At 56.3% G+C, this 112302-nt stretch carries 125 protein-coding genes, 10 tRNA genes and 1 other RNA gene (2 of these 136 running past the window's edge); 111 read left to right on the top strand and 25 right to left on the bottom strand.

Translation table 11 applies throughout. The features are described 5' to 3' along the window. From JNK62_01040 to JNK62_00975, 14 genes are all read left to right on the top strand, one after another. Positions 1-623 carry the 3' portion of a prepilin peptidase gene (locus JNK62_01040; GenBank protein MBL8158104.1) on the top strand. 229 nt of this gene lie to the left of the window's left edge, so 623 of the gene's 852 nt are visible here — the last part of the coding sequence; the start codon falls outside the window, past its left edge; the stop codon is at positions 621-623. Next, positions 623-1144, top strand: a complete 522-nt coding sequence (locus JNK62_01035; protein MBL8158103.1) for a hypothetical protein — start codon at positions 623-625, stop codon at positions 1142-1144. The genes JNK62_01040 and JNK62_01035 overlap by 1 nt, the downstream gene beginning before the upstream one ends. Further along, positions 1141-1716: a prepilin-type N-terminal cleavage/methylation domain-containing protein gene (locus JNK62_01030; protein MBL8158102.1), complete on the top strand. Its 576-nt coding sequence runs from the start codon at positions 1141-1143 to the stop codon at positions 1714-1716. The genes JNK62_01035 and JNK62_01030 overlap by 4 nt, the downstream gene beginning before the upstream one ends. Before the next feature lies 1 nt (position 1717). Then, on the top strand, positions 1718-2266 hold the full coding sequence (locus JNK62_01025) for a prepilin-type N-terminal cleavage/methylation domain-containing protein (protein ID MBL8158101.1): 549 nt from the start codon (positions 1718-1720) through the stop codon (positions 2264-2266). After that, complete coding sequence (locus tag JNK62_01020) at positions 2263-2715, top strand: hypothetical protein (GenBank protein ID MBL8158100.1); 453 nt, start codon at positions 2263-2265, stop codon at positions 2713-2715. Before JNK62_01025 ends, JNK62_01020 begins: the two co-directional genes overlap by 4 nt. A gap of 36 nt (positions 2716-2751) precedes the next feature. Continuing rightward, positions 2752-4755: an NAD-dependent DNA ligase LigA gene (gene ligA, locus JNK62_01015; protein ID MBL8158099.1), complete on the top strand. Its 2004-nt coding sequence runs from the start codon at positions 2752-2754 to the stop codon at positions 4753-4755. Continuing rightward, positions 4752-5033, top strand: a complete 282-nt coding sequence (locus JNK62_01010) for an aspartyl/glutamyl-tRNA amidotransferase subunit C (protein MBL8158098.1) — start codon at positions 4752-4754, stop codon at positions 5031-5033. The genes ligA and JNK62_01010 overlap by 4 nt, the downstream gene beginning before the upstream one ends. Position 5034: 1 nt before the next feature. After that, positions 5035-6453: an Asp-tRNA(Asn)/Glu-tRNA(Gln) amidotransferase subunit GatA gene (gene gatA / locus JNK62_01005; protein MBL8158097.1), complete on the top strand. Its 1419-nt coding sequence runs from the start codon at positions 5035-5037 to the stop codon at positions 6451-6453. 29 nt (positions 6454-6482) lie between these two features. Beyond that, positions 6483-7067, top strand: coding sequence for a hypothetical protein (locus JNK62_01000; protein ID MBL8158096.1), 585 nt, complete (start codon positions 6483-6485; stop codon positions 7065-7067). 42 nt (positions 7068-7109) lie between these two features. Beyond that, positions 7110-7181: transfer RNA gene (locus JNK62_00995), tRNA-Met, on the top strand. A gap of 282 nt (positions 7182-7463) precedes the next feature. Continuing rightward, positions 7464-7883, top strand: a complete 420-nt coding sequence (locus tag JNK62_00990; GenBank protein ID MBL8158095.1) for an NUDIX domain-containing protein — start codon at positions 7464-7466, stop codon at positions 7881-7883. A gap of 110 nt (positions 7884-7993) precedes the next feature. Next, positions 7994-8067: transfer RNA gene (locus JNK62_00985), tRNA-Met, on the top strand. Between the two features lie 187 nt (positions 8068-8254). Next, a complete protein-coding gene (locus tag JNK62_00980) occupies positions 8255-8518 on the top strand; it encodes a hypothetical protein (GenBank protein ID MBL8158094.1) in 264 nt (87 codons plus the stop codon). A gap of 115 nt (positions 8519-8633) precedes the next feature. Beyond that, positions 8634-8707: transfer RNA gene (locus JNK62_00975), tRNA-Asp, on the top strand. 233 nt (positions 8708-8940) lie between these two features. Here JNK62_00975 and JNK62_00970 read toward each other — a convergent pair. Both JNK62_00970 and JNK62_00965 read right to left on the bottom strand, forming a co-directional pair. Then, positions 8941-9774, bottom strand: coding sequence for a hypothetical protein (locus JNK62_00970; protein ID MBL8158093.1), 834 nt, complete (start codon positions 9772-9774; stop codon positions 8941-8943). Between the two features lie 21 nt (positions 9775-9795). Further along, a complete protein-coding gene (locus JNK62_00965; protein ID MBL8158092.1) occupies positions 9796-10179 on the bottom strand; it encodes a low affinity iron permease family protein in 384 nt (127 codons plus the stop codon). A gap of 109 nt (positions 10180-10288) precedes the next feature. On the opposite strand from JNK62_00965, the gene JNK62_00960 reads away from it, so the two are divergent. The 8 genes from JNK62_00960 to JNK62_00925 all read left to right on the top strand — a co-directional run bounded on the left by JNK62_00960 (position 10289) and on the right by JNK62_00925 (position 17533). Further along, the gene (locus JNK62_00960) at positions 10289-11854 is read left to right on the top strand and encodes a response regulator (GenBank protein MBL8158091.1); all 1566 of its coding nucleotides are present in this window, start codon (positions 10289-10291) and stop codon (positions 11852-11854) included. Positions 11855-11871: 17 nt separating this feature from the next. Beyond that, positions 11872-12528 carry an HD domain-containing protein gene (locus tag JNK62_00955; GenBank protein ID MBL8158090.1) on the top strand — a complete coding sequence of 219 codons (657 nt, stop codon included), beginning with the start codon at positions 11872-11874 and terminating at the stop codon, positions 12526-12528. 16 nt (positions 12529-12544) lie between these two features. Next, positions 12545-12617, top strand: a tRNA-Thr gene (locus JNK62_00950). Positions 12618-12806: 189 nt separating this feature from the next. Further along, a tRNA-Thr gene (locus JNK62_00945) sits at positions 12807-12882 on the top strand. A gap of 309 nt (positions 12883-13191) precedes the next feature. Continuing rightward, positions 13192-14073: a PCRF domain-containing protein gene (locus JNK62_00940; GenBank protein ID MBL8158089.1), complete on the top strand. Its 882-nt coding sequence runs from the start codon at positions 13192-13194 to the stop codon at positions 14071-14073. Between the two features lie 124 nt (positions 14074-14197). Continuing rightward, positions 14198-14887, top strand: coding sequence for a cell division ATP-binding protein FtsE (gene ftsE, locus JNK62_00935; protein MBL8158088.1), 690 nt, complete (start codon positions 14198-14200; stop codon positions 14885-14887). Position 14888: 1 nt separating this feature from the next. Continuing rightward, positions 14889-15806, top strand: coding sequence for an ABC transporter permease (locus tag JNK62_00930; GenBank protein ID MBL8158087.1), 918 nt, complete (start codon positions 14889-14891; stop codon positions 15804-15806). Between the two features lie 62 nt (positions 15807-15868). Continuing rightward, positions 15869-17533: a CTP synthase gene (locus JNK62_00925; protein MBL8158086.1), complete on the top strand. Its 1665-nt coding sequence runs from the start codon at positions 15869-15871 to the stop codon at positions 17531-17533. On the opposite strand, the gene JNK62_00920 is transcribed toward JNK62_00925, so the two are convergent. Beyond that, complete coding sequence (locus JNK62_00920) at positions 17534-17713, bottom strand: hypothetical protein (GenBank protein ID MBL8158085.1); 180 nt, start codon at positions 17711-17713, stop codon at positions 17534-17536. It lies immediately after the preceding gene. A gap of 75 nt (positions 17714-17788) precedes the next feature. Here JNK62_00920 and JNK62_00915 point away from each other — a divergent pair. Further along, positions 17789-17859 (top strand) — tRNA-Gln (locus tag JNK62_00915). A 245-nt stretch (positions 17860-18104) separates the two neighbouring features. Then, positions 18105-18353: a hypothetical protein gene (locus JNK62_00910; GenBank protein ID MBL8158084.1), complete on the top strand. Its 249-nt coding sequence runs from the start codon at positions 18105-18107 to the stop codon at positions 18351-18353. A 54-nt stretch (positions 18354-18407) separates the two neighbouring features. Here JNK62_00910 and JNK62_00905 read toward each other — a convergent pair whose 3' ends face one another. After that, positions 18408-18641 (bottom strand): hypothetical protein, encoded by a 234-nt coding sequence (locus JNK62_00905; protein ID MBL8158083.1) that lies wholly within the window; start codon positions 18639-18641, stop codon positions 18408-18410. Positions 18642-18712: 71 nt separating this feature from the next. Between JNK62_00905 and JNK62_00900 the strand changes: the two genes are divergently transcribed. From JNK62_00900 to JNK62_00890, 3 genes are read left to right on the top strand one after another with little or no spacing between them, the layout of a single operon-like run. Next, positions 18713-18955 carry a hypothetical protein gene (locus JNK62_00900; GenBank protein ID MBL8158082.1) on the top strand — a complete coding sequence of 81 codons (243 nt, stop codon included), beginning with the start codon at positions 18713-18715 and terminating at the stop codon, positions 18953-18955. A gap of 14 nt (positions 18956-18969) precedes the next feature. After that, a complete protein-coding gene (locus JNK62_00895) occupies positions 18970-19608 on the top strand; it encodes a metal-dependent hydrolase (protein ID MBL8158081.1) in 639 nt (212 codons plus the stop codon). A 1-nt stretch (position 19609) separates the two neighbouring features. Then, a complete protein-coding gene (locus JNK62_00890) occupies positions 19610-20488 on the top strand; it encodes a hypothetical protein (GenBank protein ID MBL8158080.1) in 879 nt (292 codons plus the stop codon). Here JNK62_00890 and JNK62_00885 read toward each other — a convergent pair whose 3' ends face one another. Continuing rightward, positions 20489-21088, bottom strand: coding sequence for a class F sortase (locus tag JNK62_00885; protein ID MBL8158079.1), 600 nt, complete (start codon positions 21086-21088; stop codon positions 20489-20491). Positions 21089-21198: 110 nt separating this feature from the next. Further along, complete coding sequence (locus JNK62_00880) at positions 21199-21450, bottom strand: GlsB/YeaQ/YmgE family stress response membrane protein (protein ID MBL8158078.1); 252 nt, start codon at positions 21448-21450, stop codon at positions 21199-21201. Positions 21451-21568: 118 nt separating this feature from the next. Here JNK62_00880 and JNK62_00875 point away from each other — a divergent pair, with 118 nt between their 5' ends. Then, positions 21569-22885, top strand: a complete 1317-nt coding sequence (locus JNK62_00875; protein MBL8158077.1) for a DnaJ domain-containing protein — start codon at positions 21569-21571, stop codon at positions 22883-22885. On the opposite strand, the gene JNK62_00870 is transcribed toward JNK62_00875, so the two are convergent. Further along, positions 22886-23584 (bottom strand): CAP domain-containing protein, encoded by a 699-nt coding sequence (locus JNK62_00870; GenBank protein ID MBL8158076.1) that lies wholly within the window; start codon positions 23582-23584, stop codon positions 22886-22888. Between the two features lie 138 nt (positions 23585-23722). Here JNK62_00870 and JNK62_00865 point away from each other — a divergent pair, with 138 nt between their 5' ends. Then, positions 23723-23989: a hypothetical protein gene (locus JNK62_00865; protein ID MBL8158075.1), complete on the top strand. Its 267-nt coding sequence runs from the start codon at positions 23723-23725 to the stop codon at positions 23987-23989. A gap of 61 nt (positions 23990-24050) precedes the next feature. Here JNK62_00865 and JNK62_00860 read toward each other — a convergent pair whose 3' ends face one another. Next, positions 24051-24539 (bottom strand): cupredoxin domain-containing protein, encoded by a 489-nt coding sequence (locus JNK62_00860; protein ID MBL8158074.1) that lies wholly within the window; start codon positions 24537-24539, stop codon positions 24051-24053. A gap of 140 nt (positions 24540-24679) precedes the next feature. Here JNK62_00860 and JNK62_00855 point away from each other — a divergent pair, with 140 nt between their 5' ends. The 28 genes from JNK62_00855 (at position 24680) to JNK62_00720 (ending at position 41512) form a co-directional block, all read left to right on the top strand. Continuing rightward, entirely contained in the window at positions 24680-25231 is a 552-nt protein-coding gene (locus tag JNK62_00855) for a DUF2378 family protein (protein MBL8158073.1), read from the top strand. Between the two features lie 158 nt (positions 25232-25389). Further along, entirely contained in the window at positions 25390-26748 is a 1359-nt protein-coding gene (locus tag JNK62_00850; protein ID MBL8158072.1) for a DEAD/DEAH box helicase, read from the top strand. 207 nt (positions 26749-26955) lie between these two features. Further along, positions 26956-27186: a DUF1150 domain-containing protein gene (locus tag JNK62_00845; protein MBL8158071.1), complete on the top strand. Its 231-nt coding sequence runs from the start codon at positions 26956-26958 to the stop codon at positions 27184-27186. 99 nt (positions 27187-27285) lie between these two features. After that, positions 27286-27471, top strand: coding sequence for a hypothetical protein (locus JNK62_00840; protein MBL8158070.1), 186 nt, complete (start codon positions 27286-27288; stop codon positions 27469-27471). Between the two features lie 74 nt (positions 27472-27545). Continuing rightward, positions 27546-28013, top strand: coding sequence for an isoprenylcysteine carboxylmethyltransferase family protein (locus JNK62_00835; protein ID MBL8158069.1), 468 nt, complete (start codon positions 27546-27548; stop codon positions 28011-28013). Between the two features lie 35 nt (positions 28014-28048). Further along, positions 28049-28396 (top strand): hypothetical protein, encoded by a 348-nt coding sequence (locus tag JNK62_00830; GenBank protein ID MBL8158068.1) that lies wholly within the window; start codon positions 28049-28051, stop codon positions 28394-28396. Positions 28397-28472: 76 nt separating this feature from the next. Next, positions 28473-29033: a DUF305 domain-containing protein gene (locus JNK62_00825; GenBank protein MBL8158067.1), complete on the top strand. Its 561-nt coding sequence runs from the start codon at positions 28473-28475 to the stop codon at positions 29031-29033. A gap of 131 nt (positions 29034-29164) precedes the next feature. Beyond that, positions 29165-29323, top strand: a complete 159-nt coding sequence (locus JNK62_00820; GenBank protein ID MBL8158066.1) for a hypothetical protein — start codon at positions 29165-29167, stop codon at positions 29321-29323. Between the two features lie 10 nt (positions 29324-29333). Next, a complete protein-coding gene (locus JNK62_00815; GenBank protein MBL8158065.1) occupies positions 29334-29516 on the top strand; it encodes a hypothetical protein in 183 nt (60 codons plus the stop codon). A 66-nt stretch (positions 29517-29582) separates the two neighbouring features. After that, the gene (locus JNK62_00810) at positions 29583-30005 is read left to right on the top strand and encodes an NUDIX domain-containing protein (protein MBL8158064.1); all 423 of its coding nucleotides are present in this window, start codon (positions 29583-29585) and stop codon (positions 30003-30005) included. A gap of 114 nt (positions 30006-30119) precedes the next feature. Beyond that, on the top strand, positions 30120-31910 hold the full coding sequence (gene typA, locus JNK62_00805; GenBank protein ID MBL8158063.1) for a translational GTPase TypA: 1791 nt from the start codon (positions 30120-30122) through the stop codon (positions 31908-31910). Between the two features lie 88 nt (positions 31911-31998). Beyond that, positions 31999-32556, top strand: coding sequence for a hypothetical protein (locus JNK62_00800; GenBank protein ID MBL8158062.1), 558 nt, complete (start codon positions 31999-32001; stop codon positions 32554-32556). Positions 32557-32597: 41 nt separating this feature from the next. Continuing rightward, positions 32598-33281, top strand: a complete 684-nt coding sequence (locus JNK62_00795) for a queuosine precursor transporter (GenBank protein ID MBL8158061.1) — start codon at positions 32598-32600, stop codon at positions 33279-33281. Position 33282: 1 nt separating this feature from the next. After that, a complete protein-coding gene (locus JNK62_00790) occupies positions 33283-33786 on the top strand; it encodes a hypothetical protein (GenBank protein MBL8158060.1) in 504 nt (167 codons plus the stop codon). A 19-nt stretch (positions 33787-33805) separates the two neighbouring features. Further along, positions 33806-34813: a DoxX family membrane protein gene (locus tag JNK62_00785; protein ID MBL8158059.1), complete on the top strand. Its 1008-nt coding sequence runs from the start codon at positions 33806-33808 to the stop codon at positions 34811-34813. Between the two features lie 9 nt (positions 34814-34822). Further along, on the top strand, positions 34823-35557 hold the full coding sequence (gene ccmA / locus JNK62_00780) for a heme ABC exporter ATP-binding protein CcmA (protein MBL8158058.1): 735 nt from the start codon (positions 34823-34825) through the stop codon (positions 35555-35557). A 1-nt stretch (position 35558) separates the two neighbouring features. Continuing rightward, positions 35559-36359, top strand: a complete 801-nt coding sequence (locus JNK62_00775; GenBank protein MBL8158057.1) for an ABC transporter permease — start codon at positions 35559-35561, stop codon at positions 36357-36359. A gap of 73 nt (positions 36360-36432) precedes the next feature. Continuing rightward, positions 36433-36999 (top strand): hypothetical protein, encoded by a 567-nt coding sequence (locus tag JNK62_00770; GenBank protein MBL8158056.1) that lies wholly within the window; start codon positions 36433-36435, stop codon positions 36997-36999. Positions 37000-37066: 67 nt separating this feature from the next. Next, positions 37067-37330, top strand: a complete 264-nt coding sequence (locus JNK62_00765) for a PspC domain-containing protein (GenBank protein MBL8158055.1) — start codon at positions 37067-37069, stop codon at positions 37328-37330. Continuing rightward, positions 37320-37553, top strand: a complete 234-nt coding sequence (locus tag JNK62_00760; protein ID MBL8158054.1) for a DUF167 domain-containing protein — start codon at positions 37320-37322, stop codon at positions 37551-37553. Before JNK62_00765 ends, JNK62_00760 begins: the two co-directional genes overlap by 11 nt. A gap of 61 nt (positions 37554-37614) precedes the next feature. Next, complete coding sequence (locus JNK62_00755) at positions 37615-37839, top strand: hypothetical protein (GenBank protein ID MBL8158053.1); 225 nt, start codon at positions 37615-37617, stop codon at positions 37837-37839. Between the two features lie 7 nt (positions 37840-37846). Beyond that, entirely contained in the window at positions 37847-38365 is a 519-nt protein-coding gene (locus tag JNK62_00750) for a hypothetical protein (GenBank protein MBL8158052.1), read from the top strand. A gap of 4 nt (positions 38366-38369) precedes the next feature. Further along, positions 38370-38834, top strand: coding sequence for a pyridoxamine 5'-phosphate oxidase family protein (locus JNK62_00745; protein MBL8158051.1), 465 nt, complete (start codon positions 38370-38372; stop codon positions 38832-38834). After that, the gene (locus JNK62_00740; GenBank protein ID MBL8158050.1) at positions 38831-38974 is read left to right on the top strand and encodes a hypothetical protein; all 144 of its coding nucleotides are present in this window, start codon (positions 38831-38833) and stop codon (positions 38972-38974) included. Before JNK62_00745 ends, JNK62_00740 begins: the two co-directional genes overlap by 4 nt. Then, a complete protein-coding gene (locus tag JNK62_00735; GenBank protein ID MBL8158049.1) occupies positions 38971-39222 on the top strand; it encodes a hypothetical protein in 252 nt (83 codons plus the stop codon). The genes JNK62_00740 and JNK62_00735 overlap by 4 nt, the downstream gene beginning before the upstream one ends. Before the next feature lies 1 nt (position 39223). Then, complete coding sequence (locus JNK62_00730) at positions 39224-39739, top strand: hypothetical protein (protein MBL8158048.1); 516 nt, start codon at positions 39224-39226, stop codon at positions 39737-39739. A 77-nt stretch (positions 39740-39816) separates the two neighbouring features. Next, the gene (locus JNK62_00725) at positions 39817-40320 is read left to right on the top strand and encodes a hypothetical protein (GenBank protein MBL8158047.1); all 504 of its coding nucleotides are present in this window, start codon (positions 39817-39819) and stop codon (positions 40318-40320) included. Positions 40321-40480: 160 nt separating this feature from the next. Further along, a complete protein-coding gene (locus JNK62_00720; GenBank protein ID MBL8158046.1) occupies positions 40481-41512 on the top strand; it encodes a glycosyltransferase family 4 protein in 1032 nt (343 codons plus the stop codon). Between the two features lie 38 nt (positions 41513-41550). Here JNK62_00720 and JNK62_00715 read toward each other — a convergent pair whose 3' ends face one another. Next, complete coding sequence (locus JNK62_00715) at positions 41551-42675, bottom strand: CHRD domain-containing protein (protein ID MBL8158045.1); 1125 nt, start codon at positions 42673-42675, stop codon at positions 41551-41553. A gap of 170 nt (positions 42676-42845) precedes the next feature. Here JNK62_00715 and JNK62_00710 point away from each other — a divergent pair, with 170 nt between their 5' ends. Further along, positions 42846-44384 carry an HlyD family efflux transporter periplasmic adaptor subunit gene (locus JNK62_00710; protein ID MBL8158044.1) on the top strand — a complete coding sequence of 513 codons (1539 nt, stop codon included), beginning with the start codon at positions 42846-42848 and terminating at the stop codon, positions 44382-44384. Here JNK62_00710 and tgt read toward each other — a convergent pair. After that, the gene (gene tgt, locus JNK62_00705; protein ID MBL8158043.1) at positions 44381-45526 is read right to left on the bottom strand and encodes a tRNA guanosine(34) transglycosylase Tgt; all 1146 of its coding nucleotides are present in this window, start codon (positions 45524-45526) and stop codon (positions 44381-44383) included. The two genes, JNK62_00710 and tgt, sit on opposite strands and share 4 nt — an antisense overlap. A 60-nt stretch (positions 45527-45586) precedes the next feature. Beyond that, entirely contained in the window at positions 45587-46144 is a 558-nt protein-coding gene (locus JNK62_00700) for a host-nuclease inhibitor Gam family protein (GenBank protein MBL8158042.1), read from the bottom strand. A gap of 115 nt (positions 46145-46259) precedes the next feature. Between JNK62_00700 and JNK62_00695 the strand changes: the two genes are divergently transcribed. Both JNK62_00695 and JNK62_00690 read left to right on the top strand, forming a co-directional pair. Next, positions 46260-46538, top strand: a complete 279-nt coding sequence (locus tag JNK62_00695) for a hypothetical protein (protein MBL8158041.1) — start codon at positions 46260-46262, stop codon at positions 46536-46538. 40 nt (positions 46539-46578) lie between these two features. Further along, positions 46579-47004, top strand: a complete 426-nt coding sequence (locus JNK62_00690; GenBank protein ID MBL8158040.1) for a hypothetical protein — start codon at positions 46579-46581, stop codon at positions 47002-47004. Here the strand turns inward: JNK62_00690 and JNK62_00685 are convergent. The 3 genes from JNK62_00685 to JNK62_00675 form a co-directional block, all read right to left on the bottom strand. Next, complete coding sequence (locus JNK62_00685) at positions 47001-48335, bottom strand: nucleotide sugar dehydrogenase (protein ID MBL8158039.1); 1335 nt, start codon at positions 48333-48335, stop codon at positions 47001-47003. The genes JNK62_00690 and JNK62_00685 overlap by 4 nt on opposite strands. 173 nt (positions 48336-48508) lie before the next feature. Then, on the bottom strand, positions 48509-50512 hold the full coding sequence (locus JNK62_00680; protein MBL8158038.1) for a polysaccharide deacetylase family protein: 2004 nt from the start codon (positions 50510-50512) through the stop codon (positions 48509-48511). 193 nt (positions 50513-50705) lie between these two features. Beyond that, complete coding sequence (locus JNK62_00675) at positions 50706-51428, bottom strand: hypothetical protein (protein MBL8158037.1); 723 nt, start codon at positions 51426-51428, stop codon at positions 50706-50708. A gap of 266 nt (positions 51429-51694) precedes the next feature. On the opposite strand from JNK62_00675, the gene JNK62_00670 reads away from it, so the two are divergent. Continuing rightward, a complete protein-coding gene (locus JNK62_00670; GenBank protein MBL8158036.1) occupies positions 51695-52690 on the top strand; it encodes a polysaccharide deacetylase family protein in 996 nt (331 codons plus the stop codon). Between the two features lie 48 nt (positions 52691-52738). On the opposite strand, the gene JNK62_00665 is transcribed toward JNK62_00670, so the two are convergent. Together JNK62_00665 and JNK62_00660 are read right to left on the bottom strand one after the other, a co-directional pair. Then, positions 52739-54313 carry a glycosyltransferase family 2 protein gene (locus JNK62_00665; protein MBL8158035.1) on the bottom strand — a complete coding sequence of 525 codons (1575 nt, stop codon included), beginning with the start codon at positions 54311-54313 and terminating at the stop codon, positions 52739-52741. Positions 54314-54414: 101 nt separating this feature from the next. After that, complete coding sequence (locus JNK62_00660; protein MBL8158034.1) at positions 54415-55407, bottom strand: GDP-mannose 4,6-dehydratase; 993 nt, start codon at positions 55405-55407, stop codon at positions 54415-54417. Positions 55408-56064: 657 nt separating this feature from the next. On the opposite strand from JNK62_00660, the gene JNK62_00655 reads away from it, so the two are divergent. The 22 genes from JNK62_00655 (at position 56065) to JNK62_00550 (ending at position 71741) form a co-directional block, all read left to right on the top strand. Beyond that, positions 56065-56241: a lmo0937 family membrane protein gene (locus JNK62_00655; GenBank protein MBL8158033.1), complete on the top strand. Its 177-nt coding sequence runs from the start codon at positions 56065-56067 to the stop codon at positions 56239-56241. A 429-nt stretch (positions 56242-56670) separates the two neighbouring features. Next, positions 56671-56871 (top strand): hypothetical protein, encoded by a 201-nt coding sequence (locus tag JNK62_00650; protein ID MBL8158032.1) that lies wholly within the window; start codon positions 56671-56673, stop codon positions 56869-56871. 31 nt (positions 56872-56902) lie between these two features. After that, positions 56903-57553, top strand: coding sequence for a hypothetical protein (locus JNK62_00645; protein ID MBL8158031.1), 651 nt, complete (start codon positions 56903-56905; stop codon positions 57551-57553). Between the two features lie 81 nt (positions 57554-57634). Next, positions 57635-57850, top strand: coding sequence for an LPXTG cell wall anchor domain-containing protein (locus tag JNK62_00640; GenBank protein ID MBL8158030.1), 216 nt, complete (start codon positions 57635-57637; stop codon positions 57848-57850). Between the two features lie 62 nt (positions 57851-57912). After that, on the top strand, positions 57913-58506 hold the full coding sequence (locus JNK62_00635; GenBank protein ID MBL8158029.1) for a class F sortase: 594 nt from the start codon (positions 57913-57915) through the stop codon (positions 58504-58506). Positions 58507-58680: 174 nt separating this feature from the next. Then, positions 58681-59259 (top strand): hypothetical protein, encoded by a 579-nt coding sequence (locus JNK62_00630; protein ID MBL8158028.1) that lies wholly within the window; start codon positions 58681-58683, stop codon positions 59257-59259. Between the two features lie 2 nt (positions 59260-59261). After that, positions 59262-60419 (top strand): PQQ-dependent sugar dehydrogenase, encoded by a 1158-nt coding sequence (locus JNK62_00625; GenBank protein ID MBL8158027.1) that lies wholly within the window; start codon positions 59262-59264, stop codon positions 60417-60419. A 168-nt stretch (positions 60420-60587) separates the two neighbouring features. After that, positions 60588-61811, top strand: a complete 1224-nt coding sequence (locus JNK62_00620; GenBank protein ID MBL8158026.1) for a Glu/Leu/Phe/Val dehydrogenase — start codon at positions 60588-60590, stop codon at positions 61809-61811. Positions 61812-61815: 4 nt separating this feature from the next. Then, positions 61816-63504: a redoxin family protein gene (locus tag JNK62_00615; GenBank protein ID MBL8158025.1), complete on the top strand. Its 1689-nt coding sequence runs from the start codon at positions 61816-61818 to the stop codon at positions 63502-63504. A gap of 1 nt (position 63505) precedes the next feature. After that, entirely contained in the window at positions 63506-64066 is a 561-nt protein-coding gene (locus tag JNK62_00610) for a DUF2585 family protein (protein ID MBL8158024.1), read from the top strand. Positions 64067-64278: 212 nt separating this feature from the next. Further along, entirely contained in the window at positions 64279-64668 is a 390-nt protein-coding gene (locus JNK62_00605; protein ID MBL8158023.1) for a hypothetical protein, read from the top strand. 108 nt (positions 64669-64776) lie between these two features. Beyond that, a complete protein-coding gene (locus tag JNK62_00600) occupies positions 64777-65232 on the top strand; it encodes a hypothetical protein (protein MBL8158022.1) in 456 nt (151 codons plus the stop codon). 6 nt (positions 65233-65238) lie between these two features. Further along, positions 65239-66015 carry an undecaprenyl-diphosphatase UppP gene (gene uppP / locus JNK62_00595; GenBank protein ID MBL8158021.1) on the top strand — a complete coding sequence of 259 codons (777 nt, stop codon included), beginning with the start codon at positions 65239-65241 and terminating at the stop codon, positions 66013-66015. Then, on the top strand, positions 66005-66589 hold the full coding sequence (locus JNK62_00590) for a hypothetical protein (GenBank protein MBL8158020.1): 585 nt from the start codon (positions 66005-66007) through the stop codon (positions 66587-66589). The genes uppP and JNK62_00590 overlap by 11 nt, the downstream gene beginning before the upstream one ends. Then, on the top strand, positions 66590-66964 hold the full coding sequence (locus JNK62_00585; protein MBL8158019.1) for a cytochrome b5 domain-containing protein: 375 nt from the start codon (positions 66590-66592) through the stop codon (positions 66962-66964). It begins immediately after the preceding gene. 20 nt (positions 66965-66984) lie between these two features. Beyond that, positions 66985-67356 (top strand): DoxX family protein, encoded by a 372-nt coding sequence (locus tag JNK62_00580; GenBank protein MBL8158018.1) that lies wholly within the window; start codon positions 66985-66987, stop codon positions 67354-67356. Between the two features lie 87 nt (positions 67357-67443). Further along, positions 67444-68409, top strand: coding sequence for a YvcK family protein (locus JNK62_00575; protein MBL8158017.1), 966 nt, complete (start codon positions 67444-67446; stop codon positions 68407-68409). Between the two features lie 42 nt (positions 68410-68451). After that, complete coding sequence (locus JNK62_00570) at positions 68452-68949, top strand: Gmad2 immunoglobulin-like domain-containing protein (GenBank protein MBL8158016.1); 498 nt, start codon at positions 68452-68454, stop codon at positions 68947-68949. Positions 68950-68958: 9 nt separating this feature from the next. Then, complete coding sequence (gene nth, locus JNK62_00565) at positions 68959-69648, top strand: endonuclease III (protein ID MBL8158015.1); 690 nt, start codon at positions 68959-68961, stop codon at positions 69646-69648. 211 nt (positions 69649-69859) lie between these two features. Continuing rightward, positions 69860-70027, top strand: a complete 168-nt coding sequence (locus tag JNK62_00560) for a hypothetical protein (GenBank protein ID MBL8158014.1) — start codon at positions 69860-69862, stop codon at positions 70025-70027. 124 nt (positions 70028-70151) lie between these two features. Further along, the gene (locus tag JNK62_00555) at positions 70152-70841 is read left to right on the top strand and encodes an HAD family phosphatase (protein MBL8158013.1); all 690 of its coding nucleotides are present in this window, start codon (positions 70152-70154) and stop codon (positions 70839-70841) included. Between the two features lie 3 nt (positions 70842-70844). Beyond that, positions 70845-71741: an A/G-specific adenine glycosylase gene (locus JNK62_00550; protein ID MBL8158012.1), complete on the top strand. Its 897-nt coding sequence runs from the start codon at positions 70845-70847 to the stop codon at positions 71739-71741. Here the strand turns inward: JNK62_00550 and JNK62_00545 are convergent. The 3 genes from JNK62_00545 to secG all read right to left on the bottom strand — a co-directional run bounded on the left by JNK62_00545 (position 71738) and on the right by secG (position 75699). Then, entirely contained in the window at positions 71738-73618 is a 1881-nt protein-coding gene (locus tag JNK62_00545; protein MBL8158011.1) for a ribonuclease J, read from the bottom strand. The two genes, JNK62_00550 and JNK62_00545, sit on opposite strands and share 4 nt — an antisense overlap. A gap of 47 nt (positions 73619-73665) precedes the next feature. Continuing rightward, a complete protein-coding gene (locus JNK62_00540) occupies positions 73666-75405 on the bottom strand; it encodes a hypothetical protein (GenBank protein MBL8158010.1) in 1740 nt (579 codons plus the stop codon). Positions 75406-75468: 63 nt separating this feature from the next. Next, positions 75469-75699 carry a preprotein translocase subunit SecG gene (gene secG / locus JNK62_00535; protein MBL8158009.1) on the bottom strand — a complete coding sequence of 77 codons (231 nt, stop codon included), beginning with the start codon at positions 75697-75699 and terminating at the stop codon, positions 75469-75471. Between the two features lie 209 nt (positions 75700-75908). Between secG and JNK62_00530 the strand changes: the two genes are divergently transcribed. The 7 genes from JNK62_00530 to JNK62_00500 all read left to right on the top strand — a co-directional run bounded on the left by JNK62_00530 (position 75909) and on the right by JNK62_00500 (position 89999). Then, on the top strand, positions 75909-76091 hold the full coding sequence (locus tag JNK62_00530; protein ID MBL8158008.1) for a hypothetical protein: 183 nt from the start codon (positions 75909-75911) through the stop codon (positions 76089-76091). Positions 76092-76153: 62 nt separating this feature from the next. Further along, positions 76154-76474 carry a co-chaperone GroES gene (locus JNK62_00525; GenBank protein ID MBL8158007.1) on the top strand — a complete coding sequence of 107 codons (321 nt, stop codon included), beginning with the start codon at positions 76154-76156 and terminating at the stop codon, positions 76472-76474. A gap of 10 nt (positions 76475-76484) precedes the next feature. Beyond that, the gene (groL, locus tag JNK62_00520) at positions 76485-78140 is read left to right on the top strand and encodes a chaperonin GroEL (protein ID MBL8158006.1); all 1656 of its coding nucleotides are present in this window, start codon (positions 76485-76487) and stop codon (positions 78138-78140) included. Positions 78141-78226: 86 nt separating this feature from the next. After that, positions 78227-80908 (top strand): hypothetical protein, encoded by a 2682-nt coding sequence (locus JNK62_00515; GenBank protein ID MBL8158005.1) that lies wholly within the window; start codon positions 78227-78229, stop codon positions 80906-80908. Positions 80909-81063: 155 nt separating this feature from the next. Continuing rightward, positions 81064-81321 carry a hypothetical protein gene (locus tag JNK62_00510; GenBank protein ID MBL8158004.1) on the top strand — a complete coding sequence of 86 codons (258 nt, stop codon included), beginning with the start codon at positions 81064-81066 and terminating at the stop codon, positions 81319-81321. Between the two features lie 117 nt (positions 81322-81438). After that, positions 81439-89412 (top strand): N-acetylmuramoyl-L-alanine amidase, encoded by a 7974-nt coding sequence (locus JNK62_00505; GenBank protein ID MBL8158003.1) that lies wholly within the window; start codon positions 81439-81441, stop codon positions 89410-89412. A gap of 26 nt (positions 89413-89438) precedes the next feature. Then, positions 89439-89999, top strand: coding sequence for a LemA family protein (locus tag JNK62_00500; GenBank protein MBL8158002.1), 561 nt, complete (start codon positions 89439-89441; stop codon positions 89997-89999). Positions 90000-90034: 35 nt separating this feature from the next. Here JNK62_00500 and JNK62_00495 read toward each other — a convergent pair whose 3' ends face one another. Further along, positions 90035-90253, bottom strand: a complete 219-nt coding sequence (locus tag JNK62_00495) for a hypothetical protein (protein MBL8158001.1) — start codon at positions 90251-90253, stop codon at positions 90035-90037. A 77-nt stretch (positions 90254-90330) separates the two neighbouring features. Between JNK62_00495 and JNK62_00490 the strand changes: the two genes are divergently transcribed. Both JNK62_00490 and JNK62_00485 read left to right on the top strand, forming a co-directional pair. Further along, positions 90331-91224 carry a M48 family metalloprotease gene (locus tag JNK62_00490; protein ID MBL8158000.1) on the top strand — a complete coding sequence of 298 codons (894 nt, stop codon included), beginning with the start codon at positions 90331-90333 and terminating at the stop codon, positions 91222-91224. 3 nt (positions 91225-91227) lie between these two features. Continuing rightward, a complete protein-coding gene (locus JNK62_00485) occupies positions 91228-91752 on the top strand; it encodes a hypothetical protein (protein ID MBL8157999.1) in 525 nt (174 codons plus the stop codon). 35 nt (positions 91753-91787) lie between these two features. Here JNK62_00485 and JNK62_00480 read toward each other — a convergent pair whose 3' ends face one another. Beyond that, positions 91788-91928 carry a hypothetical protein gene (locus tag JNK62_00480; protein MBL8157998.1) on the bottom strand — a complete coding sequence of 47 codons (141 nt, stop codon included), beginning with the start codon at positions 91926-91928 and terminating at the stop codon, positions 91788-91790. 103 nt (positions 91929-92031) lie between these two features. Next, positions 92032-92253: a hypothetical protein gene (locus JNK62_00475; protein MBL8157997.1), complete on the bottom strand. Its 222-nt coding sequence runs from the start codon at positions 92251-92253 to the stop codon at positions 92032-92034. A 178-nt stretch (positions 92254-92431) separates the two neighbouring features. Between JNK62_00475 and JNK62_00470 the strand changes: the two genes are divergently transcribed. From JNK62_00470 to JNK62_00380, 19 genes are all read left to right on the top strand, one after another. After that, positions 92432-92516 (top strand) — tRNA-Ser (locus JNK62_00470). Positions 92517-92604: 88 nt separating this feature from the next. Then, positions 92605-93015 (top strand): DUF1761 domain-containing protein, encoded by a 411-nt coding sequence (locus JNK62_00465; GenBank protein ID MBL8157996.1) that lies wholly within the window; start codon positions 92605-92607, stop codon positions 93013-93015. Further along, positions 93015-93473, top strand: coding sequence for a DUF192 domain-containing protein (locus JNK62_00460; protein MBL8157995.1), 459 nt, complete (start codon positions 93015-93017; stop codon positions 93471-93473). The genes JNK62_00465 and JNK62_00460 overlap by 1 nt, the downstream gene beginning before the upstream one ends. Before the next feature lie 317 nt (positions 93474-93790). Next, the gene (locus JNK62_00455; GenBank protein ID MBL8157994.1) at positions 93791-96679 is read left to right on the top strand and encodes a ribonucleoside-diphosphate reductase subunit alpha; all 2889 of its coding nucleotides are present in this window, start codon (positions 93791-93793) and stop codon (positions 96677-96679) included. 45 nt (positions 96680-96724) lie between these two features. Then, positions 96725-97714: a ribonucleotide-diphosphate reductase subunit beta gene (locus JNK62_00450; GenBank protein ID MBL8157993.1), complete on the top strand. Its 990-nt coding sequence runs from the start codon at positions 96725-96727 to the stop codon at positions 97712-97714. A gap of 260 nt (positions 97715-97974) precedes the next feature. Beyond that, positions 97975-98262, top strand: coding sequence for a hypothetical protein (locus JNK62_00445; GenBank protein ID MBL8157992.1), 288 nt, complete (start codon positions 97975-97977; stop codon positions 98260-98262). 37 nt (positions 98263-98299) lie between these two features. Then, positions 98300-98615: RNase P RNA component class A (gene rnpB / locus JNK62_00440), an RNA gene on the top strand. An 81-nt stretch (positions 98616-98696) separates the two neighbouring features. Then, positions 98697-101042, top strand: a complete 2346-nt coding sequence (locus JNK62_00435; protein MBL8157991.1) for a tetratricopeptide repeat protein — start codon at positions 98697-98699, stop codon at positions 101040-101042. A 44-nt stretch (positions 101043-101086) separates the two neighbouring features. After that, positions 101087-102808 (top strand): hypothetical protein, encoded by a 1722-nt coding sequence (locus JNK62_00430; protein MBL8157990.1) that lies wholly within the window; start codon positions 101087-101089, stop codon positions 102806-102808. 228 nt (positions 102809-103036) lie between these two features. Further along, positions 103037-104824, top strand: a complete 1788-nt coding sequence (gene lepA / locus JNK62_00425; GenBank protein MBL8157989.1) for an elongation factor 4 — start codon at positions 103037-103039, stop codon at positions 104822-104824. A gap of 371 nt (positions 104825-105195) precedes the next feature. After that, entirely contained in the window at positions 105196-105564 is a 369-nt protein-coding gene (locus JNK62_00420) for a septum formation initiator family protein (protein MBL8157988.1), read from the top strand. 101 nt (positions 105565-105665) lie between these two features. Next, positions 105666-105736: transfer RNA gene (locus JNK62_00415), tRNA-Gly, on the top strand. Positions 105737-105777: 41 nt separating this feature from the next. Then, complete coding sequence (locus tag JNK62_00410; GenBank protein MBL8157987.1) at positions 105778-106368, top strand: hypothetical protein; 591 nt, start codon at positions 105778-105780, stop codon at positions 106366-106368. A gap of 62 nt (positions 106369-106430) precedes the next feature. Next, a complete protein-coding gene (locus JNK62_00405) occupies positions 106431-106670 on the top strand; it encodes a glutaredoxin family protein (protein ID MBL8157986.1) in 240 nt (79 codons plus the stop codon). A 697-nt stretch (positions 106671-107367) separates the two neighbouring features. Further along, positions 107368-107439 (top strand) — tRNA-Arg (locus JNK62_00400). A 22-nt stretch (positions 107440-107461) separates the two neighbouring features. Further along, on the top strand, positions 107462-108481 hold the full coding sequence (locus JNK62_00395; GenBank protein ID MBL8157985.1) for a CapA family protein: 1020 nt from the start codon (positions 107462-107464) through the stop codon (positions 108479-108481). 83 nt (positions 108482-108564) lie between these two features. After that, complete coding sequence (locus tag JNK62_00390; protein ID MBL8157984.1) at positions 108565-108768, top strand: hypothetical protein; 204 nt, start codon at positions 108565-108567, stop codon at positions 108766-108768. A 1-nt stretch (position 108769) separates the two neighbouring features. Next, positions 108770-109081 carry a hypothetical protein gene (locus tag JNK62_00385; GenBank protein ID MBL8157983.1) on the top strand — a complete coding sequence of 104 codons (312 nt, stop codon included), beginning with the start codon at positions 108770-108772 and terminating at the stop codon, positions 109079-109081. 138 nt (positions 109082-109219) lie between these two features. Then, a tRNA-Phe gene (locus JNK62_00380) sits at positions 109220-109295 on the top strand. A gap of 41 nt (positions 109296-109336) precedes the next feature. On the opposite strand, the gene JNK62_00375 is transcribed toward JNK62_00380, so the two are convergent. The 3 genes from JNK62_00375 to JNK62_00365 all read right to left on the bottom strand — a co-directional run. After that, on the bottom strand, positions 109337-109837 hold the full coding sequence (locus tag JNK62_00375; GenBank protein MBL8157982.1) for an Hsp20/alpha crystallin family protein: 501 nt from the start codon (positions 109835-109837) through the stop codon (positions 109337-109339). A gap of 15 nt (positions 109838-109852) precedes the next feature. Continuing rightward, positions 109853-110551 carry a PrsW family intramembrane metalloprotease gene (locus tag JNK62_00370; protein ID MBL8157981.1) on the bottom strand — a complete coding sequence of 233 codons (699 nt, stop codon included), beginning with the start codon at positions 110549-110551 and terminating at the stop codon, positions 109853-109855. 150 nt (positions 110552-110701) lie between these two features. Then, on the bottom strand, positions 110702-112302 hold the 3' portion of the coding sequence (locus JNK62_00365) for a valine--tRNA ligase (protein MBL8157980.1). 601 nt of this gene lie beyond the right edge of the window; 1601 of the gene's 2202 nt are visible here — the last part of the coding sequence; its start codon lies beyond the right edge, outside the window; its stop codon occupies positions 110702-110704.

Raw genomic sequence — 112302 nt, 5'->3', positions numbered from 1 at the left:
AACTCGCGGCAGGAATCTCGTTTCTTATGCTCGGTCTCGCGCCGCTTCCTCTTATCGCGCAGGTGATCGGGTGCGCGATTGCGATTTTCTGCATCGCGATATTCGTGTACGACCTCTACCACATGATCATGCCTGATCGATGGGTGTGGAGTTTCAATGCTCTGGCGCTCGTATTCTCCCTCTATCTCATGTATCTCTTTGCGCCAACGGGGGAGTGGGTGCCCTACGTGTGGCTTCTCGTGGCAGGGCCGCTGGTTTCGCTCCCGCTTTTCCTCATGTGGCTCATCTCGCGTGGTACGTGGATGGGGTTCGGCGATGTGAAATTCGCGCTCGGTATGGGATGGCTTCTCGGCCTTGGGTACGGATATTTGGCGCTCATGTATTCTTTCGTCATCGGCGCGATCATAGGAGTATTCATCCTTATTCCGCTTCCGCATATCGTGAAGGTCCTCCATTCTCTTGGGATAACTCGCTTGGGAGGAGGGAAGGAGGGATTTACAATGAAGAGCGAAGTGCCGTTCGGACCGTTCCTCATCATCGGCACCAGCATCGTATGGTTCGCTCTCATATATTCCTACGCACCGATTCTCGGCTTTCCCGGGGCTTTAGTCTTGTGGAATTGATGGTAGTGACCGGGATCTTCATGATCCTCTCTGGCGTGGTCCTCTCGACGAACGCGCGCTTCGGCAATCTCATCGTCTTACAGAACCTCGCGCATGACATGGCGCTTTCGGTCCGTCAGGCACAGGTCTACGGTATCGCCGTGCGTCGGTATCAAGGAGTCAATTTCGATGTGGGATACGGGATCCATATCACGCAGCCGGCAGAGGATGCCCTGAGTTCGTACGTGCTGTTCGGGGATGTGAACCAGAACGGCGTTTTCGATACAGGAGAGACGGTCACCTCGACCACGCTCAACGGCGGATACCGCATCGCGAATATCTGCGCCCGAGCGATGAACGGGATCGAGACCTGTAGTTTGTCCCAGCTGAGCATGCTCTTCAGGCGTCCCGAGCCGGATGCGATGATCCGCCGCTCCGCAGGGGCCACGCTCGATGACCGGGCGCGTATCGTGCTGCAGTCTCGCAGCGGCGAACAATCAGAAGTCATCGTCGAAGCTTCGGGCCAGATCTCCGTACAATGACATCTTCTCGCGACATACGTTCTGAGAAGGGTTTCTCGCTCGTCGAGATGATGGTTTCCGTATCGCTTTTCGCGATCATCATGCTGGTCGCCGTCGGTGCGCTCCTGGCTCTCGTGGACGCGAACCGTAAGGCGCGTACGCTCGAGAGCGTCATGAACAACCTCAATATCTCTCTGGACAGCATGGTACGCGCCGCGCGCATGGGTACGCATTACAATTGCAACGGATCAGGTATTCCAGGCGCCGTAGGAGCAGACTGCGCGAATGGTGACGATCTCTTTTCGTTCGCTCCATATGGATCAGATAGCACCCAGCAGAATGAGCGCGCGGTATATTTCATCCAGGGAGGGCGCATCTATCGATCGCTCAACGGCGGCACGAATTCGATCCCGATCACGGCACCGGAGATCTCCATCGAAGAACTGACGTTCTATGTCATCGGAACCCAGCCGGGAGACATCACCCAGCCGAAGGTCGTGGTCGTGGTGAAGGGAAGTGCCGGCAATGACGAGAAAACCCGTACCACGTTCTACATCCAGGCAACCGCGGTGCAGCGTGCGCTCGATATCTGATATGAAAACGCACGAATCACAAAAAGGGATGACGCTCATCGAGACCTTGGTCGCGATCACCATCCTCACGGTGGCGATCGTGGCGCCGATGTCACTCACCATGCAATCGCTTTCCGCTGCGTATTACGCACGTGACCAGATCGCGGCATTCAATCTCGGACAGGAGGCGATCGAATCGGTGCGCTCGATCCGCGACGGGAATATCCTGCGCATCGCCTATGATCAGCCTGATCCGGCGTGCACCCCGATGACGCTGCTATGCAATATCCCGATCGGCACACCATTCACCATCGATACGCGCAATAACGCCATCGCTACCTGCTCGGGCACCTGTCAGTATCTGCAGACTGATGGGGACCTCTACGGGTACAGTACCGGATGGGCGAGTACCAAATATCGTCGGACCGTCGAGGCGGAGTACGTCGAAGGTACGCAGGATGAGATCCGCGTCACCGTCACTGTCGAATGGACGACGGGCGGCCTCAATCAGCTCCGCACGTTTACGATCTACGAGAATCTGTACCGCTGGGTTAACGATGGAAGCGTATGATGAAAAACCAGCGCGGCTTCACGATATTGTTCTCGGCACTCGTAGCGTCCTTGGTCCTTACGCTGGGCATCTCGATTTTCAGCGTTGCGCAGAAACAGGTCATCCTCTCGTCCTTGGGGCGCAGTTCGCAATATGCATTCTATGCGGCGGATACCGGCGCTGAGTGTGCGCTGTACTGGGACGTGCGCTATGAATATTTCAGCAGCACGACCCCGGGACTCGATCCGGCATGCAACGGTGCACCGCTCACCATTACCGGCGCGCCGGGAGCGCTGCCATACACCATGGAATTCGAGTTCGAACCGAATGGCTACTGCGTGCAGGTGGCGGTGGAGAAAAAGACGACCGATCCGCGGACGGTCATCCATGCCGATGGTTTCAGCACGCCCTGCTCGGATATTTCGCTCTCCGGTCGCGCGCTCCAGCGCTCCGTCGAGCTCAGCTACTAGGTAGAAAAAAGCGTCGAAAGACGCTAAGCTTCCCGCATGATCCCGAAGGACGTGCGCGCCAGATACGAGAAGCTCAAGGCAAGCATCAATGAATACCGCACGCTCTATCACGTGTATGACAAGGAGGAGATTTCCCCCGAGGCGTTGGATTCACTCAAGCACGAGCTCTCTGAAATCGAGAGCGAGTATCCTGCGCTCATAACGCCGGATAGCCCATCACAACGCGTGGCAGGAGAGCCGCTCCCTGGTTTCAAGAAGGTGAAGCATACGGTGCCGCAGTGGTCGCTCAACGATGCGTTCAGCGAAGAAGACATCCGTGAGTTCGATGCGCGTGTGAAGCGGTTTCTTAAGCAGCAGTTTCCGGATGCGAAGCCGAGCTATATGAGCGAACTCAAGATCGACGGTCTCAAGGTCGTACTGACCTACGAGAAGGGGCTTCTGAAGACGGCTGCGACGCGGGGTGATGGCGAGGTGGGGGAGGATGTGACGCACAACGTCCGCACGATCGAGAGCGTGCCGCTTTCGCTGCCGCGCCCGGTTGATGTCATCGTGGAGGGCGAGGTATGGCTTGGTGCCAAAGAGCTTGCGCGTATCAACAAGGAGCGCGAGAAGAAGGGAGAAGCTCTATTCGCGAATCCGCGCAATGCTGCCGCAGGCTCGATCCGACAGCTCGACCCTCGGGTGGCCGCATCGCGCAAGCTCGATACGTTTATCTACGAATTGGCATCGACCTCGGAAACATATCCGCAGGATCAGGTGGGGGAGCTCACCTATCTGCGCGAACTCGGGTTTAAGGTGAATCCGAACTGCGAGGTCTCGGACATCGAAGGAGTTATCGCTTTTTGGGAGAAGTGGAAGGAAAAAGGACGTAAGCAGGATTATTGGGTGGACGGCATCGTCGTCAAAGTGAACGAAAAGAAATACGAGGAAGCGCTGGGTTATACCGGCAAGGGACCGCGCTTCGCGATCGCGTACAAGTTCCCGGCTGAGCAGGTGACGACGATCGTGGAAGATATCGTCCTCCAGGTAGGACGCACGGGCGTCCTGACTCCGGTGGCACACCTGAAGCCGGTTTCGGTCGCTGGAACCACCGTATCGCGTGCGACGCTCCATAACGAAGACGAGATCAAGCGTCTCGATGTGCGTATCGGGGATACCGTAATCCTGCAGAAGGCGGGCGACGTAATCCCGGATATCGTCAAAGTCTTGCCTGAACTGCGTACCGGGAAAGAGAAGGTCTTTACATGGCCGACAATCGTCGAAGCATGCGGTGGGGATGGTCGCATCGAGCGCGTGCCAGGGACATCGGCATGGCGGTGCGTAAATCGCGACTCAGCGATCTTCGCCAAGCGTCGATTGCGTCACTTCGCATCTCGCGCCGCATTCGATATCGAAGGCTTGGGGAAGGAGACTGCGGAGCTTCTGGTGGACGAGGGTCTGGTCAATACGTATGACGAGATATTCACGCTCACCGAGGGCGATCTTCTGGCGCTCGAAGGTTTTGCTGAGATTTCCGCACGAAAGCTGATCGAGAATATCAATAAAGCACGCATGGTATCGCTTTCGCGCCTCCTCTATGGTCTTTCCATCGATCATGTGGGTGAGGAGACGGCGCGATTGCTCTCACAGCATTTCGGGATTATCGATAAACTGCGCGCTGCTTCGGTCGAAGAGCTCACGTCAGTAAACGGAGTCGGCGAGACGCTCGCGACTTCCATTCACGAGTGGTTCAGGCGGAAGGAGAAGGCAGCCATCCTTGATCGCCTGCTCGAGCATCTCAAAGTAGAAAAGGATGCGGCTCCGGCAAGGAACGGCCGATTTGCGGGAAAGACCTTCGTCCTTACGGGCACGCTTGAGCGCATGAGTCGCGAGGAGGCGGAGGCTAAAATCCGTTCCTTGGGAGGTTCCGCATCCGGCTCGGTATCGAAAAAGACCTCGTATCTCGTCGCGGGCGAGAGCGCTGGTTCGAAATTAGACAAAGCCCGACAGCTGGGCGTCCAGGTGCTGAGCGAGGAGGAATTTGCTAGGATGCTCGGATGACACAGATCGACGTCGCTGCGCTCGCCAAGCTTGCCAAGCTCGAAGTCTCGGCCGATGAGCTGGCCAAACTCGAGAAGGAGATTCCGGAGATCCTCGGTTTCGTCGAGACCATCCAGGCGGTGGCAGCTGAGGCTGGGCATAAGAGTCCGGTACATCGAAATATCATGCGTGAGGACGCGAATCCTCACGAGACCGGATTGCACACCCGCACGCTCCTTGATGCGGCTCCGGCACAGAAGGATGATCAGGTGGCGGTGAAGCAGGTCATTTCCAAGTAGTATGGATCTCTCGAAACTCACTATCTCCTCGGCGCGTAAAGCTCTTGATGCGAAGGAATTCACGGCGCTCGAACTCACCGATGCGTATCTTGCGGAGATCGAGAAGCGCGATCCGGAAATCCATGCCTACCTCGAGGTGTGGAAGGATTCGGCGCGAGAAGAAGCGAAGGCGGCTGATGAGCGCATCGCAAAAGGCGATGTGAAGCCGCTTACCGGTATCCCGATCGCGGTGAAAGACAATATTCTCATCAAGGGTCGCATCGCATCTTCCGCATCGAAGATGTTGGAGAACTATCGTGCGTCATACGATGCGACGGTCATCACCAAGCTGAAAGAACAGGGGGCAATCTTTCTTGGCCGCACCAACATGGATGAATTCGCGCTCGGCGGTTCTACCGAGAACTCGGCATTCGGACCGACGAAGAATCCGATCGATACGGCACGTGTGCCGGGCGGCACTTCCGGTGGTTCGTCGGCAGCGGTCGCGGGGAATCTCGCGCTTGCAGCACTTGGATCGGATACCGGCGGCTCCATCCGTCAGCCGTCCGCATTCTGTGGCGTCGTGGGACTGAAGACCACGTATGGCACCGTATCGCGTTTCGGACTCATGGCCGCAGCATCATCGCTCGATCAGATCGGTCCCATCACGAAGAACACCGAAGACGCGCGCATCATGCGCGAAGCGATCGCAGGATATGACGCGAATGACAGCACGTCGCTTCCTGAGAATGTGCGCACCGCGGCGAAGAATCTGAAGAAAGTCATCGGCGTACCTCGTGCGCTCCTTGAAAAGGGGGTAGATCCCGATGTGCTTGCTGCGTTCGAAAAGACGCTCACCGATCTTCGTACCGCAGGATATGAGGTCCGTGATATCGAGCTGCCGAACCTTGCGCATTCGCTCGCGGTCTACTACATCATCAATCCTGCCGAAGTCTCGACCAACCTTGCGCGCTACGACGGCATCCGCTACGGACTCTCCGTTCCTGCGGAAGATATCTCGAGCGTCTATGAGAAATCGCGCGGTCAGGGCTTCGGTCCGGAAGTGCGCCGCCGCATCCTCGTGGGGACGTTCGTTCTCTCGTCCGGATACGCCGATGCGTACTATCGAAAGGCGCGTGCTGTCCGTGCGCTCATCCGTTCCGATCTCGAGAAAGCATTCGAGGGTGTCGATGCTATTGCAACACCGACGTCGCCGATCCCGGCGTGGAAGCTTGGTGAGAAATCGGATCCGGTCGCGATGTATGCAGCGGACATCTTTACCGTGCCGGTCAATCTCGCAGGTGTCCCTGCGCTCTCGGTTCCATCGGGATCAGTGCAGCGTGATGGAAAGGCTCTTCCGGTAGGTTTCCAGCTCATCGGTCCACATCACGGAGAAGACGCGCTTCTTATGATCGGCGCTGATGTTGAGAAGGCTGCCTAAGGCCAAGCAGGGCAGGATATAATCCGGTGATGGAGGGAAATTCGCCGGTATACGAATTCATAGAGGTTACCGAACATCCGGATTGGGCAGCGATCGCCCAAGAGGAGATGCGTACCGGCTGGTCGCCCGAGTCGGTTTTTCTCTTGTGGGGGCCGATCTATCCTTTGGCGGTCATCGTCTCCTTATTGTTCTGTGTCGGTATCGCATATTGCGCATTGCGTATCTCGCAGATACGTAAGATCGAGCATGCGAACTTCCATAGGCACGCGCACTCCGTGCATCACGAGGACGTGCCGCGAACGCGCTTGCGCTGGAATCGCATCATGGAACATGCGAATTCCAACGATGAGCACCAGTGGCGATTGGCGATCCTCGAAGCGGACATCATGCTCAATGAACTTCTTGATGTTCTGGGGTACAAGGGCGAGACCATGGGTGAGAAGATGAAAATGGTGAACCGCGCGAACTTCAATTCCATCGATGAGGCATGGGAAGCGCATAAGGTCCGTAACCGCGTCGCGCATGAAGGATCGGAAAACCCCCTCACCGAACGTGAGAAGAATATCGTCATCAGTCAGTACGCCCGCGTTTTCAAGGAATTCGGATTCATCTAGATTTGCCTCACACTTCCTCGTGAGGTATACTACGCACTTCATAGCGGGGTGGAGCAGTAGTAGCTCGCCAGGCTCATAACCTGGAGGTCGCGGGTGCAAGTCCCGCCCCCGCAACAAGCAAACACAAAGCCGCCGTACGGGCGGTTTTGTGTTTGTGCAGTCGCGGGGAGAAAAGCGCCGGTGCGCTTTTCGTGCTGGACTTGCAAGGCGGAGCGATGTTTCGCCAGTGGGCGAAACCGCGAGCCGGGGTCGCGGAAATCTTCGCGCGACGGCGCGAAGATTATCCGTGACCAAGCCCGCCCCCGCAACATCAGGGCCGAGAAATTTCTTGCTTCGACGGAAGCAAGAAATGTTCTTGACCAAGCCCGCCCTGCGTACATATGGCATACTACCGCCATGCAGAACGTGACCGAAAGCGCAGGAGGTATCGTGCTTAACCAGCTCAATGAGGTGATCGTCGTCAGTCAGCGCGGTGATTCGTGGTCTCTGCCGAAAGGTCATGTTGATCCGGGAGAGACGCCGCAGCAAGCGGCGGAGCGTGAGATTATCGAAGAATCAGGCGTCACGCAGCTGGCGTTCATTCGCGACCTCGGGTCGTACGAGCGCTACAAGATCGGTAAGGGCGGGGAGGGAGAGGATACGAGTGAGCTGAAGCGTATCCATATGTTCCTCTATAAGACCCTGCAGCAAGCGCTTGCACCGACCGATGCTGATAATCCCGAGGCGCGATGGGTTCCGATCGATGACGTCTCGAAATTACTCACGCATCCCAAGGACAAGGAGTTTTTCGAGAGCGTAAAAGGAACGTTGAAATAAGCACGTTAAAATGATACGTTTGGCAGGACGTCGGGTCCTCGCATGCTCATGCGCCCGACTGCGTTCGGAAAAAATGAGAATATGGTATATCCTCATTTTGTTCCTCACTTGTCGGGGTAGCTCAGTTGGTTAGAGCGTGGCATTCATAAAGCCAAGGTCGTGGGTTCGACCCCCACCCTCGACACAAATATACGAAGTGGATTTGTGTCGAGGGCTGTGTGCCTGCGCACACAGCGTGTGGGGGTCGAAAGGCGGAGCGATGTCTCGCCAGCAGGCGAGACCGCGAGCCGGGGTCGCGAAAATTTCTGTCCGACGGGACAGAAATTATTCGTGACCGACCCCCACCCTCGACACTACGATAGAATAGAGAGATGGAGTTTATAGACATCATCGGTATCGGCTCGGCGGCCCTTACACTGACCGCCTTTGTCGGTAATGAGTGGAGCAAACTTGATGCGGAAAGCCTTACCTACGACCTCTTGAACTTCGTCGCATCCATAGGCCTATTTACGTATGCGTACCATTCGGGAGTGCTGCCGTTCATGGTGGTGAATGCTGTCTGGGGCTTGGTTTCCGGCATGGATGTGGCGAAGCATCTCTTAGGGAAGAAGGGTTTGAAAAGGGGAGGGAAGTGATATATTGTACGGGCTCATGCGGCTTAGCCGCCTCTGAATGCGGGTGTAATCGTGAGCTCATACACCCGCTGCGCTCGGAGAAAGAGTATGCTAGCATCCTCTTTACTCCTCACTTGCGGGTGTAGCTCAATTGGTTAGAGCATTCCCCTGTCACGGGAAAGGCTGCGGGTTCGAGTCCCGTCACTCGCGCAAAACGCCAACCCCGACGCATGCCGTCGGGGTTGTTGCGTTTTTCAGCAGAGTGGCGGGACTCGAAAGATTTTGCGGCGGACCCGTCAGCAGACGGGGTCGCAAAATCAGGGCCGAGAGGAATGAGGAGCGACGGCGACGAATGAGCTCTTGGCCGAGACGATGCCTATGGTCGCGAAAAAATCTGTCCGACGGCGCAAGAAATATCTGTGACCGAGTCCCGTCACTCAAACCTACACCACCATCAGCCCGATCCCTCCCGCAACGAGCGCACAGGCGAGCAGTTTCAGGAGCACGTGTTTCTCATGGAAATACTTGCGACCGAAGACGATTGCACCAAGGATCTCCAAGGACCGCTTCACCGCCGTGATGACAGAGGCCGGGGCGAACAGGAACGCGAAACTGAAGAGCATGGTCGCGACACCGGCGAGAAGCGATTGTGCGAAGAAGACCGGTTTGAACATGCGACGGGTGACATCTTCGCCGGTCTGAAGCTTTGCGGCTGCTGCGATCGCAACCAGCAGGAACACGTGCATCAATGTCTGCTCGGCTTCGACTGAATTGAAATACGTGATGTTGTACTTGTAGAGCGTGATCGTCCCTACCGCGCAGATCGCCGACATGAGCGAGAGCAGCTTGCCGCGACGGCTGAGGCCGTGATTGAGAAGAAGGATGAGGAGCGCGATGACGATAAGAGATACACCGAATACCTGATTGATGGAAAGCGGGTATCCAAGCGCGAGGTCTGCCGCAAGAAGCAGGGGGATAGTGAACGTGCGCAGGAACGCGAACGTGCTCCTATCGGCCTGAACCATCGCGTGCAATGAGAAAAGAAGAAGCGCTATCTCGAGGCCGAGTCGCGCTCCGAATGTCGGAAGACTATCGTACGAAAACCTGAATTCTCCCCACGTGAAGCTGTAGATGACGAGGAAGACCGTGGCCCAGAAGCCGCTCAGGAACCCCATCGTATAGAGGGTCTCTTTACGGTGCTTCACTTCGTAGCGGCCGATCGTAGCGCTTGCTTCGGCGAAGAGTTCGCCGACTGCGATCAGGATGACACCGAGCATCTGCGTATTGTAGCAGTCGTACTAGCGGCGCTTCGATCTGATTTCGTTGATCTTGGTCTCGCGGAACTTCTTGAATTCATCCTGGAGAAGCATGAGCTCTTCTTCTTCCATATCCTCGATGTCGATGAGCATGTCGCGCGCAGGGCGGACGGCGCGGATGAGCTCGTCGAGCTTGAGCTGCATCGCGCGCGCATCGCGGTTCTGAGTGTTCTGGATGAGGAAGACCATGAGGAAGGTGAGGATGGTCGTCATCGTATTGATGAAAAGCTGCCACGTGGTGGAAAAATTGACCAGCGGCCCCGCGAATGCCCACAGCAAGACGATGGAGAGGGCTATGGCGAATGCCCATGGGGAACCCAAGCTTGCACTTGCGCGGTGGGATAGCTTCCTGAACATCTCATTCATACCGACCAGTATACCTCCAAAATGAAGCGTGCAAGGGAATCTTCATCTTCACCTCATCATCGAGATGGTTTAATCCGGATGTCAGCGTCTTCGCGCTTTCGGGGGTCATATGCCGCATTACGTCACTCAGGATGGACAGTCAGGACCCGCGGGCGAGGAGACACACATGCTTGATGAATTGCGTCGTGCGAACGCCATGCTGCGCACGCTCATCGCGGCTGCGCCGCTTCCTATCATCGTGCTTGATCCGGATAGCGGTATCGTGCGTCTCTGGAATCCTGCGGCCGAGCGTCTTTTCGGATGGAAGGCGTCCGAGGTTTTGGGGAATCCGGTACCGTTCGTACCGCGGGACAAGGTGGAGGAATTCGAGCACTTCCGGACCCGCGCCGCTCACGGCGAGACTTTCTATGATATCGAGACATTCCGGCGCACGAAATCCGGTTCCCTCGTGCATGTGAATCTTTCCGCTGCGCCACTATACGAGGATGGGCGCATTACGGGCGTCATGAAGATCGTGAGCGATGTGACCGCGCGTCGCAAAGCGGAGGATGCACTGCGTAATTCCGCACGCACCAAGGATGAATTCCTGGCGACTTTGGCGCATGAGTTGCGCAACCCGCTCGCTCCTTTGCGTAACGCCATAGAGATATTGCAGATGCAGGGAGAACGCAGCGCGGAATCGCAATGGGCGCTCGACATCATGAGCAGGCAGATGAAGCAGATGACACGTCTCATCGATGATCTTCTGGATATCGCGCGCATCACCGGTAACAAGCTCGAGCTTAAGAAAGAAGTGATCCCGCTTGCCGATGTGCTGCGCGTCGCGATCGAGACCTCGAAGCCGCTCATCGAATCGTCCGGCCATGAATTCTCGGTCACGATGCCGGAGGGTTCTGTCTTCCTGAAAGGAGATCTCGTGCGCATCGCACAGGCGATCTCGAACCTCCTCAATAATGCGGCGAAGTACACGGAATCCGGCGGACATATCTGGCTCACCGCAGAATGTCGTGGCAGGGAAGTGGTGATCGTCGTGCGGGATTCCGGTATCGGTATCTCTGCGGAGATGCTCCCGCACGTGTTCGACATGTTCCGGCAAGCGGAGAATTCTTCCGGAACGAAAGGAGGGCTCGGTATCGGGCTCACGCTCGCGAAGCGTCTCATCAAGATGCATCACGGCTCCATCCATGTGGAGAGTAAGGGGCATGGCAAAGGAAGCTCGTTCGCGGTCCACTTGCCGATCGTCGTGGATGAATCAGTGGAACGACCGCATCGAAGCGCGCCTACCCCTGCGGCGTCTATGCGCATCCTCATCGTGGACGACAACGAAGATGCGGTCTCGACACTCAACATGATGCTGCATCTTGCCGGACACCAGACACGGACGGCACGTGACGGTATCGAGGCGGTCGATCTCGCCAATACGTACCGACCGAATGTGGTCCTCTTGGACATCGGTATGCCGCGGATGAACGGGTACGAAGCGGCGGAGACCATCCGTAAGCAGTCGTGGGGGCAGAATATGGCGCTCATCGCGATGACCGGATGGGGGCAGGAGAGTGACCGCATGAAATCGAAGGCGGCCGGATTCGACGAGCACCTCGTGAAGCCGGTCGATCCGCAGGTCCTTCTGCGCCTCTTGAAGCGTATCGAAGAGAAGGGTATCGCATTAGTCTGACGTGTTAAGGTGGGCCGATGACCGTTCGCGAACTCTACGAGCGATATCAGGTGCCGCCGTGGCTGCAGCTGCACCAGCTGCGCGTGGCCGCAGTAGGGGAGATGCTCGCGAAGCATATTCAGGGCGCGGACAGCAGGCTCGTCCTCTCGACATGTCTCTTGCACGATATCGGTGCGATCGTGAAATTCGATTTCACCTATACCACGCATTCTGCCCTGCGATCACTCTGCCCACCAGATGAGATCCCTCATTGGGAGGGGGTGCAGGAGAAGATCCGGTCTCGATATGGAGCAGAGGAGCATGAGGCGACCGACGCGATACTGGATGAGTTAGGCAAGGGGGCTGAGCGGAGGATCTTTGATCAGCTGGGGTTGCGCAATATGATGCAGATACTGATGAGTGAGGATGTGAATCTGCAGATCGTGCAGTATGCGGACATGCGCGTCGGACCGTTCGGTGTCCTCTCGGTACAGGAGCGCCTTGCAGACGGGGCCGCGCGATATGCGGCTGCCTGGAAAGAGGACGGGACCGCACATATCGCTGATACGTTCCCGGTAAACGTCCTGAAGCTTGAAGAGATGCTCTTTTCCGGTATCGACCTGAATCCTGAAGACATCGCCGATGCGTCCATAACGGCCCGCATAGGGGAGCTTTGGGACTACGCGATTGCGTGATATCTTGGCTCCACTAGCCGACGTAGCTCAGTTGGTAGAGCACGTCCTTGGTAAGGACGAGGTCACCGGTTCAATCCCGGTCGTCGGCTCACGAGCGTAGCGAGAGGCCCGACCGGGATTGAACGGGGGAGGGTCGGAGGGGGACCCACCGGACCCCCTCCGTGTCGGAAGTTATTCGAAACCGAGGGTTTCGAAAGCGCAGCCGAGAATACGGCGAGCAGTGAAATCCCGGACCGTAAGATTGAAAATCCAGCATTTTCGCGTAGGATATCCGCATTGCCGAAGTAGCTCAGTTGGTAGAGCACGTCTTTCGTAAAGACGGGGTCACCGGTTCAATCCCGGTCTTCGGCTCCAAGAGGGTGTACACTTCAGGAAGAGGAAAGGAGGTCGCGCATGCGAGTATTCGCGGACTGCCGTAATCGGCTCAATGAGCCTCAGTTTGTTGCTGAGCTCGACCCTGATCACGAGGAAGTCATACTCATGCTTTTGAATATCGGTGAGACATCGGAAGAAATTCCGCTTCCGTCGCGAGACGGTGAAGGTATCTCGCGATTTCGAGTGTGGGACCTCGTCCAATGGGAAGGCGCGATACGTATCATGTTGGTACGTGCAGTGCCGTTGCATTGAGGGGCGCAGATGCGCCCCTCTTGCTATACTCCCGCCATGCAAGGGAAAGAGGTGATCGAGGCACGCATCGTAGAGATCGAGGCGGCAATGGGGTTGCCGGATTTCTGGTCGGATAAAGATAAGGCACAGGCGACACTGAAGGAGTACCAAGATCTGAAGGCGAAACTTGCGGGTGCAGGCTCCTACGACAAGGGTGACGCAATCATCTCGATCATCGCAGGCGCGGGAGGGGATGATGCGGAGGATTTCGCGCGCATCCTTTACAGCATGTATGCCAAATACGCTGCCAACCGCGGATGGAAGAATGCACTCCTCTCATCCAACGAGAATTCGATGGGAGGATTCCGCAGTATCTCATTCGAAGTAAGCGGCAACGGCGCATACGGCGCCTTGAAGAAAGAAGCAGGCGTGCATCGCTTGGTGCGTATTTCTCCCTTCGGCTCCGCGGGAAAGCGGCAGACCTCGTTCGCGCTCGCGGAAGTATTGCCGAAACTGCCCGACGTGGGTGATGACCATATCCCCGAGACCGATCTTGAGATCACTGTCGCGCGCAGCGGCGGCCCCGGCGGACAGAACGTAAATAAGCGCGACACGGCCGTGCGCATGACGCACAAGCCGAGCGGAATTTCCGTCCATGTCACGTCGGAGCGCAGCCAGCTCCAGAACAAAGAGAAAGCGCTCGAGATGATCCGCGGAAAGCTGTTCCAGATGCGTGAAGCGGCAGCGGAAGCGGAAGCGCGCGGACTTTCGGCGGGGGCTTCGACAAAGATCGAGTGGGGAAGCCAGATCCGCTCGTATGTGCTGCATCCGTACCAGCTCGTCAAAGACCATCGTACCGAGCATGAGCGCCGTGACATCGAGAAGGTGCTCGAAGGGGACATCCAGTCGTTCATAGACGCCGCGCAGCGAGTAGAATAGAAAACCCGGGTTTTCTATTCTCGAGCCAGCAAGTCTATATAAAGCGAGGCTTTCTATCGACGCTGAAAAGGAGCTGGGGGCCTAGGATTCATGAAATTGTTGCACCTCGCATGAGTGGGGTATAATGAGGTCCGTGATTTATTTCGATCGAGTGACGAAGAAATATAGCGATGGCGTGCCCGCTGTCGAAGACATCACCCTCTCGATCGATCCGGGAGAATTCGTATCCATCGTCGGGCATTCCGGTGCCGGTAAGACGACCCTCCTCAAGATGCTGTTCGCTGAGATCTTCCCGACGGAAGGGACGGTCTATTTCGGCTCGCGAGAGATCGCGGGTCTTTCTGATAGGGAGCTCCTCGGTCTTCGCCGCAACATCGGCACCATCTTCCAGGATTTCCGTCTTATCCCATCCAAGAACATCTACGAGAACGTAGCGTTCGCCATGGAAGTGGCAGGGAAGCCTGATGAGGACATCCAGGCGGATGTCCCGCATGTACTCGATCTCGTGGGTCTCAGCGACAAGCTCTGGCATTTCCCGCGACAGCTCTCCGGCGGTGAGCAGCAGCGCGTCGCGATCGCGCGCGCGATCGTCAACCAGCCGGACGTCCTCATCGCCGATGAGCCGACGGGCAACCTCGATCCGGTGAACACGCATGACGTCGTGGAGATCCTCAAGAAGATCAACAACCTCGGGACGACCGTACTTCTCACTACCCACAACAAGACCGTTGTCGACTCGGTCGGCCGTCGCGTCGTGACCTTGGATCAGGGTCGCGTCGTGCGCGACGATAAGGAAGGTAAATACACTCTGTAATATGTCATTCTGGGTAACCACCAAACGTGTCGCGCGCTACGGTCTCATCGGCTTCATCCGTAACGGTTTCGTTTCGCTCTCCGCGATCTTCATCATGCTCATCACGCTCTTCGTGATGGCATGCCTTATGGTTTCCGGCGCTGCACTCCAGTCCACGCTCGATCAGCTTACCAACAAGGTGGATGTGAACGTCTACTTCACCACCACTGCGTCGGAAGAGCAGGTGATGCGCGTGAAGCAGGATCTTGAGCGATTGCCGGAAGTCGCGTCGGTCGCGTATACCTCACGCGAGCAGGCGCTGACGGAGTTCCGTGAGCGCCATAAGAACGAGCAGATGACCATCCAGGCGCTCGATCAGCTCTCGGAGAATCCGCTCGGTCCGTCGCTTGCTATCCGCGCGAAGGAGACGTCGCAGTACGCATCGATCGCGCAGTTCTTGGAGACCCAGCAGGGGACGGATAGCACCATCAGCAAGGTCAACTTCTTCCAGAACAAGACGGCGATCGATCGCCTCACCAACATCATCGAGACCTCGCGCACCGTCGGCATCGCCGCGGCTATCTTCCTCGCCGCAGCGAGCGTGCTTATCGCGTTCAATACCATCCGTCTCGCCATCTATACCGCGCGTGATGAGATCGGGGTCATGAATCTCGTCGGTGCAGGGCATTGGTATGTCCGCGGCCCCTTCGTTGTTGCGGGTATTCTCTACGGCCTCATTTCCGGCATCATCGTGCTTCTTATCCTGTACCCGTTGGCCATCTGGCTTGGGCCTGCGTCTGAGGCATTCTTCGGCACTTTCAACGTGTTCGACTACTACGTGAGCTCGTTCCCGAGCCTTTTCTTCACCATCATCGGACTCGGCATCGCGCTGGGAGCCATCTCGAGCTTCCTGGCGGTCCGCCGGTATTTGCGTAGCTAGGGTTATGCACAGTCATTCCGGTCACGATGGATATTACTGACTAAGATACAGATATTCCGGTTATGACGGCAACGCGTGCGCGCGCAAACAACCATAAATACATATTCGTGATCGGAGGCGTCATGTCAGGCGTCGGTAAGGGGATCGCGACTGCCTCGATCGGCAAGATTCTTGCCGCACGAGGTCTCAAGGTGAATCTCGTGAAGATCGATCCGTATCTCAACGTAGATGCGGGGACTATGAACCCGACGGAACACGGCGAGGTGTTCGTCTTGGATAGCGGCCTCGAGACCGACCAGGACATGGGGAACTACGAACGCTTCCTCAATCGCGATCTCGGCCCCGAGGACTACATGACCTCCGGCATGATCTATAAGCAGGTGATCGATCGCGAGCGCAACCTCGGCTACGGCGGCAAGTGTGTCGAGGCAGTGCCACATGTGCGTGACGCCGTCGTGGAGCGTTTGAAGCGTAGCGCGCAGCTCGCGAAATCCGATGTGACCGTGATCGAGATCGGCGGGACATTGGGGGATTTCTCGAACGCGCTCTTCATCGATGCCGCACGCGTCATCCATCTTCAGAATCCGGCTGATTGTCTTTTCGTAATGGTCTCCTACATGCCGGTGCCGGGGACCATCGGCGAGATGAAGACCAAGCCGACGCAGAATGCCGTGCGCCAGCTTAATGCCTACGGCGTGCAGCCGGATTTCCTCATCGCGCGTGCGAATACGCCGCTCGATGATAAGCGCAAGGAGAAACTTTCGATCCAAGTGAACATCCCGGCGGATCACATCATTTCCGCACCGGACGTCGATTCCATCTACGATGTGCCGCTCAATTTCGAGCGCGACAATCTCTCTGACATCCTCCTCAAAGCGCTCAATAAGAAAGGTAAGCAGGCGTCGGACATGAATGAGTGGCGTAAGTTCGCGGCGCATGCGCACAATGGTCGCGAGAAGGTTAAGATCGGTATCGTCGGCAAGTATTTCGATACGGGGGATTTCGTGCTTTCAGACGCGTATCTTTCAGTCATCGAGGCAATCAAATTCTCCGCGTTCCATCTCGGTGTAAAGCCGGAGATCCATTGGCTCAACGCCAAGGATTACCAGAAGGATCCTTCAAAGGTGAAAGAGCTCTCTCAGTATCATGGCATCCTTGTGCCGGGGGGCTTCGGGGAAAGCGGTATCGAGGGGAAGATCAACGTGATCAAATATGTGCGCGAGAACAAGATCCCGTACTTCGGTCTTTGCTACGGCATGCAGCTCCTTACGGTGGAATACGCGCGTCATGTAGCGAAACTGGCGGGAGCGCACACCACGGAGATCGATCCGAAGACCAAGCATCCGATCATCATGATCCTGCCTGAGCAGATCGAGAAGATGCAGAAAAAGGATTACGGCGGTTCGATGCGCTTGGGTGCATACCCGTGCAAATTGAAGAGCGGCTCCGTCGCGCAGAAGGCGTATGGGGCAGGGGAGATTTCCGAACGCCATCGTCATCGTTTCGAAGTGAATCCGGAGTATGTTGAGCAGCTTTCTGATGCAGGTCTGGTATTTTCAGGCACCTCGCCTGATGGAAAGCTGATGGAAATCGCGGAATTGCCGAAGGATGAGCATCCATTCTTCCTCGGTACCCAGTTCCATCCGGAACTCAAGGCGCGACCGCTCACACCGCACCCCTTGTTCAGTGCGTTCGTCAAAGCTTCGCTCGCACGGAAGATCAAATAGCTACGAATTGAGGGAGGTGAGGATCACGACGCTGGTGCAGATGATCCATGCGCCGAGTGCGTAGAGGAGGAATTCCCAATAGTCACCCAAAGTAAGTACGAAAAGAAGGGTGCTCGCGAACAGCGATCCTGTCGCGGGGAACCAAAGGCCCGAAAAGATCAGCCGGAGATTGTCCTGCATATCCCTATTGTCGCGTATCTTCCGCATGAACGCTACGTTGAGGGCGGGGGAAAAATGTGTAGAATGGCTAGGAATTGCCAGATCGTCTAATGGTAGGACTACTCCCTCTGGAGGAGTGTATCTTGGTTCGAATCCAAGTCTGGCAACAAATTGAGTGCAACGAGATTTGTTGCCAGACTTGGATAGGGAGGGGGTCGGGGAACGGGAGTTCCCCGTGTCGGAAGGCAGGTCGCTTCGGCGACCGTTGGAAAACCGAGGGTTTCCAAAGTATCCTTGTCTGGCGTACTCGCATGTAATATGGAAATTCACAATCTAGAATTCAGGGAGGTAGACCGCGCTCGCTTTGATGAAATCAAGAGCGGGCTCAAAAGTGTAGAGACACGAGCCGTTAATGAGCAGCACTCTTCAATATAAAGAAGGAGACGATATCCAGTTCATCTGCGGGAGCGATTCGTTCTCAAGAAAAGTCCGGAAAATTTATTTCTGGCCCACAGTTGAGGCGATGCTTGCCGAGGTTCCGATTGCAAAAGTGATGCCAGGATTGCTTACCGTTGAGCAGGTGAAGAATCGATATGCCTCATACCCTCGATATCTCGAGAAAATAGAAGCTAAAGGCATTTTAGGTTTCGAGCTTTCTTAAAGTGCAGTACGAATCGTTTAAAGGTAAAGCCCCGCAGAAGCGGGGCAAGGTAAATTACTTGATACGCGGATCCTTGCCGTGAGCGACCGCATTCATCGCAGTCGCGGTTCTTTGGCGGAAAAGGTCTCCGTTCCCATGTGTGGGAATGACTTGTCGGGCGTACCGGCTTGCGAAATTCATTCGATCGACGAGTTCCATCAAATCAATCTTCGAAAGATCCTCGACCTGTCCGGTCGGCAATACCTTCGTCGCCAACGTCAGAGAATCAGGCAGTTTCTCACTATTCATCAGAGTCTCCTCATGTCAAAGCCATACAACTAGCTCCAATCTAGCACGGGAAGAGTGGTACACTTAATCCCATGAAATACCTCCTGCCCGGCATCTATCTCGCCATAAGCGCTTACTTCATCTTCACCCAAGGCCTTTTCGGCGAGAGCTTCATCGCGCTCATCCTGGGGATGCCCTGGACGCTGATCCTCGCCTCTTTCGAGTTCGGCGGCGTGAGCGGCGATCTCGCGTACGTGCTCATCCTCGCTCCTATCGTACTTAATGCCTATATCCTCTACGTAGTAGGGAAACTGCTCAGCCGCCGTCGCGCGTAGCTTAAAATAGTCCCATGGCGATGTTCAGGGAACATATCGCATGGGGTGCCATCGTCGCGATGGTGGTCGTTGTCGCGCTCTATTCATACGCGCTCGTCACCGACATCGCGCTCCTCGTGTTTCTTTTCGGCGTTACCGTCATCGGCTCATTTTTGCCCGATACGGACAGCGATTCGAGTATGCCGTTCTATCTCGTGTTCGGGGCGATGACGCTTGCGGTGACGACGGTGGTTACGTTCTATACGCTCGCTTCGGCGTATGCGACTGATTGGCGGTATCTTGTCGGCATCCCCGGAGCGTCTTTGGTCTTTTTCTGGGTAGTGGTCGGCGGCATCATCAAGCGACTCACGCATCATCGCGGTATGTTCCACTCGCTGCCGGCTCTGGGTATAGCCGCCGTCGGAACCTTTCTTCTCGCGAAACACTACGGATTCTCTCAAGAAGTCGCTCTCTATTTCGGCGGAGCCATGGCGGCGGGATTCTTCACGCACCTCATCCTCGATGAAATCTATGCGGGCATCACGCTTGATGGCGTCTTGTTCAATCCGAAGAGCACCTTCGGTGGGGCGACGAAACTCTTCGGTACTTCTGCGCCGGTGAATACCGCGACGTACACGCTGCTCGCGACCCTTATCTATGTGGCACTCCGCTAATATGAGGATCGCACTCGTCATCGCGCTTCTTTTGGTGCCGACAGGGTACGCGCAGGCGGTTTTTTACAACAATACGGAGACGATCGAGGTGGGTGACGGTTCGCTACCGGAACCGAGTCCGGATTCGACGAACAATACCGGCAGCACTGCAACACCGGGCGGCGGAAACGGTCCCGGTTCGCAGGCAGGGGGCACCGTTGTGCCGAATGATCCTGCACCGAATACACCCGAGACGACTCCCGATGATCCAGACGATTCCGATGATCCGGACGTGGAAGAGCTCGTGAATACGCTTCTTAGCGGCGGCGCGCTCACAGGCGTCGGTGCGCAAGGCAGCGGTACGACCGCGGCTACGGCGAGCGGGGGACTCGGCGTACGCGTCATCGGCGCGAAAGTGCGACAAGTTCTCTCGGGGGACGTCGACCTGCGCGAAATACTTTCGTATTGGCGTAAGGGAAAAGGGAAGGCTTCGGATGCAGAGCTCGGTCTCATCGCCGCATCTACGGCGCTGCGCGATACGAACGTGCAGGAGGTCGCGTTCACCGCGTCGTCGTATGAGATCGTGTATCGTTCGCGTGGCTATCTTCTGGCGATCATACCGTGGTCGCTGCCGGTGCGGGTGAAGGTGATTCCCGCGGCGCCTACTTTGGACGAGCGCGTGAGCGTGAAGCTGCCGTGGTACCGCTTCTTCGTACGGAAGTTCTTCACCGTGAAGGGCTTGCAGCGGGACATCGACGAACTCATCGTGAAGACGAAGAACGAGAATACCGACGGCGATATCGATCAGACCGTGCTCCTTTTCGAGGCGACCGCACAATTCCTGCGTACGAAGGTCGGTACCGTAGCCGATTCCGTCCTCCTCGGCGTTCCGCAACAGTAATCAATCTTCGACGAGTTCGGTGTACACCACCAAGCGATGGCTGTAGGTGTTGATCGACGGGATGAATTTCCGTGCACAGGTGATGAAATTGAGATGGCGTCCGTCGCTATTCGCGAAGATGTATTCCAAGGGGAGCTTGTCGTATTCGTACACGCGCGAATCGGTGACGCGGAAGTGGAGCTTCTCGCCGCGCATGTTTACCACGTAGATATCGTCACCGATCTTCACATTCCGGAGCTTATTGAAGGCGGCATAGACGTGCGCATCCATGACGGCGCTACCCCGGTCTCCCGGCACAGTGCCATAACGATACCAGCCGACGTTCTTCGTCTTCCCATCCGGCACGTCCATCTCGCCCGTCGCGGTCACACCGACTTCGATGACCGAGGTGTCGAGTTGTATAGAGGGCATGATGAGGCGCGCAGGGTTATCTGTCGGATCCGGAAGACGTTCCTCGAAATGCGCATCGCCCATCGCGGTGGTAGTGGCTCCGGCATCCGGAGCGAGCGGGGTAGGAGTGCTCGCTGCATGCTCGATAACGGGTACCACGAGTACCGCAAGCGCAAGGGAAGAGAGGAAGATCAGAAGTGAACGCGCCATGAAGTCTCCGTAGGATAAACGTCTTCATGCACGTGCGCGAGCGGGACAATACAAGAAATTTCATGAACAAAACGGCCGCGTGAGCGGCCGTTTTGACTCGAGGATCCTCGTTACGCCGTCCTGACGAGACGGACGATATAGAGGCCGATGATGGCGCCAAGCGTCGCTACGACGAGGCTGTAGAGATTGAAGCCTGTAACTCCGGCATTGCCGAATGCGTTGAAGAGAAGGCCGCCGATCATAGCCCCCACGACGCCGACGACGATGTTCGCCAGGACGCCCTGGGATGCGTCGGTGCCCATGATGAGCGACGCGATCCATCCAGCGACACCTCCGAGAACCAAGAATGCAATGATACCCATAGTTTGTTTGTCTAACGAACCTGTCGCAGACAGGCACTAATACGGCTTATCGTACGGATTGATGATGTACCGAAGATGAAGGAAATCCGACGGGTTTTTTTCTGCTACACTATCCAGCGTGACACGGAAATTGCTCTTCACCTTCGCTGCTCTCTCGCTCGTCATCACCTCGGGAATCGGCGGATACTGGTACTACAGCGCTGATGCACGCTCGCAGACGGCAAGCGCCGCTGCCTACAAGACCGAGGCCGAGGCCGACAAATACGTCCGCTTCGACATGGAGATCTTCGATATCGTGATGGCCAATTACTGGCAGAAGGGAACCGAAGCCGATCTCGCGGAAATCTATCGCCTTGCGCTCGCTAAAGCTGCTGGAACCGCGGAAGAGAAGCTCCCAACTCCGGATCGTGCCGGTACCGCCCAGATGCTCGCCGAGGCGTTTGCACGCACACCTGAAGAGAAGAAGCGTCAGCTGGCGGTGGATACCGGTATCGTCGTCTTGGCGAATCTTGCACCACAGGGACGCAGCGGACTCCTTTCGGAGAAACAGGAACTCGCATTTCGTGATCAAGCAAATAATATCGAGCGCGAGAATGATCTCTATGCGCAGCTCGGCGTCGACAAGAGCGCGTCACCAGAACAAGTGCAGCAGGCGTACGAAACCAAGGCCGCAGAACTTGCGGCGAGCTCATCGCCGCAGGCGAAGGAGCAGCTGGCACAAGTCGAGAAGGCGAAGGAGGTGCTTGCTGATGCAGGTTCCAAGAGTATCTATGATGAGACGAAGATACTGCCCTCGGTCGTGAGCCAAGTGCTCGGCTCGAGGACGCTCTACCTCGATCTCTCGAAGGTCACTCCGGCAACACTGCAGGAATTCGTGAACACGCTTGAGAAGACGAAAGACAATCCACAGCTCACTTCGATGGTGATTGATGTGCGTGGGAACGTGGGTGGCACCTTGGATTTCGCGAAGTATCTCTTGGCGCTTTTCATCGGGCCGAATCAGTACGCGTTCGATCTCTTCCAACAGGGGGAGTTGAAGCTCGAGCGCACACCCGCGGTGCCGAAGATTCCGTCACTCAGCAATTTCAAAGAAATCGTGATCCTCACGGACGCCATGTCGCAATCGACGGCGGAACTCACGACGGCGATCTTCAAGCGCATGCGGCTGGCGACGATCGTCGGAACGAAAACGCGCGGATGGGGGACGGTCGAGAATACGTTCCCGATATCGACACAGCTCACTGATGATGAAAAATTCACCGTCCTCCTCGTGCACAGCCTCACGCTGCGTGACGACGGCGAACCGATCGAGGGTCGCGGCGTCGATCCGCATATCGATATAACGGGCGCGAACTGGAAAGCGGAAGTGCGTTCGACATTCCGCACCGCTGGCTTCGCCGATGCAGTCATCCAGGCCGTCGGTTTCAAGCAGTAATCAGCGCTCCTTGCCGTACACCGCCGTAACGTACACGTCTTTGCCTTTGATGGCGACGCCGACGCCGCTCTCAGCGAATGACGTGCCAAGGATGTTGGCGCGATGACCGGGGGAATCCATCCAGCCGGCAACGACCTGTGCTGCCATCTTTGCAGGGTCTATTTTATATCCCGACATCATGTAGATGTTCTCGCCGATCGCTCGCCAGCGATATCCTGCATTCGTGGCGCGGCACGATGAACTGCAGCCATCCGGATCTTCGTGCTCGAAATAATCATTCGCGAGCATGTCCTCGCTGTGGAGGGTGGCGATGCTGTGCAGTTTCGTATCAAAGGTGAGGGCTGGTAGGCCTTGTTCGACACGCTCTTCATTGGTGAGACGCAGGATCTCCGTTTCCATCTCCGCGATGACGTCGATTGGGGTTGTTGGCTCTGCAGCAGGTTTGGTCTCGACCACTGGTGCTGCTTCAGCAGCAACGACAGTCGTCACGGGTGCGACGACTGTGGGCTGAGGGGTTTCTGCACGAGCAGTCGCTTGTGCGGAAGTGGTGCTTACCCGCGAAGGTTTGCTATCTACCCACGTTACCGTTTCCGACTCGGACGGGGACAGGTTGGAGGGCGAGGGGGCGTGCGAACGGCGATCGATTCCCAAAGGTACGACGAAGAGCGCCAAGAAGAGAATAAACAAGAGAGGTCTCATAGCGATACATAGATGCAGGTGAGTGAGCGACTAACATATATGCATTGTCTCAGAGATGTGGGATTCGGGAAGATTGATTTTCGATGAATTCTGTCCTCTGCACAGTATTCATGAAAGCGGGCTTGCTATACTTCCCGGATGAATAAAGCGCTCACGTACGGGACGTATGGATTCCTCTTCGGGACCATCGGTCTCTATGTCGTCGCCATGCTTTCCTTGATGCATCCGATACTCGAGCTCCTCGTGAGTCCTTTGATGTATCCGGGGCGCGCACTCGGTTCTCTCATCGGTGGGGCGGATGGATCGACGGGGGAGGTAATCATCCTCACGCTCTTCAACGGACTGCTGTATGCCTTCTTGTTCGTACTCATCCGTATCATCGCCAAGCAGACGACGGGCGCGTGAAGCAGGCAGGGGTATGCCAAAAAACGCCGGCACGCGCCGGCGTCTTTCGGAAGAGGGGATCTTACTTAACCGTAAGCGTACCCTTCATGCCCATCTGGCGATGCTGACCGACCGAGCAGTAGTACTCGAAGCTGCCGGTCTTGTCGGCGACGAACTCGATCGTCTCCCGTGCGCCTCCTTGGATGACCTTGGTGCGTACATCGAACTCATCGATGACGAGATCGTGCGTACCGCTGTCGTTGACGAAGGTGATGCGGACGCGATCGCCCTTGTTGACCGTCATCGCAGCAGGTGCGAATGAGAAGTTCTTGCCGGTGACGGTGAATTCCTTCACGTTGCCGTTCTGTGTGCCCGTCGCAGGAGCAGAGGATGTCGCGGTCGACGTCGAGGTGCTGGTCGATGCCGAATGATCCATATCATCCTGATCCATATCATCCATCTGGTCGACGGTCACATTGAGATCAGTCGCGGCCGGCTGCTGCGAGATGTACCAGTAATAGCCGCCACCAAGGACGACGAGAGCTGCGAGAAGTACTGCGAAACCTTTCATATCAATAGGTTCGTGAACTTAATAAGCCTTGTGAATATACCATAGTGCCTTCATGAGGATGAAAAGGGGGTGAGGGGTACTCCGTGCTTTGCGCACGGGTGAAAGGCGGCGCTTCCTGATACGTCTCGTATCATATAAGTATGGAACCAGAGCCTACGCCTACAATACGAGGCCTGTTCGTCATGAGTCACATCAATGCGCTTGAAGCAGAGCGGGGTCGCGACGGTGTTGTCGAGCTGATGACGCGCTACGGGAAGCCGACCCGCTTCGGTATGTTCGAGAATGTTCCGGTGCGGGAAGAAGTCGCTATCATCGAGCATGTGCTCGACATCCTCGATCCGAGCGTGCCGCCGGAGCGACGTGCGTTCAGTGCAGGAAAACTGCATTTCGAGAACTTTTCCAAGACGGAACTCGGCGGACTCATCCTGCCGCTCTTCCGTTCGAACATCCGCCTTTTCTTTATGAATGCCAACCACATCGCCGGCTATGTATTCAATGGGGTGCGCTTCATTTCTGAGGAGCGAGGGAAAGGAAACATCCGTATCATTATGGAGAACAATGACTATCCCTTGGATCATTTCGCCGGATTCTTCCAAGGCGTAATGGACTACGGGCGTTTGGACGGTGAGGTGCATGCCGAAGATCTCGGCGGCAAACGGTACGCCTACGACCTGAGTTGGAAAACGGATTGACAAAATCCTTATTTCTGCTACACTACTGATATCAACCTTCTCTGTGGTTTTTGTCTTGAGAGAACTCAAGGCCGTCCCGGTGTTCAAGCAGGGGCCGAAATCTCTCGAGACGCGTTGAATTAGCCAGGGCCGCTCGCGCCCGCAACGCATCATAGAATATGCATCAGAACGATAGTCGTTCGCAGAATAGCGACGACATGGTAGGCGGTTTCCGCCTCCGATTTAACAGTACGCCTCGTCACAAGCGCCGCTCCTCCGGGGGAGGCGGTCAGCGTGGTGGTTCATACTCTCGTCCGCAAGGCGGTCGTAGCGGGAGTTCGTATGGCGGCTCGCGTCCTCAGGGCGGTTTCCGTGGCGGTTCACGCGGCGGAGGATTCCGCGGGGGTCGTCCGCAGCGCAACGCGCATCGCGGACAGGATATCCACTACTCGAAGTTCATTCGTAAGGCAGAAGCAGTAGCGCCGGAGGCTCCGTATGAGCCGAAGCACACCTTCAATGATTTCGACATCGATGCACGCCTCAAGGCGAACATCGCGAAGAAGGGTTACGTGACCCCGACTCCGATCCAAGACCAATCGGTGCCGCTTACTCTTACGGGTCGCGACATGGTCGGGCTCGCGGAGACCGGTACCGGCAAGACCGGCGCATTCCTCATCCCGCTCATCGACAAGGTCCTGAAGAATCCGGACGAGAAGGTGCTCATCATGGCGCCGACGCGTGAACTTGCCGTCCAGATCGCCGATGAATTCAAGGGCTTCGTCACGGGCCTCGGCCTTCACTCGATCGTCGCGGTCGGCGGCGCGAACATCAATTCGCAGATCCGTGATCTTCGCCGTGGAGGCCAATTCCTTATAGGAACTCCGGGCCGTCTCATGGACCTCATGGAGCGCCGTGAGCTCAATCTCACGAAGTGCGCGAACGTCGTCCTCGACGAAGCCGACCGCATGCTCGACATGGGATTCATCGACAGCATGCGCCGCATCCTCGGCAGCATGGCGCCTGAACGCCAGACGCTCTTCTTCTCGGCGACACTCTCGCCGGAGATCGAGAAGCTCATCGGTGAATTCCTCACCGATCCGCTTCGTGTCTCGGTGAAAAAGCATGAGACTTCCAAGAATGTCGATCAGGACATCGTCCGCGTCGAACCGGGCAAGTCCAAGTTCGATCATCTTGCAGATCTTCTCCGTGATCCGGAGTTTACGAAGGTGCTGGTCTTCGGCCGCACCAAACACGGCGTCGAGAAGCTCTCGAAGATCCTCAAGGATTCAGGTTTCAGTGCGGAATCCATCCACGGCAACAAGACCCACGGTCAGCGTTTGCGCGCACTCGATCTCTTCAAGAAAGAGCATGTGCAGGTGCTTGTCGCGACGGACGTCGCCGCACGTGGCCTCGACATCCCGAAGGTGACCCACGTCATCAACTTCGACCAGCCGAATTCCTACGAGGATTACGTGCACCGCATCGGTCGTACGGGCCGCGCAGGGCAGACCGGCAAGGCGCTCACGTTCATCGAATAAAATCCTCCACTTAAAAGACACAACAGCGGCCCTTGGGCCGCCGTTGTGTTGTGCACTTGCGCCTTTTTGGCCTGTTGCTAGTGTGAATGCAGCTGATACGGTTCTTTGCCGTACGGAAAGGAGGTTGCCATGCGTGCTCGGAAAACTGATTCGGCCAAGAAGAAAAGCCTGAGGAAACGGCACAAGGAACCTCACCACGCGCCTGTTATGACTGAGATCGAGCTTGCTCGGCTCGGTGGTGGACAGGTCGCGTACCTTACCACGATATCTTCCGAGGAGGCGCTTAAGAGATTTCCAGCGCTTGAAGAAGTCCCATTGGGTATCAATCTCTTCGCACTCCATGCGGCGGACGGCACGCCCATCGCACTCACTGATACGCGACAGGCTGCACTCAGTCATGCCATGGAAGGCGCGCTGGAGATCGTAAGTGTCCACTAGTAAAACGGAGCGCCGGAATTATCCCGGCGCTTCTTGTTTGTGCATCGTATCCATGGAGGTATGCTTCAGAGAGATCCGTCGGCTCGAAAGGAGGGCGTCATGATTACGGATTCAAACGTCATCGACTTCGCGAATTTCAAGCGTCCGAACTCGCTCGCGAAACTACCGGTTACGGTCCCGCGGCGATTCGTGCCGCAGAAGAAGACGTTTGCCGCATTCCTCGGCGGAATGGTGGCGGGAGGCATGATGATGCTTCTCAAAGCGAAGCTCTTCCGGAAGCGGTGATGATGGAAACGGCGGCAACAGAGCCGCCGTTTCGCTTTCTTGAAAGCCGCGGCGCAAACGCGTATCCTACGATCATGCAAAGCACTACTGATTCGCCGAACGTGATCGCATTACCACCTTTTATTTTCCTTTTCGGCCTTGTCGTCGGGTTTGTGCTCGATTGGTTCTTACCGAAGCCGTTCATCCCTGAGTCGTACGATCTGCCGCTCGGGCTCACGGTGATCGCGCTCGGCATCTTCCTCATCGCGTGGGCGGCGCAGCGCTTTGCTGATGCGAAAACCGAGATCGATGTGCGGAAGATTCCGACTGCGATCGTCACGGCGCTTCCGTATTCACTGAGCCGCAATCCGATGTATCTCGGTATGACGCTCATCCTCATTGGGTTCGCGATCTGGCTCAATTCGCTCTGGATACTGAGCATGATCGTCTTCGTGCATTTCGTCCTCCACTACGGTGTCGTTGCGCGCGAGGAGGCGTATCTCGAGAAGAAATTCGGGAAGACCTATCTTGAATATAAGAAGAAAGTACGTCGCTGGTTCTAGCTGGCGTTTTCCTGAGGGAGGAGTATCGTGAAGGTATGAAAGCACAGCTTGCCTCAGTGCTTATCGTGATCCTGCTTTTCGTCGCTGCTTTCGGACTACCGGTCCTGCTTTCGCACACCGATCATCACTTTGGTTGTCCGCTGCAGACCGCGCAGGCGGCGCTCTGCTCTGAAGCGGCTCTCGAACATCTCTCGCTGTGGCAGAGTATGTTCTCTTCCATCTTGTCGGTTTTCGTCCTGTTCATCGGCCTTGCTGTGTTTCGAGTCGGAACGCCGATGTGCGTATCTGAGACTGTCCGGCTTCGTTCATATCAATGGAACCCACGACCGACGCTCTACCAAGAGCTTGTCTCGCGCGGTATCCATAACCGCAAAGAACCGTAGCTCGGTAACGTTTCACTTAATCCGGAAACTAATCAACTTCACTATGGAAAAGAACGCACTTATTGTCGGTGTAGCCATGCTTGTTCTCGGTACCGGCATCGGATATACCCTCACACAATCCAGCGTAGGCCGTGGAGGCATGCATATGATGTCTGGTGGCTCAGAGATGCGGCAGAATATCGACCAGCACTTCATCGTACAGATGATCCCGCACCACGAGGGTGCGATCGCCATGGCAGAAATCGCGCTTGAGCGCTCGAAGCGTCCAGAGATAATCTCATTGGCGAATGGCATCATCGAAGCACAGGAGCGCGAGATCGCTGAAATGAAATCTTGGTATCAGGATTGGTTCGGCTCGGCGCCACCGCAAGGCGGGATGGGAACGGAGCACGGCATGCACATGGATGGCATGACCGGGGACAACGACGAGCTCAGAAGCGTTTCCGACGCCCAATTCGATCGTGAGTTCATAGACCAAATGATTCCGCATCACGAGATGGCTGTCATGATGGCTTCGATGTTGGAATCGAGCACAGCTCGTGATGAGATGCGCACGCTTGCTGACAACATCATCACTTCCCAGAGCCGTGAGATCGAAATGATGCGCATCTGGAGAACAAGCTGGTACGGGAACTAGGCCGTATACTCGAGCTATGAATCGTGAATACGTGCATGGGTCGAGGAGTGGTTCGGTCACGCGCACTAGTTGACCCTTCTCGAGAGAGGAGTAGGGTATGAGGGGCAGTACATCTGAAAGGAGGATGTGGCATGTTCAAGATACCCCCGGTGTCGCCGCTAGGCGACAACAGCGAATGGATGACGAAGGGTTTCATCTACGGCATGATCGGCATGATGGTCTCGTTCGGGATCATGATGCTCGCGGCCGCGCCGTTCTTCATGGCCCCGACGTCGTTCCTGTGGCTCTAGGGAGTGCGCGATGTATCACGAGGATTCGCGTAAGCCGGAGACCCCGAGCGATCTCAGCTTTCTGGCACTGATCATCGGGTTCATCATCTTGGGGCTCTTCGTGTATTACTTGCACGACGCCCTGCAATGGCTTGAGGATCAAGCGGTTGCGATGTATCGCGCTGCATACCAGATCGTCGTCAGTTGGTTCTGATGACATGTACGGCGGCCGCTTCGCGGCCGCCGTTTCTTTTTGTCCCGTTTCCCGTATGCTTCCCCTATGGAAGAAAATCCACGACCGAAAGTCGGCGTCGGTGTGATGGTATTCAAGGAGGGGAAGGTTCTCATGGGGAAGCGCGTGAGTTCGCACGGCGCGGGCGAATGGAGCTGGCCCGGCGGACACATGGAGTATATGGAATCGTTCGAAGAATGCGCGAAACGCGAAGTCAGGGAAGAAGCCGGGATCGAGATCGAGAACGTCCGCTTCCTCCGTCTCCTCAATCTGAAAGATTATGCGCCAAAGCACTACGTCGACATCGGGCTCATTGCCGACTGGAAGAATGGCGACCCGAAGGTGATGGAGCCAGAGAAGATGGAAGGATGGCAGTGGTGTGACATCGAAAACATCCCGACGCCGCACTTCTCTGCGCTCCCGACCTATTTCGAAGCGTTGAAAACCGGCAGGAATTTCTGGGATTCCTGAACCCCTAATCGGGTCATTTGTATACAAATGACCCGATTAGCCAAAGTGAAAAGTTTGATTTTTGACGGTTTTAGGTTAGTATTGTCGAACCAAGGGCCTCTCGCCCTCTTTTTTATGGAAATCCGCAACATCGCCATCATCGCCCACGTCGACCACGGGAAGACGACCCTTACCGATGCCATCCTGAAGCAGACCGGGGCAGCGGAGGAGGGGGTTTCCATGGACTCCAATAAGCTCGAACAGGAGCGCGGCATCACCATCTACGCCAAGAATGCCTCGGTGGAATACAAGGGTACCAAGATCAACATCGTTGACACGCCGGGCCACGCTGACTTCGGTTCCGAGGTCGAACGCGTGCTCCGCTCCATCGACAGCGTCCTTCTCGTCGTCGATGCGCAGGAAGGCCCGATGCCGCAGACGCGATTCGTCTTGAAGAAGTCGCTCGAGCTCGGCCTCAAGCCGATCGTCGTCCTCAATAAGATCGACAAGCCGGCCGCAGATCCGGCTCGCGCAGAAGATCAGGTCTTGGAACTCTTCTTGGAGCTCGGCGCATCCGATGAGCAGGCAGAGTTTCCGGTCATGTATGCCATCGGCCGCGAAGGTGTCGCGATGCGCAAACTCGATGATGAACGCAAGGATCTCACGCCGCTCCTCGACATGATCCTTGAGAAGGTTCCGGTAGCCTCCAATGCGTCTGCTGATTCCGCACTTCGCGCACAGCCGTTCAACCTCGCGTACGACAACTTCCTCGGCCGCCTCGCGGTCTGCCGCGTGTACGAAGGTACTTTGAAGACCGGCGGCAGCATCTTCGTAAAGAAGCCTACAGGAGAGACCCGCAGCGGCAAGATCACTAAGATGTTCACGTTCACGGGCCTCAAGCGTGTCGAAGCGACGGAAGTCGGACCGGGAGACATCTGCATCATCGCGGGCGTGCCTGATATCGAAATCGGCGAGACCGTCACGACTGATGCCAACGTCGAGACGCTTCCGGCAATCGCCGTCGATCAGCCGACGATTACACTCAGCTTCCTCGTCAACAATTCTCCGTTCGGCGGACGCGAAGGTAAGTACGTCACTTCGCGCCAGCTTCGTGATCGCCTTGAGAAGGAGCTCGAGATCAACGTCGGTCTCAAAGTCGACTTCCAGTCGCCGGATAATTTCCAGGTCTCTGGTCGCGGCGAACTCCATATCGCGATCCTCCTTGAGAACATGCGCCGTGAAGGTTTCGAGATGCAGGTCTCACAGCCGCAGGTCATCGTGAAGGAAGAGGAGGGCGTCAAGAAAGAGCCGTTCGAAGAAGTCGTCGTCGATATCCCGTCTGAATACCAAGGCGCCGTCATCGAAAAGCTCGGTACTCGTGGTTTCCAGATGACCAACATGCTCGTCCACGAAGCGACGGTGCGTCTCATCTTCGAAGGTCCGACCCGTGGTCTTCTCGGTTACCGCAACCAGTTCATCATCGATACGAAGGGTGAGGGTATCATCGCGGCACGCGTCATCGGCTTCCGTCCGTTCGCGGGAGAGATCCGTCGCCGTGCACAGGGCTCGATGGTTTCCATGGCGACCGGAAAAGCCTTGGGCTTCTCGCTCTGGAATCTCCAGGATCGCGGCCGTCTTTTCATCACGCCGGGAACCGAAGTGTACGAAGGCCAGGTCATCGGCGATACCTCCAAGGGCGACGAAATGTACGTGAATCCGACGAAGGGGAAGAACCTCACGAACGTGCGTTCGTCCGGTACCGACGATGCCATCAATCTCGTCCCGGCATACGAGCTCTCCATCGAGCGCGGATTGGAGCTCATGCAGAAGGATGAATACCTCGAAGTCACTCCTGAGAGCGTACGTCTGCGAAAGATCTATCTCACCGAAAGCGCAGCAGCAAAGGCAAAGCGCGAAGGAAACTAGAAAACGCCCCGCAAGGGGCGTTTTCGCTTAACGATTCTTTCATCCGACTTTGGTTGTATTGAGAACGTTAGTCGTTAAAACTTGCCTTATGAAGCAGACCACCATCGGAGTATTCGAAGAACGTGCCGACGCTGAAAAGGCGATCGACACCGTCTACAAGCAACTTAATATCCCTGCAGATGACATCTCGTTCCTCTACCGCAGTACGGAAGGGGAGGTGCGTGAAGTGCGTACGGATGCGCTCATCGAGAAACAGCAAGGTTCTCTCACTGCCAACGTCTCCGTCGGCGCGCTCACCGGCGCCGTCCTCGGTTCCGTCGTCGGCGTGACGACCGTCTTGGGCCTTACGCCATTCCTGAGCAGCCTTATCGCCATCGGTCCCATGGCGGATTTCCTCGCGCTTGCCGGGATCAGCGGCAATCTCGCGATCATCATCGGTACCGCGATCATGGGTACGGTGCTCGGCGTCTTGGTCGGCGCGCTTTCCGAACTCGCACTCGCGGGACGACGCATGCGCCTCTACAGCGGGGAAGCAGAACCGAAGAACGTCGTAGTGGCCGTCATCGCACCGGAAAAGACCGACGTCCTCTCGCTCTTCCGCAATCTCGGTGCCTTCGATGCCCGGGTCTACCGATTGTCCATCTAGCTCTGTAGCGCGGCAGCATACCTTCCGGTATGCTGCCGCGTATGACACTTCCGCTCGCGGTCATCTGGTCAGCCGTCATCGCGCTGTTCGCGCTCGGCGGCGCGTGGTATGTCCGCGCCTTCAACCGCTCTGATGCGATCCTTGCATTCTATGTGACGCTCGCGGTCGCGTCTTCCATCTTCGCTTCGAAGACGATTTCTTTCGATTTCGGATTCGCGGAATTCTTCGCGCCGGGTGCGGTTCTTATATTCTCGGTCACGTTTCTTCTTACCGACATCATCAACGAGAAGTTCGGTAAAAAAGAGGTATATCGCATGATCCTTCTGGGACTTCTTGCACAGGTAGCATTCCTTGTCTTTTCGTATCTCGTACTCAACGCAGCGGCCGCACCGTTCTTCACGAATCAGGCCGCGTTCGAGGCGGTTTTCGGCATGGTGCCTCGTATCGTGCTCGCAGGCCTTCTCGCATTCCTCGTGAGCGAGCTCTTGGATGCGAATCTGTACCAATGGCTACGCACCCTCACCGGTGGTAAACATCTCTGGATGCGCAATGTGTTCTCATCGCTCCCGGCGATGGCGATCGATAGTGTGGTTTTCGTTTCCTTCGCATTCTGGGGTGTGATGCCGCTTCTTCCGCTCGTCATCGGGCTCACGGTGACCAAGTGGCTCGTGGGTATCGTGGATATCCCGTTCATGTACGCGGCACGTGCGATCATGCGCCGCTAATATGCGCACGATCACGGTAAACGACCGGATGCAGAAAAAGTACCGCTACACCCTCACGGCGCCGATGGGGAAGCAGTTCGATAAGCGCTTCAAGCCCGATCTCACGCCGAAACAGATGCTCGCGCTGGGAATCTTCGGCGGTAAATACATGACCGATTGCACGAAGGAATTCCCGAAGGATTGGTTTACGAAGGCGAAGCTTTCGCCGGAAGGGTACGACCGAAGCAAGAACTTCTTCAAAGTGAAAGCATCGCAGTCGCTTAAAGAATGGCAGCGCAAAGGCTGGATCTATGCGGATGATCCGCGCGGCTGGTTCCAATGGTACTGCCGCTACTACCTGGGTCGTCGATTGCCGAAAGAGGATGCACGGCAGATACAGCGATGGATCAACATCCGCCGTCACATCGGCCAGCTCGTGCGCGCATGCCAACCAGGGGACATCTCATGCCGACCGGTGCAGCGCCAGGCGCTTCTGCATTGGGCGTACGATAGTCGCAAACTGTAATGCACATGCGGGGAGTGCGGTGAGCGAGGAATCACGCGACAATACGATGATGCTCAAGCGGTTCTTCTACGTCAGCCTTCTCATGTTCATCGTGCCGACGGTGACGACCGCGCACACACGCTGGTTTGCACACGAAGAACTGCTTCCGTACAAAGCATCAGAACCGACAGGCCTCTATCTCGGTGCGTGGACGATCATCGTAGCTGCAACGGTCGGCATCGGGTACTGGCTTGAACGGCGAGGGTATCTCTCGCTGAGATTCCTGCAACCACGCGCAGTGCACTCGTTTGATCGTGCAGCATCGGCGTTCACGATGATGGCGGGCGCGTTCCTCATGATCGCCGGGACCCATGGGTTCCTGTTCTCGCCGAATCTCGCGATAGATCTCGGGATCGCGCCGCTCTTCGTCTATCTGCAATTCCTCATCGGCCTCGCATTCCTCCTCGGTATCTATGCGCGTCTCGCCGCCATCCTGCTCGCGGCGCTTTGGTTCATCGGCATTCCGGTCATCGGCGTCATCCCGATGATCGAGGATGTCTGGATACTCTCGACTGCCGCGTTCGTATTCATCATGGGGAACGACTACTTCAGCCTCGTCTCGTTCCGCGCCGTGGCGCCTCTTGCGCATACATATCGCTCGTATGCATTGCCGCTCCTGCGTCTCGGCACGGGGGCGACCCTTTTCATTCTGGGCTTTACGGAAAAAATCCTGCATCCGGAATTCGGTCTCAATTTCCTCCGCCAGTACGATTGGAATTTCATGGCCTTGGCAGGGCTCCCGTATTCCGACTATCTCTTCACGCTTTCCGCCGGTGCGGTGGAGTCGCTCTTCGGGCTCATCTTCATTCTCGGCATCATGACGCGCCTCAATGCGCTCGTCGTCGCGACGATATTCAGCATCCCGATATTCCTCTTGGGACCGATCGAACTCACCGGACACTTGCCGCATTTCGCTGCGATCATCCTCATACTCCTCTTCGGCGCAGGGAATCATTTCAGGCTCGTACAGTCAGCAAAAAGACGCTAGAATCCCGTGATGTCAGTCTTGCGTGTCCGTGATCTGAAGAAACGCTATGGCGAGAAGGAAGCCGTTACCGGCATCTCGTTCTCGGTCGCCAAGGGGGAGATCGTGGGACTCCTCGGTCCGAATGGGGCGGGTAAGACGACCACGATCAGCATGATCCTCGGAATCTTGGAGCCGAGCGAAGGCTCGATCACCATCGGCGGTCACGATGTCCAGCGAGATCGCACGAATGCGCTTAAAGTCACGAATTTCGCCGCAGTCTATGCGCAGCTCCCCGGCAATCTCACGGTGCGACAGAATCTCAATGTCTTCGGGCGTATCTACGAGGTCGAGCATCTGAGCGACCGCATCGAAGCGGTGATGCGTGAGTTGGATCTCAAAAAATTCGAGCACACGAAAGCAGGCGTCCTTTCCTCGGGTGAGCAGACGCGCGTCACGCTCGCGAAGGCATTCCTTAACGAGCCGCAGCTGCTTCTTCTGGATGAACCGACGGCCTCGCTCGATCCGTCGTCGGCGCAGCTCGTGCGCGAGAAGATCCGCGAGTACGCCGCGAAAGGCGGAACGGTCCTGTGGACCTCGCACAACATGCATGAGGTCACCGATGTGTGCGACCGCGTGCTCTTCGTCTCGCATGGAAACATCCTCTTGGAAGGGAATCCGCGTGAGTTACCGGCGCAGCGCGGCAAGAAGAATCTCGAGGAATTATTCATCACCGTCGCGCGCGAGCCGCTTTCTCTTTCCGACTGATATGAGCTGGACCCGCATCTTCGCCATCGTACTGCGTCAGTACTACCTCACGAGGGATAATCCGACGCGCACACTCCAGATCTTCCTCTGGCCGTTCCTCGACATCGTGCTCTGGGGGTTCATCAGTAAATACCTGAACGAAGTATCTCCGGGAGGCGATCTCATTCCGGTCCTTCTCGGCGCCATCATCCTCTGGGATTTCCTCTCCCGCGTCATGACGGGTGTGACTATGACGTTCTTCGAGGATGTGTGGTCGCGCAACTTCCTCAATATGTTCGCTTCACCGCTTTCCATCCGTGAATACGTCTCTGGCATGGTGGTCTCGACGGTGGGGACGAGCGCGATCGGATTCATCGGCATGCTGATCGCCGGCGGATTCCTGTTCGGATTCACGATCACCTCGTACGGACTCCTTTCGCTCCCGTTCCTCCTTGTTCTATTCCTCTCAGGTGTGGCGCTCGGCATCTTCGGCGTCGCATTGGTTTTGCGTTTCGGTCCATCGGCGGAGTGGTTCATCTGGCCGCTGCCGGCCATCGTCGCGCCATTCGTCGGCGTCTTCTATCCGATCGAAACGCTGCCGCACTGGATGCAGCTCATCGGTAAAGCGCTCCCGCCGACGTATGTGTTCGACGGTGTCCGTGCGGTCGTTGCGGGGAAGGGGATCGAATCGGGCGCGCTCGTCATCGGCTCTATTCTCGGCGTCTTTTATATCGCGCTCTCATACGCATTCTTCGTGAGCGTCTACCGACGCGCAGTGCGCACCGGCCTCATCGCGCGCTACAGTGCGGAGACGGTCGCGTAGTTGACGTTCCTCAATATACATTGTATTTTACTTGCTGCTGCAGATGCAGCGAAACAGCCAAAGGAGTTCTTTAATGCTGTTCTCGAAGAAGGGAGTCGAGTTGCTCGAGAAATATGGCGGGCATCATGCCGCTGATTTCTATCGTCGTAACTACGACTCCGGCGACACCTCCGACCAGTCGAAACGCTATCTGAAGGAGATGGTCGCCCTTGCGCTCGTCCAGATGGCTCCCGAACGCTTCGTGCAGGTGCTCACCCGGCTCGGTGACGCCGAAGCCGCACTCAAGGCGTTTTTCGTCTTCGGCGATGCCGACACGCCGACGATCGGGGCGACGCGGGCCGGCCGGATGACGTTGCTCAAAAGCGGGCTGCGGCACCCGTCGCTTGATCGCGAGTCGTTCTCGCGTACGTGGGAGCTTCTGCGCAGTGTCGGGGCCACGTTCCCGCACGAAGCACGAGAGCGTTGGAAGCGACGACGGCTCCGTCGCTATAACGATGCGTATCGCGAGATGCTCATCAGGCTGATCCTCAGCTCCGACGACAAGGCTCTCATCAGGCATGTCCGCGAGATGGCGTCATTGTTCACGGAAGATGAGCGTGCGCTGCTGCGCGGCGGCCTGCGAGCCGTGAAAGCGGCATGACATACCCCCGAGCGAGAAATCGCTCGGGGTTTTCTTATGTTCCAGCCGGTGGTAGCATGCAGATATGTTGGAGAAGAAGCTCTATCGCAGTACTTCGAACAAGCTCCTTGCGGGCGTCTGCGGCGGCATCGCCGAGTATTTCAATATCGACGCGACGCTCCTGCGCCTCTTCTGGATGCTCATCGTCATCTTCACGGGCATCTTCCCGGGAGTGATCGCGTACATCCTTGCGATCGTCATCATGCCGCTGCCGCCGCACGCACCTGCTCATGCAACCAAGGCTGAGCATCACGACACCACCGAGTCCCAGCACCACCCGGATGCCGAATAGCGGGAAAAGCATACGCGTCAAAGTCCGTGCCGGTGCACGGAAGGAATCGTTCGAGCTGAAACCGACGCAGTTCGAGATAGCAGTCAAAGAGCCGGCAGAAGAGAACCGTGCGAATGATCGCGTGCGCGAGCTTCTTGCGCGGCATTTCGGCGTCGCCGTCCAGAAGGTGCGGCTCGAAGCCGGAGTGCGATCGCCGAACAAACGATTCCGGATCGTCGCGTGATCTGCCCGATTTGGCGTAGGTATTCTTATCTCTCACGGCAATCCTTGCTACACTTGTCGCTATGGATACCGAGCTCGCGCAAAAGCTTCAGCAGCAGGAAGCAAAGATCGAAGAGATCAGGGAAGCAGTGCTCGCCACGCGTCGCTATATGCAGATCATGTTCTGGGTGACCATCGTGTTACTCGTGTTGCCGCTCTTCGGCCTCATCTATGCCGTGCCGAAAGCAATGAGCTCGTATACGAGCATGATCGAAGCCGGAGATTTACAAGTCCTTCAAGATTTATAAAACCACCATGCTACGTTTCATCTTCGGTCTCTTGATCCTTATCATCATCGGCGTCGGGTTTTATCTCTACAGTGCGCCGCCCGCGGGCGGGCACGAACCGCTCGCGAGCACCCCTAAGAACGCGACCTACGAGATCCAGGAAAAGCAGGTGACGCTCACCGACGGTAACTCCATCGTGGAGGACACGCCGACATCCAAGACGATCACGGCATATTTCGGCAACGAAGCGAAGGGTGATCTCGACGGTGATGGCGACGAAGACAGCGCATTCATCCTTATCCAGAACGGCGGGGGAAGCGGCACGTTCGTGTACGTCGTTGCGGCACTCAAGGATGGTGAAGGGTATCGCGGCACCAACGGCATACTTCTCGGGGATCGCGTGGCGCCACAGTCCACCGAGATCCAGGACGGAAAAGTGATCGTCAACTACGCTGATCGCAAACCAGATGAACCGATGGCGGTACAGCCTTCCGTGGGAATAACGCTTCGCGCGAAGATCGAGGGCGGCCGTTTGGTGGTAGAATAATCGTATGGCAGACGCGCGAACCGCAGCGCTCGCTTTCCTCAAGGAGCATCAGGCCGGAGTGCTTTCTACGGTCACATCGGACGACAAGCCGCATGGCAGCGCGATCTACTACGTGGCAGATGACGCGTTCAATATCTTTTTTGTCACCCTCAAGACAAGCAGGAAATTCGCGAACCTGCAGGAACATCCTGCGGTCGCATTCACGGTAGGGCGCCAGGATGTTCCGCAGACCATCCAGATCGAGGGTGTCGCGAGCGCGCTGCAGCATCCGGAGGAGATCGGCGCACATGGGATGGATCTCATGAAAGCCCTCACGTCGAACAGCCGGTATTACGCACCCATCACGAAGCTCGATAATGATGCGACGGCGATCATCTGGATCCAACCGAAGTCGGTCCGTTGGGCGGATTACACGACGAATGCATCGGGAACCGAGAACGTGATCATCGATATCCCGCTGACGGTATGAGCGATAAGCATCACGGCATACTCTCGATATTGGCCGCCATCCTCGTCCTCGGGAGCGCCATGATCGATCCTTCGGTCTCCATCGTGATAGCGACCGCCGCGCTCGGACTCCTCGGCGGCTACCAGATATTCAAGAAGTGATTATGAAGCGTGAATTCACTGCAGACGAAGCGCGAACCATCGGGGAGGGTATCGGTATCGATTGGACCGTCGTCGACCTCGAACAGTTCCGCCTCGGCCTTGCCGTCGAGCTCGAGCACGGAGCGCGCGACCCGCAGACGAACGTGACGGACGATGATCTTACGACAACCGGCAAGATCGCTCTGGCCCATCTGAAGGAATTGCCCGATTACTACACGCGTCTGGCGGAGATGGAAGGAGAGGAATGATATGGCTACGCTCGTCGTGTACGAGAGTAAATACGGATCGACGAAACAGTATGCGGAATGGGTCGCCGCTGAAATCGGTGCGGAATTGAAGCATGTCTCCGATATAGCGGTGACCGATCTCGCGCGTTTTGATCGCGTCATCATCGGCGGCTATCTGCATATGGGGAAGATCGTCGGCGTGAAATTCCTCCTCGATGAATGGAACGTGCTGCGGAACAAGGAGGTGATCCTTTTTACCGTCTCGGGAGCCGGTCCGGGACCGGCGGAGGAGAAGTTCTATACCGATAATGTCCCTGCGGATATCCGCGAGAAGATCGTCCATTTCGGCCTTCTCGGCAGGGCGATGGATCTCGATCTCAAGGATCGTTTCCTGGTCGCCGTCCCGCAGACGATGCTCTATCTGAGATACCTTTTCAATCGGACACCGGAGAACAAGGCGGCCTACGAAGGGTTCAAGCCGTTCGACGGCGTGAAGAAACAGAATCTTGAACCGCTTCTCGCGTACGTGCGCGGGTAAGCCGGTTGCGTGCGTCACGTTCATTACAGGCGTCCTCGAGTGCTATAGTGGGTGCATTATGAGTTCATGTATTCGCTATGGCAACGAAAAAGCAGAGCGCGGCCGCGAAGAAGAACATCAAGAAAGCGCAGGCTGCATGGAGAGGGATGACGAAACGGCAGCGCACGCTCGCGCAGCCGCAAGGGAGGGCCCGCAAGAAACCCAGTTCGACCGGAGGGGGAAAATTCTATCGGATCGTGGTGCGGGATAAGAATGACTTCACGAGTTTCCGTGTGCAGGATGTGGGAGAGAAGGGTGGACTTGAGCGGTTAACCGGACGACGATCCAGCGGCTCATGGGACACGGTCTCGTGGCTCATTTCCAAGGAAGATGCTCACGTAAAGAACGGGCATCTCATCATCACCGATAAGAAAGCACGTTCTGTCCTCAAAAGCCTGAGCGGTCACATATACCATGTGAAGGGCGATATTTTCCGCGCACACCCGGCAAGGAACGTGCCGGAAGCAGCGAAGCCGACTCCCGCCATGCGAAGGGCGCAGAAGGCGAATATCAAAAAAGCACAGGCGGCACGGCGCGCGTAAAAAGAAAACCCCAGGATCACGGGGGAGGTGATCCTGGGGCAGCACGGCTCGCGTTTTGGCGGGGAGGGAAACCCGTCGCGAAGCCGTCGTTACTATAACATAGGTTTTTTACTACTGCAAGCTCAGCCAGTTTTCATCTTACATCCGTACACTTAGGCAAATGCGCATCGCGCAGATATCCCCGATCGTCGAGCGGGTACCTCCCAAGAAATACGGGGGGACCGAACGCATGGTCCATGCCCTCACGGAGGAGTTGGTGAAGCGTGGACATGAGGTGACCCTGTTCGCGAGCGGGGATTCGCTCACATCAGCCAAGCTTGAAAGCGTCTATCCCCGCGGGATCCGCGAGGCGAAGATGAAAGATATCTATGGACTGAATCCGTGGACGCTTCTTAACCTCGGTCTCGCCTACGAACTGCAGGATGAGTTCGATATCATCCACGATCATCTCGCGCCGGTAAGCCTTCCTATCGCGAATCTTGCGACCACTCCGGTCGTCATGACGATGCATGGGGCATTCAATGCAGAAACGAAAAAGCTTTTCCAAACGCTGCATGGGCCGCATATCGTAACCATCTCCGAGGCGCAGATGTACAGCCTGCCGAGTCTCAATCATGCGGGGACCGTCTACAACGGCTTGCCGATGGATGATTATCCGTTCGGAGAAGAAATGGGGGAGTATCTCCTCTATGTCGGCCGCATCTCGCAGGAGAAGGGTGTGCACTTCGCGATCGAGGTCGCGCAGCAATTGGATCTACCGCTCATCATTGCCGCAAAGGTGGATCCGCAGGATCAGCTGTATTTCAAGGAATATATCGAGCCGCGCCTGAGCGATCGCATCCAGTGGATCGGAGAGGTGAATGAGGAAGAGCGCAACAAGCTCATGATGAACGCACGCTGCTTCCTGCATCCGGTCACCTGGCGGGAGCCGTTCGGACTCACGCTGATCGAAGCCATGGCGACGGGGTGCCCGGTCGTGGCCTTTGATAAAGGCTCGATCCCGGAAATCATCGATACGGGGGTGACCGGATTCGTCGTGCAGGATCTCGACACGATGATCGAGGCGGTCGAGAATATCGGCAATATCGATCGTGCGGTCTGTCGAGAGAGGGCGCTCACGAATTTCAGCGCCACAAAGATGGCCGACGGCTACGAAGCGGTGTATATGAAGGTTCTCGAAGAGCACGCATAACGAAACCGCCCCGTTTGCGGGGCGGTTTGCGTTGCAATCTAGCGACCGAGTCGGACACCGAGTCGCGCGCTGATGTCGGAGAGGATGCGATCCGATGTGTGCGAATCGTTTCCACCCCATCGGTTCCCATCATCCTTCCGGTTGTTGCTGTAGCCGTCGTGGCCATCGTTGCCGTCCTTCCCATCACGACCATCGTTTTCGTTGGAATTCCAGTCATTCTTTCCGTGCTTCCATTCGTGGTCATTCTGGTTGTCCCAGTCATGGTTATTGTTCTTCTGATGATCAGAATCCTTCCAATCGTAGTCATGGTGATCATCCTTCGAATCATTCCAGGAGTGGGAATTGTTATCCCATGAACCAGATCGATCCTTCTCCCATCGATCCCATTCCTTGTTGTTCCAGTCATGCCTGCCGTCGTGATTGTCATCGCTCCAGTCATTGCAGCTGTCCTTCCAGGAACCATCATGATCCTTGTACCAGTCGTTCTTTCCGTCACGGTCATCGTCCTTCCAGCCGTGATCATTGGAATCCCAGCCGTGATCATCTGATCCATTCCAGCCGCCATGACCATTATCGTCATTGCGCTGACCTTCCGGAAGATCCGCGCGGATCAGTCCTTCAGGGCGTGCCTGTGAGTGCACGTTCACATAGATCTTGCCGTCATTGATAACGCGGGCAAGGTCCTGAACATTGTCGATGTCATAGCCGATCTCCGACTGGCAGTTCGCGTCATCGATATCGGTATCATCGATCGAGCCGCTGACGAGCTGGCCATCCACGTCAGTGCCGTTCGAGTCTTCGAACAGCGTCACGACGGGAGGACCGTTCTCGCCCGGCTCCGCGCAATGGAGGTGGGCGGCGGTGATTTCATCTCCGTCGTAGACATCAAGCCGACTGGTCATGTCGGAGCCGTCTTTGTCGAAGTCGAGCCAGTATCGTCCCGTGGTATCGGTATTGACCGAAGGTACCTCCTTCGACCCCGAGAGCTGCACATCGATATTCCGTGCCTCGTCACGATTCTCCCAGTCCTGGTCGTTGGTATCCGCGTAGGCGGTGGTAGCGCCCAAGGCAAGGATCGCCGCGGTGAGGATCCCGAGTGCGAGGAATATATCCTTATAATCTTCTGAATAGTGTTTCGAATGCATATCGTCGTAATGCGCCATTTGGGCGCTTAGATGCTAGTAATGCGCGACGTACGTACTCTAGATTGATGAGATTAGACTGCCGTGAATGCGTGCGCGCTCCGGGAGCGAATCATGCGCACGGAATCATTTACAGTCCCGCTGAATGATGGCTTCATGCGGAATTCTCCTTGCCACGCTATAGATTGCGCATGAAAATAGTAGGTATGCCGTCATGGATGAAACGATCGAATCTGACTGAATTACTGAATACGACGAAGACCTCCGTACGTGATCGATGGAATAATTTCCGTACGCATCACACGCAATCAGCGGCGGTTGCGGCCGGTGGCGTGCGCGCCTCGGTGGCGATTGCAGGGCTCCTTCTCATCCTTGCGAGCTTCGGTGTCGCCATGGGCGTATCGACTCCGGGAGAGTTCCGGAATTCGCTGGTCGCGATGCTGCCGTTCTCCCTCGAAGGGGATATGCCGCCTGCAGCGATTGCGGGCGTTATCGCTGATGGGGATACGGTGCCGGCGCGCGAACTCTCGCTCTCATCACGGGCAGGCGGACTCGTCGAGGAAGTCGTCGGGCGTGTGGGCGATTTTGTCGAAGAGGGTGCGGTTATCGTCCGCATTGATGATGTGGAAGCACGGCGGAACGTACGCGATGCGGAAGCGGAGCTCGCTCGTGCCGAACTCGCGCTCGCGCAGGTGGGTTCCGAGGCTGCCTCCGCTCCCGATGATTCATCGTCTCGTCGCGAAGCGGCCGCGTCCATCCCCGGTCTCTTTGATGATGCCTACATTCAGATGACGGAGATCTATCTGACGCTGCCGGATCTCGTCTCGGGACTCTCAGGCATGCTCTATGGCAGCGGATTTTCGGACGATGGCGTCGATTACCTGATGGCGCATGCGCAGCGCATCAGTGAGGACAACGAGGCCATCGACGACGTCAGTACTCGTGCAGGTGATCGGTATCTGGCGGCGAAGGAAAAATACCAGCGGGCCGCCGATCAATACCATCGCATCTCAAGCAATTCGAGCGACGAAGAGATGTGGGCGCTGCTCATCCAGTCCCAAGAGGCGATCGGTGCGCTCTCGGATGCGACGAAAGCAGTCAACGAATTATTTTCATTCGAACAGAATCATTTCCGGTCACTGAGATATACGGAACCACCGGTCTTCCAGGAATATACTGATGCGCTTTCGAACTACTCCTCCCAGCTGACCGATCAGCTCGCGCTTCTCAATGGATCCATCGAGGGGATCCGCATGGCGCGCGCAGCTTCAGAAGGGGGAGACGCTGCACAGACACGCATCTCAGCCTCTGACGCTGAGCGGAAAGCCGCGGAGCTGGAGGTGACGCGTGCGCGTAACCGGCTCGATGATGCGAAGGGCACACTCTCGAATTACGAAGTACGGGCACCGTTCAGTGGCGTCATCGCGAGTATCGAGAAGAAAAAAGCCCAGTATGTGGATGATGGGGAGGTGGTCGCGAGACTTCTCGCGCGAGACACGCTTGTGGTGGTGTATCTCGCACAAGGACAGGTCGTGCGCACGAACGTCGGACAACCCGCCCTTGTTGCATTCGAAGGAACGGATATCCAGCTGAAGGGGCGTGTCGCGGAAATCGGCAAAGGCGAGAAAAATACCGACGGATTCGTCAGTTTTGCGGTAACCGTCGCGCTTGATCCGGATGATCGTATACACCCGGGGATGCACGCAAGCGTGCGTTTCCTCGAGGATTAGAGGTCGCCGTCCTTGATGCGCTTGCGCATCGTCTTCGCGAGATTGTTGAAGAAGAAGAGGTTGTGGTAGGTGGCGAGCTTGAGGCCCGAGAGTTCGTGGCCGCGCAGAAGGTGCGAGATATAGCTGCGTGTGTAGTTCTGGCAGATCATGCACTTGCAGTTCGGATCAAGGGGTTTTAATTCTTTGAGGAAGCGCGGCTTGCGCAAATCAATGCGACCCTTCGAGGTGAAGATGACGCCGCGACGTGCGTAGTGCGTGGGAGCGATGCAGTCGAAGGTGTCACCGCCTGCTTGGGCGATGATCGGGAAATCTTCCGGATGGCCGATGCCGAGGACGTGGCGTGGCTTGTGCGAAGGGAGAGCATCAACGACCTCGCTCACGCCTTTCTTGAGCTGCGCCTTGTTGTAGCCGAATTCGCCGCCGAAACCGAAGCCTTCAAAACCGTCCATGGCGCCGATCGCTCTCGCGCTCTCGAGACGTAAGTGCTTGAACGCGCCGCCCTGCACGATGCCGTACATGGCCTGCTTCTTCGCATTCTTGCGTGCATCAAGTGATTCCTTGGCCCAGCGGTGTGTGGTCTCAAGCGATTTACGCATGTAGTCCTCGCTCGCGAGGGGGGATGGGCATTCATCGAACGCGAAGATGATATCGGCGCCGAGTTTCTCCTGGATGCCGACGGAGACCTTCGGGGAGAGGTAGTGCTGTTTTCCGTCGATAGGGGAGCGGAAATGCACGCCATCTGGAGTGATCTTCACCGCAACCGGCTGTGCGCCGGTTTCGATCGAGCGCTCCTTTTCGTCTTTGAGGATCTTTCCGACGCCGTGATCGCGCCCGAAGCCGAGCGAGAAGACCTGGAACCCGCCGCTATCCGTCATGAGGGGCTTATCCCACTGCATGTAGCCATGGATGCCGCCTGCTTTCTTGACGATATCTTCGCCAGGAGCGAGGTGGAGGTGGTAGGTGTTCGCGATGAGCATCTGCGAGCCCACTTCCGCGATCTCATCGGTATCGAGGGTGCGCACCGTGGCCCGCGTCGCGACCGGAATGAACGTCGGGGTCTCGACCTCGCCATGGGGTGTAGAGATGACACCGAGACGGGCGCGGCTCTTTTTCGATTGCTTCAGAACCTTGAATTTGAACATCACGACAGACTATCAGCAGGATGACTGAAAGAAAAGCCCCGCGGAAGACGGGGCTTTGAGTCATTTCTGCCGACGAGGAAGCGTGATGGTTAGCACGTCATCGTCCGTGTATTCGATGCGGGCGTCGTTATCCAGGAAGCTGAAGGTGAGTGCGGGCGTATCGTCCCACTCGATTCCCGGAATCGCATCCACGAGCTCCGGATGCGCGTGCAGGTACAGTTTATTGATCTCGAGTTTCGTCCTGATTGCATCCGGATGCTTCTTTTTCATCCTCTTGAGCGCGGCGAGCGCGGCATCTTCGTCGGTGACGGTGATGCGGTGCGCTGCCGTCCGTTCGATGGTACCGCCCGCCAGGCGGATCATCTTCGGATTCTTCGGATCCGCTAGGGAATCACGTTCTTTCCGTACGAAGGCGACCAGCGGATCGATAAGTCCACGGAGTCTTTCCCTGAGGAAGCCGAGACGATCCTCCTTCTGCTGATTTGCCCGCTGAATCCGTGCGCTCGCAAGTTGTTCCGCCCACCACATATCCCGCAGGACGGTTCTGATGGTGAACTGCCTCCGCATAGCTTGCGCGACGGTCGTGATGATATTCGCGTCCTTCTGTGGACTTTTCATCGTGTGCTCCTTTCAAGAACATCTGGCTGGGCAGGATTATTACATCATCACCATGTGTTTGTGAAGCACGCAATCTTCATGATTTCTCAATCATCAGAGTGCTACATTCTGAAGAGTGAGCACGTTAGTTTCCATCGCACAGGTCGTGGAAGCAATCGCAGATCTCGCGATCGCCGCCATCCTCATCGCCATCGCCTATTATCTTCTCGACATCCTCCGACGAGTGCGTGATCTTTCGCAGAAAGTCCAGCAGGAAGGGGAGGAGATCATCGAGGAATTGGAAGAAGCACGTGAGGATAGCGGGGAGAGCGCGCTCGCCAAAGGTGCCGGACTCGCGGCCGAGGTGGTCGCTGATCTCATCACGCAGCCGAAGAAGAAACGCCGGCGCCGATAATCATGCTTATTAAACAATTAATACATCTAATCTTTTCACTATGAAGCAAACCACAAAGAAGACCGCAGCTGCTCTCGGAGCCGCGGGAGCGACTATGGCGGCGGCGGCTGGAGCGTATTATCTCTACGGCAGTGAGAAGGCATCCGCGCATCGCCGTAAGGTCGGCGCATGGATGCGTCGTGCGGAGCGCGAGATCGTCCACGAGGCGAAACGTCTGAAGAGCGCGGCGTATACCGATCAGAATATCCGCCGCGTCATCGACGAGGTAGCGAAGCGCTATGAGACCGCGCGCGAACTCGATCCGAAGGATGTGCGGGAATTCGTGAGCGCGGTCCAGAAAAGCTGGCAGGATGCAGGGAAGGTCGTAAAGAGCCGCCTCGGCGTCCGCATCGCACCGAAGAAGACTGCTGCAAAGAAGCGACCGACAGCTAAAAAGAAAGCTGCAAAGAAGAAGGCGCGCAGCTAGCGACCGATTCCCTTGAACGTAATTCCTGAATCGAGGAACAGTTTCTTCGGCAGGCAGTTCTTGCCGTCGAGGACGATTTCTACGCCGCGGTCGAGGAAGTCGCGCGGGTGCATATTGCGGAATGCTTTGTGCGGTGTCGCGATGATGGCTGCCTGAGCGCCCAGAAGCGCCTCATCAAGCGAAGATGCGTAGCGGTCGTCCTGCACGTACGGATCAAAGGCGACCGGCGTAGCGCCGCGCGCGGTGAGCTCATTCAGGATGTCGTGTGCTGGGCTCTCGCGCATGTCGTCGATGTCAGCCTTGTAGGCGAGACCGAGGACCGCGATGCGGGCATCGGAGAGCGCGATACCAGCTTCAGAGAGCATTTTCTCGAGTATGTCGACGGTATGGATCGGCATGCGGTTGTTGATACGGCGAGCGAGGGCGAGGAATTCGTGATCGAATCCATGACGGCGTCCTTCTTCGATGAGGTAGTACGGATCAACCGGAATGCAGTGGCCGCCGACGCCACAGCCGGGGTAGTGCGGCATGAAAGCAAATGGCTTGGTCGATGCCGCGTCGATGACATTGACGATGTCGATGCCCATTCGGTCGAACGACATTGCGAGTTCGTTCACAAATGCGATGTTGATATCACGGAACGTGTTTTCGACGATTTTTACTGCTTCGGCCTCCTTGAGGGAGCCCATCGGCCGCACCTCGCCGTCCACGATCGAGCGATAAAAGAGGAGCGTTTTCTCAAGACCCTGTGGCGTGAGAGAGCCGGCGACGCGGTTGATGTTGTCGACGCCCCAGCGATCATCGCCCGGGTTTACGCGCTCAGGACAGTGGGAGACCATGAAATCACGTCCTGCAACGAGATTGGAATGCTGCTCGAGAGTCGGGATAACGATCGTGTCGCAGATGCCGGGGTTCACCGTAGATTCAATGACGATAAGCGAACCTTGTGAGAGGTGCGGCGCGATCGATTCGCACGCCTTGATGAGGGGATCGAGATCGGGCGAATGATCGTCACGCACCGGCGTCGGAACGCAGACAATGACGATTTCGGCATCGCGAATGCGCACGAAATCGGTGTCGGCTTCGAGCTTGGTTTCGGCAAGGTGGCGGGTGATCGCTTCGTCATAAAACGGCGAAGTCCCGCCACGAATAGAGGCGACCTTCTTTTCGCTTACATCGATACCCACCACGCGATGACCCTTGCGGGCGGCGAGGAGGGCGAGTGGCAATCCGACGTAGCCGAGGCCGACAACGGCCACTGAATAGGAAAGCGCAGCGGACGTGAGTTCCGTTGCGATTGGTTCAAGGGTTTCCCGTTGCTGCGTTTCCATCTCGGCGTACGCCAGTTTCCTTGTCGAGGAGTATAGCATGAAATATCCTCTCGCACGCAAGCAAAATGTTTGTTGTAGTAGTGTCGTATCGTACGCTGCGGATACATTCTTGATCCTTGATCATTTGAAAACCCCGGCTATTCGCCGGGGTTTTCGCGCTGGTCGGGTGCCGGCTACGGGGTTACGGTAACCGTAAAGGTGTAGGTACCGACTTTACCGCCGACGTCGCTCGCGGAACATCGCACGCTTGTCGAGCCTGTCGGGAACGTGTATCCGGAGGTGACGACTTTCGGGAGCTGTATTCCCGAGGCTTCACCGGAAGGGAACACGAACTCCTCTTGGATGGCGGGGAGAACGCAGAGTGCGTTCAAGCCGGAGTTCGAGTCGGTTACGACCGGGGTGAAGGTGACTGCCGCTCCGGACGACGATGTTGCCTTGGTGGTGATCGTATTGTTGACCGTTTGAGGTACGGTCACTACCGGTGCCGCACCGTCTGAAGTGGGGGCACTATTCATGCGACTCAATCCCTGTCCAACCGTAACCACATCGATCGATGATCCTTTTGACTTGAGATAATTCACGATCTGTGTGAGTTTCGCGGGGGTGACGCAATACGCGTCCGCGCCGCAGTCGTCTTTGACTTCGTGAAGGGTCAGAATCAGCCATTGCTTGTTGTTTACCGCATCATCAATCCAGGATTGGATCGTACCGAATTCGGGATTCCAGCCGGTCGGTAAAGGGTCGTTCGGCGTTACGGGTGACGTGCCGGTTACTTGGCCTGAAAAGAGTGCGAATCGATCCGTTGACGGCTTGTTAAGTATGGGTCGTCCATCAGCGCCTATGATATCTACGGTGCGGCCGCCGCTGTAGCCCGCCGCTTGAAGTTGTTGTTTGACCGCGCTGTTGAATCCTCCGTACGGATACGCAAGGCTTGTAACAGCCAGGGATGGGAACTCACCGATGAAATCAAGTCGCGAACCGTTCGTCTCAAAGAGCGAATCGGTTCCTGAGAGCGTCGATAGATTACGGTGTCCGCGCGTATGCGAAGCGATTTCATGTCCCGCTGCAGCAAGGTTCTGCACGTCTGCGGTTGACATGTATTCGGTGTAGCAGGCGCCATTGCATAGCGCAGCACCGTACATCGGGATTGAATACACGTACTGCGTGCTCGGCAAACCTTGAAGCAGGTTGCGAGCGGCGATTGCGTTGTACACGGATTTCGTGCCGTCATCGAAGGTGATGGAAACCATGCCTTTGCTGAAGGTCTCCGACGAAGGTGGGGGTGGGGGTGCTGCGGTGACGGTGTGCGACGCTGTTCCCGAACTGCCCGTAAAGGCATTGGTGCTGGTAAAGGTTGCGGTGAGGGTCTTGGTGCCCGCGGTCGTGGAGGTAAGTGCGCATGAGAAGGCTGAGGTGCTGCTTGCTCCGTTGCTTGCAGTCGTGTCGGTGCACGAGCTCGTTCCGTCAGTGACCGTTACGCTTCCGGATGGGCGTGTGGAACCCGAGGCAGGAGTGACTGTTACGTTTACGGTATAGGCTTGATTGGTCGTCGAAGGGTCTGGAGTGTGAGATGTTATAACCGTTTGCGTAGTGATGCGGGGGGTGTAATGAATACGTACTCGAATTTGATCCACATATAGTTTCCCGCCAGTTGCTCCTCTGGTCGCGAGCTTCACTCGTAGGTTCGCAAGCTCTTCAGGGGTCCACGTGCGGCCCCATGCATCCCTGGATCCGCCGAATGTCTGCGTCGTCTCACGATTGAGCGGTAGACTCGTCGTCTTCACGCCAGCGGTTCCGGAAGTGTAGTTGGTACCACCGTTCCAGGAGAGGGAAATTTGCTCTTGAGGACGCCCTACGGAGGAGAGTGATGTCCGACCGGTGGTATAGCCTTCAACGACCAGCTCGATGCCGTTTATGACACCGGTAGTCGTCGGAAACGAAAAACCACCGTACTGGACGATATCAGCGTTATTATCCGCGATCGCGCGATTGTTGTCCGAGGCATATGCATTCTGCGGATTCTGCCAGCCGCTGTTCACGTTGGTGCTCGGTGCGATAAGGCCTGTTTGCGCTGCAAAGACCGCTTGCAATGGCGTGGCCGCAACGATGAGTGCGAAGAGCAGTGCGGATGCAATAGGAGACTGATAAGGGAAGACGCGCCCTTTTAGAAACATCATAGCGAGGAACAAGGAATAAGTTATTAATGACAGACGACTTCGTGCGTTCTTGTTCCCCTGTCAAGAACTTATAACCGCGATACGATACAAGCGTATCATATCTTGTGCCGGATGGGCCAGTTTCTTATTACGAAGCATGAGAGAAGGCATCATTTTCACGACAAATGCAAGGTTGCCTGTGCAACTGTCGTGCTTAGCGCCAGTGTATCTGTGATGTTGTTACGATCTCGTTCCAGGGTCCTGCCGGCACATCGGCAGCGTCCACAAATTGCCAGTCAACCTTGTTGTCTGCGTTATTCCAATGATTGAATTTGAGGCAGTCGCGGAGGGCCGGTGAGACGTCTAGTCCGGCATTGTTAGCAAGGGTCGATTTGGGTTTAGTGCTTCCATCGCCGAACACATAGGCATGATCGTCGTATTCATACGGCCCGGCATCTTGGATCTGGCCATAGCAGGTGATGCCATTACGGATCAGCTTGACCCAGCGATTCTTCATCATTGACTCTCGTGGTCCCCACTGTTTTTCGTTCGCCCACGGTATCACGCGATAGGCATTCGTCTTCCGTCTGCCTTCATCGTCGAAGTCGTTGTACGGCAGATCAAGATAGAAAGGATTTTCTTTCGGGGTGAATCCGATCGGATGATAGCCATTGCGCTTCTGAGGGTCGTCGAAGCCGCCATAGTTTCTTTGCCAGTCGTCATCCCATGCGGACAGCGCATTATCTTCTGAAGATCCTCCGCCTTCAGGTTCGCCTACCCAAAAGACGGTCGCCACGATGCCGCGATGAAGCGGATAGGCGCTTGAAATCGATGGCGCTTCCGATTCTTGTTCTTGATGAATGGCCGACAACTCGATCACGGCGTCGCGAAGGTCGGTGATAGGCTGAGTCGTTGTCTGCGGATTATGTGCAAACATGGAGACAAGTGTCACGAATGAGAGGATTATGCCACGAAACCAGTCTGATAGTACGACTGATAGTATCAAAAGAAGCATGGGGGGATGATAGCAATTTACTTCTCCATCAACCACCGACGGTAGCCCCGACCCCTGTCATACATTTTTATCCACATTCTTCGTCACACATTCCTCATAAAAAAAGCGTACCCTTAGCGTACCCTTAGCTTTGTAAGGAGGGAACGTCTCGGGGGGTTATTTGCTGTTAACGTTTCTACAAATTAAATATGATGAAGCGATTCAATGCTTTGATTGTACTCGCGTCACTTGTTTTGGTGAGTACTGGTCTCCCTTATCAGACGGCGCACGCCGATCGCGAAGCCGCTCGTGCGGCTCGAGAAGCTGCAGTGCAGATGCGTGTCGAATTGCGCAATTCGCTTCGTGGTCCGGCTCCAACGCCAACTCCTGAGCCGACGCCGACGCCGACGCCGACGCCGGAACCGCAGCCGCAACCTGAACCGACGCCAACGCCGACTCCAGAACCTGCGCCGCAGCCGGAACCAGACCCGACTCCGACTCCAGAACCGCAACCTGCGCCGCAGCCGGCAAGTGGTGCGCTTATTTCATTCGATTTTGATGACGGATGGATATCAGGCTATGAGAAAGGGCTTCCCATCTTCGATGCTGCAGGCATCAAGACGACCTATTACGTCACGACGGAGTATCTCGGAGACGGAGGCTATGAGGCATTCATAAAACCGAACAATCTGGCCGATATAGCGGCACGTGGGCATGAGATTGGGGCACATACCAGATCGCATCCGGATTTGACAACCTTAGACAGTCAACGGGTCCAGGATGAAGTGATCGGTGGTAAGCAAGACCTCGCGAATCTCGGGCATGAGACTAAGGTTTTCGCGTATCCCTACGGTGCAGTGAACAATGATGTCCGCACTGTGGTAGCAGGGTCCTTCAGCGGTGCCCGCGGCGTCGAGGAGGGATTCAACGATAAAAACACCGATCGCTACGTTCTCTACAGCTGGAATGCGAGCAATATGACGTTCGAGAAGGCCAAGGAGGTGATCGATCAGGCAATTGCGCAGAAGAAATGGGTCATCTTCCTTATCCATAAGGTAGACGAACCGGTAGACGAAGGTTCGGGTGATACCGCCGTGAATATTTCCAGCGAGCTGCTCACGCAGATTGTCGACTATGTAAAGCAGTCGAACATCGAGGTGGTCACCGCGAGCGAAGGTCTCGAAAGGCTCGGCTCGATCGAATAATCCTGATCATAGGTATTAAAAACCGCGGCATCTGCCGCGGTTTTTTAATTAGTTTTTCGAGTACGCCACTCGTTTCGGGCTTTTCCACTTTCCTTCGGTCTGTGGGGTGGTGAAAAGGCCAACACCGAGCGCATAGAGGAATATCCATGTCTCGATGTATCGCAAGAAGAAGAAAGCGGGCCCGTAGAACATGAGCACGGGTTTGCGCTCAATGAACGCGACCAGAATCGTAACGATGTAATCCAGTGCAAACACGACCATGGCGATGCCCGCAAGGCTTATCTCAAAGCCGAAAACAGGGATGTTGATGAATAGGGAATCCCGTGAGCTGAGGAGAAGTTCTAGTACGAAAAAAGGAAGCAACGCAAACAGTAGAGAAGAGAGAGCAAGCTCGACCGTGAAAAAAAGCGTTGAGAATATGAACCAGCTCGGCCAGATGCCATGGTGCCGGATTGTCTGGAAGTATCCCAAATACCAGCGATTGATCTGTTTGGTATAGTCTCGCAGCGAAAATGGTTCTTGAGTCGTAGCAAAGGCTTTCGGATCAAAGGCGATGAGGCCGAGGTTCTTGTGATGGACCTCAAACGTCATGTTGAAGTCCTCAATGATGAGGCCAGGTACTTCGATGGTTATCTTTTTAAGAGCCTCGCTACGATATACGCTTCCTCCGCCAGGGATAATCGGGGAGACGTTGGTATATTGCCATGTCTGTCCGTAGCGTACGCAGAATTGTAGGATCCGCCACAGTCGGATTCGGTACGCGGTGAAAAACATATTCCATCGCGGCATGAGGTGTGGGATCCACAGCGAATCGAGATGACCTGCGACCGCTGCGACGTTCGGATTGTCGAAAAAGGGGAGGGCATGAGTGAAAAAATTTGGATCGACTTTCAGGTCCGCATCCATGAGAAACACGGCCTTGTAGCGATCAAGCAGGTCATTTCTCTTAAGCGCTTCGACGATCGCGCCTGCTTTTCCCCGATTCGGCCGAATATCGTCCGCATGCGCGCCCAGTGAGCGCACGACGTCAATGGTTTTGTCGGATGAGCCGTCGCTCGCCACGAAGACGTTTTTGGCATCCGTAAACGCAAGCACTGATGCCACCGTGGTGCCGATGGTGAGTTCTTCGTTGTGCGCTGCGATGAGGATGGCAACGTCTTCTGGTGCGATGCGTGCGTGCTTAGTTGCTTCGCGGCGAATGGCATCGCGTTCGCGTTCAAGCGCATTCATACTGCGCGCAATATGTCCGCCGAGAAAACCGATGCCCATCGTTGAAGCGAATATGAGGAAGGCGAAACCGGCATTCTGCGGGATAAGATTCGCGGAAAGAGAAGGTGAGTAGAGAAGGGAGGTCGTGACTGCCGCAAGGGTTCCCATGGAGACCGCGAACGAGAGAATGTACGGTTCGTGCACGTAGATTCGTGCTGCGATATATGAGCCGACGCCGATACAGGCGAGCCAGAGGATGAAGCTGGAGACATGCAAGGCGGACACGTTCGCGGTGAGGAGTAAGCTTTCTTCAAAGCCGAAACTGAAGAAGACGAGGAAGAACAGTGAGGCGCTGAGGCCGACTCCTGCTATGGATGCTGCGACCAGATTGATGCGCGAAGACTTCTGGGGCATATCGCGCAGCTTACGCAGTGTCTCAAAAATGAATCTGAGGCACCCTACAATGATCCAGAAGAGGAAACTGATGCCGAAAAACTGGAAGAACCCGACCATGGCTATGTGATGACCTGGTCAGCGGATGGTTGGATTTCGGATTCTGTGACGACACGCAGCGGCAGGTGGTGCGCGACCATGCGACGTAGACCTTCTTCGACGGTGACCTGCTGCGACCAGCCAAGGGATTTTGCTTTCTCAACGGCAGGACGACGATGCGTATGATCCTCGATAAAATGCGGTTCGTAGACGATGCCGGCTGTGTGGTCAGTGAGGGTGATTACGAGCTCAGCGAGTTCACGGATCGTCATCTGATGCTCGCCGCCGACGTTGTATGCCTCGCCAGGAATGCCGTGTTCCATGACCGTGGTGAGCCCGCGTACGAGATCATCGACATAGAGATGCGTGCGGGTCTGAAGACCGTCGCCGTAGAGACGTAGCGGCTGTTCATTGAGTACGCACTGGATGAAATGCGGGATAACGCGGAAATCGTTGAGCGACATGCCCGGGCCGAACGTATTGAAGATGCGCACGACGCGTGCGTCGACGTCGTATTTACGGACGTACATCGCGAGCGTTGATTCAGCAAAGCGTTTGCCTTCCTCGTAGGCACTGCGCATACCAAGGGGGTTTACGTTGCCGTTATAGGTCTCGTCCTGCGGGCTGGTAAGCGGCTGGCCGTACACTTCGGCCGTCGAGGAAAGGAGGAGTTTCGCACGATGGTGTTTCGCGATTTCCAGCACATTGAACGTGCCGTACGAACAGGTGCGGAGCATCTCTTCCGCGAGCGTGATGAGGTTGGGAACACCGGTAGGGCAGGCGAGGCTGTAGATAAGATCGATCTTTGTACGCAAAAATGTTTCCAGGAACTGAGGATCGGAAATATCCTGAAGATAAAAAAAGAAATTCGTATCGCTCTCAAGCGGTACGACATTGGTTCGCGATCCGGTGATGCAGTTATCAACCGCGTGCACTGTATGTCCTTCTGCAAGAAGGGTGCGGCAGAGATTGGAACCGATGAATCCGGCACCGCCGGTGACAAGGATAGAGGCCATGCAGAATGCAGTACTGAATTAAACGCTGCACTGGTTTCCGTGAAGGAAGTCTAGCACAGCAGACCGACCTCACCAAACGTCGGAATCGCTGAAATGCGGCCATCCTTAGCGCCAATTTCGACAGTGTACGGAACTGGCTTCAGTCCCCGAGGGAGGGGACTGAAGGGTGTCCGTGACAGCCCGATAGAGGAGGGAATCTCCCTATCAAGCAAGCCGGTCGTCTCTTCGCTTGAGTCGCAACACCACAAGCGCATGATTCTTCCGACTCTGTCCTGTCACAGGAGCCGTCCAGTATGAACATTTCTTACATTCAAAAACTTAATCTCACGTTCATTGGCCACTGCTACGCTCTATCTGTGTCGAGCTTTAATCGTCGTAATACACCAGACGTATGACACACGACATGCGGAGCCAGAACAACGCTGGCTCAAGCGGAGATCGTCAAGGGGATCAGCGCGAAAGCACTGACACCTCGGCAGACGATCGCTAACCGCTACCTATTCCAATAAGCGCCCGTTCCAAAAAGATCCCGCAAGGGATCTTTTTGGATTGGGTTTCGATTCATCACACACGCTTCATGCGCAGTGTACACAATGTACCTATCTCGAGGTCGTGCGCAGCTTCGGGGATTTTATACAAACTTTAAACGCACCCACTATGCTTACATTCGCTGCGGCATTAGTCGGCCTTTGGTTCTTCGGTCTCATGGCCGAATTCACGATGGGCGGAATGATCCATCTGTTACTAGTCGCCGGATTGGTACTTGCGCTTACGAAAATAATCCAAGAAGCGACGCCGATCGAACAGATCGAGATCGAACCTGAGACTGTCTAAGCAGGATCATTGCCGAATCAAGTCTTCCTCGAAGTATCCATTCCGACGCCTTCATAAAGGGCAGGGGAAAGCGAGGGGAGTCAAGGGCAATCTCGGACCCCGGTATCTCGGACCTGTGGATAACTCAACCTCGGGTTGCCGATGTCCATATTCATGTTCGTCGGCGGCAGTGTTGCACGCGTGTATATATTCGTTTTCATTGCACGAGCGTTCTTCTAAGGCATGGTGGGAAAGTGGAGGAAGAAAAAAACTGCACACCGTTGTGCTGTGTCGCATAAAAATCGCTCTGACTCCCCTGCTCTTTCCCTTCTTCCGAGAAGCTGGTCGTACTGGATGCAATAACCGATGATCGGTACTCGAGGCGGCTGAAGTGCCGGACCCGAATCCCCTTCATGTCCCCTTCAATCCCCTGTGCAATCGTACCCGCATATGGCTTCCCAATATCCACGAAGTGCCAAGAAGAAGGTTGCAAAGGCGATGCACGAATACAAGCGAGGAACACTGAAGAGCGGTAGCGGTGCGAAGGTCCGTACTCGCAAACAGGCAGTTGCTATCGGGCTTTCGAAGGCGCGTCGCGCAGGTAGCGATGTACCGCGCGGCCGCCAACACTCCATCACCAAGCAGCATTGAAGTCGGCCTCCCTCTCTGCCATACTCTTCTCATGACCCACCAATCCCGTATCAGCGTCGGCATCCTCGCGGTGCTTTTATTCCTCGTTCTTCCTATCGCCGTCTCTGCGCAGCAGCTCAGGATCGTAGACGAGGGTTCTACTGCGATTAATCCGACTAAATACCGCGCCTATTACGGCAAGCTCTCCGGCGAACCGCACGATTTCACCTTTACGGTGGACGAAGAGACACCGGTCAAATTCGTGCTCCTCGTCCCCGATGTACCGGACGCGAATACGCAGGTTTCGGCGACGCTCGTTGATGTGAAGAACCCGCAAGGCGTTTTCATCCCGGGAGACGGAACGCTCACCGAATGGCAGCGATTCTTCGACACTGCCGGACGTGATAGCTATCTTGCAGGCCCGACGCTTGAAGCGAATCTTCCGCCCAGCGAGTATCGCGTGCAGGTCTCCAGTGCCGCCGATGATGCGCAGTACGTACTCGTGGTAGCGGGAGACAGCTCGTTCTCGCTTCTGGAGACGTTCCGCCGCTACGGCACCGTGCCGGCTATCAAATCCGATTTCTTCGGAAAGTCCGCAGCAGAGGCATATCTCACGCCGCTTCTCCTGTGGCCGATCTTCGGCCTCCTGATCCTCGCAGCACTCGCGATCTTCGTCATGATGGTGTATCGCCGCGGCCGGTAAGCGCGTTCATATTTGGTTCACCGCCTGCGTATATAACCAGAAGCGGTCGAGATGATTAGGAATTAACCTCATCTTGCAAATATGTTGAAGAAATTCGTTAACGGCGCAGCGGCAGCCTCCCTCTTCGTGGCAGGCATCGCGAGCGCCCAGACCACCACGTCGACGACGACACCAGGCGTCCCGAATACCGGTGCGGGAGATATCGCGCTTAACGCGGTCATCCTCGGCATCTCGGCGATGATAGCAGTCGGCGGTGCGCTGTATCTGTACATGCAGCGGAATGCGCTAGCTGAATAGCAGTGCCTTTGCGCAGCCCGGGCATCGAAAGATGCCTTGGCTGCGCACGTCTTAGTATTCATATGGCCAGACTTTCGCGTTTTTTCATATTCACGCTCACGCTCTGTGCGGTCGCGATATTCACCACGACCATCGTGCGTGCGTTCTTCTACAACCCGGATACGGAGATCACGGTGCCACCTGATGAGGTGGTGGCCTCGAATCCGCAGCACCATCCGGTACGCCTCATCGTCCCTTCGCTCGGTATCGATGCGAATGTGCAGGATGTCGGCGTAAATGCTGCAGGCAACATGGGAGTGCCGAGCAATTTCACCGATGTCGGTTGGTACAAGTACGGCGTCGTGCCCGGCGGCGCAGGATCTTCGGTCATTGCCGGACATGTCGACAACGGACTCGGGCTCTCTGGTGTTTTCAAACGCCTCGATGAACTTGAAACCGGCGATGAGATAATCGTCGAGCGGCGTGACGGGACCCGGCGCACATTCGTGGTCACCGGTAAGCGATCGTACCCGTATGACGCGGTGCCGACGGAGATCATTTTCAATCCTTCGGGTTCTGCGCGGCTGAATCTCATAACCTGCGGCGGCTCGTGGGTGAAATCCGCCAAGACGTACGATCAGCGCCTGGTCGTATTTACCAAGCTTTCGGGTACTTGAAGCGGCTCGCGCAGCAGCGCGAGGCGAAAGGGGTCGGGAAAACTGTAGTTTTCCCGTGTCGGAGAGCAGGGCGCCGAGCGAAGCGCTGGCGTCCGTTGAGAACCGAGGGTTCTCAAAAACAAGAGAATCTTGTTGGTTCATGGAAAAAATACGCGGCGTTGGTATAGTGCGGTTATGAAAGCGCTTATCGGCATCGTAGTGGTTGTCGTTCTTGCGGCCGGCGGGTATTGGCTCCTCTCTGACCAGGCGGTCCAAGTGCCAACGCCGGATACCTCCACATCCACACCGGGCGCGAGCCTGAAAACGTATAGTTCGCCGGAATACGGCATCGAATTCCGCTATCCGTCCTCATATCAGCTTACGGAACGTGATCTGCCGGGAAGTTCCCAGCGTCGTCATCATGTGGTCACCCTTATGCGCATTACCGATCTCCCCGCACCGCAAGGAGGCGAGGGGCCGCCTGCTATTTCCATAGAAATGATCCAGAATGATCTGGATGATCTGACCACGGAAGAGTGGATCAAGAATTCCAGCGCTTCGAATTTCAAACAGTCCGTGGATGGGAAGCTTTCATCGACGACGATCGCAGGGCAGCAGTCGCTGACCTATACCTGGGACGGCTTGTATCGAGGCGACACGACCGCGATCGCCCGTCCATCATATGTATACGCATTCACCAGTACCTATCTCACGCCAGAAGACGGCATTCGACGGGACTTCGAGGATATCCTTCGGACGGTGGTATTCAAATAACAATGAATTCCCTTCCGTTCGCTACCGCGTTCGCCGTTCTCGCCCTCATTATCACGACTGCCTTCGGTATCTATTGGCTTGGATATTCACCCATCAATCAGACAGCGGATGCTACGATTCCCGTTATGGACGGGGAAGTCGCCTATCGGGTCGAAGAAGTCGTGCGCGGTCTTGAAGTGCCATGGGGCATCGTTTTTACCTCATCGACACGCATGCTCATTACAGAACGTCCCGGACGCATTCGGGTGGTTGAAAACGGCACGCTGCGCGAAGCGCCGCTCCATACTTTTGATGAAGTCTCGAGTGGTGGCGAAGAGGGACTCATGTCGCTGACGCTCCACCCGCAGTATGCTTCAAACAAATACGTATATACCGCGTATGCTTATCAAGGGTCTGAAGGAATGCGTGTCGATGTCGTGCGATTCAAAGACGAGGGTGATTCTATTTCCGACATCATACCGATCGTGCGCGATATCCCAGCGGCGCGCTTCCATGCGGGTTGCGAATTAGCATTCGGTCCCGACGGGAAGCTCTATATCACGACCGGAGACGCGACCGATGGTGAACTCGCCCAGGATCTGAATTCGCTCGCAGGGAAGATACTGCGCGTGAATGACGACGGGTCGATTCCGGAGGGGAATCCCTTCCCGCAATCACCTATCTGGAGCTACGGGCATCGGAACCCGCAGGGCATCGCGTGGAATTCGAAAAGAGAGATGTACGAGACGGAACATGGTCCGTCCGGTTTCGACGGCCCTGGCGGAGGTGATGAGGTGAATAAGATCGTGATGGGAGGGAATTACGGCTGGCCATTGGTCTCGCATGAGAAGACGAAAGAAGGAACGGTTTCTCCCCTTCTCGTTTTTACTCCAGCAGAGGCGCCGTCATCTGCCATGATCTATTCGGGGAAGCTCTTTCCGCAATTCAAGGATAATCTTTTCTTCGGTGCGCTTCGTGGAGAGAACCTGATGCGGGTCTCTTTGGTGGATGGCGCCGCATCAGGGTTTGATCGTCTTTTCCGCGAAGAATACGGACGAATCCGCGAGGTGATCGAGGGGCCGGACGGGGCGATCTACTTTGCGACATCTAACCAGGATGGCCGCGGCTCTCCGGCTGAAGGGGATGATCGCATCTTTCGCATTGTGAAAAGAGAGGAGTAAAAACGCCGAATTAACAAACTCTGCGCGACGAGCGCGGAGTTTGTTAATTCGGACCGGGCGTTTTTGCTGGAAGCGGATGCGCCCGCCGGCGCTCTTTTCAAAAGAACGCCAAGAATGCCCCGTGCCAAAAGGCCGGGCATTCTTGGCGTTTTCCAGTAAAATCCTTAGATGCAGAACAATCCCTGGCAGCGCGCTCTGGCGCAATTACAGCGAACGCTCGAGCTCACCGAAGCGCATCCCAATCTCCAGCAGCGCCTCAAGGAACCTGATCGGGTCGTCGAAGTGAACGTGCCTGTTGAAATGGATAGCGGGGAGACCAAGACCTTCCGTGGGTATCGCGTGCAGCACAATAATATCCGCGGGCCATACAAGGGCGGTTTGCGTTTCCATCCGCAGGTGGATCTCGATGAGGCGAAGGCGCTCGCGTTCTGGATGACGATGAAGAATGCTCTCATCGGAGTCCCCTTCGGCGGCGGCAAAGGCGGCATCGAAGTCGATCCGAAATCGCTCTCAGAAGGAGAGTTGGAACGTCTCACACGGAATTTCGCACGTGAGCTCGCGCATGTCATCGGACCTGAAAAAGACGTGCCGGCACCGGATGTGGGATCGAATGCGCAGATGATGCATTGGATCGCGGATGAGTATTCGAAGCATGTCGGTGAGCATTCGCCCGCAGTCGTCACCGGAAAGCCGGTTGGACAGGGTGGTTCTGAAGGTCGCACTGAGGCTACGGGCTACGGCGGCGGCTTCGCACTTGAAGCGATCATGCGGAAGCTGGGGAAAGAGCCGAAGGGGACGGTTGCGATCCAGGGATTCGGTAATGTAGGTTCATATCTTGCGGAGTACCTCTCCCGCCAAGGATTCACTATCGTCGGTCTTTCCGATTCGAAGAGCGGTATCTACAAGGAAGACGGCATCGATGTCGAAGCGGTAGGAAAATTCAAAGACGAAAAGGGGACGCTCTCCGGTTTCGGTGGAACTGCCATCTCCCCTTCTGATGTTCTGGCGCTCCCCGTCGATATCATCGTCCCGGCAGCCCTCGAGAATTCCATCACGGAGACGAACGCACCTGATATCAAAGCATCGATCGTGCTCGAGCTCGCAAATGGTCCGACCACGCTCGAAGCGGATGCGATTCTGAATAACAAGGGAATAATCGTGATTCCTGACATTCTTGCGAACGCAGGAGGAGTGGCGGTCTCCTATTTCGAATGGGAGCAGAACAGGCGGCAGGAGAAATGGACGAAAGAGGACGTATTCGCGAAGCTGCGCCCGATGATGGAAGCAGCCGCAGAGAACGTGTATGCGGAATCAGTCGCACAAAAGATCTCGCTGCGCGATGCGGCGTACAGTGTTGCGCTCAAATCCCTCTCGAAAGAAGCGGTAGAATAACGCGATGGCGCTTCTTGCGGTATCGTTTCTTGCCGGTACGCTGACCGTCCTTGCTCCGTGCATACTACCGCTCCTGCCGGTGGTCGTGGGCTCTTCCGCGGCAGAGAGGAGCAGGCTCACGCCCTATGTCGTCGTCGCTTCGGTTTCGCTCTCGATAATCCTCTTCACGCTCCTCCTTAAAGTCTCATCGCTCTTCATTGCCGTACCTGAAAGTTTCTGGACGTATCTATCCGGAGGGCTGCTCGTCTTCTTGGGATTCACGTTCATATTCCCCTCCTTGTGGGAACGAATCCCCGGGATGGCAAAACTCTCATCGCGTTCGAATAAACTCGTCGGTACGGGGTATCAGAAGAAAAGCTTCTGGGGCGATGTCGTAATCGGCGTCGCACTCGGTCCGGTATTCTCATCGTGTTCGCCGACGTATTTCGTCATCCTTGCCACGGTGCTGCCGGCTTCATTTCTGCTCGGCTTTTCCTATCTTCTCGCGTATACCGCTGGGCTTGCGATCATGCTCATCTGTATCGCGCTCATCGGACAGCGGTTCGCGGATCGTCTTACACGCGCAGCTGATTCTCGTGGCGCCCTCAAAAAGACGGTCGGCATCCTCTTTATTGCGCTCGGTCTACTTATCGCATCGGGCTACGAAAAGAAGTTTGAAGTGTGGCTCTTGGAAAGCGGGTATGTTGATTCCGTCCGTTGGGAACAGCGACTCCTGCAGCGTATCGGCATGGAAGAAGAGACGGGCATCCGTCCGTATTTCGAGATCGAGTCCCCCGCAGGATTCGTGAATACCGACGGAATCACGGTCGGTGAACTGGTGGGGAAGAAGGTCATTCTCATCGATTTCATGACCTATAGCTGCATCAATTGCCAACGCACATTCCCGTATATGAACGCCTGGTACGAACGATACAAGGATCAGGGTCTGGAGATCATCGGCATTCACACGCCGGAATTCGCGTTCGAGAAGGACATCAACAACGTGGAGGAGGCGATGCGGAAATTCGGTATCACCTATCCGGTGGTCTTGGATAATAATTACGCGACGTGGCGCGCCTGCGGCAATCAGTACTGGCCCCGCAAATATCTCGTGGATATCGAGGGGAATATCATCTACGACCATATCGGCGAAGGCGGGTACGCCGAGACTGAAAAGAAGATCCGCGAGGCATTGCGGGATCGCGCAGAGAAACTTAGTCTTCCCGAACCCGATGTGTCTCTCCCCTTGGTTGCCGATCAGCGAAGTGAAGCCCGGAATCTTGCGCAAAGCCCGGAGATCTATTTCGGATCGCTGCGCAATCAAAATCTTGCAGGAGGGAAGCGTTTCGTACCGGGGCAGCAATCATTTACGCTTCCGGATTCGTTCGTGCTGAATGCGCTGTATCTTGGCGGCACCTGGAACATCACTCCCGAACATGCAGCTTCAGTATCGGAGGACGCAACGATCGTATTCCGCTATAAAGCGGGTGAGGTATTTATGGTGGCAGGTTCCGCGCAAGGAGCTGAACTTGAGATATGGCAGGATGGTGAGATCGTGAATGCTGCTGCGGGCAAAGATGTACAAACAGGTGTGGTACGGGTACAGGATGAGCGCCTCTACGAGCTCATCCGCAATCCCAGTGGGGAAGAGCACGTGCTCGAAATCAGGGTGAAGAGCGGTACCTTAGAAGCGTTTACGTTTACCTTCGGCTGATATGCGAAATATCCTTCTTGTAATTGCGGGTGTTCTGGGACTTATTCTTCTGCATGCAGGGCTTTTGTGGTACATGGGGCAGCCGCTCATGTATTCCGGCGGATACATCAAATTCTGGCACGGTGTCGTGCTCAGCGACGGCAATTCGCAACACGTGAGCGACTGGTATTCGCTCTCGCATATCATCCACGGCGTCCTTTTCTACGCGCTCCTTACGTACTTCTTTCCGCGTATCCCGCTTGGTATCCGCCTCATGCTCGCGATCGGGATAGAAATGGGATGGGAGTTGTTCGAGAATACCGACATGGTCATCGATCGGTATCGCGAGCAGGCGCTCGCACAAGGTTATTTCGGCGACAGTATCGTCAATTCGGTGGGAGATATCATCTCCGTCATCATCGGTTTCCTCCTAACATGGAAACTGCCGACGCGGGCCTCGATCGCACTTGTCATCGCTCTCGAGCTTGTCGCGCTCTATTTCATCCGCGATTCGCTCGCGCTCAATGTAATCCAGCTCATCCATCCCATCGATGCGATCGGTGCGTGGCAGGCGGGGAAATGATTCGTCTTAGACGAATCGCGGAGGGGGTCGGGGAACCGCGGCCGGTTCCCCGTGTCGGAGAGCAGGGGAACGAGCAAAGCGAAGTTCTCCGTTGAGAACCGAGGGTTCTCAAGTTTTAAGTTATCCCCGTTGCACGGCGAAGCGAGCATTGTGGTCCGCTAGATACGTTACAATTCGCTCATTAAACGGTAGGGAAACCTCTCTTATCAGATATGGAACTTTCCATCTTTCTTGCGAAATTATTCGGTCTGTATTTCTTGATTGCCGGCGGCATCATCATGATGCGACAGCGATCATTCATGCCGATCTTCACGGAGATACTCGGCAGCAGGCCGCTGCTTCTCATCCTCGGCGTGGCCGAGCTTCTCGCCGGTCTCGCGATCGTCATCGCACACCCTATCTTCACGGCAACTTGGCAGGGCCTCCTCACGCTTGTCGGTGCCTGGATGGCAGTCGAAGGTATCATCTATCTTGCGATGCCGTACACGAAAGTCGGACGCCTCATGCGCCAGTTCAATACGCCGACGTGGTATACCTCCGGCGGCTTGGTGGCGATCGTCATGGGCGGGTATCTGGCAGGAAAGGGTTTCGGCCTCTGGTAATCTCTCGAATATACGTAGGAAAAAGGAGCCGGCTGGCTCCTTTTTCTTTTCCCCACGCCTCACGCTGCTGCTTTTTCAGAAGGTTACCGGCAGAGTATGATTATCGGTATGCAACAACTGCTCCTTATCCTCGGCGGAATCATAATCGCGAGCGGTGTCGGATATTTCGTGGGATTCGATCATGGTTTTAATCGGAGTGCGGATCCTGTTACTGCGCCCTATGAGCAGGGATCGCTCAGTGATGCTGCGACGGTGATGTCGAACATCATCGGGATGTGGCAGTCCGATGAGGATCCGAAATTCACCCGCGAGATCCGTAATGACGGCACCGTGGTGGATGGCTATGAAGGCGAGGAGGATTCCGATGGTCTCTGGATGGTGTTTACCAAGGAAATACCCGACACCGCATACGCGGGGACGATTGAAGACGGTGCGGTATATCTCTCGCTCGCCATGAGCGAAGAGGAGAAGCTCTATTTCAAGGTCGTGGAAGCGGACGAAGATTCTCTCGAGCTTATCTATCTGGATCGGGGCAACACTCTCTCGTTCCATCGTGTACAGTAGTAGGATATGAATTTCCTTGAAGCCATCATCCTCGGCGTCGTCGAGGGATTTACCGAATTTCTCCCGATCTCATCGACGGCCCATCTCATCCTGACGTCGCAGGTCCTGCGGATCCCTGAAAGCGCGTTCCTCTCGAGCTTCATCATCGCGATCCAGCTCGGAGCCATCGCGAGCGTGGTCCTCATCTTCTGGCGGCGCGTCTTCCTGAACTTCTGCGTGATGAAGCGGGTGAGTGTGGCGTTCATACCCACCGCACTTATCGGTTACGCCCTCTATTCGTTGGTGAAAGGATTCCTTTTCGACAGCTTGGAAATAATCGCGTGGACGCTTCTTTTGGGGGGTATCATACTCATCATTTTCGAATACTGGCGAAAGGACCGCACGATCGTCGAGACACCGCTTTCGGAAATGCCGTATATGACCGCGTTCGTCATCGGCTGCATCCAGGCGATCGCGATCATCCCGGGCGTCTCGCGCGCGGGGGCCACCATCGTGGGAGGCATGCTCCTCGGCCTCGGGCGCAAGGAGATCGTCGAGTTCTCGTTCCTTCTGGCGATCCCGACGATGCTTGCGGCAACCGGATACGATCTTCTGAAAACCGGTAGCTCGTTCGCTGCGCACGAATGGGAGCTTCTCGCGGTCGGCTTCCTTGTTTCGTTCATCGCCGCCTATGCAGGTATCCGTTTCTTGATGCGTCTCGTGCAGACGCACTCGTTCACCGGTTTCGGCTGGTACCGCGTCGTGCTTGGTGTCGCGGTTCTCGCGTATCTCTATGTCGCGTAATAAATTATCGCGCGGGGAAGTGCATGCGCAGCGTATCGCGCGTGCGCGAAACCTCTTCCTCATCATCGTGAGCATCTATGTGGCGATCGAGCTGTATCTCACCGGTGCCATCGAGACATGGGTACTTGCCTCGATGCCGCATGTCGTCCCGGGCAGCTTCCTTGCCGGCATGGGATTCACCTCGCTCTTCACGCTCGCGCCGGCGACGGTCGTCTTGATGGAGATCGCGAATGTATCCTCCCCGCTCACGGTCGCACTCATCGGCGCAGCCGGTGCTGTGCTCGGGGATTTATTCCTGTTCATGTTCGTGCGCAATTCCCTCGCCGACAATGCCATGATGCTTCTGACGACCTCGCTGCGTCAGCGTCTACGTGTCCTTCGCCATCATCCGTTACTGCACTGGATCCTTCCTGTGACGGGAGCCATCATCATCGCATCGCCGCTCCCGGATGAGCTCGGGCTCGCGCTCATGGGCTTCTCGAAGATGGACACCCGCGTCTTCATACCGATCTCGTATGCGATGAATTTCATCGGCATCCTCGGTGTCACCCTGCTGGCGCAAGCGGCGCTCTAGATGGGGTATACTGGATCCATGCAGAACAAATTCATCCCCACACTCATCGGTATTGCCGTAATTGCTGCAACCGGCGGACTCGCGTATTGGCAGGATGGTCACGAGGCACCAGCAACCCCTTCAGTGCCTTCGAATGAAGATGCTGCGCAGGCTGCCTACAGCGCTGCAGATGTCGCGTCACACAACTCATCCAGCGATTGCTGGTCCATCATCAATGGCGGTGTGTACGATCTCACGTCGTGGATACCGCGACACCCGGGTGGCGAGCGTGCCATCGAAGGGCTGTGCGGCAAGGATGGTTCCGCCGCATTCAACGGGCAGCATGGCGGCGGCGCGGCGCAAGCCGCGATCTTAGTCGATCTTAGTCGATCTTAAGGTAGGTGTCGTCAAGTGATATGGAACGCAGAACTGAATGGGGTATCTTCGTACTACGCATCGGACTCGCGATCCTCTTCCTGTGGTTCGGTTTCTCGCAATTCTTCGATCAATCGGCGTGGACGAGCTGGGTACCGCAGTGGGCGATGAACATCACCGGTCTCGAGGCTGAGATGATCGTCCTTCTCAATGGCGGTTTCGAGATCGCCATGGGAGTCCTTCTTGCGCTCGGTTTGTATATCCGACCGGCGGCAATCCTGCTTGGCCTGCATCTCGCTGTCCTTGTCTTTGAGATAGGACTGAGTCCCATCGGTATGCGCGATTTCGCCATCATGATGGCCACCTTCGCGCTCTCGTTCCTGCCAGCCGATCCGTACTCCCTGGACGCGTAACGTAAGCGGTCAGTAGCGTACGGACTATCCGTCAGCTATAGTAGGAATCACCACTGCCTTCCGGCGGCGGCTATTCTCAGGATACGTATGAAGAAAGTCGTCACGATCGGAGGCGGCACCGGCAGTTACGTCGTGCTGCGCGGCCTCAGGATGTATACGCTGGATATCACGGCGGTCGTTACCATGTTCGATTCCGGCGGCTCTACCGGTGTCCTGCGGGACGAATTCGGCGTGCTCCCGCCGGGCGATGTGCGCCGCTGTCTCCTCGCGCTCTCGGAAGGGAAGCGCGCGGAGATCCTCCGCAAACTGTTCGCGTTCCGTTTCGAGAACGGTAACGGCAACGGGAATAAATCCTCACTCCACGGACATAGCTTCGGGAATCTGTTCCTCGTGGCGCTCACGTCCATCTACGGCTCAGATATTGAAGGAATCAAAAAGGCCTCGGAGCTTCTCGATCTCAACGGCAAGGTATTACCGGTCTCGCTCGATAAGGCGCATGTGCATGCGCGCTTGGAAGACGGCACCGAGATCGAAGGAGAGACGAATATCGACGAGCCTAAGCATGATGGCAATATCAGGATCGAAGAGGTCTTCCTCAAGCCGCCTGCCCGCATCTACGATGAGACCGCAGAGGCCATCGAAGAAGCCGACGTCATCGTGATCTGCCCGGGTGACCTCTATTCGTCGCTGATGCCGAATTTCCTTGTCGAAGGTATGCAGGAGGTCCTCCGCACCAGTACCGCCAAGAAAGTGCTCGTCGCGCCGCTTATGACCAAGTGGGGAGAGACCAACGGATATACCATCTCCGCCGTCGCCAAAGAACTCTGCGCGTACATGGGTATCGAATCGTTCGATGCGGTTCTCTGCAACACCACGAAGCCTGATCCGGCAATGCTCGCTGCCTACGCTGAAGAGAAGAAGGAGCCGATGGTGCTCGATACGACCGAGCTGGAGACCTATGCGACGGAGATCATTCTGGGCGATTTCGCGTCAGAATCAGACCTTGCACGCCACGATTCGGACAAGGTGGCGAAGGTCCTCGCTGAGCTCTAGTTGAAAGCAAACGACACCTCATACGTCTGGTATAGTGAAGCCATGCGTATCCTTTTCACCATATTCATAGCGGCGCTCGCTTTTGCAGCAGGTGTCTGGTACACCGGTGGATTTGAAGCCTTGCCCCAGGTTCCTGGGCTTAATCAGCCGGCAACCTCCACGCCGACTACTACGCCGACACAGAATCCGACCGCGCCGGTGGCGGTGTACGATAATGCGGATTCCAATCGCATCCAAGTGACTATGCCGGCGCCCGGCGCGACCGTCCCGTCGACATTCACGGTGAGCGGCAAGGCCGTCGGTGGGTGGTATTTCGAGGCGAGTTTCCCGTATGAAGTGCAAGACGCGAATGGCAAAAAGATCGCTGAAGGTCCGGTACAGGCACAGGGAGAGTGGATGACGCCGGCCTTCGTACCGTTCAGCTTCCAAGTCTCGATCCCGAACTACAAAGGGAAGGCGACCCTCATACTGCGTAACGACAATCCATCGGGTCTGCCTGAAAACGCTGCCTCGATTTCAATTCCGATCACCATCCAGTAAGATGCTCGGATGACGAGTCTTGCTGAACGAAAAGCCCGCGCCGCAAAGATCGTCCGCTACCTCAAAAAGGCCTATCCGCAACCAAAAAGTGAGCTCAATCACACGACGCCATTCCAGTTCGTGGTTGCGGTGATGCTCTCGGCGCAGTGTACCGATAAGCTGGTAAATAAAGTCACCGAGACGCTCTTCGCAAAATACAAGACACCCAAGGATTTTGCGTCCGCGGATCCGAATGAATTCGCGCGCGAAATCGCTCGAGTCTCGTTCTTCCGCACGAAAGCGAAGCATGTGATCGCGTCGGCGAAGATGGTACAGGCAGAATACGGCGGCAGAGTACCGAACGATGTCGCGAGGCTGCAGAAACTACCGGGCGTCGGTTATAAGACGGCGCATGTCATTGTGGGGGAATTATTTGATGTCTGGCCGGGAATCCCGACGGACACGCACGTAAAACGTTTTGCACGGAAATTCGAACTGACGACCCATACCGATCTCAACAAGATATCAAAGGATCTGGAAGCGTTGGTGCCGGAGAAAGACTGGAAATACGTAAACAACGGCCTCGTGCTCTACGGCCGTTACATCTGCAAGGCGCACCGGCATGATTGCGCGCAGCACCCCCTCACAAAACTGTGGCCACCTGCAAAATCTCGTTGGCCTTCAGCCAACGAGAGGCGAAAGGGGTCGGGAAAACTGTAGTTTTCCCGTGTCGGAGAGCAGGGTGATGAGCGAAGCGAAATCGCCCGTTGAGAACCGAGAGTTCTCAAAGAATGTCCCCGATGTTTTCATCGGGGACTTCTGACATTGGCCACGAGCCAAATAATCATCCCATTACCTGTTGAGGTAAGGCATCCGCTTCGCGCAGGCAATCGGGGCATCCAAATACACCGGGGCGCCCAAGGAACATGATATGTACACGTCCGTGCTCGAAGCAGAATGGAGTCCCGGTAAGGGTCGCAATGCAGGGATCGCACGCATACACTTTCGTGCCGTTATGCTCGATCCTGCAATTGGTCTCACCCGCGCACTGCATATTGTCCTCAGTGGCGATGCGCATTTCGCATTGGTGCATTTCTGACATAGCGATCCTCCTTGCATCGTTGTCAGCGCGACTTCTGAAGGAATGGTAGCACTGCGGCAATTTCTGCCCAGTGTCGTCTGTGGTATAGCTTCGACTCCCCAGAATGGGTATTATTGCTCCTATGGAAAAAAAGCGAGTTGCGGTTTTTGATGTTGATGGCACGATATTCCGCTCGTCGCTCCTCATCGAGGTGGTGGACCGGCTCATCTTCGTCGGCGCGTTTCCGGAAAGTGCACGCGATGAATTCGATGCGGAAAAGGAGAAGTGGCTCAACCGCGAAGGGGATTACGACGCCTACATCCAAGCGGTCGTCAGCTCGTTCTACAAGCATTTGAAAGGCATGCAGTATCGCGTCCTTTCCGATGTCGCCGAATATGTCGTCGAGGAGCACTGGCGCCGCGTGTATACCTATACGCGCGATCTCCTGAAGCAGCTCAAGCAGGACGGTTATTTCCTCCTCGCGGTGTCGCACTCTCCGAAGAGCATCCTCGACAAGTTCTGTCCGCACCTTGGCTTCGACAAGGTATACGGCACGATGTATGAGATCGGTCCCACGGACGCATTCACGGGGGAAGTCATGGACGCGCATCTCATATTCAATAAGGCGGCGATCGTAAAGCGCGCCGTCGAGAAGCACGATCTCACTTTGGATGGTTCGGTGGGTGTGGGGGATACGGAATCGGATATCCCGTTCCTTGAACTCGTCGCCCGACCTATCTGTTTCAACCCGAACGCCAAGCTCTATAAGCACGCCAAAAGGGTGGGCTGGAAGGTCGTCGTAGAGAGGAAGGATGTGATTTATGAGCTCTAGTCTGTGCCCCGCACATTTTCGGGGTCATGTAATTTTCTGCTGAAAATTCATTCCTCCTCGCGCCGTCGCGCTGCGAAGAAGCATGAAAACGCACGGGTCGCCGCCTTCCACTCATTGGTGGTGGGGTATTGGAAGGCATATGGGAGACATGATCTGCCGTGGCGCCGCACGCGCGATCCGTACGCGATACTCGTCTCAGAGATCATGCTGCAACAGACGCAGGTTAATCGCGTGAAGCCGTATTTCGAGCGCTGGATGCGGAAATTCCCGACCCCTCAAGCACTCGCATCCGCATCGCTTCCCAGCGTCTTGAAGGAGTGGCAGGGGCTCGGCTACAACCGCCGTGGGAAACTGCTGCGCGAGTGTGCGAAGGCGATCGTCGAGAAGCATAGCGGCAAAGTCCCGAAGGATCGCGAGAAGCTTGTCGCGCTGCCTGCCATCGGCCCGTATACCGCAGGGGCGATCCGTGCTTTTGCATTCGATGAGCCGGAGGTGTTCATCGAGACGAATATCCGCGCCGCGCTGCTGCATCATTTCTTCCCTCGATCGAAGAACGTGCCGGACACGAAGCTTATGCCCATCCTCAGGAAACTCATCCTTCATGCCGAATCACCGCGCGAATGGTATGCAGCATTCATGGACTACGGCTCCCATGTCAAAAAAGCGCACCCGAACCCGTCGCGCAGAAGCAAGCACCACACGGTGCAATCGAAATTCGAAGGGTCGCAACGCCAGCTTCGGGGACAGCTCCTGCGTCGTTTGATGGACGGGCCTATTGCTGAATCGGCACTCGTGCGCGAACAAACCAAAAACACCTACCGTATCGAGCAGGTGCTTCGGGCGATGGAAGCCGAAGGGCTTCTCATCAAGAAAGGGAAGTCGTGGCAGCTTGCCGACTAGATGCTCACGATGACCGGGATCACGATCGGACGCTTGTGGGTCTTCATGAGAAGAAAGCGCGAGACGTTCTCGGCGAGATCCTCGCGCGCCGCATCGAGATCGGCTGAGCGCGGGTTCTTCATCGAACCTTCGACGCTCTTGCGGATGATGAGGCGCGTCTGATCCATGAGATCCTTGTTGTCCCTCAGGTAGACGAAGCCGCGTGAGATGATGTCGGGAGATTTGTGGAGTCGGCCGGTGCGGCGATCGACGGTGGCGACGACGACACAGAAACCTTCCTGACCAAGCGCCTTACGATCGCGCATCAAGACATCGCTCAGTTCGGAGACCACGTGCCCTTCGACGACGCGAAGTTCCGACGGCGCCTTGATCGAGTTCTTCGTGATCTTCTCTCCTTCGAAGATCTCGATGATCGAACCGTTGTCCGGGATCATGACGTTCTCCTTCGGCATACCGAGCTCGTGTGCGAGATGGCCGTGGACGCGGAGCATGTAGTGATAGCCGTGGACCGGGATGAAGAACTTCGGCTTCACCTGCTTGTGGATCCATGCCGCTTCTTCGCGGTTACCGTGACCAGACGCGTGAACGTCGGATGCGTGGTAGGTGATGATGTGCGCGCCCTGACGCGAGAGGTTGTCCTTAAGCTTCTGGACGGCGCGCTCGTTGCCTGGAATGACGGACGACGAGAGAACGACGGTGTCCGTCGGCTGCAAGCGGATGTACTTGTGCGTCTTGTTACCGATGCGAGCGAGGGAAGCGAATTCGTCTCCCTGTGCGCCGGTTGCAAGAATCACAAGCTTCTCCGGCGGATACTGCGCCATATTCTCGACACTGACCACGCTCTCGTCCTTGTACTTCACTAACCCAAGCTCGCGCGCGATCTCGATGTTGGTGCGCATGGAACGACCATCGATGATGATCTTCTTGCCCGCTTCTTCCGCGAAATGGATGACGCGGATGAGGCGCTCCAAGTGGGAGGCGAACATCGCGATGATGAGGCGGCTGTTGGAATCCTTCACGATCTTCTCGAGCGTCGCGTAGACGTTCTTCTCAGGAATCGAGAAGCCCGGCTGCCACACGTTCGTGGAGTCCATGAGGAGTGCCAATACCTTGCGGTTCTGGAAGATGGAGAATTCGCGCTTTTCCTCGTCTGACGGCTCGCCGTTGTCGTGGTTGAGCTTGATATCTCCCGTAAAGACGACATCGCCCCACGGGGTCTCGATGATGATACCCATCGAATCCGGAACGGTGTGGGTGACGCCGAAGAAGCGGATGACGTGATCACCGAGGCGGATCGCCTCGTCCTTCTCGACTTCGCGGATGACGACCGGTGCGCCGGCGAATTCTTCCTGACGCTTCTGGATCATCTTGCCCGTGAGCTTGCGCGTGTAGATCATCGGATTACCGACGCGATCCATGATGTAGGGAATACCGCCGATGTGGTCGAGGTGGCCGTGCGAGATGAGAAGACCGCGGATCTTGTCGCGATTCTCTTCGAGGTATCCGGTGTTCGGAAGGATGTAATCGATACCCGGCGTCTCGTCTTCCTTGAACTGGAATCCTGCGTCGAGGATGTAGATGTCGTTGCCGACTTCCACCGCCGTCATGTTGCGGCCGATCTCTTCGACACCGCCGAGCGGTACGATGCGCACCGCGTTTTCCGGTACTGCCGGGATCTTCGCCTGCGGCTTCTGGCGCGGCGATGGTGCTGCATGCTCGACCTTTACGATCGAGTTGCGGCGTGGACGATTCGGTCTAAATGATCGACCGGCGCCGCCACGGCGCTGTCGCGGACCGCCGCCTTGGCGATTGCCGTGCGGTCGGTTTTGCGAGCGGGTCTCGCCACCTCCTTGCGGAGCAGGCTGGTTAGGTTGCATGAACATAACTGAATTTCTGGAATTAATAATTTGATAATGTTTGTAACTTATTGAGTTGAATCTGACGCGAAGATATCCCAGACACGTTCCGTATCGCGATACCATTCGTGCACATTGATGAACCGCTCCGCGGGCGTCGTCAGCGTCCCTAAGCGGATGCCCTGGAGGCCCTCCGGCACGAGATAGGCGGCGTGCGGCGCATAGAGGAACACGGCAGGCGTATCGGTCTCGACGCTTTCGATGAACGAAAGCAGCGAGGCCTGACGTGCGAGGACGTCCACCTGTGCCCGAGCGTCTACGAGCGCCTTATCGGCGTCCGGATTCGCGTAGAGGGCGAGATTGAGGCCGGGATCGTTGCGCTGCGACGAGTGCCAGTAGGGGTACAGGTCGAGCGAACGTCCGACGACTTCGCCGAAGAGAATAGCGTCATATGCGCGCGGACGCAATATGGTCTGGTTGAACTCGGTCAGCGGGTAGACTTCCACCTCTGCTTTCACGCCGATGGCGTTCCACGCGTCGGCGACGGCGCGGGCGGTCGCGACGAGTTCTTCAGTATCCGCCGTAGCGAGCTTCAGCGAGAGCGTCGTACCGTCTTTGCTCCATGATTGCGAGCTCTCATCATATTTCCAACCGCCGCGGGTGAGTGCCGCACGTGCGTCCGCCGCATGATCGATCGGAGCCGTCGTAGTTGCTGCGGTCGTCGTGGCGCGAAGCATGCCGGGTGGGATCGGACCTTCAAGCACCGAGCCGTAGCCGCCGAGGACCTCATTGATGATTCGTTGCTTATCGATCGCACTATCGAGCGCTTGGCGCACCGATGCATTCGCGAGAGCGCTTGCGTGATTCTGGTTGAAGAAGACGCCGAATACGCGGCTGAGTGGGACGTGCATGAGAGCGCCGTCTTCTGCGGCATCGCGCGGCAGCGCCTTCGGCACCGTGGAGACGAAGCTATCGATGTCGCCGTCCTCGAATGCCGAGCGCGCTTCATCTTCGCTCAGATAGATGCGATAGGTGATGCGCGTCACGTTCGGTTCGCCGAGTGCGAATTTCTTGAACGCGGTGAGTTTGTATTCGGTCGGTGCACCGGTCGTATCGACGGTTACATCCTTGATGCGGTAGGGGCCGCTGCCCACGGGGTGCGTATTCAAAGGTGCGAATTGGAATTCGGTGACCGGGACCGGTTCCCAGAGATGCTTCGGCAGGATGCCGGTCGTCGCGATCTCAGAGAACGGTGCGTACGCTGCCGGAAGCGTGAAAATGACCGTGCGATCGTCTTCCTTGCGGGCCGCAATGCCTTCCCAGTCGCCACGGCGCGTGCTCTTTGCATCAGGATTCTGTGCGAGGGCTACGGTGAACAGAACATCATCGGCGGTGAGCGGGTGGCCGTCGTGGAAGGTGAGGCCTTCTTTGAGACGGAACGTATAGGTGAGTCCGTCAGCTGAAACATCCATGCTTTCCGCAAGATCCGGCGAGAAGCCGCCGTCGTGATTCTCGCGCAGGAGTCCTGAATAGATGAGCGTCGTGAGATCCTGATCCGTCTGCGAAGTCGCGAGGAGCGGATTAGCGAAACGGGGAGTCCCGACGCCGCCCTCGACGAACGATCCGCCCGGCGCGGGGACCTGCACCGAAATCATGTTGTTCGCCTGAGCAAGAAGCACGAAGGTGCTCAGCGCCATGAGGACGGCGAATATATAAAGCAGCATGCGCTGTACCGGCGTGAAGGCAGCGAGGAGGGTATGGAGGCCTTCGAAGCGAGGCGCGCGACTGATGGGTTCTGGCGCGTTCATGTAGACAAAAGTAGAAGCACGAGGAAAGAGTCCTCGGAGGCCGCGAATATGCCGCGTGCCGGACTAACTGATAAGGATATTCACGAGCGCAGACAAAGCAAACAGGATGCCGAGGACAATGGTAGCTTGGAAGAGTGTCTTCTCAAACCCCCTGCGCGTGTGGAAACCGGAGCTGAAGTTATCAGCACCGAAAGCACCCCCAAGGCTTGCTCCGGTTCGCTGCAAGAGGATCGCAACGACGAGGAGTACCGAGAGAGCGATCTGCACGTATGGCAGTACCGCCGAGATTTCCATGGCTTCAAGGTATCAGAACGGGGGGAGGCAGTCAATTTAGGACCACCGGACTCGTTGATGGATATAATAATATCATATATACAAACACTAGTCAAGTTAGGCTTGCGTCGAGAAAAAGGAGGAGCATACTACCGCGAGCTTCAGGCTGTCTGAAGCGTACAAATCTGAGGGTTCAGGATGTCTGGTAGAGATCAGAAGAAGTACCGGCAATGCTGCAATCGGGCGACACATCGCACGCAACCAACCGTCTCGACGCCGTTTTTCAAGCGGTTTATTCGAAGAATCGGCAGGTTATTCTCGCGACGACCGAAGAAGGCACGCCGACTGGCCGCATAGGCCCATCCGAAGAATTACGAAGCGGCATCGAACAGATGCCGCTTCTTCTTTTTTAGACTTGATTTCGGCGCTTTTTTTGCAATAATTTGTGCGCTTATAACTAATCTATCTAGGCACTATGGCCACATCGAAAGGATCAAAAAAGATCGGCATTCAACCGCTTGGTGATCGTGTCTTAGTCCGACCGGATTCGGCGGACGATGCGAAATCTCCTGGCGGCATTTATATCCCTGATACGGCGCGTACTGAAAAGCCTGAGCGCGGAACGGTCGTCGCGGTCGGTCCCGGCAAGCGCGGTGACGATAACGACATCATCCCCGTAGGCGTCAAAGTGGGCGACAAGGTGATGTTCTCCAAATACGGTTTCGACGAAGTGAAGATAGAGGATCAGGAATACTACATTATCAGCGAGTCCAGCATCCTTGCGGTCTTCAACTAACTAATTCTCTATGGCAAAACAAGTAATCTTTGAGGGAGATGTCCGCAACGCGCTCAAGCGCGGTGTCGACATCGTCGCCGGTGCAGTGAAAGTGACCATCGGTCCGCGTGGTCGCAATGTCGCGATCGATCGCTCATGGGGCGGTCCGGTCATCACCAACGACGGCGTTTCCATCGCGAAGGAGATCACGCTCGCGGATAAGTTCGAGAACATGGGCGCGGGCATCGTGAAGGAGGTCGCGACGAAGACGAACGACAAGGCAGGTGATGGTACGTCGACCGCAGTCGTCCTCACGCAGGCGCTCGTCCACGAAGGCTTGAAGCGCACGGCAATGGGCGCGAACGCGATGATGATCCGTCGCGGCATCGAAGCTGCGGCAAAGGACGCTGTCGATGAGTTGAAGAAGATGGCGAAGCCGATCAAGACCAAGGAGGAGACGCGTCAGGTCGCATCCATCTCCGCTGAATCTGAAGAGCTTGGCGCGAAGATCGCGGATGTCGTCGAGAAAGTCGGCAAGGATGGCGTGGTGACCGTCGAAGAATCGCAGTCGATCGGCATCGAGACGGATTATGTCGAAGGACTCGAGTTCGATAAAGGCTACGTCTCTGCGTACATGATCACCAATGCGGAGCGTATGGAAGCAGAAGCGAAGGATGCGCCGATCCTCATCACCGATAAGAAGATCTCGACGGTGAAAGACATCCTTCCTCTCTTGGAGAAGCTAGCCCAAGGTGGCAAGAAAGAGCTCGTCATCATCGCGGATGATGTGGATGGCGAAGCGCTCCCGATGCTCGTCCTCAACAAGCTCCGTGGCGCGTTCAGCGTGCTCGCGGTGAAGGCACCGGGCTATGGCGATCGCAAGAAGGAGATCCTTGCGGATATCGCGATCACCGTCGGTGCACAGGTCATTTCCGATGACACCGGTTCGACTCTCGAGAAAGCGGATCTCACGATGCTCGGTCGCGCACAGCGCGTCGTCGCGACGAAGGATTCGACCGTCATCGTCGGTGGCAAGGGAAAGAAAGCAGACATCGAGAAGCGTGTCGCGCAGCTCAAGAAGCAGGCAGAGAATTCGGATTCGAAATTCGATACGGAGAAGCTCGACGAGCGTATCGCGAAGCTCTCCGGCGGTGTCGCGGTCATCCGTGTCGGTGCAGCAACGGAGACCGAGATGAAATACCTCAAGGACAAGATCGAAGACGCGGTCAACGCGACGAAGGCGGCTATCGCGGAAGGAATCGTCCCGGGCGGCGGTTCCGCGCTTGCGAAAGTCGGTGCGAAGATCGCGAAGAACGTGAAAGCAGGTGCGCACGACGAATTCTCGATCGGCTACCGCATCCTCATCACCGCACTTTCCGCTCCGCTTCTCCAGATCGCGAAGAACGCCGGCCGTGAAGATGCGGAAGTGATTCTGCGCGAAGTCGTCACGAAGGGCGGCAACTTCGGCTACGACGCTGCAAGCGAATCGACCGAACCGACGATCGTCGACATGATCGAAGCGGGTATCGTCGATCCGGTGAAGGTGACGCGCTCGGGCGTACAGAACGCGGCTTCCGCTGCAGCGGTCCTTCTCACAACTGAAGCGGCGGTCGCTGATGAACCTGAAGACAAGAAAGCCAATCCGGCAGTCGGCGACATGGGCATGGGCGGCATGGGGATGGAGTAATCCCGTCGCTACGTCAGCTAGAGTTCTCAACAGAATAGAAGCAGCGGCCGCCCGAAAGGGCGGCCGCTCTGCATATAATAGACCTAATGAGGATACATCTTCAGATCTCTGCGGCACTTTTTGTGTTCGCAGCGAGTATGCCGCTTACGCTTTTTGCGCAAGATACGCCCCTTCGAGGTAGTACACGCCAAGATGTCGGTAATTTCCGCTGCGCTGCCGGCCAAGGGGTTGAGAATGGTTTCGATCCTCTGAAAGAGGGGGAAGTGTGTATGCGTGAGCCGATATCAGGAGATCAGGTCGGTTTGGAGTGCAAAGACATCGCCAATCCTGTCATCACTTCAATATGTAAGTCAGGAAAATGCGTGGCATCGCTCAAGTGCGATGGAAAGCCTCTCGAAGATAAGCCGTACGAAATCCCTGGTGGCTCAAGTGGAAAAGATGATCCACTTAAACCAGCACCAACCCCGACCCCCACTCCCTCTACACCAACCCCTTCGCCGACGCCGAGTGCTCCGCAGCCTTCAACGCCGAGCCCGAGTCCGTCCGCGCCTTCAATTCCGAGCGGCGGTTCAGGTGGAGGTGGAACTAGTGGAAGTGTCCGCCCGTCGCCGACAGGAGAGGGATGGGAGGGTGAACTTATTTCGGAATCGCCAAAGCCGGTAACACCACCGAAACCAGGAACCACGTTTACCGATTCGGGCTCTCCCTTCACGCTGAAACCGGGAACCAAGCCGAGTATCGGAGGAATCATCTCCGGCAACAGGGAATATCTAGACGGTGTTTTCAGCGGAGGGAATCCGTTCGGGAATACCTTCGGTGATGCGTCACCCTCATTCGGTGGCACTGGTGCGTCTGCGGGGTTCAATCTGTTCTCGAATTTCATCTCCACTATCGGCAGCCTTTTCGGCGGATTCGGCGGGGGAGGCGGTCTCTCCTCAGGAAATTCTTCACCGACGCCAGCTCCTGCACCTGCACCGACACCACAGCCGCAACCGCAACCGCAACCGACGCCGGTCACTACCAAGCCGCCGGTACAGGTCGCCGATGCTGCGGCGCAGGATCGTCTCAAGGCGCTCGACGAGAAACTGAAGCGACTCAACGAATCGCGCGGCATCGACATCAACAAGCCGACACAATCGCCGCTTGATCTTCCCTTGGAACGCAACATCCTTACCGGATTCCCGATCGTCCCGTTGCAGCCTGCGGATCGCATCGGTTTGCCGACCGTCGGTTCCGGAGAGCCTCTCATCGGCGATACACCGCGCGGCACCTTGCCGCCAGCCGTGGTTAAGGATGCAGAGAATCCGAGCGGCATCACGGTTCCGATTCCCGAGGTAACGCCGCTCCCTCCGTCGGTAGTCGCCACCATCATTCCTACGACAGCAGCAGAGGCATTTGCTGCGGTAGAAGAAACGCGCGAAGCACTTGATGATCGTTCGTGGTTCGGCGAGATGCTTGATTGGGTCGGCATCGGCTCGAAGGAAGGCGTGGCCTACCGACAGGCGCTCAATGAATTGAAGGCTGCCTCGATGCGTGAGGGTCTCGAGAAGATCGCCGCTGACGTACGCGCGATCCCTTCGACGGTACAAGTCGCTCAAGGCGGATCGGTGATGACGGATGCTACGCCGCCCGAAGCCGAGGCGCTGGAGAACACGCTTACTCCGCAGCAGCGTGCGCAGTTCGAGCGAGAATACAACGAACTTGTTCAAGAATTTGATGCCGCAACCACTGACGAAGAGCGAAGCGCTATCATCAATAAGAAATTCGATGAACTTCGTGCGATCGATCCGGCCATCGAGAAAGCACTTGAAGGTACGACCTTTGAAATCGATCTCGAATCTGAAATAGCGGCTGCGGCCCCGCAGCCGGCACCGACCCCTTCGCGTCTGCTTGAAGGTTTGAGCAAGATCGGCGAGCGTGTGGCAGAAGCTGCGCGCACGGCGATCGATCGTCTCGGGTATGTGCTGGGAGTCGGTGCGAGTATTCCGGAGGGGGTCGAAATTCCTGTTACGGAGACTCCTGCTCAGCCGGAACCGACGCCGACTCCTGAACCTGAACCCACGCCGACGCCAGATACCAAGCCGGCTCCAACCCCAGCACCTGCTCCGCAGCCAGCGCCGCAACCGGATCCAAAGCCGACGCAGACGCAGCGGTCCGCATCGCGCCCGAACTCATTCCTGCAAGGAGGTCTGGGAATACTGAGCGCGCTCCTCGGTACCGTTCTTAATTTCTTCAACGATGACGAATCGAATTCAGCTCCAACTCCCTCACAGCCGAAACCAACACAACCTGCTGCCGTTGTATCCATCACAGCCAACCCTTCATCTATAGATGATGGCGATACCAGCGTACTTTCATGGACGAGCGTCGGCACGCTCTCGTGCGTCGTCGTCGACTCCACGCTGAACGTGATCAAGCGGGGCGGGAAAGATGGCGAGCTCACGACACCTGCACTCAATTCCTCGACACGCTTCGGGGTCATCTGTGACATCGAATCCGGGAAGGATAAGTTCGTGAATGAGACGGTGGTTCGAGTGAATGGCGACGAGAACGAACCGAAGCGGCTCTTCGCACAAAGCGGCAGGGTTTCCACGGCGGCACCGGTACAAGGGGGAGCGGGTGCGGAAGCGGGCGCATCTGGCGGCAGCTCCTCGAATCCGAATCCGATTGATGTGCGCACCTGTAACCCAGAACAATCGATGGATACATTTATCAAGTGTCTCTGCGAAGCGGAGCCGAACCCGAACGGCTGCTCGCTGGTGCAGTAAATCCAAGAGCATCTTCAGAACGCCTTCACAGACGAATCCGGAAAATGGCTTTAGATGGTTCTTTTTCAGATGCCCGTTCGTTGCTATTGACTTATTTCGTTATATATGGTAACATAGTCACAGTACAAGCAACGCCTGACAAAAGGAGATTTTCCATGAAGGCAACGTCGCTTCTCGTACTGGGTGCCGCTCTTGTGGCAACAGCAGCTCTTGCCGGCGATCAGCCGCGTACGATGTTGGTCGGCAGTCATGATTGGCTGCAGTCGGACACGTGCTCTGTCGCGGACACCGTGACGGTGCCCGATGAGTTCGGATTCGAAATCACCGACCAGTGCGCGCTCGAGCGCCACATGAAGGAGCAGCTCCGCAAGGGTCCGGTCGATCTCGGTCCGGCGCCCGCCCGAGGTATCTGAATCCTCGGGCACCGTAGAACGACCTCGCAAAAATATGCGAGGTCGTTTTCTTTTGAGCGTTCGTGAAATGGGGAAATCTCGGATAGTGGGCGGGAATGCTCAATATAATAGGATGTAATGACTTACGCGCGGACCGCGTCTCTTCTGTCGTTAATCTCGATCCTCATTGCATCGCCCGCTGCGATCTTTGCGCTCACCTGTCCGGCGGATCAGCCGAAGGTCAATTGCAGCGTCGGAGGGGCGGTGACGGAGGCGTGCGGCAAATGCCCGCAGCTCGAAGAGACGATTACTCCTTCCACCGGTAGCGCTTCAACGCAATCGAATCAGACGGGCAACAAGAATGAGTGCGATAAGGTGAACATAACCGGTTACATGAGTACTAAGACCTGCTGGAAGGCGGGCATACAAGGAGGCAAGCAGATGCCGTCCTGTACTGTCGCTGGTCCGACATGTCAGAGCTTGCTCTACGAAGCCAAAGAGGCGATGCAGAACGGTGAGACGAATATCGGGGGCACTCAGCAACCCGGACAGACAGGAAGCGACATCCCGCAGACATCTGCGCAGGAATATTATGAGGGATTGCAGAAGGCATTCGGTGAGCTTCCGCCGGATCCGACGCCGATACGCGATCCTGGCTCCTCTGGATTCGATGATCTCAATCAGGCAATAGATTCTCTGGGCGGTAGGCCGCTCACGGCTCCTGCAAGCCAAGGTGCTCTCGAGTCGCTTGCGCGACAACAGGCCGACTCATTGAATGCAGTGAGCGATATCACCGGCACAAAAGTGAATCCGGTCGATACGGTTTTCGGTCGGATGCAGCAGTATCTGCAGAATCCGACTTCAATCGCGCCACCGCAGGGATGGAATTTCGCACCATCTCCTTCGGGTGGTCCGGGGTCGTTCGTATCAGATACGCCGTCAACAGGAGGTACATTCTCGAATCCATGGGCGTCGATGGCGGAGAATCTGCCTGGCGTACAGTCATCAGCAGGATCGGCGATCGGCAATGCGCTTGTGGCTGCCCAAGAAACTGCATCCAATGCATGGCAGGGAGTGAGGGATTTTGCAGCTGCTCAGTGGGAAAAGGCGATGGCGGTACTCACGCCGACTGAAGAGGCTCTGCCTGGAGCGGGGCTACCCGATGCGCCTACAGGAAACGAGCTTCCTGTCATTGATGTTGCACGGGGTGCCGATACTCCGATCGCCGGATTGCCGCAGAATGTGACGGAACTCGCACAGATGCTTGATAGCCCACAGGTCGCTGAGGAAGTACGGAGCGGTTATGTGAACGAAATACTTGGCAGCAAGGAGCAGGGTTGGACCCCTTCTTCGGACCAATACAAGGAAGCTATCGGTATCGTACAGTCCGCGCCCGATGATCGTGGCATGTTTGCACGAACGATGGATCGCTTCATTAATTATTCCGATCGAGCACAGACACTAGCTCAGCTTAATTCAGGACTTCAGGAAGCATCTCGTGCAGAAGCTCTGGGAATCCTTAGTTCGAATGCGTCAGGATTAGCAGCGAATGGTCAGATGGCCGCGCTTCCGGAATTCAGTGATGCAGCCGTGCAAGAACTGCTTGAAACTACTCCTGAGGGCGCACGTGTATCGGCTGCGTCGCAGCGGGCGAATGATAAAGCTCTTGCGCTACAAAGCACCTCCGCAAATCTGAAGGAAATAGCGGGAAATGCCATTGACGTCCGTGATCAATTGCGCGCTCGAGTTGATCAGCTTGCTGCGCTTGAGGCGATGGGAGTGCGCGATATCCCGGAAGGCGACGTGAACTCCTTGTTGCGCGAGACATCGGATCAATTGAAGACGGTGAATTCGAATCTGGAGAGGATGCTTGATGGCAGTGATCCGGCCTTTGAGAAGCAGATGTACGATGCCGTGCAAGCGCGCGCTCAGGTAAATGAGATGTTCGGGTTCGGAACGTTGTTATACAAGCCTATTTTCGGAGGGGAAGCAGGTTTGCGCGACCTTGGACTTTTCATTAGCGACCCCGCCGCGTGGCGCGAGGGCGTGATCGCGAATGCGACAGCGCAGGTCGTTACGCAATCGGTTGATCAGGCGAACAACTGGACCCTTGCGGGAGGCTTTGCTGGGGCGTTGCCAGTAGCAGGGGTGCTTGGGAAGACTACAGGCATTGCGGCCGCTCAACAGATGGGTATAGGAGCAGTAAAAGTCGCAGGCATCGGATCCGTGGGCAACCCCCTCGGTAGTGCATTTGATGGTGTGTCTGCTGCCGGAAGAACCCTCTTCGGAAGTGGAAGTAATACAGGCGCAGGCGGAGCAGCTGCAGCTGCTCGCGCTGCGGATTTGGATTTCAATCCAGCGTTTGCAGACGATCTTTCTGGGGCTGAATCGCGATTTGCGAATGCATATACGCGCAGCGCGCGCGAGGCTGTTCAGGCGGAGGTTGCATCAGGTACGGTCGCGCCAGAAGCATTCGAGAGAGCTGTATATAACCGTCTGCATAATTCGATGGGTAAGACAGACTTCGTCACATCGGGTAATGGTAGGAATGTGATGAATGCACTGGAGAGCGAGATGCGGGCGCGGGGCATCGTCCCTGAGGCAGGATTCACTCCTGCACCTCGGCCCGTTGTCGTGCCGGATGCGGGTTCGTCTGCACCGCTGCCGAATAATAGAGCTATCAGCGTTTCTTCACGCCCGGCATCGCAGTCACCATTCTCGACGAAGCCGCGAGCGGCGGCGGAAATACCGCCAGTTGCTGCTGGATTGCCTGCGTCTGGATTGAGTACGCCGGCCGCTGCATTCACCTCTTTGCCGACGCGATTCTCGCAAGCGTTAAGTAATGTCGGAGATGCAGTGCAGGGTGCAGTGCAAAGCGTTCGTCGTGTTGCAGCTCCTGTCGCGTTGAGTGTCGGTATGCTGACGAATCCATTGCCACCGATTCCGGTTGCGGGTATTGATGTGCCCATAGTCAGTTCGGTTACTCCTGCGCAAGGAGCTCCTGCCTCGCAAGCCACTCTTCCCGTGACCGTCGAAATTGACGGCATTAAGGGAGTTGAATCAGGTGCTGCATCGACATATAACCCAGCGAAGCCGGGCTGGCGCACCGGCGGGACGAAGCTGGCTACCGGCGCACGGTACAACCCTAAAGCATACGAAGCGGCGCTTCAGACGGATTTGGCGGCGAAATATCAGATGGGGCACGGGAACTATCCTCGCAATGGATTCGCATTGGTTGAACAAGGAGATAAGAAGCTCATCGTAAAGATCAATGATAATGGTCCTCTCGTTCCGGGAAGAATCATTGATCTCAACGAGGCGTCAATGCGCTATTTAAGTAATAACAAATATGGGAATAACAGTGGCGTGTTGAATGATGTGAAAGTAACCGTGCTCGAGGGTACTGGTTATACACCTGGACCCGTAGATGGCAGTGCTACTCTCGTTGCACGAGTTGAGACTGCGCCCCCTCCCAATACCGTCTCAGCTCAAACCGCCACTGTTCCTCCCGTGCAGAACGTGGTCGTTACTCCCGATGAGCTGGCATCTCGATCTCTCACTGCTAATATTCCTCCGCGTGCACCGGTCGGAACTCCGCAGCTAGAAGCGATCAATCCGCTTAATGAGGTCGATGATTTCTTCGGCCGAATCTTCACGCCGACGGAGCAGGGTGTAAAAGACATCGTGAATCAGGTCATCAAGCAGAATCCATATATTCCTCGCACGAAACTTGCGGCACAAGTCTTGAAGGAGCAGCCATCGGCAGTGGGGACGAGTGCATATAAGAAGCTGCGTGACAACGTGGCGCGTGAATTGGCAGGGCGTCGCGATGGTCAGGGTGGAGTCAGTGCTGCTGAGGCGGCGCGTGCAGATGCTGAAATCGGGCGGCAGCTTGCGGTCCTGAACGGCGAGCTTCAGCCACAGCGCACTATCGGTGAGGTGGCGAAGGCGACTGGTCGCCCGGAAATTCCGGGATTGGAGGGGAAAGGGCATTTCATGGTTCCGCTCCAAGCTCCGGAGACGTTGCCAAAACGTGTTGCGATCATAATGCACCAGACAGAAGGCTCGTATGCTGTCGGGCATGCACGAGCGCAGATGTCGAGGCCGAATAAAGTCGGTACAACTATCTGGGTGGAACGTGACGGCACCTTCTATTGGGCAGCTCCTGAGAGTGCCAATCCGAAGCATATTCGAAGTGGAAGCAGTTTGCGTGGAGATAATAAATATATCGATAACTCTCAAACGCGCGGAGTAATCACCAGCGAGAATACGATAGGCATTGAATTTGCGGGTAATCCGCCGGGACGCCTCCAAAATCCGCTTACTGCTGAACAGCTCGATACGGCCGCTAAACTCGGGCGTTTCTTGCAGGAGCGATACAACATTCCTTCAGATAAAGTGTATGCCCATTCATGGGTGCAGCATAAAGCTGAAAGCAGTGCGCGTGTGGCAGACCGATATGTTGAAGGTGCTGCAGCAGCGAATGTGGTGCGTATGCTCGGATATCGTCCGGGAATTGATTCTGCTGCCGACTTTACCTCTGTTTCCGATCGCGCACTTGTAAATACCGCTGTAGCGAACCTGCCAGCAGGTGGTCCGTTAGATTCAACCGTCCGCACTGCGCTTCGCGATATGGGCGGCGGGGTATTGGTTGCAGAAAATGTCGCGGTACCGGACGCTCCGGCAGCTGCAATCGCGGATGTTGCATTCAATCGTGTGTCGCCCTTTAGTGCTGCGCCGCAGTCGGGAGGGGAATTGGTGAGAAATTTTACCACTCCGTCTGCGCTTGAAGCCACATCACCGCTTAATGTGCGTCCTTCTCCTGTTCTGGTGAGCGAACCGGCGCCCGTCGTGCGACCGACTGAGCCTACGCCAGTCGCCGTGAATGAGCCCGCTCGAACTCCAGGCAGTGCCGCTGAGCCGCGCGGATTCTCCCCGCTCGATCTCATAGAAGTACCGATTGCCATCGGTAATGCGCCGTCATGGGTCGCTAACAGAATCGCTGACGCGGGTTCGTATATCCGCACTGCATTAGTCGGTCCGGCAGTTCCGGAAAACCCTCGAGGCAGTGCGAACACGCCTTCCTCGGGTCAGGTGGTCGCATCAAACGAACCGGGCGTACCGGTGCGTACACCGGAAAATACTGAAATCTTGCCATCACCAACAGGGCAGTCGCTTGAGCCAGTTGCACCGACGGTGCTTGCGGAATCGCGTCCGATTGCAATAACGCGGGTACCTTTGACAGAAGGGGAAATGATTCGCCCGACGACTCCGACCTCGATCGCGCTCAATCCGTCGAATCGATTAGGTAATGAAATCGTGCAAGTTGCGGAGCGTCCCGTTCAGATCGCATCGAAGACCGTTCGTGTGGAAGATATTAGCGGTGCTGATGCGACCGCGGTAGCTTCTGCAGAAGTGAAGGGGGCGCTTACCGGTGTTGAGGCGGCTGAGGCGAAGGCGGTCGCAGCAAAAGTGTTCCTTGCTGAGCTCGATACCTCGAAGAAACTCGCTGATAACGTAAATCGCTTGATGAGTGCGTATTTCAATCAAGGAAAAGTACTTGATCCGCAATCGCTCAGCAGTGCTATTCAGAAGTCAGTCGCTCAGGTCAATCGGTTCGAGCGCGCGATCGCCGATGCGGAAGCCCTAGGCGCACTTGATGCGGCTACTGCCGCTCGAGTTCGTGAATTGTTCGAACCAGTCAAAAGCACTTCGCAGTTGCTTGAGACGCAGCGCCCGCAGCTGATGAGGCTTGTCCCGAATAGTCACGGCAAGGTATCTCTCGGAGCGACATTCGGTGTAGATGGGGCCGCGGAAGGGTTGCAAGCAATCAAGACTACCCCCGCGAGATTGAGTGATTCACTTGCTGAACGGCAGGCACTGGAAACCGCGGCTCGAAGTGGAGCGGAGAAGACGATTGCCGCAGCAGATGCGGCTCGTGCAGAGGCGAAGCGCCTTGCTGAAGCCGAGCAGCTTCGTCTCGTCGAGGAGGCAAGGATCGCAGAAGCGCGCGCAGCGCAGATCGTGAATCAGGAAGGACCGGTCGCATATGTCCCGTCCGCAACACCGGGAACGTGGACTTCGGCAGACGCGCTCGCTGCACCGAAAGGTCCATTTGAAGTGTCGATTACGCGCGTTTCCGATACTCCGAATACGCCTCAAGGTCCTGCGGATCTTCCGGGACAGGAGCCCGGTGTTCCTTCGGGGCGCACACCGACGATTGCCCGCGAGGAAGAGATAGATCCTGCACTCAATCCGCCTCCGCTCCCGCGACAGGACCCTGAACTCCCGTTCCCGGAGAATACCGGCGCTCGTCCTGACGGCGAGATCTCCCCGACGTTAACGACCGGTGGCGGACCAATAACACCTGCGATAGCGGACGAAGGATTGATTTCTCGTACACGCAATGCGCTTTCCGATGCGTTTGCCCGTGCACGTTTCAATACGCAGGTCGGATGGTCACGACTCACCGGATCCGGTCGTCCTGCCGAAGTTACCGCTCCTTTGAACGATTCATTCGCGCAACGGCTCGATGCGTGGTCGCGTTCCGAGGGTAGTCGATTAGAGCGTATGCAGGAGCTCGCGACACTCAGGGAGGCGCTTCAGGTGCGTCAGCAGATAGTGGCGCGTAACGCTGCTGACCTTGCCGCTGTTACGCCTGAGCCGCAATCCGGGATTCCTTCGGTCCGTGATACTGAGCTTGCGAGCATGAACAAAGAGATGTCCACCGCTCTTACGCGTGGCGATGAATCGATCCAAGACCTCGTGCGTGCGGAAGAAGCGTTAGCGAAGAATACGCCGGAAGGTGATGCGGAAGCTCGTGCACTCGCGGCGAGCGGCTTGGACAAGGTGCGCGAACGGGCGGCGGCGGAATCACGCGCGCTCACTATCGCTCGCGCGAATACCGAAGTACCGGCTGACGACATGATCGGCCGACTCGGGCAATGGGAGGCGCGATATGGCGGTGCTGCACAAGCGGCGAGCGACGGAGGCTCGGGTGGAGCAGGTGGTACTACGGGCGGGTCGGGCGCAGCAGCGGCAGATGATGCTGAGCCGTCGCGCGCAACCCGCATCGCGAACGCACTCTGTCTCGGCGGACGCGTGCGGCAGTTCATTTGCGGTGCGCTCGGATTCACCGGTGTCGTGATGACGTACCAGCAGGTGACGGTAGACGGGGCGCCGCAAGAGACACAGAAGGACGCGACCAACTTCAATGGGATTCCAGTCAAAGATGATACTAGTGTGATATTCCAGATACCGCCTGGAGGCGGGACACCGGTGCCGGCACCGACACCTGATGATTCTAGCGATACGACATCATCCGACGCTCCGCGTCAGCCTGCTCCTGACCCACGCACTGATACTCCGCGTCCCGACCCTTCAGTCGGTCGCGATCTCGGTTCTGGAGGTCCGATCGCATATGGCGGCTATGGACCTGCAGGTTCAAGCGGAGGCGACGGAGGATTCTTCGGTGGCGGCATGAATATGTTGTCAGGATTGTTCCAAGGGCTCATGCAGTGGTTTACGGGTGGCGATGAAGAAGAGGGTGATCAATCCCGACCACAACAGCCATCGCAACCCGCATCAGAACCACCGGTCGGTGCGATCGTCGGGAACCCTCAGGTTATCGATGATGGCGACACGACAACACTCTCGTGGTCTACCGTGGGTACGGATGTCAGCAGCTCGACCTGTGCGATCGTGACGTCGGACTTCGCCGTATTCGCGCGCGGTGGACAGAATGGTTCGATCAACTCCGGTGCGCTTTCTGAATCGACGCGTTTCGGATTGGTGTGCAACGTGAAGGGTGCGCAGGATAAGCTCCTGAACGAGACACTGATCCGCGTCCGCGGCGATGACACCGATCCTCCACGCATCTTCACCGACGAGCAGATTGCGGCGAGTCAGGCATCACAAAGCAATCCGGTGCGACCTACTTCGCAGAATTCGTCCGCCCAGCAAGGATCGAATGATGGCTCAAGCAATAATCCGACACCGCAGGATGTCCGCACCTGTGATCCGGAGCAGGCGATGGACAGCTTCATCAAGTGTCTGTGTGAAGCAGAGCCGAATCCTCGTGGCTGCAGTGTCCCGCCGGGAGGTATCCGCTGAGATGAAGAAAATGCTATACTGACCCTATGACAACTCTCTATATCGTGCTGGGCGTTGTGGCGGCGATCGCCGTCCTCCTTATCATCATGTACAACCGCTTCGTCGCGCTCACCAATCGCGCGGAGGAAGCATGGTCGGATATCGACGTGCAGATGAAGCGTCGCTACGACCTCATCCCGAACCTCGTTGAAGCCGTGAAGGGCTACATGCAGCATGAGGCGGGCACGCTCCAGAAGGTGACCGAAGCTCGCACTGCAGCTATGGGTGCGCAGACCGTCGCGCAGCATGCGCAGGCAGAGAATATGCTCACCGACGCACTCAAATCTCTTTTTGCAGTAGCGGAGAGCTATCCGGACTTGAAGGCGAACACCAACTTCCTGGAATTGCAGCGCGAACTCTCCGACACCGAGAACAAGATCCAAGCAGCACGCCGCTTCTACAACTCGGTCGTCCAGGATCTCCAGAACGCGCTCGAACAGTTCCCGGGTAATATCATCGGCAACGCATTCGGGTTCAAGACGCGTGAATTCTTCGCTCTTGCTGAAGGAGAAGAGGCTGCTCGTCAGCCGGTGAAGGTTTCGTTCTAACGAAAAGAAAGACCGCCGAGAGGCGGTCTTTCAGTCTAGATTCCCAGCGACTTCGCATTGCGCATGAATTGCGCACGATCCTTCTTTCTCCATGCCTCGAAGCCGCCCACCTTTTTCCAGGAGCGGAAACCCAAGAAGAGCATGAGCCAGATGAGTGGCTCATCCGGCGCCGCCCAGAGCAGTATCGCTGCGGCAGCGAAGATGAGGATATCCCCGAACATCACGGCGCCCTGTAGAACATATCTCAAAGGCATGTATGCCTCCTTTCTCCGTCTAATGTCAAAATAGCACGTTCTTGATAGTTCCGTCATGATGCTTGATACTTGCTTCTATGGCATCCCTTTACACCCAGCAGGGCAGGAATATCCGTCGGACATGGCTCCTCATGACGGGCTTCCTCGTTTTCGTGATCGCGATCGGGTATTTCATCGCGTGGTATATGCAGGAACCGGGGCTTCTCTATGTAGCGGTGGCGTTCTCGCTCTTCATGAATATCTTCGCATACTGGTTCTCCGATAAGGTGGCGATCAGTTCCGCGGGCGCGCAGGAAGCGGATGAAAAGGAATTCCGCGAATTGCATCGCATACTTGAGAACCTCTCGATAACGGCAGGACTCCCGAAGCCACGCCTCTATGTCATCCATGATCCGGCGCCGAATGCATTTGCGGCGGGGCGTAATCCGAAGAATGCCGTTGTCGCGGTAACCACGGGCCTCCTGGAGCGACTTGATCGCAGCGAGCTTGAGGGCGTCATCGCGCACGAACTCTCGCACATCGGTAATCGCGATATTCTCGTCATGACCGTCGCGGTCGTTCTCGCCGGTTTCGTAGCTATGATCGCGGATATCTTCCTGCGCATGAGTTTCTGGGGCGGAGGCGATCGAGACAGTAAAGGGAATGCGATCGTGATGGTGCTCGGTATCATCGGTATCATCCTTGCTCCCATCGCCGCACAGCTCATCCAGCTGGCGATCTCACGCCGCCGTGAATTCCTGGCGGACACTTCCGGCGCGCTCCTTACCCGCTATCCGGATGCGCTTGCGTCAGCTCTCGCGAAGATCTCCTCATACGAGGCACCCATGGAGCGCGCAAGCCATGCTACGGCGCACCTTTTCATCTCGAACCCGTTCGGTGCGCACGACGCCGGCAAATTCGTCGCGAAGCTCTTCTCGACCCATCCGCCGGTCGAAGAACGCATCCGCGCGCTTGGAGAGATCAGCGTCTAAGATATGCGCCTTGATAGGGAAGGCAGGTTGGTCCGTACGGATATCTGGCGTGAGGGAGAGTATCTTGATCTCTGGAGCGTCCCGCATTTCCTCTCAGGCATGGCGGTCGCTTTCGCCCTTTTTTTCTTGGATTACACCGGCAGTGCGGCGTTCGTGATCGCGTTCCTCCTCTTGGTCGCCTACGAGATGTTCGAGGTCATTGCCGAAATCGAAGAGACACGATGGAACCGTGTGCTTGATGTGGTGGTGGGTATGGCCAGTTTTACACCCACATTCCTCCTCCTGCCGGGTATCCCACGAGGGTGGGCGATCGGTGCGTTCATCGTAGTCCTCATCCTTGATAGTGTCCTGAGTTTCTTCGGTTGGCTCGCATCGCATAAGGCCGCAACCCTTGAGAAGACGCTTAAAGCCGAGTTCGAGAAGGAGAAGGAGCGCTTTGTCTTGCGTCGTGAGGCGGTGCGCCGCCGGTGGCGCCGCCGTAAGGATCATTGGCACGCCACGGAATCAGTTTCAAAAGAGGAGCACTAGAAAAGCCGCGCAGTCTAGCTGCGCGGCTTAAAAGGTCATGGAGCTACAGATGCGGTGATTGCAGCCGCTTTTTCAGGCGGCGGGACAAAGTGATTGAGTGTCACGACGACGGTTGCCACATAGGCGAAGCCAGCCGTCAGTACTCCGAAGAGCCCCACTATCTTTGTGCGTTCCATCAAGAATCTCCTTTCCGCCAAAACTATACCTCGAATCCTACAGAAATCAACGAAAAAACGACGCTTCCGCGTCGTTTCTCGTCATGCGCCTTTTTGAGGGGCTTTATGAAAGATGCTTGGAGACGAGCTTGGTCATCTCGAACATGCTCACCGTACCCTTGCCGCCGAAGACCTTCTTGAGGGTCGCGTCAGCATTGATATTGCGCTTGTTCTTTGCATCCTGAAGATCGTGCTTCTTGATGTAAACCCACAGCTTCTTGACCACCTCTGAACGAGGCATCGGTCCTTTGCCGACGACTTCTGCGAGCTCATCGCTCACGCTCATCGGCTTCATGAATGCAGAATTGCTTTTTGCCATATGAATCTTATTTTAAATGGTAAGCCCCTCCCGCTATAGTAGCACCCTATAGGCTTGTCTAGGAGGGTAACCCTTAGGGGTGGGGAAGACCGCTTTGTTGTCGTGAGGACCGATTTCGGCTATCTTTGGGCATTGTCAGGTCTGAGGAGGGTTCGCATAGTGGTCTAGTGCACTCGCTTGGAAAGCGAGCGTGGGGAAACCCACCGAGAGTTCGAATCTCTCACCCTCCGCACTGAGTTTTTCAACAGCAGCCAGTGGCTGTGGGCGGATATCGGCATATGATGAGGGTACGTATCAGCCTCATCATTATTTTTCGCTATGTTCGAAGTAACGCTCATTCCTCTCCTTGCCGCTGCGGTAGCAGCGGTGATCGTCGGTTTTGCCTGGTTCCATACCAAGGTCTTCGGTGCCGCATATATGCGTAGTGTCAATCTGACACCCGAGCAGCAGGCGAAAGCCCGTAAGCGCATGCCGGTTTCGGTCTTCTTTGCATTTGTGAGCGCACTTCTGGCTGCGTACGTCCTTAATTACTTCGGTATCGCGTGGGGTGTCTATGACTGGGTGGGGGCGATCGAGTTGGGTATCTGGGTATGGCTCGGTTTCGCACTGCCGCCGCTTCTCGGTGCGGTCCTCTGGGAGATGAAGCCGCTTAAGCACCTTGCGATCGTCGGAGGGTATTGGCTCGTCAACTTCATCGTAATGGCGGTCATCCTGGTATTCTTGGCGTAATGCGCGCGCTTCCCATCGTTCTCGGGCTTCTTGGCATCAGTATCGTGGGATACGCTTTCTTTCATAAAACTGAAGTTTCGGCACCTCATTCGATAGTGCCGACGGAAACCCTGCTTCTCGCCGACAAACCGCTGCGCGTGGCGGTGGCTGATACTGATGCGCTCCGTGCTCAGGGCTTGAGCGGGAGTGCTCCGTTGGCAGACGACGAGGGGATGCTGTTCATCTTCGACGAGGATGGAGTGTATCCCTTCTGGATGAAGGACATGCTCTATTCCATCGATATCTTCTGGCTTGATGCGACAGGGAGCGTGGTCCATATCGAGAAAAACCTCTCGCCTGATACCTATCCTCAAAGCTTCACTCCTCATTCACCGGCTCGGTATGTACTAGAGGTACGTGCCGGATTCGCGGATCAGCACGACATACAAATCGGGACTCGTGCAAATCTTCCCGAATAGAAAACCTGCAGGAATGCTTCAGTGCGGGTTTATCCACAGCTCAAAATAGAAAGAGGGCAATTCGCTGCGCAGTATTCTGAGACAACTGAGCGTGCGTACGCCAGGGTAAAGAAAACTTGTCGTCCTAGAGGCGACAGGTGGAATTTTCTGCCCCCGGAATTACGCCGCCGGGAAGGGAAGTCGTTAGTAATTCAGGGAAAGTTATCAGCGACGTAAGGCGAGAGAAACGCATCTACGATGCATTTCCGAGCCGAGGAGCTGATACAGGTGCAGCCTTTATTAGCCATCTCGCTACCAAGCTTCAAGACGAATGTCGTATGGTCCAACTTACAATCACTAAACGTGACGGAACAAAGCAGCCTTTTAATGCTGATAAGATCAACCGCTCGATCGAGCGCGCCTGCGTGGGTCTTACCGATCCTATTTCGATGGTGACCCAGATCGCTACTGAGACACAGCTCACGCTCTACGATGGCATCACTACCGAAGAGATGGATCAGGCGACCATCAGTGCGGCGGTGCAGAACATCAAGGAGGACATCGAGTACGACAAGGTGGCAGTACGCCTCCTTCTGAAGACGGTATATCGCCGCGTGGTGGGTGAGTACCACGACGATGCAGGTGAGCTTGAAGCGAAGTATCGTGCGCATTTCCCTGAATACGTCCATACAGGCATCCAGAACGGCCTCTTGGACACCCGAATGGCTGAGAAATACGACCTCAACCTCCTTTCCCAGGCCCTCCGCCTCGAACGCGATGAGATCTTCACCTATGCCGGTCTTTCGTCGCTCATGAACCGTTACGCCTTGAAGGATCGCAACCAAAAGCCGATCGAAGCTCCGCAATACTTCTTCATGCGTGTGGCGATGGGTCTTGCCTATAACGAAGAGAATCCGAACGAAATGGCGCTCAAGTTCTATGAGCGCATGTCGCAGCACCTCTATATCGCCGGCGGCTCGACCAACCTCCAGGCAGGAACCTCGCGCCCGGCGCTTTCGAACTGCTTCCTTCTCGAGATGCACGACGATATCGATCACATCGCGAAGTCGGTAGCCGATGTCATGAAGATCTCGAAGGCATCCGGCGGTATCGGCGTTTCGGTAACGAAGCTCCGCGCCACCGGCTCGCCGCTCGCATCGTCGAACACTGTCTCTTCCGGCCCGACGCCGTTCGCGAAGATCATGGACACCGCTATCCGCGCCATCCAGCGTGGCGGCAAGAAGATGGGGGCGCTCTGCTTCTACATGGAGAACTGGCACATGGACTTCCCGGAATATATCGACTGGAAGCACAACGCCGGTGATGACTACCTTCGCATGCGTACCGCGAACACGGCCGTCTGGATCTCCGACGAGTTCATGCGACGCGTCGAGGCGAACGAGGACTGGTACATGTTTGATCCGAAGGAGACACCTGATCTCAATGAGCTCTACGGCCAGGCATTCGCAAAGCGCTATGCTGAATACGTCGAGATGGCAAAGGCGGGGCAGTTGCGCGCCTTCAAGAAGGTCCCTGCTTCCGAGCAGTGGCACCAGATCCTTGTCTCCCTCATGTCGACCTCGCACCCGTGGCTGACGTGGAAGGATTCGGTTAACCTCCGCGCCCTCAACAACAACACCGGCACGATCCACATGTCGAACCTCTGCACGGAGATCTGCCTCCCGCAGGATAAGAACAACATCGCCGTCTGTAACCTCGCATCGCTCAACCTCGCCGGACATATCGAAGGCCGTCAGCTCAACTGGCACAAGCTTGAGGAGTCCGTCCGCCTCGCAATTCGCCAGCTCGACAACCTCATCGACATCAACGTGCTCCCGATCGAAGAGGCAGCACGCTCCGACAAGGACAATCGCGCGGTGGGCTTAGGCATCATGGGCTTCTCTGATGCGCTCGAGCAGCTCGGTATGCCGTATGAGAGTGCGCACGCAGCGGATTTCGCTGATCGCGTCTTCGAATTCGTGAGCTACATGGCGATCGATGAAAGCGCAAACCTTGCTCGCACACGTGGTACCTACAAAAATTTCGCCGGCTCGCGATGGTCGAAGGGAATGGTCCCGCTCGACAGTATCCAAGTGCTTGAAGAGGATCGCGGCATGTCGACCGGCATGAAGCGTGAGAGCAAGAACAAGCAGCTCAACTGGGACCTTCTTCGTGAAAAGGTGAAGGGCGGCATGCGTAATGCAACGCTCATGGCGGTTGCCCCGAATGCGAACATCGGCCTCGTTGCCGGTACCACGCCGGGCATCGATCCGCGCTTCGCACAGGTCTTCTCGCGCAACAAGATCTCCGGCAAGTACATGGATATCAACCACAACCTCGTCAAAGACCTCAAGAATCTCGGTATCTGGGATGAGGTGAAGGACAAGATCGTGGAACTGCAGGGAGATATTTCAGCGATCAATGAGATCCCGTCGTACCTGAAGCAGATCTACAAGACGTCGTTCACGACTTCGCCGTACGCATACATCGAAGTCGCGGCACGTGCGCAGAAGTGGGTCGACCAGGCGCTCTCTCGCAATATGTACCTCGAATCGCGCGATATGGATGAGATGAAGCAAGTCTACATGACGGCATGGAAGCGCGGCCTTAAGACCACCTACTACCTCCACATGAAGCCTCGTCACACGGCAGAGCAGTCGACGACGAACGTGAACAAGGGTGCGGCGATCGGTAAGCGCGGTTTCGCAGCGGTGGCTACCGGCGCAGTCGCTGAACAGCCGACCGCATCTCCGATCCAGATGAGTCCGGTTACGGTGCAGGAAGTCGTTCCGATGCAGCCGAGCGCGTCCGCACAGCCGATCGTCGAGGCGGTCATGCCGCAATCGACGCCGGCAACGCGAGGATTCTCGCCGGTTGCTGCGCAGGCACCGCTCCCGATTACTCCCGTTACTCCCGCAATGCAGCAGTCCATTCCTGAAGTAGCGGCAGCTCCTGCAGAAGCACCGGTTGCACGCATGGGCTTTGCGACGGTCGCTGCTGCTGCGCCGATGGTGGCTCAGCCGATACCGGTACCAGCGGTCGTAAATGTGGCACCAGCTCCTGTTGTGAACGTCGCTCCTGCTCCCGTAGTCGCTGCAGCTCCTGCACCAGCAGCAACTCCGGTTCAAGCATCTGCGCCTGTAGCGGCCGCTCCGGTCATCAAGAAGAAGCCGCTCGTGTGCCCGACCGACCCCGCAGAGCTCGCGCAATGCGATGCCTGCCAGTAAGAGTCAATACGAATCGTTATAAATATTAGGTAACATACTGCGCATATGTTAGTTGGAAAAGCGTCTCCGGACGACATGAATCTGCACCCCATACGCTATCAGTGGGCGTATGATCTCTATCAGCAAGCGGTCCGCAACACCTGGTTCCCGCATGAGATCGCTCTTAAGGAGGATCTCGACGACTGGTCGAAGATGACCGACGACGAGCGCCACGCGGTGAAGTTCCTCATGGCGTTCTTCAACCCGGCGGAACTCATCGTGAACCGTTCGATCGCGCTCGGCGTGTATCCGTACCTCAAATCACCGGAATGCCATCTCTATCTCGCGAAGCAGATGTGGGAGGAGGCGAACCACTGTGTCGCGTTCGAGTATGTGCTCCAGACCTTCCCGTTCAATCGTGATGAGGTCTTTGCGATCCATACGCAGACGCCCTCGATGCTCGCCAAGGAGGCGTACATCAACAAGTACATGAAGCGCATGATGGAGGACACGCTCGACGTGGATACTCCGGAAGGGAAGAAGGACTTTATCCGCAACCTCGTCGCGACGAACATCGTGATGGAAGGCATCTGGTTCTACTCAGGCTTCATGGTCGCGCTCTCGTTCCGTCAGCGCAATCAGCTCCGCAATCTTGGCTCGATGATCAACTGGGTCATTCGCGATGAATCGCTCCACTTGAAATTCGGTATCAACCTCATCCACAATATCTTGGAAGAGAATGCTGATCTCGTGAGCGCGGATTTCGCGGCGGAGATCGCCGGTATCATCGTGGAAGGCGTGAATCTTGAGACCAACTACAACAAGGATCTCTTCCCGCGCGGCATCCTCGGTCTCAACGCCGACTACGTGAACCAGTACGTGCAGTACGTCGCTGACCGCCGCTTGGAAGAGCTGGGCCTCACGAAGCACTACAACGTCACCAATCCGGCGAAGTGGATGGCAACTTCCACCGACGTCTTCGAGCTCGTGAACTTCTTCGAGGCACAGAATACGAACTACGAGGTGGATTCGGGGTCGCACGCAAAACACAAGTAGGGGAAGAGTAGAGCGTATCGCGCAGCGGGTGCGGTTCTCTCGGGTCGCTATCTAGGCCTGCTGGCCTAGCCTAAGTCACGCATAAATCGCTGCTGCGATTTTGCGCGACCCTGCCTCGCTAGCGGGCTAGCTCCGGCCTTGCGACGGGGCCCCACCCCCGTCTCACTCGGCGGCGTCGCGCTGCGAAAGACCCCGTCAAAGCATATTCTGCAACCCTGTCTCGCTGGTGGGGAAAATAAAGAGGAGTAGAATGCAAAGATATGGAACCGCACTACGACTTCAGTAAGGAGGGGGATAAGATCTTCATTGAGGGATTCCATGCCCGCATCATCAATGGCCTCCTGCATATCGTCTTCACTTCAGGTGAGAAGAAGCATCCGTTTACCTTGCCGCTTGATCTCACGAAAAAGCTTTCGCGCGGATTGGCGCAGCAGGTAGAAGAAATCGAGACAAAGAATAATATCGTGATCGATGGGAGATTGCCGAACGAGCCGATGGTAAGCCCGATTCAAGCCAAGATAGTCGACGAGGACTCGCCGGAAGCGTAGCGATAGTTGCATAAATAATACAGTGTGGGATAATATATTCCTGCACTAGGCAGTCGCTGGCGAAAGCCAGAGGAAAGTCCGGACACGCGTGATTCAGTTCAAAAGGTAACGGGTAACGCCCGCCTGGGTAATCCAAGGGATGCGAGCAGAGACGCTGAAGGAGAGATCCCGAAGCCCCTCAAGTCTTCTTGAGGGTGAGGCCTGTCGAAATACAGGATTGAAACGGCAAAATTCCTACCCGCGTGCAAGGTCGTGTCACCGCAAGGTGGAGAACCGCTCGAGGTGCATGGCGACATGTATCCCAGATAAATGACTGTCCCCGACAGAATCCGGCTTAACGGTGCAGAACATGAAAAAGGACCCGCAAGGGTCCTTTTTCGCGTCTGTGGATGTCTCAGAATTCAACAGAGTATGCGTGCTATCATTTTTTTCATATGCCTCAGTCCAGTATTTCCGCACATGCGGAGCACTCTCACGTGACGCACTCTACTCGTTTCGGCGATACGTTCGCGCGGTGGGTTCTTATCGTTTTATTCGCCGTACTTCCGGTCGCCATCATTCCGGCGGCATGGACCGCAGTCTCACAGGGAAAGGTGCTCATCGCCGGGATCTTTCTCATCCTTGCGCTTGTCGCATGGGCCGTCACGCGACTCATTGAAGGAAGCATCCGCCCTCCGCGCTCGATGCTCCTGTATGTGACGCTCCTTCTGCCGCTCGCGTATGTCATATCGACCGTGGCAGCAGGTTGGACGAACAGCTCATTGGTAGGGCAGGGTGTCGAACAGGACACGCTGGTCGCGGTGATGGTCTGGTACGCGGTTTTCGCGCTTACCGCTTTCGTATTCAGTGACAATCGTCCGGCGATCAAGACGGCGGTGCGCTCGCTTTTCGTGGGTCTCTCGGTTCTTGCGGTTCTTGAGACGCTCTACGTCTTCTTCCCGGCCATGTTCTCGTTGGGCGGTGCACTCCAAGGTGCGACAGCGAATCCGCTCGGCTCCTGGCATGATCTGAACATCCTCATGGGTCTTGCGCTCTTCTTCTCGGTTGCGCTCTTCCGTTCCGGTATCTTCAGCGGTTTCTGGCGCGCTCTTCCGATCATCCTGGGCATCTTCTCCACGTTCCTGCTCGTCGTCATCCATTTCAGCGACGTCTTCTGGGGCGTGACCGCACTTGCGGTCGTCGCGGCGATTGCCGTCTTCCGTTCGGCGTACCAGGCAGAGAGTGTGAGTCTGAAGAATGCAGCGCTGAGGACCTTGCCGTGGATCGCGGTAGGTATCGTGATGGCGCTGCTCGGCCTTTTCGGTGTCCAGCTTGCAGAGAAATTCCCGACGCGTATCCAGCGCACCGAGATCGAGGTACGTCCGTCATGGCAGGGAACCTTCGATGTCGCCAAGCAATCGCTCGGCGCACCATCCTCACTTCTTTTCGGATCGGGACCGAACTCGTTCATCCGCGAGTGGGGGATGCATAAGCCGACGAGCGTGAATCTCACGCCGTTCTGGAACTCTGACTTCAATTACGGTATCGGCGTCATCCCGACATCGATCTTCGCGGTCGGCCTCTTCGGTCTTCTTGCGTGGGCTTCGATACTGCTCGTTCTCCTCGGCCTTCTCTTCCGGTTCATCCGCGAGATCCGCCCGCTGACGGCAGGCAGGACGCTCTTCGGCGCACTCTTGGTGGCCGTCGTCTATCTGGTGGCTTTCCACATGATCTACACACCGGGTGTCGCGCTCACCGGAATCACCTTCATGCTGCTCGGTCTTCTGGCGGTGGCGGCTGCGGGGGACGCAGCGCCTCGTGTAGCGCACGTCACGATTGGTAATCTCCGTGGACTCGTAGCGCTCGCGCTCCTGGTTGTCGTCTCCGGTGCTTCGATTGCGTCGGCGGCAGTGGCAGGGAAAGAAGTGCTCTCGAACATGCTGGTGAACAAGGGTGCGTACACCTACAGCACCTCGAACGATGCGACCGCGGCGGGTGCTTCCATCGAGAAGGCGCTCAAGCTCTCTCCGAAGAACGATCGCGCGCATCGTGCCGCGGCTGAGCTCGGTATCGTGCAGCTCGCCGCACTCGTCCAAGGAGGGAAGACCGATGAGGCGACGAAGGCGGCGCTTCAGTCGACCCTCCAGAACACGATCCAGCACGGTCTGACCGCCGTCGAGATCGACGGAGCGAACTACCAGAACTGGCTTTCGCTCGCACAGATATACTCGAATCTCGCGGGGGCGAACGTCGAAGGGGCGCTCACGAATGCGAAAGACGCATACGTGAAGGCGTTCGAATCACAGCCGACGAATCCGGTACCGAAACTCCGCATCGCGCAGATCGCGATCGCGCAGAACGATATCCCGACGGCGCGCACGAATCTCCAGGAAGCCATCGCGCTGAAGCCTGACTTCGCCGCGGCATACTTCCTGCTCTCACAGGTGGAGGCAGCAGCGGGACAGGGTGATCCAGCGGTTACTGCAGCGGCTCAGGCGGTACAGTTGGTTCCTGAAGATCCGGTGGGCTGGTTCAACCTTGGCTATATCCTCTATTCGGGTAAGTCATATCAGAACGCTGCCCAAGCGCTTGAGAAAGCGGCAACGCTCACGCCTGATTATGCGAACGCGCTCTTCATCCTTGGACTCACCTACAATGCGATGGGTCGAACCGAAGATGCGGTCCTCATCCTCACTCGTGTCGCACAGCTTAATCCGAATGAGACCTGGCTTCCGCAGCTTGTTGCGAACGTGCAGGCGAAGAAAGATCCGTTTGCAGGCATACAGCAGGCTCAGCAATAGCGGTCGAGGGTGATGTATGGGAGAATGCGTCATCGTAACGCTCTATGATGATGCTCTGGCGCTCCGGACGAGATACCATCCGTAAGACCTATACCGGCGCAGGGAAGGCTTTCGCCTTCCTCACGACCGAAGTGCGCGGCCTCCAAGCAGCCGCGTACATCCTCGCGCTTTCATCGCTGCTCTCATCGCTGCTTGCTTTGCTGCGCGACCGCCTGCTCGCGCACCTCTTCGGCGCCGGAACGCAGCTCGATATCTATTACGCAGCGTTCCGCATACCGGACGCGGTCTTCATCGGTATCGGTGCATTGGTGAGTGCGTACATGCTGATCCCGGAGCTCGCGCGACGTGACGGCGCGACACAGCGTCGCTACCTCGACAGTGTGGTCGCAGGATTCGGTCTCTTGGTCGCTTTGGTAGGATCGGTCGCATCGCTTGCCGCACCATGGCTTCTCGCGAAAGCGTTTCCCGTCCTCGTGGCGAACGGTTCTCTCGATGAATTGGTCACACTTACACGCATCCTCTTGCTGCAGGCGGTTCTTTTAGGGTTCTCAAACGTAGCGGCAGCGGTGACACAATTCAAGCATCGCTACGCGCTCTACGCGGTCTCTCCTCTGGTCTACAATCTCGGTATCATTTTCGGCGCGTGGGTGTTGTATCCGGCGTACGGCCTCACCGGATTGGTGTGGGGCGTCGTCATCGGTGCGGCAGCGCACCTCGTGATTCAACTGCCTTCAATCGCGTACGATGGCTACCTGCGACATATGCCGGTCTTGTCCGAGATGCGTTCGTTTCTTGAGACGATCAGGCTTTCTCTACCGCGTGCACTCGCGCTTTCCATGAATCAAATGGCATTCTTCGCGCTCCTGGCATTAGCGGGGACGCTCTCTGCGGGCTCGATTTCGGTATTTACCTTCGCCTATAACCTGCAAGGGGTTCCGCTCGCGATCATCGGTGCCAGTTACGCAACCGCCGCGTTCCCGACGCTGGCCTATGCGTTCTCGAAAGGGAAGAGCGATGTCTTCATGGCGCAGCTCAGTATCGCGGCCCGCCAGATCCTCTTCTGGTCGTTCCCCGCGATCGCGCTCGTCGTCGTGCTGCGTGCGCACATCGTACGCGCCATCCTAGGCTCCGGCGCATTCGATTGGACCGATACGCGCCTGACTGCGGCGGCGCTCGCGCTCTTCGTGATCTCACTTGCCGCACAAGGTCTCTCGCTCCTTCTTATCCGTGCCTGCTATGCCTCGGGAAAGACCCTGGTGCCGTTCGTCATCTCAGGGTTCTCCGCCGTTCTTACGGTCGTACTTGGGGTGAAGCTCTTGAGTGTGGTGCAGCACGGGGGGACGAATGATTTCCTGGAAGTATTCTTGCGTGTCGAAGATCTCGTCGGTACCCAGATCCTGATGCTTCCATTGGCCTATGCGATTGCGTCCGTCGCCGGTGCGCTCGCGCTCGCGCTCTACTTCCAAGCACGCTTCGGTACCTTCTTTTCGGAGATCGGACGGACACTCGGGGAATCGCTGGCGGCTGCATTTGCGGCCGGAGCAGCGGCATATGCCACTTTGCATATCATCGGCGACATCACGCTCTCTTCGACGCTTCTCTCCGTGATGCTGAAGGGCGGAGCTGCGGGCCTCATCGGCTGCATGGCGGCGACGCTGGTCTATTTCGTCCTCGGCAGCAGGGAATACGCAGAAAACGCCCAAGCGCTGCGGCGCCGTATCTGGCGCGATGTCGAACCAGTCAGTTCTGCCGAACAAACGGCTTAAAACCTTGTTTTTCAGCGGTTTTTAGCGCACACTGAGCCCGTGTCCAGCCACATCCGCAACTTTTCGATCATTGCACCCATCGTCGCCGCAACCACGGCTCCTTGGAAACCCACGGTTTCCAACGGCCGCACAGCGGCCTGCCTTCCTCCACGGGAAAACTACAGTTTTCCCGACCCCTTTCGAACAATGTGCGCTCTCAAGTCCATGCTTCTGTACACTGCGTAATGTATGTCTTCACATATCAGAAACTTTTCGATCATAGCGCACATCGACCACGGGAAATCGACCCTGGCCGACCGCATGCTCGAGCTCACGGGCACCATCGAGAAGCGCCAGATGAAGGCGCAGGTCCTTGATCGTATGGATCTTGAGCGCGAGCGCGGTATCACCATCAAGATGCAGCCGGTCCGCATGAACTGGAAGGTGGACGGCTCCGAGTACGTACTCAATCTCATCGATACGCCGGGTCACGTCGACTTCGCCTACGAAGTCTCGCGTGCGCTCTCCGCAGTCGAGGGCGTCGTGCTTCTCGTCGATGCGACGCAGGGCATCGAAGCGCAGACGCTCTCCGTCCTTTCGACGGCCCGAGAGCTCAATCGTGTGATCATCCCCGTAGTGAACAAGATCGATGCGCCGCATGCGCGCGTCGATGATGTGAAGAGCGAGATCGCTCTGCTTCTGAATTGCGATGAGAGCGAGATCCTGGCGACATCAGGAAAGACGGGTCTCGGCGTCAAAGAGCTGCTTGATGCCGTGGTGAAGCGTGTACCGCCACCACAGGCGACAGGAGACAAGATGCAGGCGCTCATCTATGATTTCTCGTACTCCGATCATCGCGGCGTCATCATCTATTGCCGCCTTTTCGGCGGAAGCGTCGCGAAGGGGGACTCTTTGAAACTCGCTGCGGCGAACGCGACATTCACGGCGCTTGAAGTCGGCATCCTCTCTCCGGACGAAGAACCGCGGGCGAGCCTCAGTGAAGGAGAGATCGGATACATCGTCACCGGTATCAAGAAGCCGGGTATCGCGAGTGTCGGCGATACGTTGGTCGCCGCACGTATGTCGGCGGAATCACTCGGCGGGTACCGCCAGCCGGCGCCGGTCATCTGGGCATCGGTGTATCCGGAATCCCAAGATGATCTCGTGCAGTTGCGCCAAGCATTGGAACGATTGCGACTTTCGGATTCGTCGCTCTCCTACGAAGAAGAATCAAGCGGCGTCATGGGCAAGGGATTCCGCTGCGGATTCCTCGGCATGCTCCACTTGGAAATCATCGTCGAGCGCTTGAAGCGCGAATTCAGTCTCCCGCTCGTCGTCACGATGCCGACGACGGTCTACGAGATCACCACGAACACCGGCGTGGAAGAGATCTATAATCCCGCGCGTTTCCCGGACGATGGAACGCTCAAATCGGTGCGTGAGCCATGGGCGGCTATCTCGCTCATCACGCCGTCTGAATATATCGGGGGCATCACCCAGATCCTTTTCGATCACGAAGCCGTAGTGGGTGAGACCGAGACCTTGGCCGACGGCAAGATCAAGCTCTCCGCTGAGATGCCGCTTCGTGAGTTGATGCGCGGATTCTTCGACCGCCTGAAGAGCGTCTCTTCCGGTTTTGCGTCGCTTTCATACGAACTGTTGGGTCTGCGCACCGCCGATGTCGTCCGTCTCGATGTGCTGGTTGCGGACGAATTGGTTCCCGCCTTTGCACGAATCGTCTCGAAGCGTCGTGTGCGTACCGAAGCGGAGTCGCTCGTCGAGAAGCTCGAGAAGCTGCTCCCGAAGCAGTTGTTCGAGCTCAAGATCCAAGCGAAATCCGATGGCCATATCGTCGCTTCGCGCCGCAAGAGTGCGATGCGCAAGGATGTCACCGGCTACCTCTACGGGGGAGATATCACCCGCAAGATGAAGCTTCTCGAGAAGCAGAAGAAGGGTAAGAAGCGCATGCTCGCGCGCGGCAAGGTGGACATCCCGCACGATGTTTTCCTGAAAGTCGTGAAAGGTGGTGAAGAGTAATCCTTGCCGGATTTCGGTCAAAAAGTCGAATCCGCTAGGCGCGGAGAAAGCGTTGCGCGAAGCGTATTTGAGCATACGATGAGCGCAACGCAGAGGTGAGGCGGGGTTGGGACCCCGTCGCAAGGCCGGAGCAGCTCGGCTGCGAGGCGGGGTCACGCAAAATCGCACCAGCGATTTATGCGTGATCCGCAACGACGCGGATTCGAGATTTTTGGGCGAAAGCCTAGATAATGAGGTCGACGAGGCCTGGAGCGAAGAACAGTACCATGCTGATGATGATGAGTACTGCGACGACTGCCCAGATCGCGTTCAAGACCTTCTTGGTCTTTCGGTGAAAGAGGAAACTCATAGGGTGATAAGATTATACGGCTATGTATCGCTATGAGCAACGGCGTGACCCGACCCGCTTCATGTGGCGGCGTCTCGCCGCTGTCGGTCTTTTGGTAGTGCTCGCGATCGGGGTCCGGGGTGTCTGGGGGGTCTACAAGAAGGAGGTGGAATCCCGGAAGCTTCGCGTGGAGGCGGAGGCGAAGCTCAGCGATCTCAAGCAGCGCGAAGCCGAGCTCCGGTCCGACATTTCGGTACTACGCACTGATCGCGGTGTGGAGGAACAGTTGCGCGAGCGATACGACCTCGCGAAAGACAATGAGGGTGTTGTGGTCATCGTCGAGCCGCCGGCACCCCCGCCGGAGCCGCGACCGACAGGTTTTCAGAAGTTCCGCGGGTGGTTTTCGTGGTAAATCCGCTTTGCTATAGTTGGCGCGAAACGGGATTAGTTTCGGCGGATGATATGAGAGCAGGGCCGGGTGCCGTTGTCAGGATGTATTCGCACGATAGGAACGCGGGATTAGTTTAGTGGTAGAACGACTGCTTCCCAAGCAGTAGATACGAGTTCGATTCTCGTATCCCGCACCCGAATAGATTGGGTTTCGGTCTCAGGATATACTTTCGGAATGGAGAGCTTCCCTCGAAGAATCGTTGCCGAGAGGTCTCAACAGGAACGCCAGCCTGAAAAAGTACCACAGGGCGAGGTCTTGGGGTTCGATGATATCGCATCGGTAGAGACCGTAAAAGGTTCCGTATATCGCTACCTACCGGACGGGACTACTCAGCGCTACAAGAAAGTGGAGGGGAAAGAATATGATGCCCAATCGGCACTTGTATATGTACCTGACTACACCTGGTTCAAAGCGCATGCGCCGAAGCATTTATTTGATCGACTAGGTGACAACGAGGCGATATATACCGAGAGGTTGCTCGAATATGTCCAGAATCCTCGCAAGGACGGCAAAAAGGTATATATCGTTGACGGTACCGGCAGGAAGATCGAGACCAATAAGGAGATTAAAGAAACAAAGGGAACAATATATCTGGCTTTTCTATCCGGAGATGCGACCGAATTCACGATTCCTGTCTCGCATGTCCCTAAAATAGGTTTTATGACGTTCGATACTCGAACCTATGCTGATGCGAATACGGGGGAAAGGATGCGAGAGCGGCATCTCGGTAACCGGGTCGCTAAAATTGTTCGGAAGTCCGAATAAATGGCTGGGGATAACTGAAATGCTATAATAATCCGACTTTAAAAAGTAAAGCGCATGACTCTATGACCAATTCACCAGTAGCCATCTATTCAACGCCGACGTGCCACTTCTGTGGTATGACGAAAGAGTTCTTCAAGGAGCACAACGTCGAGTATGTCGAGCATAACGTCGCCGCAGACGTCGAGAAGCGCAAAGAGATGATCGAGAAGTCCGGTCAGATGGGCGTGCCGGTCATCACGATCGGTGAGAACGTCATCGTCGGGTACGACGAAGAAGAGCTGCGCCGACTTCTTAGCCTCTAATTTGGCAGATATCCACACATATAAAAACAGTATACGCGTCCATGTACGCGATTGTTCTATTATTTAATAATGCGTAGGTATTCTGCTGAAACTATTGCCTCACTTAAGCAGGATCGAGCGAAAGGCCATTCGCTATCGCAATTAGTTGCAAAGTACCAGATGTCAAAGACGAACGTTTGGCATCACGTGAGAGAAGTCGAGCTAGCGCCGGAGATTAGAAAAGAAATTCGGGCGTACTTGGGAGGGAGCAAGGCTGAAAAGATGCGAGAGTGGAAACGTGCCGAAGAGGAGGCGCAGTTAATACTGAAAAATATACAGCCGACTGCGGTATGGCCAGCGCTCTATGCGGCACTATATTGGGCAGAGGGTACCAAAAGCAGCTTTGTTTTCACGAATACGGATGAGCGCATGATAAAAGTCTTCCTTTCAATGCTTCGGGACTTTCTTTGTGTCAAGAATTCCGATCTTGATTTTATGATACGGACGTGTGTACCTATGAATCCGGAATCCTGTCGCAAGCATTGGGCCGCTGTGGCGGAGGTCTCGGTATCTCAGATACGTATCAACCATAACGATAAACATAATAAGAGCCATACCCAATATGGGATGTGCCGAATCACGTTACGGAAAGGCTCGTACCAGTTAAAACTGGTTCATTGCCTCTTTAAAACGATTGCTGATAAGATGCTGGAGCACAGCTCCCGTAGTTCAATGGATAGAACGAACCGTTCCTAATGGTTTGATGTCAGTTCGATTCTGGCCGGGAGCACACACATAATTTTCATGCTTGAATGAGCGGAATGCGCCGCTTCATACCATTCATCCTTGCCGGACTCGTCCTTGGTATTGCCCCCATAACCGGACCGGAATTGCCGGTGCGGGTGATGGAGTATGTGAAGCCCGAGCCGCCGGCGGAAGTCACGATGATCGCCGTAGGAGACATGATGCTCTCGCGCGCGGTCGCGAAGCGTATGCGGCAGTACGGGTATGACTATCCGTTTGCGAGTACAAGCGAATTCCTGCGTTCCGCAGACATAACCTTCGGCAATCTCGAGACGAGCGTCACTCCGGGGCCGGAAGTCCAGCCATTCGAGATGTCCTTCCGTGCCGACCCCGAATCGGCGGAGGCTCTGCGTGATGCCGGATTCGATGTCCTTTCGCTCGCCAATAATCACACCCCTAATTTCGGCGAAACGGGGCTAGAGGACACGATGCATTACCTGGATGATGCAGGAATCGTCCATGTCGGTGCCGGTACCGATATACAGGCGCATCAGCCTAAATTCGTCACGGTTAACGGTATCCGGTTCGCGTTCCTTGCCTATAACGACGACGACGTGGTTCCCGCCTCGTATGAGGCAGGGGAGACTCGCCTCGGCACGGCATTCATGCGTATCGACCGTATGCAGACGGCGGTGAAAGGAGCGAAACAGTTCGCCGACATCGTCATAGTCTCCATGCATTCCGGTACGGAATATGAGCTCTTCCCGAATGACTCGCAGACCTCGTTTGCCCGAGCCGCGATCGATGCGGGAGCGGAGATCGTCATCGGCCATCATCCGCATGTCGTGCAGACACGGGAGGAATACAAGGGTAAATACATCTTCTACAGCCTCGGGAATTTCATATTCGATCAGATGTGGTCGCAAGAGACTCGTGACGGCCTCGTCCTGAAGATCGTATTCACCAAAGAGGGGGTATCCGCCATAACCTATCACCCGACAGAGATCCATGATTACGCCCAGCCGCGGCTTTTGGAGCACGGAGAGCATGCGGAAGGTATTGTCGGGCGCCTGATGGGTGTGGAATAGGGGGTGTGGATAGGACGCTCACGAGAGGCAGGGAAGGGTATCATTATCCGTATCCCTTATTACATAAGTTTAGATTCATGAATATGCACATCGCTAAAATGTGGGCATGGAAGGTTCTCTGGGTTCTCAGCGCCCTTTCGTTTATCCTCGCGTGGGTCAGTGTCCTTATGCAGGCACCGATCGGACAGTTCGATCCGCTCTTCCTTCTCTGGAACGCACTCATCCTCGGCATTCTCGCAAGTTCCGCAAAGCACGAACCGGATTGCACAACCTGCGAAGTGAAGTAGCATGGGGATCGAGTACGAGGGAGATAAGCTCGATGAGCTGCTGAAACTCACGAAAGAGAATAACCGCATGCTGCGCTCGATGCGCCGTAGTGCGTTCTGGGGCGGCATCGTGAAGTTCGTCATCTGGGCGGCATTCCTCGTCATACCGCTCTGGCTGTATCTGCAATACGTTGCTCCAGTCATGAACAGTATGCTGGACACCATGGCGCAGATCGAAGGCGCTCGTACCGGTGCTTCGGCACAGATGAGCGGCCTGAACGATGCGCTTCAGAACCTTCGTGCGCAATTCCCGCAGTATTTCCAGGGCAACTAGGAAATGGTATAGTCTGCCCGAAAGGGGGCGGGAAAACTGTAGTTTTCCCGTGTAGGAGAGCAGGGCTATGAGCGAAGCGAAATAGCCCGTTGAGAACCGAGGGTTCTCAAAGAATCTCCGGAACCTTTCGGAGATTCTGCTTGGGTAGCTCAGTTGGTAGAGCATTCCCCTGAAGAGGGAAGGGTCACCGGTTCGACCCCGGTCCCAAGCACCAAGAAAACCTAACCAAAACCGCCCCTTTCGGGGCGGTTTTGGTTAGCGGGCGCGGACTTTGAGCTTGGTCTCGCGTTTCTTATTGATCTTCGGGAGTCGGATCATGAGGATGCCGTGCTTCTCGCTCGCTTCTGCGCCATCGACATCGATCTCTTCAGGCAGCAGGATGGTGCGGGAGAACGAACCCCAATAGAGCTCGCGCTGGTAGTAGTTGTCCTCATCGACTTCGCGTTCGTCTGCGCGTACACCTGAGATGGTGAGCATCTCGCGGGTAAGAGAGATATCGATAGTTGCCGGCTGGACGCCGGCGACGAGCGCTTTGACGACGATATGATCAGGCGTCTGGTAGACATCGACTGCCAATTCGCCTTCGGTGTCTTCCTGCACCGGCTGGATGGAGCGTGTTTCTTGGCGTACCGGTACGCTCGCATGGCGCTCAGGGCCCTTGGTTGAAAAAGAGATGTGGTTTCCGCGAGGGTCATCGAGGAAATCATCGTATTGGTCATCGTTGGAACCGGTAAGGCGCGAGAAGAACTTATTCATGGAAAAACGAATTGTTTAGCGCCGCGAGGGGCGGGGTTTGATACGTTTGACGAACTCGAGGGCGAATAAGACTGCGATTACGCCGACCCAGACGCCAGCGAAAGCCCTCAGGAGGTGCTCGTCCGCCGTGTTGAGTATAAGGAAGTTGAAACCGATGTGCAAAAGGGACGCTAGGATAACTCCGCAGGCGGCGTACCATTCTTTCGTCAGTCTAGAACGATAGAATGAAAAGGCCAGGAAGATGCCGACGGTGGCCGATGAGAAGACGTGGAGGAGGGTGGCCCCGATGAAGCGCAGGTTTCCCGTCATCACCGTCTGCATGACCGTGTCTCCCGCAAGCGGTGAGAGGAGGAAGAGGGCGTTTTCCAATCCGGCGAAGCCGAGGGCGACGGCGACCATGTAGATGACGGCGTCGACCGGCTCATCGTTCTCGCGTCGATGGAGTACTAAGAGCCACGCCATGATGTATTTCGTGAACTCCTCTATGGTGGACCATGCGGCGAAGATGGCAGTCTGGGTGACAAGATATCCGGCGACGAATTTCTGGATGGGGATGACGATCATCACCGTCAGCATGCCGGTGATGAAAGCGAGCGCGATGAGACGGCGAGGTTCCGGATTGCGGGAGTCTTCCTTCAACCAGAACCACAACCACGCGAGGGCAGGGAAAATGCCGCCGGCGATCGCGATCGCATAGGACTCGAGTCCTGACATCACGCTATTCTAGCACCGCCGCTCGCGGATATGTTCCAATTGCGGTCGCTATCTGGGCCTGCTGGCCCAGCGCTCAGTCTCGCGCCCGTCGGCGCTGCGAAGACCGCAATAGAAACATACCCGCCTCGCTCTGTTTTTGATAAAGGATGTTTATTTAACAGGCCACTTGGCGACCATGAGGAGAGCGCTATCTTTCTGCGGGAGCTTCTGCCAGATGGCTTCGGTCACGAACGGCATGAACGGGTGGAGAAGTTTGAGAGAGATCATCAGGGTCTCGGCCAGCATTTTCTGGCGCGAGGCCTTGGCTGCACCGCCCTCTTTCAGGATCGGCTTTGATTCTTCGAGTATCTCCGCCGCAAAGCGGTCCCAGACGAAGTGATAGACACTATCCGCCGCAAGGTCGAGACGGAACTTCTCGATATTCTCGGACACGCTCTTTGCAAGATCCTGCGCCTCAGCGAGGAGTTTCGCATCCGTATCGTTGAGTGTCGCCTCTGGTTCCATGTCCGCGATGTTCTCGAGGACGAAGCGCGTGATGTTCCAGAGCTTGTTCGCGAAGTGCTTGTAGCCGCGAATGCGGTCTTCCGCGAGTTTGGTATCAGTGCCTGGGGCAGCGCCGATGATGAGGCTGAGGCGCGTCGCATCGGCACCGTATTTATTGACCATGTCCAAGGGATCGATGATGTTGCCGAGCGATTTCGACATCTTTCGGCCTTGGCCATCGCGCACGAGGCCGTGCAGATAGACGTTGCGGAAGGGAACTTGGCCGACGAGGAAGCCGGTCATGAGGATCATGCGTGCAACCCAGAAGAAAAGGATGTCGTAACCGGTCTCAAGGACTGCGGTCGGGTGATAGGTCTTCAGATCGGCGGTTTCTTCAGGCCAGCCGAGTGTGGAAATGGTCCACAGGCCTGACGAGAACCACGTATCGAGCACGTCGGGGTCTTGTTCCCATCCTTCGCCGCCTGGTGCTTCGACGCCACAGTAGATCTCCTCGCCGCGATACCACACGGGGATGCGATGGCCGAACCAGATCTGGCGCGAGATGTTCCAGTCGCGAAGATTATCGATCCAGTGGTAGTAGGTCTTCTCGAAGCGCTCGGGAGCGATTTTGACCTGACCGCTCTCAACGACATGGCGCATGAGCTGCTTCAGTGTCGTCATACTGCTCGTCGGGATTCCTTCGATGTGGGAATGCGGCATCGTGAATTCCTTGTTCACGCCGACGAACCACTGCTTCTTGATCTGCGGCTCGATGACCCCGCCGCCGCGGCTGTTCGTCGCGACATTGTGGACGTAGTTCTCGTCGATTTTCATCACCAACCCCTTTTCCTTGAGTTTCTCGACGATACGCGGGCGGGCTTTCTTGATGTGCTGACCGGCGAATTCACCGGCGATGGGGAGGAGAATGCCGCGCTCATCGATGACCGGCTCGATATCCAAGCCGTGACGCTGCGCGATCTCGAAGTCGACGCCGGAATGCGCCGGAGTGATGGTCATGACGCCCGAGCCGACGCTCATGTCCGCTGCTTCGTCCTTGATGACGGTCGCCGTAAGCGGTCCGTTGATCCATTCGAGATCGATCTTCTCGCCGTGTGTGAAGCCGGCGTAGCGCTCATCATCCGGATGCATGACGACGTATTTGTCGCCGAATTTGGTCTCCGGTCGGACGGTGCCGATGACGAACGGGCCGTATTTGAAATAGAAGAACGGGTCTTTCTGCTCGACATACTCGATCTCATCGTCGGAGA

This window comes from bacterium, assembly GCA_016789445.1.
GTDB lineage: Bacteria > Patescibacteriota > Minisyncoccia > Phycocordibacterales > UBA2100 > UBA10103.
Note: the sequence above shows the minus strand (reverse complement) of the source record. Positions and strands in the feature narration are given on the sequence as shown.

Excerpts from the sequence above, each read along its gene's own strand:
- gatA (MBL8158097.1), top strand. The coding sequence starts at position 5,035 with ATGGATCTCTCGAAACTCACTATCTCCTCGGCGCGTAAAGCTCTTGAT.
- JNK62_00940 (MBL8158089.1), top strand. The coding sequence starts at position 13,192 with ATGCAAGGGAAAGAGGTGATCGAGGCACGCATCGTAGAGATCGAGGCG.
- JNK62_00505 (MBL8158003.1), top strand. The coding sequence starts at position 81,439 with ATGACTTACGCGCGGACCGCGTCTCTTCTGTCGTTAATCTCGATCCTC.
- JNK62_00905 (MBL8158083.1), bottom strand. The coding sequence starts at position 18,641 with ATGAATAGTGAGAAACTGCCTGATTCTCTGACGTTGGCGACGAAGGTA.
- JNK62_00390 (MBL8157984.1), top strand. The coding sequence starts at position 108,565 with ATGCACATCGCTAAAATGTGGGCATGGAAGGTTCTCTGGGTTCTCAGC.
- JNK62_00980 (MBL8158094.1), top strand. The coding sequence starts at position 8,255 with ATGGAGTTTATAGACATCATCGGTATCGGCTCGGCGGCCCTTACACTG.
- JNK62_00530 (MBL8158008.1), top strand. The coding sequence starts at position 75,909 with ATGCTGCAATCGGGCGACACATCGCACGCAACCAACCGTCTCGACGCC.
- JNK62_00575 (MBL8158017.1), top strand. The coding sequence starts at position 67,444 with ATGAAGAAAGTCGTCACGATCGGAGGCGGCACCGGCAGTTACGTCGTG.
- JNK62_00585 (MBL8158019.1), top strand. The coding sequence starts at position 66,590 with ATGGGGTATACTGGATCCATGCAGAACAAATTCATCCCCACACTCATC.
- JNK62_00475 (MBL8157997.1), bottom strand. The coding sequence starts at position 92,253 with ATGAGCGTGAGCGATGAGCTCGCAGAAGTCGTCGGCAAAGGACCGATG.
- JNK62_00770 (MBL8158056.1), top strand. The coding sequence starts at position 36,433 with ATGCTGTTCTCGAAGAAGGGAGTCGAGTTGCTCGAGAAATATGGCGGG.
- JNK62_00840 (MBL8158070.1), top strand. The coding sequence starts at position 27,286 with ATGATTACGGATTCAAACGTCATCGACTTCGCGAATTTCAAGCGTCCG.
- JNK62_00965 (MBL8158092.1), bottom strand. The coding sequence starts at position 10,179 with ATGAATGAGATGTTCAGGAAGCTATCCCACCGCGCAAGTGCAAGCTTG.
- JNK62_00895 (MBL8158081.1), top strand. The coding sequence starts at position 18,970 with ATGGCGATGTTCAGGGAACATATCGCATGGGGTGCCATCGTCGCGATG.
- JNK62_00800 (MBL8158062.1), top strand. The coding sequence starts at position 31,999 with ATGAAGCAGACCACCATCGGAGTATTCGAAGAACGTGCCGACGCTGAA.
- JNK62_00680 (MBL8158038.1), bottom strand. The coding sequence starts at position 50,512 with ATGATGTTTCTAAAAGGGCGCGTCTTCCCTTATCAGTCTCCTATTGCA.
- JNK62_00730 (MBL8158048.1), top strand. The coding sequence starts at position 39,224 with ATGGCTACGCTCGTCGTGTACGAGAGTAAATACGGATCGACGAAACAG.
- JNK62_00725 (MBL8158047.1), top strand. The coding sequence starts at position 39,817 with ATGGCAACGAAAAAGCAGAGCGCGGCCGCGAAGAAGAACATCAAGAAA.
- JNK62_01030 (MBL8158102.1), top strand. The coding sequence starts at position 1,141 with ATGACATCTTCTCGCGACATACGTTCTGAGAAGGGTTTCTCGCTCGTC.
- JNK62_00660 (MBL8158034.1), bottom strand. The coding sequence starts at position 55,407 with ATGGCCTCTATCCTTGTCACCGGCGGTGCCGGATTCATCGGTTCCAAT.
- JNK62_00830 (MBL8158068.1), top strand. The coding sequence starts at position 28,049 with ATGAAAGCACAGCTTGCCTCAGTGCTTATCGTGATCCTGCTTTTCGTC.
- JNK62_00700 (MBL8158042.1), bottom strand. The coding sequence starts at position 46,144 with ATGAAAAGTCCACAGAAGGACGCGAATATCATCACGACCGTCGCGCAA.
- JNK62_00495 (MBL8158001.1), bottom strand. The coding sequence starts at position 90,253 with ATGCCTTTGAGATATGTTCTACAGGGCGCCGTGATGTTCGGGGATATC.
- JNK62_01035 (MBL8158103.1), top strand. The coding sequence starts at position 623 with ATGGTAGTGACCGGGATCTTCATGATCCTCTCTGGCGTGGTCCTCTCG.
- JNK62_00860 (MBL8158074.1), bottom strand. The coding sequence starts at position 24,539 with ATGAAAGGTTTCGCAGTACTTCTCGCAGCTCTCGTCGTCCTTGGTGGC.
- JNK62_00560 (MBL8158014.1), top strand. The coding sequence starts at position 69,860 with ATGTACACGTCCGTGCTCGAAGCAGAATGGAGTCCCGGTAAGGGTCGC.
- JNK62_00795 (MBL8158061.1), top strand. The coding sequence starts at position 32,598 with ATGACACTTCCGCTCGCGGTCATCTGGTCAGCCGTCATCGCGCTGTTC.
- JNK62_00690 (MBL8158040.1), top strand. The coding sequence starts at position 46,579 with ATGAAGCAAACCACAAAGAAGACCGCAGCTGCTCTCGGAGCCGCGGGA.
- JNK62_00675 (MBL8158037.1), bottom strand. The coding sequence starts at position 51,428 with ATGTTTGCACATAATCCGCAGACAACGACTCAGCCTATCACCGACCTT.
- JNK62_00375 (MBL8157982.1), bottom strand. The coding sequence starts at position 109,837 with ATGAATAAGTTCTTCTCGCGCCTTACCGGTTCCAACGATGACCAATAC.
- JNK62_00665 (MBL8158035.1), bottom strand. The coding sequence starts at position 54,313 with ATGCCCCAGAAGTCTTCGCGCATCAATCTGGTCGCAGCATCCATAGCA.
- JNK62_00620 (MBL8158026.1), top strand. The coding sequence starts at position 60,588 with ATGCAGAACAATCCCTGGCAGCGCGCTCTGGCGCAATTACAGCGAACG.
- JNK62_00455 (MBL8157994.1), top strand. The coding sequence starts at position 93,791 with ATGGTCCAACTTACAATCACTAAACGTGACGGAACAAAGCAGCCTTTT.
- JNK62_00850 (MBL8158072.1), top strand. The coding sequence starts at position 25,390 with ATGCATCAGAACGATAGTCGTTCGCAGAATAGCGACGACATGGTAGGC.
- JNK62_00885 (MBL8158079.1), bottom strand. The coding sequence starts at position 21,088 with ATGGCGCGTTCACTTCTGATCTTCCTCTCTTCCCTTGCGCTTGCGGTA.
- JNK62_00555 (MBL8158013.1), top strand. The coding sequence starts at position 70,152 with ATGGAAAAAAAGCGAGTTGCGGTTTTTGATGTTGATGGCACGATATTC.
- uppP (MBL8158021.1), top strand. The coding sequence starts at position 65,239 with ATGAATTTCCTTGAAGCCATCATCCTCGGCGTCGTCGAGGGATTTACC.
- JNK62_00790 (MBL8158060.1), top strand. The coding sequence starts at position 33,283 with ATGCGCACGATCACGGTAAACGACCGGATGCAGAAAAAGTACCGCTAC.
- JNK62_00370 (MBL8157981.1), bottom strand. The coding sequence starts at position 110,551 with ATGTCAGGACTCGAGTCCTATGCGATCGCGATCGCCGGCGGCATTTTC.
- JNK62_00460 (MBL8157995.1), top strand. The coding sequence starts at position 93,015 with ATGCGCGCGCTTCCCATCGTTCTCGGGCTTCTTGGCATCAGTATCGTG.
- JNK62_00545 (MBL8158011.1), bottom strand. The coding sequence starts at position 73,618 with ATGCAACCTAACCAGCCTGCTCCGCAAGGAGGTGGCGAGACCCGCTCG.
- JNK62_00710 (MBL8158044.1), top strand. The coding sequence starts at position 42,846 with ATGAAAATAGTAGGTATGCCGTCATGGATGAAACGATCGAATCTGACT.
- JNK62_00890 (MBL8158080.1), top strand. The coding sequence starts at position 19,610 with ATGAGGATCGCACTCGTCATCGCGCTTCTTTTGGTGCCGACAGGGTAC.
- JNK62_00855 (MBL8158073.1), top strand. The coding sequence starts at position 24,680 with ATGGAACCAGAGCCTACGCCTACAATACGAGGCCTGTTCGTCATGAGT.
- JNK62_00960 (MBL8158091.1), top strand. The coding sequence starts at position 10,289 with ATGCCGCATTACGTCACTCAGGATGGACAGTCAGGACCCGCGGGCGAG.
- JNK62_00750 (MBL8158052.1), top strand. The coding sequence starts at position 37,847 with ATGCTACGTTTCATCTTCGGTCTCTTGATCCTTATCATCATCGGCGTC.
- JNK62_00405 (MBL8157986.1), top strand. The coding sequence starts at position 106,431 with ATGACCAATTCACCAGTAGCCATCTATTCAACGCCGACGTGCCACTTC.
- JNK62_00630 (MBL8158028.1), top strand. The coding sequence starts at position 58,681 with ATGAAAGCGCTTATCGGCATCGTAGTGGTTGTCGTTCTTGCGGCCGGC.
- JNK62_00810 (MBL8158064.1), top strand. The coding sequence starts at position 29,583 with ATGGAAGAAAATCCACGACCGAAAGTCGGCGTCGGTGTGATGGTATTC.
- JNK62_01020 (MBL8158100.1), top strand. The coding sequence starts at position 2,263 with ATGATGAAAAACCAGCGCGGCTTCACGATATTGTTCTCGGCACTCGTA.
- ftsE (MBL8158088.1), top strand. The coding sequence starts at position 14,198 with ATGAGGTCCGTGATTTATTTCGATCGAGTGACGAAGAAATATAGCGAT.
- JNK62_00465 (MBL8157996.1), top strand. The coding sequence starts at position 92,605 with ATGTTCGAAGTAACGCTCATTCCTCTCCTTGCCGCTGCGGTAGCAGCG.
- JNK62_01010 (MBL8158098.1), top strand. The coding sequence starts at position 4,752 with ATGACACAGATCGACGTCGCTGCGCTCGCCAAGCTTGCCAAGCTCGAA.
- JNK62_00865 (MBL8158075.1), top strand. The coding sequence starts at position 23,723 with ATGAATAAAGCGCTCACGTACGGGACGTATGGATTCCTCTTCGGGACC.
- JNK62_00640 (MBL8158030.1), top strand. The coding sequence starts at position 57,635 with ATGTTGAAGAAATTCGTTAACGGCGCAGCGGCAGCCTCCCTCTTCGTG.
- groL (MBL8158006.1), top strand. The coding sequence starts at position 76,485 with ATGGCAAAACAAGTAATCTTTGAGGGAGATGTCCGCAACGCGCTCAAG.
- JNK62_00955 (MBL8158090.1), top strand. The coding sequence starts at position 11,872 with ATGACCGTTCGCGAACTCTACGAGCGATATCAGGTGCCGCCGTGGCTG.
- JNK62_00590 (MBL8158020.1), top strand. The coding sequence starts at position 66,005 with ATGTCGCGTAATAAATTATCGCGCGGGGAAGTGCATGCGCAGCGTATC.
- JNK62_00815 (MBL8158065.1), top strand. The coding sequence starts at position 29,334 with ATGTATCACGAGGATTCGCGTAAGCCGGAGACCCCGAGCGATCTCAGC.
- JNK62_00570 (MBL8158016.1), top strand. The coding sequence starts at position 68,452 with ATGCGTATCCTTTTCACCATATTCATAGCGGCGCTCGCTTTTGCAGCA.
- secG (MBL8158009.1), bottom strand. The coding sequence starts at position 75,699 with ATGGAAATCTCGGCGGTACTGCCATACGTGCAGATCGCTCTCTCGGTA.
- ccmA (MBL8158058.1), top strand. The coding sequence starts at position 34,823 with ATGTCAGTCTTGCGTGTCCGTGATCTGAAGAAACGCTATGGCGAGAAG.
- JNK62_00755 (MBL8158053.1), top strand. The coding sequence starts at position 37,615 with ATGGATACCGAGCTCGCGCAAAAGCTTCAGCAGCAGGAAGCAAAGATC.
- JNK62_00430 (MBL8157990.1), top strand. The coding sequence starts at position 101,087 with ATGATGATGCTCTGGCGCTCCGGACGAGATACCATCCGTAAGACCTAT.
- JNK62_00970 (MBL8158093.1), bottom strand. The coding sequence starts at position 9,774 with ATGCTCGGTGTCATCCTGATCGCAGTCGGCGAACTCTTCGCCGAAGCA.
- JNK62_00580 (MBL8158018.1), top strand. The coding sequence starts at position 66,985 with ATGGAACGCAGAACTGAATGGGGTATCTTCGTACTACGCATCGGACTC.
- JNK62_00515 (MBL8158005.1), top strand. The coding sequence starts at position 78,227 with ATGAGGATACATCTTCAGATCTCTGCGGCACTTTTTGTGTTCGCAGCG.
- JNK62_00450 (MBL8157993.1), top strand. The coding sequence starts at position 96,725 with ATGTTAGTTGGAAAAGCGTCTCCGGACGACATGAATCTGCACCCCATA.
- JNK62_00615 (MBL8158025.1), top strand. The coding sequence starts at position 61,816 with ATGGCGCTTCTTGCGGTATCGTTTCTTGCCGGTACGCTGACCGTCCTT.
- JNK62_00600 (MBL8158022.1), top strand. The coding sequence starts at position 64,777 with ATGCAACAACTGCTCCTTATCCTCGGCGGAATCATAATCGCGAGCGGT.
- JNK62_00410 (MBL8157987.1), top strand. The coding sequence starts at position 105,778 with ATGGAGAGCTTCCCTCGAAGAATCGTTGCCGAGAGGTCTCAACAGGAA.
- typA (MBL8158063.1), top strand. The coding sequence starts at position 30,120 with ATGGAAATCCGCAACATCGCCATCATCGCCCACGTCGACCACGGGAAG.
- JNK62_00395 (MBL8157985.1), top strand. The coding sequence starts at position 107,462 with ATGAGCGGAATGCGCCGCTTCATACCATTCATCCTTGCCGGACTCGTC.
- JNK62_00720 (MBL8158046.1), top strand. The coding sequence starts at position 40,481 with ATGCGCATCGCGCAGATATCCCCGATCGTCGAGCGGGTACCTCCCAAG.
- JNK62_00900 (MBL8158082.1), top strand. The coding sequence starts at position 18,713 with ATGAAATACCTCCTGCCCGGCATCTATCTCGCCATAAGCGCTTACTTC.
- JNK62_00485 (MBL8157999.1), top strand. The coding sequence starts at position 91,228 with ATGCGCCTTGATAGGGAAGGCAGGTTGGTCCGTACGGATATCTGGCGT.
- JNK62_00480 (MBL8157998.1), bottom strand. The coding sequence starts at position 91,928 with ATGGAACGCACAAAGATAGTGGGGCTCTTCGGAGTACTGACGGCTGGC.
- JNK62_00715 (MBL8158045.1), bottom strand. The coding sequence starts at position 42,675 with ATGGCGCATTACGACGATATGCATTCGAAACACTATTCAGAAGATTAT.
- JNK62_00645 (MBL8158031.1), top strand. The coding sequence starts at position 56,903 with ATGACCCACCAATCCCGTATCAGCGTCGGCATCCTCGCGGTGCTTTTA.
- JNK62_00835 (MBL8158069.1), top strand. The coding sequence starts at position 27,546 with ATGCAAAGCACTACTGATTCGCCGAACGTGATCGCATTACCACCTTTT.
- nth (MBL8158015.1), top strand. The coding sequence starts at position 68,959 with ATGACGAGTCTTGCTGAACGAAAAGCCCGCGCCGCAAAGATCGTCCGC.
- JNK62_00775 (MBL8158057.1), top strand. The coding sequence starts at position 35,559 with ATGAGCTGGACCCGCATCTTCGCCATCGTACTGCGTCAGTACTACCTC.
- JNK62_00745 (MBL8158051.1), top strand. The coding sequence starts at position 38,370 with ATGGCAGACGCGCGAACCGCAGCGCTCGCTTTCCTCAAGGAGCATCAG.
- JNK62_01025 (MBL8158101.1), top strand. The coding sequence starts at position 1,718 with ATGAAAACGCACGAATCACAAAAAGGGATGACGCTCATCGAGACCTTG.
- JNK62_00500 (MBL8158002.1), top strand. The coding sequence starts at position 89,439 with ATGACAACTCTCTATATCGTGCTGGGCGTTGTGGCGGCGATCGCCGTC.
- ligA (MBL8158099.1), top strand. The coding sequence starts at position 2,752 with ATGATCCCGAAGGACGTGCGCGCCAGATACGAGAAGCTCAAGGCAAGC.
- JNK62_00685 (MBL8158039.1), bottom strand. The coding sequence starts at position 48,335 with ATGGAAACGCAGCAACGGGAAACCCTTGAACCAATCGCAACGGAACTC.
- JNK62_00820 (MBL8158066.1), top strand. The coding sequence starts at position 29,165 with ATGTTCAAGATACCCCCGGTGTCGCCGCTAGGCGACAACAGCGAATGG.
- JNK62_01000 (MBL8158096.1), top strand. The coding sequence starts at position 6,483 with ATGGAGGGAAATTCGCCGGTATACGAATTCATAGAGGTTACCGAACAT.
- tgt (MBL8158043.1), bottom strand. The coding sequence starts at position 45,526 with ATGTTCAAATTCAAGGTTCTGAAGCAATCGAAAAAGAGCCGCGCCCGT.
- JNK62_00510 (MBL8158004.1), top strand. The coding sequence starts at position 81,064 with ATGAAGGCAACGTCGCTTCTCGTACTGGGTGCCGCTCTTGTGGCAACA.
- JNK62_00445 (MBL8157992.1), top strand. The coding sequence starts at position 97,975 with ATGGAACCGCACTACGACTTCAGTAAGGAGGGGGATAAGATCTTCATT.
- JNK62_00635 (MBL8158029.1), top strand. The coding sequence starts at position 57,913 with ATGGCCAGACTTTCGCGTTTTTTCATATTCACGCTCACGCTCTGTGCG.
- JNK62_00605 (MBL8158023.1), top strand. The coding sequence starts at position 64,279 with ATGGAACTTTCCATCTTTCTTGCGAAATTATTCGGTCTGTATTTCTTG.
- JNK62_00655 (MBL8158033.1), top strand. The coding sequence starts at position 56,065 with ATGCTTACATTCGCTGCGGCATTAGTCGGCCTTTGGTTCTTCGGTCTC.
- JNK62_00420 (MBL8157988.1), top strand. The coding sequence starts at position 105,196 with ATGTATCGCTATGAGCAACGGCGTGACCCGACCCGCTTCATGTGGCGG.
- JNK62_00990 (MBL8158095.1), top strand. The coding sequence starts at position 7,464 with ATGCAGAACGTGACCGAAAGCGCAGGAGGTATCGTGCTTAACCAGCTC.
- JNK62_00930 (MBL8158087.1), top strand. The coding sequence starts at position 14,889 with ATGTCATTCTGGGTAACCACCAAACGTGTCGCGCGCTACGGTCTCATC.
- JNK62_00625 (MBL8158027.1), top strand. The coding sequence starts at position 59,262 with ATGAATTCCCTTCCGTTCGCTACCGCGTTCGCCGTTCTCGCCCTCATT.
- JNK62_00920 (MBL8158085.1), bottom strand. The coding sequence starts at position 17,713 with ATGCAGGACAATCTCCGGCTGATCTTTTCGGGCCTTTGGTTCCCCGCG.
- JNK62_00650 (MBL8158032.1), top strand. The coding sequence starts at position 56,671 with ATGGCTTCCCAATATCCACGAAGTGCCAAGAAGAAGGTTGCAAAGGCG.
- JNK62_00870 (MBL8158076.1), bottom strand. The coding sequence starts at position 23,584 with ATGAGACCTCTCTTGTTTATTCTCTTCTTGGCGCTCTTCGTCGTACCT.
- JNK62_00740 (MBL8158050.1), top strand. The coding sequence starts at position 38,831 with ATGAGCGATAAGCATCACGGCATACTCTCGATATTGGCCGCCATCCTC.
- JNK62_00490 (MBL8158000.1), top strand. The coding sequence starts at position 90,331 with ATGGCATCCCTTTACACCCAGCAGGGCAGGAATATCCGTCGGACATGG.
- JNK62_00760 (MBL8158054.1), top strand. The coding sequence starts at position 37,320 with ATGCCGAATAGCGGGAAAAGCATACGCGTCAAAGTCCGTGCCGGTGCA.
- JNK62_00910 (MBL8158084.1), top strand. The coding sequence starts at position 18,105 with ATGAGCAGCACTCTTCAATATAAAGAAGGAGACGATATCCAGTTCATC.
- JNK62_00540 (MBL8158010.1), bottom strand. The coding sequence starts at position 75,405 with ATGAACGCGCCAGAACCCATCAGTCGCGCGCCTCGCTTCGAAGGCCTC.
- lepA (MBL8157989.1), top strand. The coding sequence starts at position 103,037 with ATGTCTTCACATATCAGAAACTTTTCGATCATAGCGCACATCGACCAC.
- JNK62_00385 (MBL8157983.1), top strand. The coding sequence starts at position 108,770 with ATGGGGATCGAGTACGAGGGAGATAAGCTCGATGAGCTGCTGAAACTC.
- JNK62_00525 (MBL8158007.1), top strand. The coding sequence starts at position 76,154 with ATGGCCACATCGAAAGGATCAAAAAAGATCGGCATTCAACCGCTTGGT.
- JNK62_00670 (MBL8158036.1), top strand. The coding sequence starts at position 51,695 with ATGATGAAGCGATTCAATGCTTTGATTGTACTCGCGTCACTTGTTTTG.
- JNK62_00825 (MBL8158067.1), top strand. The coding sequence starts at position 28,473 with ATGCTTGTTCTCGGTACCGGCATCGGATATACCCTCACACAATCCAGC.
- JNK62_00880 (MBL8158078.1), bottom strand. The coding sequence starts at position 21,450 with ATGGGTATCATTGCATTCTTGGTTCTCGGAGGTGTCGCTGGATGGATC.
- JNK62_00925 (MBL8158086.1), top strand. The coding sequence starts at position 15,869 with ATGACGGCAACGCGTGCGCGCGCAAACAACCATAAATACATATTCGTG.
- JNK62_00435 (MBL8157991.1), top strand. The coding sequence starts at position 98,697 with ATGCCTCAGTCCAGTATTTCCGCACATGCGGAGCACTCTCACGTGACG.
- JNK62_00845 (MBL8158071.1), top strand. The coding sequence starts at position 26,956 with ATGACTGAGATCGAGCTTGCTCGGCTCGGTGGTGGACAGGTCGCGTAC.
- JNK62_00610 (MBL8158024.1), top strand. The coding sequence starts at position 63,506 with ATGCGAAATATCCTTCTTGTAATTGCGGGTGTTCTGGGACTTATTCTT.